Source organism: Candidatus Terasakiella magnetica (genome assembly GCF_900093605.1).
GTDB lineage: Bacteria > Pseudomonadota > Alphaproteobacteria > Rhodospirillales > Terasakiellaceae > Terasakiella > Terasakiella magnetica.
The window spans coordinates 1-115,343 of sequence record NZ_FLYE01000045.1 but is presented as its reverse complement, the minus strand read 5'-3'; the positions used below and the strand labels follow the sequence as shown (position 1 = coordinate 115,343).

At 46.3% G+C, this 115,343-nt stretch carries 110 protein-coding genes, 1 tRNA gene and 1 pseudogene; 55 read left to right on the top strand and 57 right to left on the bottom strand.

Annotation, left to right across the window (positions count from 1 at the left end):
* Window positions 1-109 precede the first annotated feature (109 nt).
* Window positions 110-901, bottom strand: coding sequence for a hypothetical protein (locus tag MTBPR1_RS13920; protein WP_126465248.1), 792 nt, complete (start codon window positions 899-901; stop codon window positions 110-112).
* A gap of 105 nt (window positions 902-1,006) precedes the next feature.
* Window positions 1,007-1,447 (bottom strand): GNAT family N-acetyltransferase, encoded by a 441-nt coding sequence (locus MTBPR1_RS13915; RefSeq protein ID WP_069189623.1) that lies wholly within the window; start codon window positions 1,445-1,447, stop codon window positions 1,007-1,009.
* Window positions 1,448-1,583: 136 nt separating this feature from the next.
* Between MTBPR1_RS13915 and ubiT the strand changes: the two genes are divergently transcribed.
* From ubiT to MTBPR1_RS13880, 7 genes are all read left to right on the top strand, one after another.
* Window positions 1,584-2,264, top strand: coding sequence for a ubiquinone anaerobic biosynthesis accessory factor UbiT (ubiT, locus tag MTBPR1_RS13910; RefSeq protein ID WP_069189622.1), 681 nt, complete (start codon window positions 1,584-1,586; stop codon window positions 2,262-2,264).
* The gene (gene ubiU / locus MTBPR1_RS13905) at window positions 2,261-3,253 is read left to right on the top strand and encodes a ubiquinone anaerobic biosynthesis protein UbiU (RefSeq protein ID WP_069189621.1); all 993 of its coding nucleotides are present in this window, start codon (window positions 2,261-2,263) and stop codon (window positions 3,251-3,253) included. The genes ubiT and ubiU overlap by 4 nt, the downstream gene beginning before the upstream one ends.
* Window positions 3,253-4,164 (top strand): ubiquinone anaerobic biosynthesis protein UbiV, encoded by a 912-nt coding sequence (gene ubiV / locus MTBPR1_RS13900; RefSeq protein WP_069189620.1) that lies wholly within the window; start codon window positions 3,253-3,255, stop codon window positions 4,162-4,164. Before ubiU ends, ubiV begins: the two co-directional genes overlap by 1 nt.
* Before the next feature lie 43 nt (window positions 4,165-4,207).
* Complete coding sequence (locus tag MTBPR1_RS13895) at window positions 4,208-5,164, top strand: L-threonylcarbamoyladenylate synthase (protein ID WP_069189619.1); 957 nt, start codon at window positions 4,208-4,210, stop codon at window positions 5,162-5,164.
* Window positions 5,165-5,198: 34 nt separating this feature from the next.
* Window positions 5,199-6,773 (top strand): gamma-glutamyltransferase, encoded by a 1,575-nt coding sequence (ggt, locus tag MTBPR1_RS13890; RefSeq protein WP_069189618.1) that lies wholly within the window; start codon window positions 5,199-5,201, stop codon window positions 6,771-6,773.
* Complete coding sequence (purU, locus tag MTBPR1_RS13885; RefSeq protein WP_069189617.1) at window positions 6,770-7,630, top strand: formyltetrahydrofolate deformylase; 861 nt, start codon at window positions 6,770-6,772, stop codon at window positions 7,628-7,630. Before ggt ends, purU begins: the two co-directional genes overlap by 4 nt.
* A 169-nt stretch (window positions 7,631-7,799) precedes the next feature.
* The gene (locus tag MTBPR1_RS13880; protein ID WP_069189616.1) at window positions 7,800-8,489 is read left to right on the top strand and encodes a Crp/Fnr family transcriptional regulator; all 690 of its coding nucleotides are present in this window, start codon (window positions 7,800-7,802) and stop codon (window positions 8,487-8,489) included.
* Window positions 8,490-8,913: 424 nt separating this feature from the next.
* Here the strand turns inward: MTBPR1_RS13880 and MTBPR1_RS13875 are convergent, their stop codons facing one another.
* The 5 genes from MTBPR1_RS13875 to MTBPR1_RS13855 form a co-directional block, all read right to left on the bottom strand.
* Window positions 8,914-9,354 (bottom strand): periplasmic heavy metal sensor, encoded by a 441-nt coding sequence (locus MTBPR1_RS13875; protein ID WP_069189615.1) that lies wholly within the window; start codon window positions 9,352-9,354, stop codon window positions 8,914-8,916.
* A gap of 3 nt (window positions 9,355-9,357) precedes the next feature.
* Window positions 9,358-9,633, bottom strand: coding sequence for a hypothetical protein (locus tag MTBPR1_RS13870; RefSeq protein ID WP_069189614.1), 276 nt, complete (start codon window positions 9,631-9,633; stop codon window positions 9,358-9,360).
* Window positions 9,614-10,204 (bottom strand): sigma-70 family RNA polymerase sigma factor, encoded by a 591-nt coding sequence (locus tag MTBPR1_RS13865; RefSeq protein ID WP_069189613.1) that lies wholly within the window; start codon window positions 10,202-10,204, stop codon window positions 9,614-9,616. Before MTBPR1_RS13865 ends, MTBPR1_RS13870 begins: the two co-directional genes overlap by 20 nt.
* A 45-nt stretch (window positions 10,205-10,249) precedes the next feature.
* Window positions 10,250-10,798, bottom strand: a complete 549-nt coding sequence (locus MTBPR1_RS13860) for an EF-hand domain-containing protein (protein WP_083223102.1) — start codon at window positions 10,796-10,798, stop codon at window positions 10,250-10,252.
* Window positions 10,799-10,937: 139 nt separating this feature from the next.
* Window positions 10,938-11,597, bottom strand: a complete 660-nt coding sequence (locus tag MTBPR1_RS13855; RefSeq protein ID WP_069189611.1) for a type 2 periplasmic-binding domain-containing protein — start codon at window positions 11,595-11,597, stop codon at window positions 10,938-10,940.
* Between the two features lie 184 nt (window positions 11,598-11,781).
* On the opposite strand from MTBPR1_RS13855, the gene MTBPR1_RS13850 reads away from it, so the two are divergent.
* The 5 genes from MTBPR1_RS13850 to MTBPR1_RS13830 are packed head-to-tail and all read left to right on the top strand — an operon-like array spanning window position 11,782 to window position 17,795.
* Window positions 11,782-13,062 (top strand): imelysin family protein, encoded by a 1,281-nt coding sequence (locus MTBPR1_RS13850; RefSeq protein WP_069189610.1) that lies wholly within the window; start codon window positions 11,782-11,784, stop codon window positions 13,060-13,062.
* A gap of 38 nt (window positions 13,063-13,100) precedes the next feature.
* The gene (locus MTBPR1_RS13845; protein ID WP_069189609.1) at window positions 13,101-14,561 is read left to right on the top strand and encodes a multicopper oxidase family protein; all 1,461 of its coding nucleotides are present in this window, start codon (window positions 13,101-13,103) and stop codon (window positions 14,559-14,561) included.
* Window positions 14,561-15,718, top strand: coding sequence for a di-heme oxidoredictase family protein (locus MTBPR1_RS13840; protein WP_069189608.1), 1,158 nt, complete (start codon window positions 14,561-14,563; stop codon window positions 15,716-15,718). The genes MTBPR1_RS13845 and MTBPR1_RS13840 overlap by 1 nt, the downstream gene beginning before the upstream one ends.
* A 9-nt stretch (window positions 15,719-15,727) precedes the next feature.
* On the top strand, window positions 15,728-16,738 hold the full coding sequence (locus tag MTBPR1_RS13835; RefSeq protein WP_069189607.1) for an imelysin family protein: 1,011 nt from the start codon (window positions 15,728-15,730) through the stop codon (window positions 16,736-16,738).
* A gap of 1 nt (window position 16,739) precedes the next feature.
* Entirely contained in the window at window positions 16,740-17,795 is a 1,056-nt protein-coding gene (locus MTBPR1_RS13830; protein ID WP_069189606.1) for a DUF1513 domain-containing protein, read from the top strand.
* A gap of 63 nt (window positions 17,796-17,858) precedes the next feature.
* Here MTBPR1_RS13830 and MTBPR1_RS13825 read toward each other — a convergent pair whose 3' ends face one another.
* Both MTBPR1_RS13825 and MTBPR1_RS13820 read right to left on the bottom strand, forming a co-directional pair.
* Entirely contained in the window at window positions 17,859-18,746 is an 888-nt protein-coding gene (locus MTBPR1_RS13825) for a CZB domain-containing protein (protein ID WP_069189605.1), read from the bottom strand.
* An 88-nt stretch (window positions 18,747-18,834) separates the two neighbouring features.
* Window positions 18,835-19,119 carry a hypothetical protein gene (locus MTBPR1_RS13820; protein ID WP_069189604.1) on the bottom strand — a complete coding sequence of 95 codons (285 nt, stop codon included), beginning with the start codon at window positions 19,117-19,119 and terminating at the stop codon, window positions 18,835-18,837.
* Between the two features lie 211 nt (window positions 19,120-19,330).
* Here MTBPR1_RS13820 and MTBPR1_RS13815 point away from each other — a divergent pair, with 211 nt between their 5' ends.
* Window positions 19,331-22,684: a response regulator gene (locus MTBPR1_RS13815; protein WP_069189603.1), complete on the top strand. Its 3,354-nt coding sequence runs from the start codon at window positions 19,331-19,333 to the stop codon at window positions 22,682-22,684.
* Between the two features lie 8 nt (window positions 22,685-22,692).
* Here MTBPR1_RS13815 and MTBPR1_RS13810 read toward each other — a convergent pair whose 3' ends face one another.
* A complete protein-coding gene (locus tag MTBPR1_RS13810; protein WP_069189602.1) occupies window positions 22,693-23,850 on the bottom strand; it encodes an EAL domain-containing response regulator in 1,158 nt (385 codons plus the stop codon).
* A gap of 231 nt (window positions 23,851-24,081) precedes the next feature.
* Here MTBPR1_RS13810 and MTBPR1_RS13805 point away from each other — a divergent pair, with 231 nt between their 5' ends.
* Entirely contained in the window at window positions 24,082-24,447 is a 366-nt protein-coding gene (locus MTBPR1_RS13805) for a response regulator (RefSeq protein ID WP_069189601.1), read from the top strand.
* 59 nt (window positions 24,448-24,506) lie between these two features.
* Window positions 24,507-25,244: a substrate-binding periplasmic protein gene (locus MTBPR1_RS13800; protein ID WP_069189600.1), complete on the top strand. Its 738-nt coding sequence runs from the start codon at window positions 24,507-24,509 to the stop codon at window positions 25,242-25,244.
* 48 nt (window positions 25,245-25,292) lie between these two features.
* Here MTBPR1_RS13800 and rpmG read toward each other — a convergent pair whose 3' ends face one another.
* The 11 genes from rpmG to ruvX form a co-directional block, all read right to left on the bottom strand.
* A complete protein-coding gene (gene rpmG, locus MTBPR1_RS13795) occupies window positions 25,293-25,460 on the bottom strand; it encodes a 50S ribosomal protein L33 (protein ID WP_028877909.1) in 168 nt (55 codons plus the stop codon).
* A 112-nt stretch (window positions 25,461-25,572) separates the two neighbouring features.
* Complete coding sequence (locus MTBPR1_RS13790; protein ID WP_069189599.1) at window positions 25,573-27,150, bottom strand: S41 family peptidase; 1,578 nt, start codon at window positions 27,148-27,150, stop codon at window positions 25,573-25,575.
* A gap of 57 nt (window positions 27,151-27,207) precedes the next feature.
* Entirely contained in the window at window positions 27,208-29,466 is a 2,259-nt protein-coding gene (gene rnr / locus MTBPR1_RS13785) for a ribonuclease R (RefSeq protein WP_069189739.1), read from the bottom strand.
* Window positions 29,467-29,616: 150 nt separating this feature from the next.
* Window positions 29,617-32,247, bottom strand: a complete 2,631-nt coding sequence (topA, locus tag MTBPR1_RS13780; protein WP_069189598.1) for a type I DNA topoisomerase — start codon at window positions 32,245-32,247, stop codon at window positions 29,617-29,619.
* Between the two features lie 55 nt (window positions 32,248-32,302).
* Entirely contained in the window at window positions 32,303-33,418 is a 1,116-nt protein-coding gene (gene dprA / locus MTBPR1_RS13775) for a DNA-processing protein DprA (RefSeq protein ID WP_069189597.1), read from the bottom strand.
* A gap of 127 nt (window positions 33,419-33,545) precedes the next feature.
* Window positions 33,546-34,121: a glycerol-3-phosphate 1-O-acyltransferase PlsY gene (plsY, locus tag MTBPR1_RS13770; protein WP_069189738.1), complete on the bottom strand. Its 576-nt coding sequence runs from the start codon at window positions 34,119-34,121 to the stop codon at window positions 33,546-33,548.
* Window positions 34,122-34,175: 54 nt separating this feature from the next.
* Complete coding sequence (locus MTBPR1_RS13765; protein ID WP_069189596.1) at window positions 34,176-35,489, bottom strand: dihydroorotase; 1,314 nt, start codon at window positions 35,487-35,489, stop codon at window positions 34,176-34,178.
* A complete protein-coding gene (locus MTBPR1_RS13760; RefSeq protein ID WP_069189595.1) occupies window positions 35,486-36,457 on the bottom strand; it encodes an aspartate carbamoyltransferase catalytic subunit in 972 nt (323 codons plus the stop codon). Before MTBPR1_RS13760 ends, MTBPR1_RS13765 begins: the two co-directional genes overlap by 4 nt.
* A 71-nt stretch (window positions 36,458-36,528) precedes the next feature.
* On the bottom strand, window positions 36,529-37,464 hold the full coding sequence (locus MTBPR1_RS13755) for an AEC family transporter (protein WP_069189594.1): 936 nt from the start codon (window positions 37,462-37,464) through the stop codon (window positions 36,529-36,531).
* A gap of 40 nt (window positions 37,465-37,504) precedes the next feature.
* Complete coding sequence (locus MTBPR1_RS13750) at window positions 37,505-38,170, bottom strand: class I SAM-dependent methyltransferase (RefSeq protein WP_069189737.1); 666 nt, start codon at window positions 38,168-38,170, stop codon at window positions 37,505-37,507.
* Window positions 38,163-38,636 carry a Holliday junction resolvase RuvX gene (ruvX, locus tag MTBPR1_RS13745; RefSeq protein WP_069189593.1) on the bottom strand — a complete coding sequence of 158 codons (474 nt, stop codon included), beginning with the start codon at window positions 38,634-38,636 and terminating at the stop codon, window positions 38,163-38,165. The genes MTBPR1_RS13750 and ruvX overlap by 8 nt, the downstream gene beginning before the upstream one ends.
* 133 nt (window positions 38,637-38,769) lie before the next feature.
* On the opposite strand from ruvX, the gene MTBPR1_RS13740 reads away from it, so the two are divergent.
* The 4 genes from MTBPR1_RS13740 (at window position 38,770) to MTBPR1_RS13725 (ending at window position 43,272) form a co-directional block, all read left to right on the top strand.
* Window positions 38,770-39,585 carry an SH3 domain-containing protein gene (locus MTBPR1_RS13740; protein ID WP_069189592.1) on the top strand — a complete coding sequence of 272 codons (816 nt, stop codon included), beginning with the start codon at window positions 38,770-38,772 and terminating at the stop codon, window positions 39,583-39,585.
* Between the two features lie 74 nt (window positions 39,586-39,659).
* The gene (locus MTBPR1_RS13735) at window positions 39,660-40,871 is read left to right on the top strand and encodes a ChaN family lipoprotein (RefSeq protein WP_165602677.1); all 1,212 of its coding nucleotides are present in this window, start codon (window positions 39,660-39,662) and stop codon (window positions 40,869-40,871) included.
* A gap of 2 nt (window positions 40,872-40,873) precedes the next feature.
* Window positions 40,874-42,709, top strand: coding sequence for a M1 family metallopeptidase (locus MTBPR1_RS13730; RefSeq protein ID WP_069189591.1), 1,836 nt, complete (start codon window positions 40,874-40,876; stop codon window positions 42,707-42,709).
* 68 nt (window positions 42,710-42,777) lie between these two features.
* Complete coding sequence (locus MTBPR1_RS13725; RefSeq protein ID WP_069189590.1) at window positions 42,778-43,272, top strand: copper chaperone PCu(A)C; 495 nt, start codon at window positions 42,778-42,780, stop codon at window positions 43,270-43,272.
* Window positions 43,273-43,325: 53 nt separating this feature from the next.
* On the opposite strand, the gene gmk is transcribed toward MTBPR1_RS13725, so the two are convergent.
* Both gmk and MTBPR1_RS13715 read right to left on the bottom strand, forming a co-directional pair.
* Complete coding sequence (gmk, locus tag MTBPR1_RS13720; protein WP_205631250.1) at window positions 43,326-43,961, bottom strand: guanylate kinase; 636 nt, start codon at window positions 43,959-43,961, stop codon at window positions 43,326-43,328.
* 52 nt (window positions 43,962-44,013) lie between these two features.
* A complete protein-coding gene (locus MTBPR1_RS13715; RefSeq protein WP_069189589.1) occupies window positions 44,014-44,904 on the bottom strand; it encodes a YicC/YloC family endoribonuclease in 891 nt (296 codons plus the stop codon).
* A 320-nt stretch (window positions 44,905-45,224) separates the two neighbouring features.
* Here MTBPR1_RS13715 and MTBPR1_RS13710 point away from each other — a divergent pair, with 320 nt between their 5' ends.
* The 3 genes from MTBPR1_RS13710 (at window position 45,225) to MTBPR1_RS13700 (ending at window position 46,623) form a co-directional block, all read left to right on the top strand.
* Window positions 45,225-45,983: an SDR family NAD(P)-dependent oxidoreductase gene (locus MTBPR1_RS13710; protein ID WP_069189588.1), complete on the top strand. Its 759-nt coding sequence runs from the start codon at window positions 45,225-45,227 to the stop codon at window positions 45,981-45,983.
* A gap of 3 nt (window positions 45,984-45,986) precedes the next feature.
* Entirely contained in the window at window positions 45,987-46,373 is a 387-nt protein-coding gene (locus MTBPR1_RS13705; protein WP_069189587.1) for a cereblon family protein, read from the top strand.
* Between the two features lie 61 nt (window positions 46,374-46,434).
* Window positions 46,435-46,623, top strand: coding sequence for a hypothetical protein (locus MTBPR1_RS13700; RefSeq protein ID WP_069189586.1), 189 nt, complete (start codon window positions 46,435-46,437; stop codon window positions 46,621-46,623).
* 6 nt (window positions 46,624-46,629) lie between these two features.
* Here MTBPR1_RS13700 and MTBPR1_RS13695 read toward each other — a convergent pair whose 3' ends face one another.
* The 9 genes from MTBPR1_RS13695 to MTBPR1_RS13655 all read right to left on the bottom strand — a co-directional run bounded on the left by MTBPR1_RS13695 (window position 46,630) and on the right by MTBPR1_RS13655 (window position 54,372).
* The gene (locus MTBPR1_RS13695) at window positions 46,630-47,838 is read right to left on the bottom strand and encodes an EAL domain-containing protein (RefSeq protein WP_069189585.1); all 1,209 of its coding nucleotides are present in this window, start codon (window positions 47,836-47,838) and stop codon (window positions 46,630-46,632) included.
* Complete coding sequence (locus tag MTBPR1_RS13690; protein WP_069189584.1) at window positions 47,839-48,270, bottom strand: bacteriohemerythrin; 432 nt, start codon at window positions 48,268-48,270, stop codon at window positions 47,839-47,841. It lies immediately after the preceding gene.
* Between the two features lie 174 nt (window positions 48,271-48,444).
* Complete coding sequence (gene mltG, locus MTBPR1_RS13685; protein WP_069189583.1) at window positions 48,445-49,482, bottom strand: endolytic transglycosylase MltG; 1,038 nt, start codon at window positions 49,480-49,482, stop codon at window positions 48,445-48,447.
* Between the two features lie 8 nt (window positions 49,483-49,490).
* Window positions 49,491-50,750 (bottom strand): beta-ketoacyl-ACP synthase II, encoded by a 1,260-nt coding sequence (gene fabF / locus MTBPR1_RS13680; protein ID WP_069189582.1) that lies wholly within the window; start codon window positions 50,748-50,750, stop codon window positions 49,491-49,493.
* 113 nt (window positions 50,751-50,863) lie between these two features.
* On the bottom strand, window positions 50,864-51,097 hold the full coding sequence (locus MTBPR1_RS13675) for an acyl carrier protein (protein ID WP_028880290.1): 234 nt from the start codon (window positions 51,095-51,097) through the stop codon (window positions 50,864-50,866).
* 153 nt (window positions 51,098-51,250) lie between these two features.
* A complete protein-coding gene (gene fabG, locus MTBPR1_RS13670; RefSeq protein ID WP_069189581.1) occupies window positions 51,251-51,991 on the bottom strand; it encodes a 3-oxoacyl-[acyl-carrier-protein] reductase in 741 nt (246 codons plus the stop codon).
* Between the two features lie 21 nt (window positions 51,992-52,012).
* A complete protein-coding gene (fabD, locus tag MTBPR1_RS13665; RefSeq protein ID WP_069189580.1) occupies window positions 52,013-52,957 on the bottom strand; it encodes an ACP S-malonyltransferase in 945 nt (314 codons plus the stop codon).
* Between the two features lie 66 nt (window positions 52,958-53,023).
* Window positions 53,024-53,818, bottom strand: coding sequence for an ABC transporter permease (locus tag MTBPR1_RS13660; RefSeq protein ID WP_069189579.1), 795 nt, complete (start codon window positions 53,816-53,818; stop codon window positions 53,024-53,026).
* A complete protein-coding gene (locus tag MTBPR1_RS13655; protein ID WP_276204550.1) occupies window positions 53,815-54,372 on the bottom strand; it encodes an ABC transporter ATP-binding protein in 558 nt (185 codons plus the stop codon). Before MTBPR1_RS13655 ends, MTBPR1_RS13660 begins: the two co-directional genes overlap by 4 nt.
* 319 nt (window positions 54,373-54,691) lie before the next feature.
* Here MTBPR1_RS13655 and rpsF point away from each other — a divergent pair, with 319 nt between their 5' ends.
* From rpsF to MTBPR1_RS13590, 13 genes are all read left to right on the top strand, one after another.
* Entirely contained in the window at window positions 54,692-55,096 is a 405-nt protein-coding gene (gene rpsF, locus MTBPR1_RS13650; RefSeq protein WP_069189577.1) for a 30S ribosomal protein S6, read from the top strand.
* The gene (gene rpsR, locus MTBPR1_RS13645) at window positions 55,096-55,329 is read left to right on the top strand and encodes a 30S ribosomal protein S18 (RefSeq protein ID WP_069189576.1); all 234 of its coding nucleotides are present in this window, start codon (window positions 55,096-55,098) and stop codon (window positions 55,327-55,329) included. The genes rpsF and rpsR overlap by 1 nt, the downstream gene beginning before the upstream one ends.
* 56 nt (window positions 55,330-55,385) lie before the next feature.
* Window positions 55,386-56,357 (top strand): DUF2232 domain-containing protein, encoded by a 972-nt coding sequence (locus tag MTBPR1_RS13640; protein WP_069189575.1) that lies wholly within the window; start codon window positions 55,386-55,388, stop codon window positions 56,355-56,357.
* Window positions 56,357-56,944: a 50S ribosomal protein L9 gene (rplI, locus tag MTBPR1_RS13635; RefSeq protein ID WP_069189574.1), complete on the top strand. Its 588-nt coding sequence runs from the start codon at window positions 56,357-56,359 to the stop codon at window positions 56,942-56,944. Before MTBPR1_RS13640 ends, rplI begins: the two co-directional genes overlap by 1 nt.
* 150 nt (window positions 56,945-57,094) lie before the next feature.
* Window positions 57,095-57,733, top strand: coding sequence for a hypothetical protein (locus MTBPR1_RS13630; RefSeq protein WP_069189573.1), 639 nt, complete (start codon window positions 57,095-57,097; stop codon window positions 57,731-57,733).
* A gap of 103 nt (window positions 57,734-57,836) precedes the next feature.
* Window positions 57,837-59,525 (top strand): replicative DNA helicase, encoded by a 1,689-nt coding sequence (locus tag MTBPR1_RS13625; protein ID WP_240492915.1) that lies wholly within the window; start codon window positions 57,837-57,839, stop codon window positions 59,523-59,525.
* Window positions 59,526-59,536: 11 nt separating this feature from the next.
* Complete coding sequence (alr, locus tag MTBPR1_RS13620; RefSeq protein WP_069189572.1) at window positions 59,537-60,580, top strand: alanine racemase; 1,044 nt, start codon at window positions 59,537-59,539, stop codon at window positions 60,578-60,580.
* 15 nt (window positions 60,581-60,595) lie between these two features.
* Window positions 60,596-61,369 carry an MlaE family ABC transporter permease gene (locus MTBPR1_RS13615; protein WP_069189571.1) on the top strand — a complete coding sequence of 258 codons (774 nt, stop codon included), beginning with the start codon at window positions 60,596-60,598 and terminating at the stop codon, window positions 61,367-61,369.
* Between the two features lie 5 nt (window positions 61,370-61,374).
* Window positions 61,375-62,148 (top strand): ABC transporter ATP-binding protein, encoded by a 774-nt coding sequence (locus MTBPR1_RS13610; protein ID WP_069189570.1) that lies wholly within the window; start codon window positions 61,375-61,377, stop codon window positions 62,146-62,148.
* A gap of 51 nt (window positions 62,149-62,199) precedes the next feature.
* Window positions 62,200-63,585, top strand: a complete 1,386-nt coding sequence (gene radA / locus MTBPR1_RS13605; protein ID WP_069189569.1) for a DNA repair protein RadA — start codon at window positions 62,200-62,202, stop codon at window positions 63,583-63,585.
* A 29-nt stretch (window positions 63,586-63,614) separates the two neighbouring features.
* Window positions 63,615-64,292, top strand: coding sequence for a CvpA family protein (locus MTBPR1_RS13600; RefSeq protein ID WP_069189568.1), 678 nt, complete (start codon window positions 63,615-63,617; stop codon window positions 64,290-64,292).
* A 27-nt stretch (window positions 64,293-64,319) separates the two neighbouring features.
* Window positions 64,320-65,801: an amidophosphoribosyltransferase gene (gene purF, locus MTBPR1_RS13595; protein ID WP_069189567.1), complete on the top strand. Its 1,482-nt coding sequence runs from the start codon at window positions 64,320-64,322 to the stop codon at window positions 65,799-65,801.
* A 2-nt stretch (window positions 65,802-65,803) separates the two neighbouring features.
* On the top strand, window positions 65,804-66,514 hold the full coding sequence (locus MTBPR1_RS13590; protein ID WP_069189566.1) for an SDR family NAD(P)-dependent oxidoreductase: 711 nt from the start codon (window positions 65,804-65,806) through the stop codon (window positions 66,512-66,514).
* Window positions 66,515-66,608: 94 nt separating this feature from the next.
* Here MTBPR1_RS13590 and MTBPR1_RS13585 read toward each other — a convergent pair whose 3' ends face one another.
* Both MTBPR1_RS13585 and MTBPR1_RS13580 read right to left on the bottom strand, forming a co-directional pair.
* Window positions 66,609-66,884, bottom strand: a complete 276-nt coding sequence (locus MTBPR1_RS13585) for a hypothetical protein (RefSeq protein ID WP_069189565.1) — start codon at window positions 66,882-66,884, stop codon at window positions 66,609-66,611.
* Window positions 66,885-67,066: 182 nt separating this feature from the next.
* Window positions 67,067-67,834 (bottom strand): FadR/GntR family transcriptional regulator, encoded by a 768-nt coding sequence (locus MTBPR1_RS13580; RefSeq protein WP_069189564.1) that lies wholly within the window; start codon window positions 67,832-67,834, stop codon window positions 67,067-67,069.
* Window positions 67,835-67,961: 127 nt separating this feature from the next.
* Here MTBPR1_RS13580 and MTBPR1_RS13575 point away from each other — a divergent pair, with 127 nt between their 5' ends.
* Both MTBPR1_RS13575 and MTBPR1_RS13570 read left to right on the top strand, forming a co-directional pair.
* Window positions 67,962-68,774: an N-formylglutamate amidohydrolase gene (locus tag MTBPR1_RS13575; RefSeq protein ID WP_069189563.1), complete on the top strand. Its 813-nt coding sequence runs from the start codon at window positions 67,962-67,964 to the stop codon at window positions 68,772-68,774.
* An 8-nt stretch (window positions 68,775-68,782) separates the two neighbouring features.
* Complete coding sequence (locus tag MTBPR1_RS13570) at window positions 68,783-69,919, top strand: carboxylate-amine ligase (RefSeq protein WP_069189562.1); 1,137 nt, start codon at window positions 68,783-68,785, stop codon at window positions 69,917-69,919.
* Window positions 69,920-69,974: 55 nt separating this feature from the next.
* Here the strand turns inward: MTBPR1_RS13570 and MTBPR1_RS13565 are convergent, their stop codons facing one another.
* On the bottom strand, window positions 69,975-71,060 hold the full coding sequence (locus MTBPR1_RS13565) for a response regulator (RefSeq protein WP_069189561.1): 1,086 nt from the start codon (window positions 71,058-71,060) through the stop codon (window positions 69,975-69,977).
* 207 nt (window positions 71,061-71,267) lie between these two features.
* Between MTBPR1_RS13565 and MTBPR1_RS13560 the strand changes: the two genes are divergently transcribed.
* Window positions 71,268-71,513 carry a DUF2312 domain-containing protein gene (locus MTBPR1_RS13560; RefSeq protein WP_069189560.1) on the top strand — a complete coding sequence of 82 codons (246 nt, stop codon included), beginning with the start codon at window positions 71,268-71,270 and terminating at the stop codon, window positions 71,511-71,513.
* A 76-nt stretch (window positions 71,514-71,589) separates the two neighbouring features.
* Here MTBPR1_RS13560 and MTBPR1_RS13555 read toward each other — a convergent pair whose 3' ends face one another.
* From MTBPR1_RS13555 to MTBPR1_RS13545, 3 genes are all read right to left on the bottom strand, one after another.
* Window positions 71,590-72,522 carry a proline dehydrogenase family protein gene (locus tag MTBPR1_RS13555; protein WP_069189559.1) on the bottom strand — a complete coding sequence of 311 codons (933 nt, stop codon included), beginning with the start codon at window positions 72,520-72,522 and terminating at the stop codon, window positions 71,590-71,592.
* A gap of 152 nt (window positions 72,523-72,674) precedes the next feature.
* A complete protein-coding gene (gene ykgO, locus MTBPR1_RS13550; protein WP_069189558.1) occupies window positions 72,675-72,800 on the bottom strand; it encodes a type B 50S ribosomal protein L36 in 126 nt (41 codons plus the stop codon).
* A 107-nt stretch (window positions 72,801-72,907) separates the two neighbouring features.
* Window positions 72,908-72,984 (bottom strand) — tRNA-Val (locus MTBPR1_RS13545).
* Window positions 72,985-73,254: 270 nt separating this feature from the next.
* Between MTBPR1_RS13545 and MTBPR1_RS13540 the strand changes: the two genes are divergently transcribed.
* From MTBPR1_RS13540 to MTBPR1_RS13525, 4 genes are all read left to right on the top strand, one after another.
* Complete coding sequence (locus MTBPR1_RS13540) at window positions 73,255-74,325, top strand: efflux RND transporter periplasmic adaptor subunit (protein ID WP_069189557.1); 1,071 nt, start codon at window positions 73,255-73,257, stop codon at window positions 74,323-74,325.
* Between the two features lie 18 nt (window positions 74,326-74,343).
* Complete coding sequence (locus MTBPR1_RS13535) at window positions 74,344-77,415, top strand: efflux RND transporter permease subunit (RefSeq protein WP_240492913.1); 3,072 nt, start codon at window positions 74,344-74,346, stop codon at window positions 77,413-77,415.
* Between the two features lie 143 nt (window positions 77,416-77,558).
* Window positions 77,559-78,461, top strand: coding sequence for an N-formylglutamate amidohydrolase (locus tag MTBPR1_RS13530; protein ID WP_240492912.1), 903 nt, complete (start codon window positions 77,559-77,561; stop codon window positions 78,459-78,461).
* A gap of 312 nt (window positions 78,462-78,773) precedes the next feature.
* On the top strand, window positions 78,774-79,733 hold the full coding sequence (locus MTBPR1_RS13525; protein WP_069189556.1) for a transglycosylase SLT domain-containing protein: 960 nt from the start codon (window positions 78,774-78,776) through the stop codon (window positions 79,731-79,733).
* 2 nt (window positions 79,734-79,735) lie between these two features.
* Here the strand turns inward: MTBPR1_RS13525 and MTBPR1_RS13520 are convergent, their stop codons facing one another.
* From MTBPR1_RS13520 to MTBPR1_RS13505, 4 genes are read right to left on the bottom strand one after another with little or no spacing between them, the layout of a single operon-like run.
* Window positions 79,736-80,431 (bottom strand): hypothetical protein, encoded by a 696-nt coding sequence (locus MTBPR1_RS13520; RefSeq protein WP_069189555.1) that lies wholly within the window; start codon window positions 80,429-80,431, stop codon window positions 79,736-79,738.
* An 8-nt stretch (window positions 80,432-80,439) separates the two neighbouring features.
* Complete coding sequence (locus MTBPR1_RS13515) at window positions 80,440-80,943, bottom strand: YdcF family protein (protein WP_069189554.1); 504 nt, start codon at window positions 80,941-80,943, stop codon at window positions 80,440-80,442.
* Window positions 80,936-82,066 carry a CaiB/BaiF CoA transferase family protein gene (locus MTBPR1_RS13510; protein WP_069189553.1) on the bottom strand — a complete coding sequence of 377 codons (1,131 nt, stop codon included), beginning with the start codon at window positions 82,064-82,066 and terminating at the stop codon, window positions 80,936-80,938. Before MTBPR1_RS13510 ends, MTBPR1_RS13515 begins: the two co-directional genes overlap by 8 nt.
* Window positions 82,067-82,068: 2 nt before the next feature.
* On the bottom strand, window positions 82,069-82,884 hold the full coding sequence (locus MTBPR1_RS13505) for a tetratricopeptide repeat protein (protein WP_069189552.1): 816 nt from the start codon (window positions 82,882-82,884) through the stop codon (window positions 82,069-82,071).
* Between the two features lie 143 nt (window positions 82,885-83,027).
* On the opposite strand from MTBPR1_RS13505, the gene MTBPR1_RS13500 reads away from it, so the two are divergent.
* A complete protein-coding gene (locus tag MTBPR1_RS13500; protein WP_069189551.1) occupies window positions 83,028-84,710 on the top strand; it encodes a hypothetical protein in 1,683 nt (560 codons plus the stop codon).
* Window positions 84,711-85,307: 597 nt separating this feature from the next.
* Here the strand turns inward: MTBPR1_RS13500 and MTBPR1_RS13495 are convergent.
* The 7 genes from MTBPR1_RS13495 to MTBPR1_RS13465 all read right to left on the bottom strand — a co-directional run bounded on the left by MTBPR1_RS13495 (window position 85,308) and on the right by MTBPR1_RS13465 (window position 92,777).
* Window positions 85,308-85,616 carry a DUF6626 family protein gene (locus tag MTBPR1_RS13495; protein WP_069189550.1) on the bottom strand — a complete coding sequence of 103 codons (309 nt, stop codon included), beginning with the start codon at window positions 85,614-85,616 and terminating at the stop codon, window positions 85,308-85,310.
* Window positions 85,617-85,761: 145 nt separating this feature from the next.
* Complete coding sequence (locus MTBPR1_RS13490; protein ID WP_069189549.1) at window positions 85,762-86,046, bottom strand: hypothetical protein; 285 nt, start codon at window positions 86,044-86,046, stop codon at window positions 85,762-85,764.
* Window positions 86,047-86,143: 97 nt separating this feature from the next.
* Window positions 86,144-88,849, bottom strand: coding sequence for a SpoIIE family protein phosphatase (locus MTBPR1_RS13485; RefSeq protein WP_069189548.1), 2,706 nt, complete (start codon window positions 88,847-88,849; stop codon window positions 86,144-86,146).
* Between the two features lie 546 nt (window positions 88,850-89,395).
* Complete coding sequence (locus MTBPR1_RS13480; protein ID WP_069189547.1) at window positions 89,396-90,208, bottom strand: substrate-binding periplasmic protein; 813 nt, start codon at window positions 90,206-90,208, stop codon at window positions 89,396-89,398.
* Between the two features lie 53 nt (window positions 90,209-90,261).
* Complete coding sequence (locus tag MTBPR1_RS13475; RefSeq protein ID WP_069189546.1) at window positions 90,262-90,810, bottom strand: SiaB family protein kinase; 549 nt, start codon at window positions 90,808-90,810, stop codon at window positions 90,262-90,264.
* A 23-nt stretch (window positions 90,811-90,833) separates the two neighbouring features.
* Window positions 90,834-91,220, bottom strand: a complete 387-nt coding sequence (locus MTBPR1_RS13470; RefSeq protein ID WP_069189545.1) for a DUF1987 domain-containing protein — start codon at window positions 91,218-91,220, stop codon at window positions 90,834-90,836.
* Window positions 91,221-91,247: 27 nt separating this feature from the next.
* A complete protein-coding gene (locus tag MTBPR1_RS13465) occupies window positions 91,248-92,777 on the bottom strand; it encodes a SpoIIE family protein phosphatase (protein ID WP_069189544.1) in 1,530 nt (509 codons plus the stop codon).
* A 71-nt stretch (window positions 92,778-92,848) separates the two neighbouring features.
* Here MTBPR1_RS13465 and MTBPR1_RS13460 point away from each other — a divergent pair, with 71 nt between their 5' ends.
* Both MTBPR1_RS13460 and MTBPR1_RS13455 read left to right on the top strand, forming a co-directional pair.
* Complete coding sequence (locus MTBPR1_RS13460; protein WP_069189543.1) at window positions 92,849-93,616, top strand: substrate-binding periplasmic protein; 768 nt, start codon at window positions 92,849-92,851, stop codon at window positions 93,614-93,616.
* A gap of 288 nt (window positions 93,617-93,904) precedes the next feature.
* Window positions 93,905-94,471, top strand: coding sequence for a tyrosine-type recombinase/integrase (locus tag MTBPR1_RS13455; protein ID WP_069189542.1), 567 nt, complete (start codon window positions 93,905-93,907; stop codon window positions 94,469-94,471).
* 870 nt (window positions 94,472-95,341) lie between these two features.
* On the opposite strand, the gene MTBPR1_RS13450 is transcribed toward MTBPR1_RS13455, so the two are convergent.
* From MTBPR1_RS13450 to MTBPR1_RS13440, 3 genes are all read right to left on the bottom strand, one after another.
* Window positions 95,342-95,758, bottom strand: a complete 417-nt coding sequence (locus MTBPR1_RS13450; protein WP_126465244.1) for a hypothetical protein — start codon at window positions 95,756-95,758, stop codon at window positions 95,342-95,344.
* A 129-nt stretch (window positions 95,759-95,887) separates the two neighbouring features.
* Window positions 95,888-97,174: a tyrosine-type recombinase/integrase gene (locus MTBPR1_RS13445; protein WP_069189540.1), complete on the bottom strand. Its 1,287-nt coding sequence runs from the start codon at window positions 97,172-97,174 to the stop codon at window positions 95,888-95,890.
* 692 nt (window positions 97,175-97,866) lie between these two features.
* Complete coding sequence (locus MTBPR1_RS13440) at window positions 97,867-98,601, bottom strand: substrate-binding periplasmic protein (protein WP_165602675.1); 735 nt, start codon at window positions 98,599-98,601, stop codon at window positions 97,867-97,869.
* Window positions 98,602-98,835: 234 nt separating this feature from the next.
* On the opposite strand from MTBPR1_RS13440, the gene fabI reads away from it, so the two are divergent.
* The 4 genes from fabI (at window position 98,836) to MTBPR1_RS18335 (ending at window position 102,911) form a co-directional block, all read left to right on the top strand.
* Entirely contained in the window at window positions 98,836-99,606 is a 771-nt protein-coding gene (fabI, locus tag MTBPR1_RS13435) for an enoyl-ACP reductase FabI (protein ID WP_069189538.1), read from the top strand.
* 120 nt (window positions 99,607-99,726) lie between these two features.
* Window positions 99,727-100,791, top strand: a complete 1,065-nt coding sequence (locus MTBPR1_RS13430; RefSeq protein WP_069189731.1) for a saccharopine dehydrogenase family protein — start codon at window positions 99,727-99,729, stop codon at window positions 100,789-100,791.
* A complete protein-coding gene (amaB, locus tag MTBPR1_RS13425; protein ID WP_069189537.1) occupies window positions 100,791-102,293 on the top strand; it encodes an L-piperidine-6-carboxylate dehydrogenase in 1,503 nt (500 codons plus the stop codon). The genes MTBPR1_RS13430 and amaB overlap by 1 nt, the downstream gene beginning before the upstream one ends.
* 78 nt (window positions 102,294-102,371) lie before the next feature.
* Window positions 102,372-102,911 (top strand): PhnA domain-containing protein, encoded by a 540-nt coding sequence (locus MTBPR1_RS18335; RefSeq protein ID WP_069189536.1) that lies wholly within the window; start codon window positions 102,372-102,374, stop codon window positions 102,909-102,911.
* 146 nt (window positions 102,912-103,057) lie between these two features.
* Here MTBPR1_RS18335 and MTBPR1_RS13415 read toward each other — a convergent pair whose 3' ends face one another.
* Together MTBPR1_RS13415 and MTBPR1_RS13410 are read right to left on the bottom strand one after the other, a co-directional pair.
* Window positions 103,058-103,612 carry an SLOG family protein gene (locus MTBPR1_RS13415; protein ID WP_069189535.1) on the bottom strand — a complete coding sequence of 185 codons (555 nt, stop codon included), beginning with the start codon at window positions 103,610-103,612 and terminating at the stop codon, window positions 103,058-103,060.
* Between the two features lie 91 nt (window positions 103,613-103,703).
* Window positions 103,704-105,275, bottom strand: a complete 1,572-nt coding sequence (locus MTBPR1_RS13410) for a helix-turn-helix domain-containing protein (protein ID WP_069189534.1) — start codon at window positions 105,273-105,275, stop codon at window positions 103,704-103,706.
* A gap of 266 nt (window positions 105,276-105,541) precedes the next feature.
* Between MTBPR1_RS13410 and MTBPR1_RS13405 the strand changes: the two genes are divergently transcribed.
* The 6 genes and pseudogenes from MTBPR1_RS13405 (at window position 105,542) to MTBPR1_RS13380 (ending at window position 111,363) form a co-directional block, all read left to right on the top strand.
* A complete protein-coding gene (locus MTBPR1_RS13405) occupies window positions 105,542-106,870 on the top strand; it encodes a substrate-binding protein (protein WP_083223092.1) in 1,329 nt (442 codons plus the stop codon).
* A 104-nt stretch (window positions 106,871-106,974) separates the two neighbouring features.
* Window positions 106,975-107,991 (top strand): annotated as a pseudogene (locus MTBPR1_RS13400) (branched-chain amino acid ABC transporter permease).
* 4 nt (window positions 107,992-107,995) lie between these two features.
* Window positions 107,996-109,105 carry a branched-chain amino acid ABC transporter permease gene (locus MTBPR1_RS13395; RefSeq protein ID WP_069189533.1) on the top strand — a complete coding sequence of 370 codons (1,110 nt, stop codon included), beginning with the start codon at window positions 107,996-107,998 and terminating at the stop codon, window positions 109,103-109,105.
* Window positions 109,105-109,878: an ABC transporter ATP-binding protein gene (locus tag MTBPR1_RS13390; RefSeq protein ID WP_069189532.1), complete on the top strand. Its 774-nt coding sequence runs from the start codon at window positions 109,105-109,107 to the stop codon at window positions 109,876-109,878. Before MTBPR1_RS13395 ends, MTBPR1_RS13390 begins: the two co-directional genes overlap by 1 nt.
* Window positions 109,875-110,636: an ABC transporter ATP-binding protein gene (locus MTBPR1_RS13385; RefSeq protein WP_069189531.1), complete on the top strand. Its 762-nt coding sequence runs from the start codon at window positions 109,875-109,877 to the stop codon at window positions 110,634-110,636. The genes MTBPR1_RS13390 and MTBPR1_RS13385 overlap by 4 nt, the downstream gene beginning before the upstream one ends.
* A gap of 115 nt (window positions 110,637-110,751) precedes the next feature.
* Window positions 110,752-111,363, top strand: a complete 612-nt coding sequence (locus tag MTBPR1_RS13380) for a c-type cytochrome (RefSeq protein WP_205631249.1) — start codon at window positions 110,752-110,754, stop codon at window positions 111,361-111,363.
* Window positions 111,364-111,421: 58 nt separating this feature from the next.
* Here the strand turns inward: MTBPR1_RS13380 and MTBPR1_RS13375 are convergent, their stop codons facing one another.
* The 3 genes from MTBPR1_RS13375 to MTBPR1_RS13365 form a co-directional block, all read right to left on the bottom strand.
* Window positions 111,422-112,075: a hypothetical protein gene (locus MTBPR1_RS13375; RefSeq protein ID WP_069189530.1), complete on the bottom strand. Its 654-nt coding sequence runs from the start codon at window positions 112,073-112,075 to the stop codon at window positions 111,422-111,424.
* Window positions 112,072-112,488 (bottom strand): N-acetylmuramoyl-L-alanine amidase, encoded by a 417-nt coding sequence (locus tag MTBPR1_RS13370; protein ID WP_069189529.1) that lies wholly within the window; start codon window positions 112,486-112,488, stop codon window positions 112,072-112,074. Before MTBPR1_RS13370 ends, MTBPR1_RS13375 begins: the two co-directional genes overlap by 4 nt.
* Before the next feature lie 146 nt (window positions 112,489-112,634).
* On the bottom strand, window positions 112,635-114,824 hold the full coding sequence (locus tag MTBPR1_RS13365) for an NADP-dependent isocitrate dehydrogenase (protein WP_069189528.1): 2,190 nt from the start codon (window positions 114,822-114,824) through the stop codon (window positions 112,635-112,637).
* Window positions 114,825-115,343: the final 519 nt, after the last annotated feature.

Here is a 115,343-nt window from a genome sequence, read left to right as displayed (position 1 = left end):
CAGCCCTTCTTCGTTCATATACAAGACCGTTTTGCTCTATACGAAAACACATACCAAATATAAAAAAAGTGCCTATCGTTATAATAGGCACTTTTAAGATTGCTATAAATTAGCTAGGTGCTGGAGTACTTGCAACTTGAGGCTTTTCAATCTTATTAATGATTTGATTGACAACTGCGCCACCGCCACTGGAGCCACTCGTGAAACCAGTTAGAATATTTGGCGGATCATATTCTCTGTGTTGCTTCTTCAGTGTAATATTGCCAGCACCAAAACTAAATCTTAAACCAATTGTAGCAAAGCCACCGTTTTGATTACCTGCACCAATATTACCAAATAAAGAAAGCGAACTATCTTTCATGGGGCGCCATTCAGAGCTGATATATACTGAACGATAGTTACTGTAACCAGCAACACCACCGCTGACTAATAAGTCATCATTTATATAAAAACCGGCATCTAAACCCGCATAACCCGTTGAGCGGCTATAGCCATTTTGCAACCCCAGTGAACCGGAGAATGTAAAATCATCAACATAGATTTCGGTTTCTAAGCCATTTCTCCATAAGTCACGACCATCAACACGAATCCACATGCTCGTCAAACCTGCTAAATAGGCATCAGGATCACGACGGAAAAAGTGTCCTGCCAAACCACCACTATGGCTAGATGGGCTGGTATTCAGCCCACCATCAAATTGAACACCATATGAATGACCAACTGGCGCACTTAAAGAACCACCAACAGCAGCAGAACCTTCACGCCCAACAGAACCACCTTGAATATCTACTTTACCATTCACGCCAGCAACCGCTGGCTTCATCGTATCAGCCATTGCTTGTGAGAAGCTAAGCCCCCCAACAGCTAAAACCGTTGTTAATATTAATGATTTCTTTAACAAAATATTCTCCGCCCATAACCCAAAATGTAATAATGGTAGGACAGATACCATTAATTGTTTATGCCATCAACTTTTTAAACTGCAATGCGGCGTTGTACCCTAGCTTTAGCAGGCCTGGCGCATCTTCAAAACTTTTGCAGAAGGGCGTGAACAAGATACGAGTTTACTTTGTGGTTTGATCCCGTTTTTCACAAAAAATTCTTCATTGTGAAGAAGTGATTCAAGATAAATGGAGGTATGACTAAAACGCCTTTTCACCGCATCCGTTAGGGCTGATCCCACACCTTTTTTCTGCCAAGACGGATGCACAATTACTTCAGCCACCCAGCTGGTCATCACATCGTCACTAAACACACGGGCCATGCCGATCAGTTTTTGTTCTTCAAAAACAAAAAAACCATAACAGCCTTGGGAGAACATTTTATCAAATGTCTCAAATGAAATATCGTATTCAAAGCCATCTGCCGACCAGACATTATTATACAACTCTGTGATATTTTTCGCCTTCAAGAAACGCGTATTGGTTTGAACGTTCCACTTTTTCATTTTTATATGCCATATGATACAATTTTTAATTGCTTTATATATATCGGTGAATTTGTCATAGGTCAATTTCTTTACCAGATATTTCAGCTAAAAATTTTGCCAATTGACAAAAATCATAAAAGAGGTCTCTTTCCTCATGGCTTCACTCTCTAAGGGCCCCATTGCCCCTTTATCACCTGTTTTATTGGCAGGCTTGGCTGCGCGCCCCATACCCGCAAAGCTCTTGCAACCTATTTTTAATGCGGCGATCAAACAGATGCATCAACAACACCCCGGTGTCTTTGATCGCATGACATCAGTAAACTCGCCACGTTTTCTCATTGATCCGGTTGATCTGCCCTTTTCCTTTGTGATGGATACCCATCAAACCGCGCCTTCACTTGAGATTGTCCAAGCTTTTAAAGACGAGCAGGAGCTTTACACCCAAGCAGCCATTCGCGGCCCCTTGGTTTTGTTAATCGAATTGTTAGAAGGGCGCATTGATGGCGATGCGCTCTTCTTCTCACGCGATCTTGTGGTGGAAGGCGACACCGAAGCCGTCCTTGCCTTGCGCAATGCAGTGGATGGCGCAGATATTGATGTGCATAACGACCTCTTGCGCCTGTTTGGCAATTTCGCCAAACCTGCCGATATGGCCGCCCAAGTTGCAGGCAAAATCTTCCAGCGCTTCACCAAAGACCTTAACGTCTTAAGCCAAGCCACACTGGCCCCCCTGCAACGCAAATGCGATGCCCAAGCCGCAAGCATTGAAGAGCTTGAAGAAACCGTTACGACCTTGAAAAAACAGGTCCGCCGCAGAGCAGGTAAAACAGCATGAAGACGCAAAAACTCGAACTCGTTTGCCCTGCTGGCACTCCCGCTGCCCTGCGCGCAGCAGTGGATGCAGGCGCAGATACGGTTTATTGCGGTTTTCGCGATGCCACAAATGCGCGAAACTTCCCCGGTCTGAATTTCTCCCGCGATGAATTGGGCGAAGGCGTTGACTATGCCAAATCTAAAGGTTCAAAAGTCCTTGTTGCGCTGAACACCTATCCAGAGGCAGGCAATCCTGAACCTTGGCATCAAGCCGTGTTGGATGCCTCAGACCTTGGGGCCCATGCTTTAATCATGGCGGATGTGGGCTTGCTGGCCTATGCAGCTGAAAACCGCCCTGAGACACGGCGTCATCTTTCCGTTCAAGCCTCAGCCTCCAACCCTGATGCCATTGCTTATTATAAAAATACATTTGATGTAAAACGCGTTGTGTTGCCGCGTGTTCTCACCGTGGCGGAAATTGCCAAGCTTAATAAAGAGATTGACGTGGAAACCGAAGTCTTCGTATTTGGCGGGCTTTGTGTCATGGCAGAAGGGCGCTGTTCGCTTTCTTCATATGCGACGGGACAATCGCCTAACATGAATGGGGTCTGCTCGCCTCCAAGTCATGTGCGCTATGAAGATAAAGGCAACAAGATGGTCTCAAAACTGGGTGATTTCACCATCAACCAGTTTGCCCAAAGTGAGGCGGCGGGCTATCCAACCTTATGTAAAGGCCGCTTTGTCACCCTAGATAAAGCCTCTTATCTGTTTGAAGACCCAACCAGCCTGAATGCGGCTGAGTTTTTACCAGAACTCATGGAAGCTGGCGTCACCGCCCTTAAAATTGAAGGGCGCCAACGCGGCAAAGCCTATATTGCCCAAGTGGTCGCCGCTTTTAGAAAAGCCGCTGATGCCGCCGCAAACGGCCTGCCCGTTCCACCACTAGGCCTAGAAAACATCACAGAAGGCCAGAAAGAAACCACTGGTGCCTATAACAAGAGGTGGCAATAATGAACACACATCTAAATCTCGGCCCTGTTTTATTTAACTGGCCCGTTGAAAAGCTGAAAGATTTCTATTTCGCCATTGCGGATGAAGCCCCTGTTGATACGGTCTTTTTAGGCGAAGTGGTCTGTTCAAAACGTCAGCCTTTTTTTGCCCCTGAAATTCCAGAAGTGGCAGAACGTTTAACCCAAGCTGGTAAACGCGTTATCTTCTCCACGCTTGCCCTTGTCATGACCAAGCGCGAGATGGAACTGGTGCGCGAGTTGTGCGACATGGACGGGGTGATGATTGAAGCTAATGATATTTCAGCCTGTTCTAAACTCATGGGTCGCCCCCATGCGGTTGGGCCTTTTGTAAATGTCTATAATGAAGGCGCCCTTGGTGTGATGGAACAACAAGGCGCAACCCATATTTCACTACCTTCAGAACTTTCAAGAAACTCCCTTCAGGCTATGGCGAAAGTAGCCAAGTCAGACCTTGAAGTTCAAATCTTTGGTCGCCTGCCCTTGGCGCTATCTGCACGGTGTTATCATGCGCGTTCTCACGGTCTGGCAAAAGACTCCTGCCAATATGTTTGTGATAAAGACCCAGACGGTATGGACCTTGATACCCTAGATGGCGATCCGTTCTTGGCGGTAAACGGTATTCAGACCATGTCTTATACTTGTGCCAATCTGGTCGGTGAACTGGATGATCTGCAATCCATGGGCATTCGCCATTTTCGCCTTTCTCCACATGATACCAACATGGCTGATGTGGCAAGCATCTATCGTGATGTTCTGGACGGCAAACTCGAAGCCCTTGAAGCCACAGAAAGACTTGATGACCTCATGGACGGGCTGCCTTTTGCCAATGGCTTTTACTATCAAAGCGAAGGCGTTAAAGCCAAGGGGACGCAAGAAGAGTTCGACCTATAGGTTTTTACTTCACTTTATCGTGCTTTCACGATATGAGAACCATATGAGTGATGCTGAAAACATATTCCCCCCCACAACAGATAACCTTGCGCGTGCGGGTGAGCATATTTGTGCGGGGCGGCTTGTAGCTTTTCCAACCGAAACGGTTTATGGGCTTGGCGCAGATGCCACAGATGAAGAGGCCGTGGCCTCTATCTTTGCCGCGAAAGAACGCCCCTCATTCAACCCGCTAATTGTCCATGTGCCGGATATGGAAACAGCGCGCAAGCTGGTGGAATTTACCCCGGCGGCTGAAAAGCTGGCGGATGCTTTTTGGCCCGGTGCCCTCACCCTTGTTTTACCACGAAAAAATGACAGCGGCCTTTCCTTGCTGGTTAGTGCGGGGCTTGATACGGTTGCCATTCGCCTGCCCAATCACCCCATTGCAACGGCCCTTTTAAAACAGTCTGGTCGCCCTATTGCCGCGCCCAGCGCTAATAAGTCCGGTCAAATATCACCAACACAGGCAAATCATGTGGCCCAATCCCTTGGGGCAAAAGTCGATATGATCCTTGATGGTGGTCCGTGTGAGGTGGGGCTTGAATCAACCGTTGTGGATGCTTGTGGTGCGCAAGTCGGTTTCTTGCGCCCCGGTGGTATTTCAATTGAAGAGCTTGAAGGGGTTGTGGGGAAATTGATCTTTCCTGATGATGCACCCGATGCACCCAAATCCCCCGGCATGCTGACGAGCCATTATGCACCAAACCTGGCCATGCGCTTAAATGCAAAAGACATCCGCCAAGGTGATATCCTGCTTGGTTTTGGCCCAGAGTGTACAAAGGCCACATTAAATTTAAGCCCTTCAGGTAATCTTAACGAAGCAGCCGCTAATCTCTTTGCCATGATGCGGGAGCTGGATGTGAAAGGCTATAAATGCATGGCTGTTTCACCCATTCCCAATAAAGGCCTTGGTCTTGCCATAAATGACCGTTTAATTAGGGCTGCGGCACCGCGCAGCTAAGACTAAAAGAGACAGAAAAGAAGACATTAGGGTTATGGGGAAAACATCGGGGGCTGTTTCAGCCGGTCATCCACACACAACACAAGCTGGCGCACGTATGCTGGAAGAAGGCGGCAATGCCTTTGATGCCATTTTGGCGGCCATGTGTGCGTCTTGCGTGGTGGAGCCTGTGCTCTCTTCACTGGGCGGCGGTGGTTTCTTACTCGCCCATGCACAAGATCAAGACCCGCTCCTTTATGATTTTTTCACCCAGACGCCAAAGGTGCGCCGTGAAGAAAGCGAGTTTTATCCCATTTTGGCCGATTTTGGCACAGTCACCCAAGAATTCCATATTGGGCGTGGCTCCATTGCCACACCGGGTTTAGTCAAAGGCCTGTTTGAAGCCCATAAAGACCTGGGCAGCCTGCCTATGGATGTAATTGTTGCCCCAGCTGTTGAGCTTGCCAAAGACGGCGTGCGGGTCAATCAAATGCAGGCAAAGATTTTTGATATTGTTGAGGCTATCTTTATGGCCTCACCTGATAGCAAAGCCCTTTATGGCAGCCACAAGGGTGATAAACATCTTTTGGGTGAAGGCGAGCTACAAACCAACCCGGATATGGGCAACCTCTTTGAAGCCTTGGCCCGCGATGGTGAAGACCTGTTTTATAAAGGCGATATCGCCAAGCTGATTGAAACAGACAGTTGGGACAATGGCGGTCATCTCAGCATGGCGGACCTGCATGAATACCGTGTTGAGCGAAGAAAACCTCTGCGCGTTGATTATGCCCGTTCGCATTTTTACACCAATCCAGCGCCTTCCACAGGTGGCTTGCTTATTGCTTTTGCTTTAGAGCTGATTAAAACTGCAGGCTTTCGCGATTTATCCTTTGGTTCAAAAGACCATGTTGAACGCCTAAGCCAGATTATGGCCCTTACCAACAAAGCGCGCATTGATGCCAAGCTTGCCCAAGGGGCTGAACAGGCCCAGCTTAAAATGCTGGATCAGGATTTCTTACAAACGTACCGCAAAGAAATCATGGGTCGCCCCACAGCCCTGCGCGGCACAACCCACATGAGCGCCATTGATAAGCACGGCAATGCAGCTTCGCTTACGGTTTCAAACGGAGAAGGCTGTGGTCATATCCTGCCCGGCACAGGTGTTATGCTCAATAACATGCTGGGGGAAGAAGATATCAACCCCCATGGCTTTAACCAATGGCCCACAGATACACGCATGTGCTCCATGATGTCACCCACCTTATTGTTGCGCGATGACGGGGTCAATGTGGCGTTGGGCTCTGGCGGGTCCAATCGCATTCGCACGGCAGTCTTGCAAGTCCTGGTCAACCTACTTGAATTTAATATGAATTTGGAACAAGCCGTTTCTGCCCCGCGCATGCATTTTGAGCGCGGCCTGTTAAACATGGAACCCGGCTTTCCCCTTGAAGCCACACAGGCTTTAAGCGAACATGTGCCCAATTATAAAATCTGGGACGCCCAAAACCTCTTTTTTGGCGGCGTACATTCCGTGCGCGCCAACCTCAACACAGGCCGCTTTGACGGCGTCGGCGATGCCCGACGCGGTGGCGCGGCTATTATTATCGATGAACATATGGATGCCTCATGAGCGCTGATAAAAAATATATCCTGACGATTTCTTGTCCTGACCACACGGGTATTGTGGCTCAGGTTTCCAGCTTTTTAGCAGACCAAGATGCTTTTATTACGGAATCTGCCCATTTTGGTGATCCGGTTTCTGATCGTTTCTTTATGCGCACGGTTTTTACACCCGGTCCCTATACACCTGATGCCTTTGAGCTCGCCAAGAAATTCTCCCGCGTGGCAGAACGTTTTCAAATGGTATGGGGCATTCATGATGCCAAGCGCAAACAGCGCCTGCTCATTATGGTGTCCAAGTTTGACCATTGCTTAAACGATTTGCTTTATCGCTATCGCACAGGTGAGTTAAACGCCGATATCCCCGCCATTGTTTCAAACCATCCTGATCTTGAGCGCTTGGCTGAATGGCATGATATTCCGTTTTATCATATGCCTGTCTCCAAAGAGAATAAGGACGAGCAGGAAGAACAGGTTTGGGACTTAATTGAAAATCTGGAAATCGATCTGGTGGTTCTCGCGCGCTACATGCAAATTCTCTCGCCGCGCATGTGTGAGAGATTGCGCGGGCGCTGCATCAACATCCATCATTCCTTCTTACCAAGCTTTAAAGGGGCTAACCCCTATCGCCAAGCCCATGAACGTGGTGTGAAGCTCATTGGGGCAACCGCGCATTATGTAACGGGTGATTTGGATGAAGGTCCGATCATTGAACAAGCCGTTGAGCGTGTGGACCATACCTACACACCAGACAAGCTCAAAGCCGTTGGACGTGATATTGAAAACGGTGTGCTTTCGCGTGCAGTACGTGCACATGTGGAGCACCGCGTTTTGATGAATGGCTTAAAAACTGTCGTTTTAAAATAAGTATTTTTTATAAGCGGCCTGTGCGATTCATATAGCTAATGAACTGCAATTGTAGTTTTATTGAATCGGTTTCGAATTGTTTTTGATTCGAAACCGATTCAATCTACATCTTGCGCAAATAAAATTTTGCGCGCACAATAAACTTAGTTCCCAGAATAGGACTATGAACATGACCCAACAAACCCTTGAAAACATCAATTTGTTGGACGGTCTACCAACGGATGTTATTGAAGAACTCAATAAACAATGCCGATGGAAATGGTACGACGCCCACGAACAGATTATTGACCGCCAAGCTGACAGCACGGATGTGTTCTTCATCGTGCAAGGCCGCGTGCGCATTGTCATCTACACAGTGGGTGGCAAAGAAATAACCTTGGATGATTTCACCGAAGGCAAACAGTTTGGCGAAATGGCTGCCATTGATGGCCTGCCGCGCTCTGCAAGCGTGATGGCCATTGATAGAGCCCTACTTGCCGCTATGCCCCAACCACGTTTTATGAGCCTGCTGACCGGTCACCCCATTGTGGCTGAGCGTGTTTTGAAAAACATGGCTCATATCATCCGCATTTCAAATGAGCGCATCATGGACCTTTCCACACTTGGTGCGGCTAACCGCGTCCATGCCGAAATTTTGCGCCAAGCCCGCGAGAATATGACCGATGAGGATGAGGCTTTTATCTCACCCATTCCCATTCATTCCGATATCGGTTCGCGCATCAGTTCCACACGCGAAACAGTTGCGCGTGTGATGAATGACCTTGCGCGCAAAGGCTTTGTTGAGCGCCAAAAAAATGGCCTTATTGTCAAAAACATTGAACTCCTCACCCAAATGGTTGAGGAAGTCCGCGGGGACTGATGATAATTTTTACTCATCTCATATTTAATTATATGAGTGTGACTGTAATCACAGACCTTTAAACTTTGTTAAGGCATTCTTATATTTATAGAAGAGACAAAGACATGACGGTCCTTCACCCAGAGGACAAATCGAGAGCAGTTGTAAGCTTTGTTTCTCAATAGAACTTTTTCATTCCCGAGACTTTTAAGCCACACCATCATGCGTGTGGCTTTTTTTACGTAAATATACGTATTTTTTCACCTAGGTGTGATGAGCGTCACAGTCACCGCTGATCAACTACGTCATTATACCTACATAGCCGGGACTGGTGCGTCACTTTGTGATGTTAACGCGGCTATTATCTACACCAGTCCATTCGTTATCCCTCAAGAGTATACTTAGCCCCTAAGTCATTAGATTTAGGGGCCTTTTTTTGCTCAAATCAATCCCGTTTTGGTGGGGCGAAGCGAAGCTTTTGGCGGCCTTCTGGTGAAAGAGAGACCAGCATTTCATAAACAAAATCTGTAATGGCTTTGTCCATCTCGCGATGCTGTGCATGCAGATGAGTATGGGCTGCTTTGACATTATCCAGATCAAAAGGTTCTTGATGGGCTGCTTGACCGATGAGCCCGAGGGCTTCATGGATATTGCGACCGCTTTTCTTCATATTATCCATATGCTTTTGCAAGACCGCCTCATAGATAATACGGTCCTGTCCCTCTAAATCCTCAGCCATTTTTGTAAAAACGTCTTGAGGTAAAGGCCGTCCAGTGGAAGGACCATGGGGGCCCAAAAGAATAAAGCCGATAAGAACCACGTTTAAAAGAAGAGAGCCCCAACATAAGGGATTTTTCCATCGCGGACTGACAAACCCTTTGCCCATAACTTAGAACCCTCCATAACTATAAAGAGTTGCCAAGACAACATCTTCAGATGAAGCTTGCAGCCATTGGCTTAGAACCAACACAAGAGAAGAAACCAGACCAACACCGCCCAGAGTATAAAGACTTTCACGCATCCCCATAGGGGCAAACATAGGGGCTTGAGCCATGTTTATTTTGGCAAAAATTTCCTCTTCAAGTCGGCTCATGCGATTATGAGACACATCGACTTTATAATGGTCTAACCAATTGTTCAGCTGTTTATCGTTTGTTTTTGTCATCTGCCCAGCCCTCTATTCCCAAATCAGTTAATTTTATTTTTAAAGCTCTGCGTGCACGATGGAGTAATCCGGTGACGGCGCCTGTCGTCAACTCCATGATCTCAGAAATCTCGGCTGAACTCAGCCCTTCATAATATGACAGAACAATAACAAGACGTTGTTGTGGCGTCAGTTCAAAAAATAGATTCCTGATAATCTCTTCCACTTGTTTTTCGTGCACATGTGAAAGAGCATCTTTTTCTAATGAGGGCAGAATTTCGATTTGCTCTATCCCCAAATGTTTAATTTGGCGATATTTATCAATACAGAGATTGACCGTTACACGATAAAGCCATGTTTTAAGCTTGGCTTGTCCATCGCAATCCCAATCGGCAGCTTTATTCCAAAGCTTGAGCATAACCTCTTGGGCGATATCTTCTGCATTGCTGGCATCACCCACCATACGTTCTGCTGTTTTTAAAACGTAGGGAAGATGTCTTTGTATTAAAGAATGGAATGCTTTTTGATCGCCTATGGCCAAACGATCCAAAAGCTCGGCATCTGTCTCTTGGTCACCAAAAGCTGCCCTCACTGCCTTACTTCCATTCTTTCAACAATAAAATATCTCAACAAACAATTATGTGGAGATAAAGGTTTGCTGTGCACTCAACATTGTACTCAGGCTTGAGGCATCTGCATAAGCATTATTAGCTTGTGCATGAGCGGAGTTGCGGAAATTTTGCAATTCCTGTTGAAGCAATTCCAGAATATTTTCTTCAGTTGAAGAACTATCCGTTTCCTCGCTTTCTTCACTAAAAGCTGTTGAGCTCTCACTGTCATCATCATCTTCACTAAGGTTTGAAGATGCGTCTTCCAACGCCTGAAGCAAAGAAGACAGCATGTCCCCGCCCATCATACCAGAACCACCAGAAGGCGGTGGCGGTGGGGGCGGTGGCATTTTGGAAAACTCTTCCTCGCTTACCGAGCCATCACCATCTGCATCCATTTGTGAAAAAATTTCACTGGCTGCAGGGGCATCAGCTGGCGCATCAGCGGGTTTGGCCGCTTCAAACTCTTCCAGAGAAAACTGTCCATCGCCATCAGTATCGATTTTGCTGAACATATCCTGACGTCGTTGAGCGTGATCTATCGACCCGCCCGAGCCATATGAACCTATCGCGTCCATAGTATTTCTCCTATGTAAAAAAACATGCTCACAAAAGCATGGAATGCCTCAAGAAAAAGACACTCATAAAGTTACACGGGTGAAGCTGGCAAAAACTTACGCAAGAAATGAAATTTATTTTAAGGGTGTTGTGAAAACCTTAATCCTGTTTAATCAGGTTATTGAGTTTGGGCAAGATATGGGCATTTTTACGGTGGACTAAATGATACAGTGGGAATTCCCACAAGGCTTTGTCACTTTTGTGGATATTGCTCGTCATATTTGAAGAGCCCACCACGCCTTCAAGACCCACAACCACATCGAGGCGCTTTCTTTCCAGCAGTCTGAAGAGCTCGTCATATGAATTTGCCAGAAAGAAGTTTTTCCCCTGCACTCTTTCTTCTGCGTAAAGCTCCCCACGGATAATCCCCACAGAGTAGTTGTTTAAGTCACCCCATGAGGAAACCTGCACCTCCTCATCCAGACTATAGGCATAAGCCCTGATCGTATGGATGGGATGAGCTGTTCTTAATAAGCTGGGGTAGCGCAAAGTGGCACTTTCAATACGGGCAACTTCACCAAAACAGACCCCTCTGGCGGCCTCTAATAACGATCTTCTATTGGGTAAATCTTTAAAGGCGACTTTATAGCCCAACTTCTTATAGAGTTTTTCCAACTCATCACTGGCCCCTAAATGAATAGAGGGAAATTCAGCCCGGCAAATCGTAACCTGCTGAAAGGCATTGGCTTGCCCAACAGACATCCCCTGATAAAAACATATCAGGCCAAGTAAGATAATAAGCGGTGCATTTCTTGGCATTATATCAATACCTAATAATCAATTCAGCTAAATTAGACTAACCGTAAATTAAAAATATTCAAAGAATATAACCTGAGAATTAGCATAATTTATTTGTGATAATGACTCGCATTGTCATTGACAGCGATTCTTAATTAGCCTATCAATTTCTCATTGATAATCATTCTCATTGATAGGGTTTGTAATGAAGGTTCTTCAACTTCTTAAAACGACTGCAGCGGGAGCAGTCATGATCGCAGCCGCTTCTACAGCACAAGCAGCTGCACCAACTACTGCGGAAATCGTGAAAAACTATTCCGACATTGCACATGCAATGTTTACGGATGCCTACACAACAGCACAAAAACTTAAAACGGCTGTTGATGCCCTTATCGCCAATCCAAGCGATGCAACACTAAAAGCTGCACGCGACGCATGGGTTGCTGCCCGTGTACCATATCAACAAACAGAAGGTTTCCGTTTTGGGAACACTGTTGTTGATGACTGGGAAGGTAAAGTCAACGCATGGCCATTAGATGAAGGTCTCATCGACTATGTTGATGCGTCTTACGGTAAGTCATCTGATGAAAACCCAGCCTACACGCTAAACATCATCGCCAATAAAAAAGTACGTATCGGCCCAGACGTCATTGATGCCACAAACATCACGCCTGAGCTTCTCGAAGGTTCAATCCACGAAGCACAAGAAGTTGAAGCAAACGTTGCCACTGGCTACCACGCTATCGAATTTTTGCTTTGGGGCCAAGATTTAAACGGCACAGAGGCAGGTGCAGGCAACCGTCCAGCAACTGACTTTGATACGAAAAACTGCACAAACGGCAACTGTGATCGTCGTGCACAATTCTTGTCTGCCGCAACGGACCTTTTGATCTCTGATCTGGAATATATCGTTGCTGCATGGGCTAAAGACGGCGAAGCACGCAAAGACATCTCTTCTAAAAATGAAAATGATGCGCTTTCTACAATCTTATCCGGTATCGGTTCACTATCTTATGGTGAATTGGGCGGTGAGCGTATGAAGCTTGGCGTTTTGCTGCATGATCCAGAAGAAGAGCATGACTGCTTTTCTGACAACACACATAACTCTCACTACTATAACCAAGTTGGCATGAACGCGATTTACAATGGTAAATACCAACGTGTTGATGGTTCTGTCATCTTTGGCGCAAGTGTTGCGGGTTTGGCCCAAGCCAAAGCACCAAAAGCACATACACGCCTGCAAGGCCTGCTTGATGCAACAAGTGCCAAAATGGAAGTTATGAAAGTCACTGCTGATAGCGGCAAAATGGCTTACGACCAAATGCTGGCTGAAAACAATGATGCAGGTAACAAAATCCTTCTGGATGTTGTTGACGGTCTTGTGAACCAGACACGCGGTATCGAACAGGTTGTTTCTGAACTCGGCCTGAAGATCGCGGTTGAAGGTTCTGACAGCTTGGATAATCCAACTGCTGTTGGTCACTAAACAGAACATCTCTTCGGGGTATATAGGGGGAAACTATCATGCCTATTTCCAGAAGAAGTGTTATTGGCGGGAGCGCGGCCTTGGTCGCGCTTTCGGCATTTCCACTTCTCGCTAAATCAAGTCTGAGCACTACCCGCCCGGGTGTGCCAAAAAGAAAAAAACCAGTCCTTAACGACACTGTTGTTGAGGCCAATCTGGTCGCTAAAATTCGCCCAACGAAATTGTTTGAAGGTGGGCCAGAACTGCCGCTTTGGACCTATGGCGATGATCTCCTTCCGGTGATCCGCGTTCCCAAAGGTGCCCGTCTTCGCACCACCCTAAAAAATGAATTACCTGAACATACCTCCATTCACTGGCATGGCATCCGCCTGCCCAACCATATGGACGGTGTGCCTTATGTCACCCAGCAACCTGTTGAGCCGGGTGAGAGCTTTACCTATGATTTCACCGTGCCTGATACGGGCATGTTCCCTATGCATTCACATTGCAACCTGTCCACCCAGTTGGGTAAAGGGCTCGCGGCAGCCTTGATTGTTACGGGTGATGAAACCAGACCTTATGATGATGACGTCTTATGCGTGATCAAAGACTGGCACCTTGATGAAAACGGTAACTTCACCGATTTCACCACACCAAAAGGCGCAAGCCGCAGCGGCACCTTTGCCACAGCGCGTAGCGTGAACCTGCAAAAACTTCCGGTCATGGAAGTGCCAGCGGGTGGTGACGTGCGTGTTCGCATGATGAGTGTCAATAACTCGCGCGTAAACCAAATCGGCATTGAAGGCGCAAATGGTGCAGCTATCATCGCAACCGATGGTCAGGCTGTTGCCCCCTTCCCGCTTAAAACATGGCGTTTGGGTTCAGCCATGCGCATCGACGTTGTGGTACGCACACCAGAGCCGGGCAAAGAAGTCATCATTTATGATTATTTCGCGCCACAGCCCGTGCCAATTGCCAAACTAAAATCCGTTGGCCCTATGTTAGATCGCGGGGAGTTTGACCCAGCGCCCCTTTATGCCCCTGACATTGCCGAGCCGGACCTTTCTAACGCGATACATGAGCGTGTGGAATTTACCGCAACCGCCACGGCCTCCCCACCGGACATTAATCTGCCCGATGGACAGGTCTTGAAAATGGCAGATGCGCTGTGTTTGTCTGATGAAACCTTCTGGGCGATCAATCAACGCACATGGCCCCAAGATGGGCATAAAACATTACCTGCCCCGTTGTTTAACCTCAAACGCGGGCGCACCTATGTTTTTGAATTGGTCAATGCCACACCGCATGTGCACCCTATTCACATTCATGGTCATACATTCCTCTATTTAAAATCAAACAAAAAATCTTTGCCGAAACACTTCACCGATACGGTTCTTATTCGTCCAAAAGAACGGGTACATGTGGCCTTTGTTGCCGATAACCCGGGTGATTGGATGTTCCATTGCCATATTGTTGAACATGAAGAAACAGGAATGATGGGCATCATCAACGTCACTTAATGAAAAAAACAACGTTCGTACTCTGTGGCTTGTTGCTGGGGACTTCCTCAGCACAAGCTGCTTCTTTAGATTTTGCAATGGGTAAAGCCTTGTTTGATCGCCCTTGGACCTCTGCACCGGCTTCAACACAGGCAACAGACGGTCTTGGCCCTTTGTTTAATGCCCGTTCCTGTGTGGCGTGCCACCCAAAAGGCGGGCGTGGCAAGATCACTGTGTCCAACGATGGTAAAATCGGCGGTCTGGGTTATGTGCTGCGCCTTGGCAATGAAAAAGGGGAAGCCGACCCGATCTATGGTCGCCAGCTTCAAACCAATGCCATTCATGGGCAAAAGGCCGAAGCCCGTGTCTATCTGGATGATAATTATTACCGTATTGAAGACTTAGCTTACGGGGAAATGTCACCAGAAACAAACTATGCGGGTCGTCTTTCCCAACCCCTTTTTGGCCTTGGTTTGCTTGAAGACGTGAGTGATGAGACCATTCTTGCACAGGCTGACCCCGAGGATAAAAATAACGATGGTATTTCCGGTCGCCCCAATATGATCAATGGTCAGCTTGGGCGTTTTGCGTGGAAAGCCACCGCCCCGACTTTGCGCATTCAAGCCGCTAACGCCTTTTCAAACGATATTGGCATGTCCACGCCAATTCATCGCCATCACTTTGGCGATTGCACCGCAAAACAGCCAGAGTGCCAAAAAGGCCCCCATGGCGACAGTGTGCAGTTTGAGAATTTAGAGATTGATAGCAAGATGCTTAATCTTGTTGCGCTTTACCTCAAAAGATTAAAAGCCCCAACCCCACAGGTTCAAGAAACCTTGCCTTTGTTTAAGGATGTGGGTTGTGCCTCTTGTCATACACCAGAGCTTACCACCAAATCAGGCAAAAAAGTCGCAGCCTATAGCGACCTTCTTTTGCATGATATGGGCGACGGGCTAGCTGATGGTATTGCAGAAGGTCAGGCCAGTGGGCGCGAATGGCGCACCCAGCCTTTATGGGGAACCTCAAATACAAAACGTTTCTTACATGACGGTCGTGCCACTTCCGTTGAAGAAGCCATTAACTGGCATGGTGGGGAAGCTCAAAGAGCAAAAGAAAACTTCCTCAAGCTTTCTGCCAGCGACAAACACCGTCTCATTTCTTTTTTAAACAGCCTTTAAGGATTTAAAATGAAGCGCCTCTTTCTTTTCTTCTTTTTTATCGCCCTTGTGCCACTTAACGCCCAGAGTGCCGATAAATTACAACATGACATTTCCAAAAAGGTAACGCATGATTTTATCGTTCCTGCCTATGGGGAATTTGCAAAACAGGCCACTAAACAAGCACAAGCTTGGGAGAAATCCTGTAAGGCTGATGATTTAAAAGCTGTTTATCATGACACAGCAGATGCGTGGTCTGCGGTTCAACATATTACCTTTGGTCCGGTTTCTTTCCTGCTTAGAAAAGATCGCCTCTATCACTGGCCAGAACGTCGCAATGCGGTTTCAAAAGGCATGAACAAGCTTTTGGCAAAAAATGACGAAGCTTTGCTTGACCCTAAAAAATTTACCCGCACAAGTGTGGCGGTACAAGGCTTGCCCGCGCTTGAGCGTCTTGTCTTTACAGATATGATGAGCGATGAGTGGTCTTGTAAGGTTGGTCAAGCCATTGCCAAGAACATTTCTGACATTGCCAATGACACGCTCAAAGACTGGACAGACCTTCAAGGTGTGATCATCAAAGGTGAAGGCCACCCGTTGTATTTTGAAACAATGAGTGAAGTGACCATCCGTCTCTTTACCGAGCTTTTGGCGGGTTTCCAGATGATTACAGATCAAAAGATTGCCTTGCCTATGGGAACTGGCATTAAAAAAGCCAACGGCCGTCGTGCTGAAGGCTGGCGCAGTAATCGTCCAAACGTCTTTGTGGTTAAAAATGCCAATGCGCTTTATGCCATGGCCCAGCCTTTCATGACCTTCCTGCCTAAAGCGGAGAAGGAAGAGCTCACGAAACAATATGCAACGTTCCTTACAGCAGCAGAAGCACTTCCTGCCATTCCAACTGCGGTTAAAGATGTTGCCATGCGAGAACAATTAAAAGATTTCCTCAAAATCAGTAAGGAAACACGGGCGCTGATCATCAAACAATTTACCCAACATCTCGGTATTCCGGTTGGGTTTAACAATCTAGATGGAGACTAATATGCATCGTCGTACATTTTTGAAAGCATCTCTTGGGGGGATGTCTGCTGTTGCTTTTTGCAAAAATGTAAACGCATCGACACTTAATCAGGGCTGGTTTAGCGGGATCAAAGATTCCGCTGATCGCTTTGGCGTGGTTCATATTGGTGCTGACTTTAACGTCACGCCTTTATTCCTCACCCAACAGCGCCTGCATGGGATTTCAAAACACCCGCTTAAGGCCGAAGTCGTCGCCCCTGCGCGTCGCCCCGGTATTGAGCTGTTTGTTTTTGATCTCAATTCTAAAAAACTCACAACCATCAAGGCTGCAAAAGGCCGTCACTTCTTTGGTCATGGGAACTACTCCAAAGATGGTGCGCGTTACTTCATTACTGAAAGCGCCATTGGTGAAGATAAAGGCGTTGTGGGTGTTTATGATGCGCTTAACGGCTATGAGCGCATCGGCGAGTTTGATAGTGGTGGCGTTGGCCCCCATGAAAGCCGCATCAGCCCGGATGGCAAAACCCTTATCGTTTCAAACGGTGGCATTTTGACCCATCCTGATACGGGGCGTGCCAAACTCAACCTTGATACCATGGCCCCGAACCTCAGCTTTATTGATGTTGCCAGTGGTAAAATAACCAAGCAGCTGTCATTGCCTGAAAGCCAGCATAAACTCTCCATGCGCCATATGGATGTGGACACAGATGGCACGATTTATATCGGTTTACAAGATCAGGAAAAAGGCCGTTTGGATCAGCCACTGGTATGGAAAACCCAAGGTGACAAACTGGTTGCCATGGCAGAACCTGCAAAAGGTTGGAAAATCTTTAACGGCTATATCGGCAGTGTCTGTGCCAACAACGGTGCGCTGAGTGTTTCTTCACCGCGTGGCAATGCGGTATACATGTGGTCAAAAGATGAAAACCGCGCTTATCTTTCCGAAGATATCTGCGCTGTTGCCAAACTTCCCGGCGATGGCTTCATGATGACCACGGGTAAAGGCAAAATCATGGATGTGAGGGGACGAGAAGCCACACATGGCTATCGTTTTGATAACCACTGCACCCCTGCTTAAATAGACTTTATCACCGATATGATACATTGAAGGGCCCCTTTTTTTTAGGGGCCTTTCTTGTTTTTAAAGCTTGATGGCGCGCATACGGATATTGGAGGTTTTATTATCCTGCATGCGATGTTCCAAATGGGTCAGGCGTGAAACGATATCGTGGCTCGCTTGAATGACTTTTTGATAAGAAATATCCGCGCCTTCATAATCATTGCGGTTAAGTTCTGACATGGTTTTGTGCGACAACTCATGAAAAGCATGGTGGGAGCTTTCTAGATGCTCAAACTCATCATCTTTTAAATAATTCTCCCGCCCGATGGTATTGATCCAAACACCAAGGCTGCATTCATCAGCATGTTGGATTTTCTTCAGTTTTATATTGCGCTGAAAGCCTTTACCCAAATTTTGCACCCAGATCACATGGTTTAGCCGGGCTGCATTAATATCAAAGACAGAGGCTAGTTTTGCCATTTTCTTTTTGCGAAAGGCATACCATGGCACTTTCGTGCGATCCAGATACATGGGGAAAGGTTCGTCTTCTTTTTCCGCGCCTAAAAACTTGTTAAAGGCCCCTTTTGCCTGATCAATCACCCCCTCATAATCGTTAGAAGCCACACTGAGCTCTAACGTGGTCAGCAGATAAACCACATCGCGGCTGCTGGCACGCAAGCGGTTGATCATCGCCAAGGCACGGTCTTTATCGCCATGGAGCTTAAGGTCAATGATCTCATCGGCAATGGTATGAAAGTTGTTATGCTCTTCTTTAAGTTTCCAAATCTCAGGAAACTGACCATATTTGCGCAAACCGCTGGAATAAATCCAATGGCCCAAATCACAATTGGCATGAATGCGTGAAGAAGAAGCAATACTGCCCCCAAGGGCGAGACGCTCCAGTTCCAACTCCCACCCCACATGAGCCAAGCGTGCAACATTTACATCCAGGGTGATATCTAAAGCCATTGTCTTTCCTTGCTTATTTTTAGTTTGCATACAATATTAAGCACAAACATATAAGCAGCTGCTAATAACTTAAATGATATCTATCAATTTACTTTTTTTTGAGCGTTTTAAATAAACCATAGCCTGCCAAGCCAGCAACCGCTGCCAAGACAATCGGCCCACCAAAGCCAGACAAGCCGAGCCCTAATTTTAGGCCACAGGCCTTACCTGTGAAAAAACCACCGCCTGCTGAAACCATACCCGCATGATGGGCTGCACCTAAACCGGCACCAGCGCCTGTTGTTTTAAGGCTTGTAACCTGTTGAACTACGCTCTGTACAGTAGATGCCTGATCCAAAATTTCAGCTGAACTGTTCCGATTTTCTTTTACCATAAGAGAGACTTTCGCAGGTATATTTAAAATGCTTAATATACATATCCCATTACACCAAAGAAAACTACTTTAAAACAATTCTCTATCAATCATATAAAAAGTGAAATTGGTTGTTCACAAGTGCCTTTCAGATAGTTAGCATGAACATGTAAATATGTATATTTTCTCTATTGTTAAAGAACATGTGAAAGCCCAATGGGAGCCCTGCTAAATGCTGAAAACTTTATGGCGTAGACTTGAAATCTATAAGTCTCCCCTTACCCGCAAGGTCACCATTGGCGTATTTCTTGGTATCATCCTCATTGAGATCATTATCCTTGTTCCTTCCTACAATAATAAAGAGAAGGAACTGCTTAATGGATTGACCTCAAAAATCGATTTGATTGCCACGTCGATTTTACCCATTAGTGAGCTCAGCCTTGAACATCGCTTGGGTCTGCTTCGTGAAGTCCCTGATATCATCCATCTTTATGATGCCGATGCGCTTGATGAAGAACAGATGGAGATTTATTCACGCTCTTCTCATACCCTCACCCTCTCTCATAACCTGCCTGATGATAAAGACAGACGGGTTGTGATTATTGCAGATGCTGCCTTTGTCCCCGTTGAAATGAATGCTTATGTGGGGCGCATCGTCGGGCTGATCCTGATTATTTCTGCCTTTGTGACGGTCGTGACCATGTTGGTGCTGGAACGCTTACTCATTAACCCATTGATGAAGCTCAACACCGCGCTTAATTCCAATAAGGATGATGTAAATATCGAAGCCCTTTCTGATGATATGCTCGATAGGCGCGATGAGTTGGGGGATTTGGCACGCTCTTATAAATCCCTTGGCGATAATATCTCGGCAGCTTTTTCAGAAATTGAGGTTTTAGCGCGTTTTCCTTATGAAAACCCAAACCCGATTTTGCGCTGTTCTTCTGATTTTAAAATCATGTATTCCAACACCATTGCATGGAATGAAACAGGATTTTTCAAAGATAGTGAAAAAAGCATCATTTGTGATGACCTAAAATACAGTGTCAAACATACCTTAGATGAGAACCAGAACGCCACCCAAACAATCAATTGTAATGGCACCATTTATTCCTGCACGCTGGTCCCCATCAAGGAATATGGCTATTGCAATCTTTATGCACGTGATATCACCTCGCAAATCCGTGCTGAAAAAGCCCTGCAAAGCCTAAACCTTCAGCTGGAAGATGTGGTGCGTGATCGCACAAGAGAGCTTGAAAAACAAAAAAGCCAGCTTAGTGCCACCATCAGCGCATCGCTTGATGCCATTATCATTATGTCACTTGATGGACGCATCGTTGAATTCAGTCAATCTGCAGAAAGTGTCTTTGGCTATAAAACCTCTGAGGTGATGGGTAAAATCCTGTCTGACTATCTTATTCCTGAACAATTTAAAGAATCTCATGACAAAGGGTTGCTGCATTTCATTGAAACAGGTGAAGGCAATGTCATTGGCAAACGTATTGAGATTGAGGCCCAACATAAAGACGGTCATGTCTTTCCAATTGAGCTCGCTATTCATGTTTCAGGTTCTGGTGAGGAACGTTTGTTCATTGCTTATTTGCGCGATATCAGCAGCCGAAAAGAACAAGAACAAGACCTGATCCTTGCCAAAGAACATGCTGAAAGCGCCAACACGGCCAAGTCTGAATTCTTGGCTACCATGAGCCATGAAATTCGCACCCCTATGAATGGCGTGATCGGCATGACCGGCCTGTTGATGGATACGGGCCTGAACGATGAGCAACATCATTATGCCGATACTATCCGCCATTCTGGTGAAGCACTCATGCGTATTATTAATGATATTCTGGATTATACAAAAATCGAGGTCGGTAAGCTTGAGCTGGAAGAATCCGATTTTGACATGGTTCAGCTCTGTGAGAGTGTGGTTGACCTGCTTGCCTCTAAAGCCATGGAAAAAGGCCTTCAGTTTGGCTCCCTTGTTTCACCCGAGATTAACGGAACCTATAAGTCTGATCCCGGTCGTATTCGCCAAATCTTGCTCAACTTCATCACCAACGCCATCAAATTCACCACCGAAGGCGCTGTGATTTTACGTGTGGAAGATACAGGCCAAGGTATCCGCTTTGAAGTTGAAGATAACGGCATTGGCATTAGTGAAGAAGATGCTGACAAACTCTTCCAAAAATTCACACAAGTTGATGCCTCAACAACGCGCAAATATGGCGGCACGGGACTTGGCCTTGCCATCTCAAAACTGATTGTTGAGGCCCTTGGCGGAGAGATCGGGCTCACCAGTGAACTAGGTAAGGGCAGCACCTTCTGGTTTACCCTTCCTTTGGAACGACTAGAAGCCAGCCCGTTACTGGCACAAGATGAAAAGAGCGTTCTGGAGAACAAACAAGCCCTGATCATTGATGATAATCAGGTCAACCGTGAGATTTTCGACATTAATATGTCCTCATGGGGGATGAAAACCACTTTATGCTCAAGCGTCAAAGAGGCCCTCAAACAAAGTGATGCCCATGACTTTGACATCATTATGCTTGATTTCAATATGCCCGATCAAAACGGGAGCGACTTCTTAAAAGAGTACCAGCAAAAGAATAAGGAAAAGACCGTTCCCGTGGTTCTGGCAACCTCCTCTAATGAAGTCAGCGAAGAAATCAAACCCCATATTGAACAATTCATCCTCAAGCCAATTCGTCAACAGGCCTTAAAGAATGTATTGCTCAGCTGTTTGTGTGAGAAAACAAAAGAGGCACTGCAAAGTCATTCGACCCCTGTTCAAGACAAGCCCCTTGTTCGCACACAAGAACAACTGCGTATTCTTGTGGCTGAAGACAATCAGGTTAACCAAATGGTTGCCCAAGGTATTTTAAAGAAACTCGGCCATTACGTGGATGTAGCCTCAAATGGCCTTGAAGCCATCAATGCGGTTGAGAACCTACCTTATGATATGGTCTTAATGGATATCCAGATGCCGGAATGTGATGGCTATCAAGCCACGCGTGAAATTCGCGCACGCTCCGCCAGCTATGCCAATATCCCCATTGTCGCCATGACAGCCAATGCCATGTCTGGGGACCGGGAAAAATGCCTCCTTGCGGGTATGAATGATTATCTCTCTAAACCCGTCACCGCCGATAAATTAAGCAGCTGTATTGAGCAATTGCTGGGACGTTTTAATGAAACAAGTGACATTCCAACTGAAGAGTCACACCATGAGCCTGAAATCCGTCATGGCAGTACCAAGTTATGGAATGAAGAAACAGTCGAGACTATGATTTCCGATCTGGATCTTGATGGTTATCAAATGTTGTTGCGCACGTACCTTAAAAACACGCTCACGCGACTTGAAAATATTTCAGCAGCCATGGATGATAACGACAATGCCCGCCTGAAAAAAGAAGCCCACAGCCTGAAAGGGGCCTCCAACTCCATTGGTGCAAAAGAGATTGCAGATATGGCTGTACGCCTTGAACAGCAAGTTGAAGACGACATTCCAAATGCAGAGCAACTCAATGCAGCCTTTGAGACTTTCAAAGCTGAAGCAACAAAACGTTTTTTATCTGAGGCTTGAGTAAAGCTTTAAAGCTTGGACTTCCAGTCTTGCACCCATGCGGTAAAGTCCGCAGAGACCATTGGTTTTCCCATCAAATAGCCTTGGGCAATATCACAACCGGCATCTTTGAGGAAATCCCAATGTTCTTGGGTTTCCACACCTTCAGCAACCACCTTAAGCCCCAAGGCCTTAGCAAGCCCAAGGATTGCATTAATGATGATGCGAGAGTCTTTATCCTTATGGGCATCCATCACGAAAGAGCGATCGATTTTCAGCTCGGAAAACGGCATGCGATGGAGCTCAACCAATGAAGAATAGCCTGTACCAAAATCATCAATGGAAACGCTAATACCCTTAATGCGCAGACGAGTTAAAATATCCAACGTCTTTTGCGCATCAATCATTGCACTGGTTTCTGTTACTTCCAAAATCAGCTGATTTGCAGGCAGTCCATATTTTTCAAGTGTTTGAGCAACCTTCATGGGGAAATCAAGATCAATGAGCGACGCCGCAGAAAGGTTGACTGCAACCGCAATATCAAAGCCTTTATCTTTCCAGCTCGCCGCCTCTTTCACAGCTAAATCAAGGACCTGATAGGTCATCGGTTCAATCAAGCCGGATTGTTCTGCCAGCGTGATAAATTCATCAGGAAAAATAAGGCCGCGATCAGGTTCTTGCCAACGCACCAAGGCTTCGGCAGAGGTCACGGCTTTCGTGTTCATATCCACTTTTGGTTGGAAAGTGAGAAACAGGCGGTCCGTATTGATCGCATTATTTAAATCAGATTCACGCACTGCTTTTGTTGTATGAGGTACATTTGCCAATACTTCACGCAAGCCAGCGCCCGTAATGGGTTTGCGAATATTGCCAATCACTTCAAGGCCAAAATCAGACCCTAAATTCATCGCGCTTTTTAACAGGCGTTCATCAAAGCTGCTGATCAGCGCAATGGCTGACTTACAACCAATGGACCCAAGATAGCGCAAAACTTCAATACCGTCACAATCACTCAAGGATAAATCCTGAATGATGACATCCGGTTTCATTTTATCTACTTTTTCTTTGAACTCTTTCAGCTCTGCCGCTGTCTCAACTTCAAACCCTTCTTTGGCAGCCAGTAGAGAAATCAACTGGCGAATTTCTTCGTCATCATCAAAGACAATCAAGGAACGGTTAGAAGACATACAAAAGACCTATTTTTTTTCAGCGCGTTATTTTTGCAAATTATATGCGAATTTATATACGTGTTCTATCATAGATGCACGATTGTTAAAAACATTTCAACAAATAAACGACAGTTTTCTTTGTTTAGCAATGAGGTAAAAGCCCTTTTATTTCACCTTCGTGATTTGACTTATAGCTGCGTATAAGCCATCCTGTAAAAAATAAAGAATTCCACATAGAGCCGAAAAAAAATGAGCAAGACAGTCCTGATTGTAGAAGACAATGAAATGAACATGAAACTGTTCAATGATTTGTTGCAGGCACATGATTATAACACTGTGCAAACAGACAACGGACACAACGTCAAAGAGCTGGCGCTTAAACATAAGCCAGACCTCATTATTCTTGATATTCAGCTCCCTGAGATTTCGGGGCTGGATGTGGCGCAGGTTCTAAAGTCTGATGAGAGCGTAAAGCATATCCCAATTATCGCCGTCACCGCCTTTGCCATGAAAGGTGATCAAGAGAAAATCTTGAAAGGCGGCTGTGATGGCTATATCTCCAAACCTATTTCTGTTCCCCTCTTTTTAGAAACAGTTTCAAAATTCCTTGAATAGGTTTGTGATATACCTATCTTTATGTATAGGTTTTCACCTCCTGTACAGGGAAAGGTAATATGCTTCTTAGGTCACTCTGCCTGATAATTTCTCTTTTATTCAGTAGCTTCAGTGTTTCTGCTGCTGATTTTTTAAATTTAAGCGCCATTCAACATTCTGATAATTCAAATATCAGCGAGCTTGTTTTACGCGAGGCTTATAAGAAAATCGGGATTGAGATTTTCATCACCCCTTTACCTGCCAAACGATCCCTACATCATTCCAATCAAGGACGAGCTGATGGTGAGCTCTTCCGTATTGCCGGGATGGAAAAAACCTATAAAAACTTGGTTCCGGTCCCCATTCCCATCAACTTTCTTGATGCTATGGTCATGAGCCATAAAACCACGTTTGATGTAAATGGGTGGGAAAGTCTCAAACCCTACATGCTTGCAATCAGACGTGGGGTCAAGTTCTCAGACACAGCCACCCAAGGAATGAAACGCACGTTTCTTAATTCCAATATCGGGCTGGGGAGAATCCTTTTAGAGGACAACCAAGTCGATCTCGCCATCATTGCACGGGTCAATGGCCTAAGCGTCATCCAGCAATTAAATGAAGTAAAAGCAACGACTGATCTCAAACTGCTTGAGCCGCCTTTACAATCCTACCCGCTTTATCATTACCTGCATAAACGCCATGCGCATCTAATTGATAGACTCACCCAAGCCTTAAAAGAAATGCAAAGCAAAGGCCGCATTCAAGAAATTCGTAACTACTATCTAGCGCTAAAATACAGCAATAAAAAAGAGCCCTGAAATCTCAAGGGCTCTTTTCTAATAAGGTATACTTTAAGAAAGTTAAGATTATTTAATCTTAGCTTCTTTAAAAAGCACGTGCTTGCGTACCACCGGGTCGTATTTGCGGAATTCCAGCTTCTCGGTGATGTTACGTGGGTTTTTCTTAGTTACGTAGAAATAACCTGTGTCAGCGGTGCTTACCAGTCTAACCTGAATGGTGGTCGGCTTAGCCATCTTACTTAATCCTGTAGCAAAAAATTGCGTCTGTGAGGGCCGGACAATACAGGCATTTTTGCCCATGTCAAGCACGTTTCTACGATTTTGTTACAATCTGTTCAAACTTCCCCTATTGCGCCACTGTTGCGATGGTCGTAAAGCCCATAAATCGTTGATACAGACCGGGATCAAGGATGATATTGCGGGCAATTTCACTATCGATTCTTTTCTTTCGACGATCAGGTGCACAAGATTGGCGCAAAATTTTACGCCCTTTGCGGTCTTCAATCCCAACGGTTTGCCAGTTCTTGCGCAAATCCTTGCCATCAACTTCCCATAAGGCCGGTCCACGCGCCTTATTTCCATCAATACCACTGGTGCAAACTGAGGGGCGCACGCCTAATCCATGAAAGGCATACCCGCTTGGGGCTATAAGGCGCGACCATGTCACGGTGATTTCCCCATCATTGGGCAGGCGCTGCACGGACTGCACTGTGCCTTTGCCATAAGACGAGCTCCCCACCACCACCGCACGGGCACGGTCTTGAAGGGCAGCAGCCACAATTTCAGAGGCTGAGGCACTTTTACCATTGAGCAACACCACAATGGGTCGCCCTTGGGACACATCAAGATTATCAGCCTCATAAGTCTCAAAACTATCAGGATGGCGTCCTTGGGTGGAAATTATACGACCACCTGCGACAAATAAATCAGCCACCTGTACGGCGCGTTTAAGCAACCCACCGGGGTTGTTGCGCAGATCAAGCACAATCCCTTTAAAGCGCTGCCCATGCATCAGGGCATAATCCTGAACATCTTGTGAAAGGTTGCCCAAGGTGCGTTCATTAAAACCGGACAGCCGGATATTCATAATCCCGTCTTCAAAGCTGCTCCACACCGTTTGTGGGATCACCAGTTCGCGCCAGACGAAAAGCTTTTGCACAACCCCTGTATCAGGGCGTTCAATCTGCAAAGTCACTTCGGTCTGGATTTTTCCCCGCAACAAGGCAGAAACCTCCAAATACCCCTTCGCGACCACAGGGATGTCATTCACACGGATGATGATATCGCCTTTTTTAACGCCCGCCTTAAACGCAGGACCGTCATGAGCAACGCGACTGACCATAAAACGCTCATCAATTTTCTTGATGGTCATACCCAAACCGCCAAATCCTTCACGGCGATCACGATGGCCTTCAGCCTCATTCTTTCCGGCATAGCGCGAGAAGATATCGAGGTTGGATAAAGACGCATCAAAAACCGCCTCATAGATGCGCTCGGCATTTGTTGCGGCTAAATCAGGGGAATGGACCCACAAGGCCTGCACCACCTCATAAACCGCATCAGACCAGCTTTCACTATCATGTGCCAAAGGTTCCACAACGGCTTTGACAAATTCATCGCCATAGCGCACCTCAATCACACCGTCTTTTTCTTCAATACCAATTTCAGGATCAATGGTAGCAAGGCCGCGCATACCTTCAAGACCAAGCGAGCGCACATCAACATCACTTAAGGCACGCTCAGAAATACTGTAAAAGCCCGATGCCAGAACACCAGATACTTCGTCTTGGGGTAAAGACAGGCGCATTTCATCGGCAGCCTTATCCAGCACAGCCTGCTTTAAAGGTGTTTGTGGTGTCACACATCCCCCCAGCGCCAAAAGCCCTGCAAAGAGGAATATGATGGATGTATGTGCGCGTTTCATCGCCATATCATGACAAATTATTAATAAAACTGCGAGTCAAAACAGCTCGCGCCTTATTCACCTACTACGACGCCTGCTGTTTGATGATTTTTTAAAGCCTTTGCGATGACCTTTCTTGGGACGTCGCCCGCCACCGCCCGCCTTGGCAGCCTTTGCCACATCTTCAGGGCTAAGAACGATGTTAAACACCATCCCGCCTGTGACCGTATCAGCTTCCATCAGTTTGACTTCAACGATCTGCCCAAGGCGGAAGGTAAAGCCACTGCGCTTGCCCACCAAGGTATGGAGCTGTTCATCATGATCATAATAATCTTGCGGTAAAGACCGGATGGGCACCAGACCGTCTGCACCTGTTTCATCCAGCGTGACGAACAGGCCAAAACGGGTCACCCCATTTACCCGTGCGCCAAAACTGGCCCCGACACGATCAGCTAAAAACAAGGTGGTATAGCGATCCATCGCATCGCGCTCTGCTCCGGCTGCGCGGCGCTCAGTCTTTGAAAGATGTTCACCCATATCGCTAAAGTCTTTAGCGTCTTCTGTGAGCCCGCCTTCACCAAGGCCATAGCCGCGAATAAGCGCGCGATGGACCAACAGGTCGGAATAACGTCTAATCGGTGATGTGAAATGAGCATAACGGTTTAGCGACAAGCCAAAGTGACCGATATTTTCAGGGTTATATTCCGCCTGAGACTGGGAGCGCAGCACGACCATATTGACCATATGGTTTTGGTCGGTTTCGCGCACCTGCCCTAAAATCCGGTTAAAGATTTTCGGGTTAGGCTGCTGCCCCTTTGCAATCTTGATATCCAATGAGCCCAAGAACTGGCGCAAGGCTTCCATCTTTTCAAGGCCCGGCGCATCATGCACGCGATACATACAAGGCTGGCGTTTATGCTCTAACGCTTCAGCCGCCGCCACATTAGCCGTGATCATAAACTCTTCGATCAGCTTGTGGCTATCCAGACGTTGGCGTTTATCGATTGAGGCAACCTTGCCTTCCTCGTTAAAGGCCATTTTGCGTTCCGGCACATCCAGCTCCAGCACATTGCGCTCTGCTCGATAGCGTTGAAAGCTTTCATAAGCCCCATAAAGCGGGTTAATGACAGTTTCCACGATATGTTCTGTCACATCATCTAACTGCCCGTCACGCGCTTCTTGAGCCTGCTCGTAAGTTAATCGCGCATGGGATCGCATGAGAGCGCGCACAAATTTATGGCGCAACAAATGCCCATCTGCATCAATCCACATATGAACCGCCACACAACCACGGTCTTCATGGGGCACAAGCGAGCACCAACCATTAGAAAGGGCTTCAGGCAACATGGGTACTACACGGTCTGGAAAATAGACCGAATTGCCCCGCTCATAAGCACAGCGATCCAGATCATCACCCGTGCGCACATAATGGGACACATCGGCAATGGCCACAATAATATGCCAGCCGCCTTCATTTTTCGGGTCTGTATCAGGTTCTGCAAAAACCGCATCGTCATAATCGCGCGCATCGGCCCCATCAATAGTCACCAAGGGAACATCGCGCAAATCCACACGTTTGCCCAAAGGTACAGCTTGGGCTGTTTCCGCCTGCTCAACCGCTTCTTTGGTAAATTCTGTCGGGATATCATGGGCGTGGATACAGACAAGGGAGACAGCCTTGGGCTGATCGGTATCGCCCAAACGTTCCACCACCTTGGCAGGTTTCAGGCCAAAGACCCGACCGGGCAAAGGCTCACATAAAACCAGCTCACCACTTTCAGCTTCCATTGCGTTTTCAGGCGCAATAATCATTTCAGATTTTGCCCGACGATCGGTTGGCACCAATCGCCCACCGCCATCACCACCCGCCTGATAAACCCCTAAAATACGCGAGGGCGCTTCTGAGATTTGGCGAATGACTTGGGCTTCATATTCTTTTGCAGACAGTTTATGCATGCGACAAAGCACACGATCGCGCAAACCATAGGCCGTGCGCCCGCCTGATTGGGAAACATAAACCTTGGGCGGCTTATCGTCTCCTTGCCAGCTCAGCGGCTTGGCTAAAAGCTCGCCATCTTCATCAATACCAATAATTTCCAGCACCGCCACATCCGGCATGGAGCCTGGTGTTGCAAAGCGTCGCTTGCCACCACGGCCCAACTTGCCATCGCGCTCCAGCTCTTTAAGCACTTTTTTGAGTTGGATTTTTGCAGGACCGCGCAAGGCAAAGGCACGGGCGATTTCTCGCTTGCCAACAGAACCGGGCGATTCATTGATAAACTCAAGAATCTGCGCCTTGGTCGGAAACGGAATGGGCTTGCGGGTTTGATCTGTCACAATTTTATCTTTGCTCTGTTTGCTAACTGTCACTCTGGCACAAGCCAAAGTCCATATTTTCGCGCAAACTGGATTCTGGCCTGCGCCAGAATGACGATAAGCTAAGTTTCCATCATCGCGCAATATAAGCACGATGATGGTTTTATTTACTTACTCGCTCGCAGCCTTTTTCTTGGCAGGAGCTTTCTTCTTTGCAGGCGCTTTTTTCTTAGCTGGGGCTTTTTTAGCCGTGGTTTTCTTCGCCGCAGCTTTCTTCTTTGGTGCTGCCTTTTTCTTTTTGCCAGCGCCCTTCTTGTTCAACATCTCAATGGCAATTTCCAAAGTCATGTCTTCGCGGTCCATGTCTTTTGGCAAACGCGCATTGATGCGGCCTACTTTTACAAATGGTCCCCAACGACCGTTTTGCAAGATAATGTCTTTTTTCTCATCAGGGTGTTTGCCCAAAACCACCATCTGGGTCTTTTCCATTTTCTCATGGATCAGAGCAATGGCGCGGTTTTCACCAATGGTGTAAGGACTGTCTTCCTTAATGGAAACAAAGGTTTTCCCCAAAGAAACATAAGGGCCAAAACGACCAATACCGGCTTTGATCATTTCCCCGGTATCCGGGAAGATGCCCACATTGCGCGGCAAAGATAAAAGCTTCAGTGCTTTTTCAAGGTCCATATCAGCAGGCTTCATATCACCTGTTAAAGAGGCACGCTTTGGCTTTTTCTTCTTATCTTCAGGATCGATATCACCGATCTGCACATAAACCCCATAAGGGCCACGGCGCATGGTGACCATTTCACCTGTTTCCGGATCTCTCCCAAGCTCTTTTGGTCCGCTTTCAAGGTCCGGCATGGATTCATCGCCATCCTCACCTTGGATTAACGGGCGGGTATAGCGACAATCAGGATAGTTAGAACAGCCAATAAAGGCACCAAACTTACCCAATTTCAGACTTAAGCGACCTTCCCCACAGGTAGGGCAGACGCGCGGGTCTTTGCCATCTTCACGCTCGGTAAAGAAATGTTCTGCCAAATCTTTATCCAGCGCATCCAAAACGTCGCGCACGCGCAGCTCTTTTGTGTCATCAATGGCGCCACTAAAGGCGGCCCAGAATTCACGCAAGACTTTCTGCCAATCCTGATCGCCATTGGAAATACCATCGAGCTGGTCTTCAAGGTTGGCGGTAAAGTCATACTGCACATAACGGTTAAAGAAGTTCGCCAAAAAGGCTGTCACCAAACGACCACGGTCTTCTGGGATAAAGCGTTTCTTGTCCAGACGCACATAATCACGATCTTGCAACACAGAAATGATACTGGCGTATGTGGATGGACGTCCAATGCCCAGCTCTTCCATGCTTTTCACAAGCGAGGCTTCTGAATAACGTGGTGGCGGTTGAGTAAAGTGCTGATCTGCTGTGACCGGACCAAGGTTTAACACATCGCCTGTTTGCACATCAGGCAACAGCTTATCGCCTTTATCGTCATCTTCCTTATCGTCTGTACCTTCTTGATAGAGCGTCAAGAAACCATCAAAGGTAATAACCGAGCCACTGGCACGCAGCCATGTGTTTTTATCCTGACTTTGGATGACCACACCAACTTGGTCGAGCTCTGCACTTGCCATTTGACAGGCAACGGTACGTTTCCAGATCAGGGTGTAAAGCTTAAGCTGATCTGCATCCAAATATTTTGCCATGGCTTCAGGGCGACGCGCCACGCCTGTTGGGCGGATGGCTTCGTGGGCCTCTTGGGCATTCTTGGCTTTGGTCTTATAGGTGCGCGGCGCTTCTGGAACGTATCGTTTACCATATTGCTCACCAATCAAATCACGCGCTGAAAAAATCGCCTCGTTTGACAGGGTCACCGCATCGGTACGCATATAGGTGATCAGACCGACGGTTTCCCCGCCAAGGTTGATCCCTTCATAAAGCTTTTGCGCGACCTGCATGGTGCGTTTTGCACCAAAGCCCAATTTACGTGAGGCTTCTTGTTGCAGGGTCGATGTTGTAAAGGGTGGGGCTGGGTTGCGACGCGTTTTTTTACGCTCAACATTACCAACCGTATAGTCACCAGCCTCAACCGTTGAAACTGCGCCAGTGGCTGCAGCTTCATTGCCAAGGGAGAATTTATTCAGCTTATCCCCATTAAGGTGCGTGAGGTTTGCTGCCAGTGCTTTTTTCTTTGGGGTGGTGAATTTCGCCGCCACACTCCAATATTCAACAGGGTTGAACGCTTCAATTTCAGCTTCGCGCTCACAGATCAGTCGCAGGGCCACCGATTGTACACGCCCGGCTGAGCGTGAACCGGGCAACTTGCGCCACAGTACAGGCGACAGGTTAAAGCCCACAAGATAATCCAGCGCACGGCGCGCAAGATAGGCTTCGACCAGTTCCTGATTAACTTCACGCGGTGCAGCCACCGCATCTAAAACAGCCTGTTTTGTAATTTCATGAAAAACGATGCGCTTAACATCAACACCTTTAAGCAGGCGCTTTTTCTCTAAAACTTCCTGAACGTGCCATGAGATGGCTTCACCTTCACGATCCGGGTCAGTCGCGAGAAACAGTTTATCAGCGCCCTTCATGGCGTCTGTAATTTCTTTGAACTGTTTCTTGGAACGCGCGTCCATCTCCCAATCCATGGAAAAATCGTCATCAGGGCGCACCGAACCGTCTTTAGCCGGTAAATCACGGATATGGCCATAAGAGGCAAGGACAATGTAGTCTTTACCTAAATATTTATTGATCGTTTTCGCCTTTGCTGGCGATTCGACGACAACAACGTTCATAAGCTTATATCTTCTAACAACTGTTTCACTATTCCAAACGCTGCACATAAGCCATTCAAATGATTAGAGAAACCTTATTTCCGGGATGACGTTCCAATTGCCCGGCAAGTTCCAATTCCAACAGAACGGTTTGCACAACAGAAGCAGAGATTTGGCATTGACGGATGATTTCGTCAACACAAACTGCGGTTACAGACAAACTTTTTGTAATTATTGTTCGTGCATCGACTAATTCATCCTCCCCGGGTGGTGATACCATACCTTCTTGATAATATTGAGTTTTCCTTTCCTGAAGAGGCAGGTTTTGCAGGGAATTTAGCACCTGAAAAATATTTTCCGCATTTTCCACCAAATGGGCCCCATCGCGAATCAACGCATTTGTGCCTTTTGATCTGGGGTCTAAAGGAGACCCCGGAACAGCAAAAACCTCCCTTCCCTGCTCAAGCGCCATGCGTGCAGAGATGAGCGAGCCTGATCTGGGGGACGCTTCCACAACGATGATCGCGCGACACATGCCCGAGATAATCCGGTTGCGCCTTGGGAAATGGCGCGCCTGTGGCTGGGTTGAGATTTTAGGCTCGGCGATTACACAACCACGCTGGATCATCTCCTTATATAAAGAGTGGTTCTCTTTGGGGTAAATCACATCAACCCCGCCACCTTGCACCCCCACCGTTCCGGTCTCAAGCGATGCTGCGTGCGCTGCCCCATCCACCCCGCGCGCCAAGCCTGAGACCACCAACAAGCCGCCTTGGCCTAACTCGCGTGCCAGTTGGGCGGCAAACTTGCAGCCGTTGATGGAAGCATTGCGCGCCCCCACAATGGCAATGGACTTTTTTGTCATTAAATGAGCATGCCCGCGCAGGCTTAGAACAGGGGGCGCATCTTCAACTTGGGCCAACAGGGGTGGATAAGCGGCTTCATCACGCACAATCAACTGGGCATCTATATCATCAAGTTCTTCAAGCTCTTTCACCGCTTCACTTTTAGAGCACACCTTGATCGCTTTTTTGCGCCCACCCCGACTTGCCATATCGGGGATGGCCTCCAAAGCTTTTTGGGCTGAGCCAAACTGCTCAAGCAAGCGGTAAAAGGTAATTGGCCCGACATTCTCGCTTCTGATTAATCGAAGCCAAGCAATGCGTTCTTCTTGTGAGATTGTGTGCGACATCCATCCATCCTTTCCTTAATAACAAAGAAAGCTATGAATGGCTGTGGGACTTTATTTATAAGCCCTCAAAAAAAATGCCCTGAGCGGTAAACACTCAGGGCATTTCTATAAATCAAAGAGGCAGAAACTATTCTTTTTTCTGACCGATCTTGGGCTCTTCACCGTTGCGCAGGCGTACAATATTTTCCTGATGGCGAATAAAGCCAAGCCCGCAAAGCAAGGCTGCAAGAACCGCACGATGCTCATCGCCAAGGAAATACATATAAAACGGTGATGCGGCAAAAGCGATCAAAGCTGCAAGGGAGGAATAACGCAGCGTAACAGCCACCAAAAGCCATGTTGCACATGTCACCAAACCCGCAGGCCATGACATGGCCAACAACACACCAAGGGTGGTTGCCACCCCTTTGCCACCTTGAAAACGCAGCCACATGGGGAAGTTATGCCCAATCACTGCCATCATGCCTGCAACAATGGCAGCATCAGATGCATACCAATAACCTGCCAGCAACACAGCAACCGCACCTTTACCACCATCAAGCAGTAAGGTTGCCGCAGCTAAGCCTTTGCGCCCCGTGCGCAACACATTCGTTGCCCCAATATTACCAGAGCCAATAGAGCGAAGATCACCCGCCTGAAAGAATTTGGTCAATAAGAGACCAAAGGGAATGGAGCCCAAGAGATAGCCAAACAGGGCAGCCATCTGCCATTCATGCGTCACAATGACGGGTAAAGTCCCCACGAAAGAGCTCCTTTATTAAAATTCAAAAACGGTGCGACCATCAATGACGGTGCGCAAGCATCGCCCTTGGGCCAAACGACCGTCAAACGGTGAGTTTTTAGATTTAGAGGCCAATTGGTCTGCATCAATCTTCCAACCACGATCCGGATCAAAAATACAAAAATCAGCCGCAGCACCTTTTTCAAGACGCCCCGCTGGCAAGCCAACAATCTTGGCTGGATTACAGGTTACAGTCTTTAAGCACTCAAGCAAACTCATATGTTTGTTGTGATAAAGCTCAAGCGTAATCGCAAGTAGAGTTTCAAGCCCCACACCACCAAAGGCCGCCTGTGCAAAAGGCAGACGTTTTGAATCTTCATCTTCAGGGGCATGGTCAGAGGCTATTACATCAATAGTGCCGTCCTTGATCCCTTCAATGATGGCTTGGCGGTCTTCTTCACCGCGCAGTGGCGGTGAAAGTTTTGCAAACGTTCGGTAATCCCCAACAGCCAGCTCATTAAGCGAGAAATAAGGCGGGGCGGTATCACAGGTTACGCGCACACCACGTTCTTTAGCACGGCGAATAATATCAATACTTTCCGCCGTTGAAATATGGGCAAAATGCAATCGCCCGCCCGTATCTTCAGCCAAACGTACATCGCGCGCCACCATAATGGTTTCTGCAACCGTTGGAATGCCCGGCAGGCCCATGCGAATGGCAAGGTCCCCTGCATTCATGCACCCGCCTTCAGCCAATGAGGGTTCTTCAGCATGTTGCACGAGCAAAAGGTCATAATTGCGCGCATAGGTCAGGGCCTTGCGCATAACTTTTGCAGACGCCACCGCATGAATACCATCGGTAAAAGCCACCGCACCAGACTCAGCGAGCATGCCCATTTCTGCCATGTCCGAACCCTTAAGCCCCTTGGTGATCGCCCCATAAGGATAGACTTTACTAAGCCCCAACAAACGCGCACGACGTGCGACAAACTCAACAACGCTCATATCATCGGTTACAGGCGTTGTATTAGGCAAGCTCACCAGTGAGGTCACGCCACCTTGGGCAGCGGCTTCACCAGCTGATTTCAAGGTGCCTTTATGTTCTTCACCGGGTTCGCGGATTTGCACACGCATATCCACAAGACCGGGGACCAGACAAGCCCCTTTACAATCCACAACCTCAGCCTCACCGTAGTGACCACCAGCTTTGGCATAACCAGGGCCAATATCAGTGATGGTTTCACCTTCACATAAAACACCGCCGTGGATATCCAGATTGCTTGCCGGATCAATCACACGCGCATTTACATAGGCCACACGGCCCAAAGGTTTATCATGTTTCATGCTCATTGCGCATTCTCCTTGCGCCAGCTATCCAGATTAGCGGTCACCACTTCAAGGCAGGCCATGCGTGCAGCCACACCCATTTCCACCTGTTCTTGAATGGCGGAGCGTTCAATATCATCAGCTACATCTGAATCAATCTCCACCCCACGGTTCATGGGACCGGGGTGCATGATCAGCGCATCATCTTTTGCAACGGACAGTTTTTCATAATCCAGCCCGTAGAAATGGAAGTATTCACGTTGAGATGGCAAGTAAGCGCCTTGCATACGTTCTTTTTGAAGACGCAGCATCATAACCACATCCACATCTTTAAGACCTTCGCGCATATCATGGAAAACTTCAGCACCTAAAACTTCCATAGATTTTGGCAAAAGCGTACTTGGGGCCACAAGGCGCACGCGCGCACCCATGGCACTAAGCAAATGCACGTTAGAGCGCGCCACGCGTGAATGTAGGATATCCCCACAAATCGCCACGCTCAAATTGGTGATATCACCTTTTCTGCGCCTAATCGTTAAGGCATCAAGCAAGGCTTGCGTGGGATGTTCATGCGTGCCATCGCCTGCGTTTAAGACCGCGCAATTCATTTTTTGGGAAAGAAGCTTTACCGCCCCAGAATCACCATGGCGCACCACCAACACATCAGGATGCATGGCATTCAGCGTCACCGCCGTATCAATCAGGGTTTCGCCCTTTTTAATCGAAGAAGTCGCCACAGACATATTAATCACATCCGCGCCAAGACGTTTGGCTGCGCGTTCAAAAGATGTTCTTGTACGTGTAGAATCTTCAAAAAAGAGATTGATGACGGTGCGACCTTCCAACTTCGGCTCAACTTTTTCCCGTTGTCGGTTGGCGGCGGCGTAATGCTCAGCCCGGTCCAAAATGTCGGTAATCTCGAAAGGATATAATCCCTCGATGCCGAGAAGGTGCCGGTGCGTGAAGCGTAATTCTCTGTCTCTGGTGCTCATGAGGGCGGACTATATGCACATGCGAATGGCCCTTGCAAGGCCCAGTTCAAACACCAGCATTTCTGCGCCTTTCAAAGCAGGTCAATTATCTGCAAAAGAAGGGGAAGGCTCACCATCGCGCCCAGAGTCGTTAAAGTGATAATGCCCGCCATGACAGGCGCGTTGCCCCCCATCTTGCGCGCAAGCACATAAGAAGAGGCTGAAACAGGCAATCCTGAATATAAAATACACAAGTCGCGCGTGATGCCTTCCACTCCTAAAGCCTGACAACAGAGCAAGCAAACAAGCGGTAAACACAACAGCTTAAGCAAGCTTGAAAGCACAACGGTTTTTCCCGTATCGCGCATGGCTTCAAAATCAAGCCCTGCACCAACACACAACAAGCCAATGGGCAATGCAGCGCGGCCCAATATCTGGATCAACGGTTCAAGCACAGGCGGCAAGCCTGCCCCGCTTGCATTGATCAACACGCCCAACACACAAGCCAAAATCAAAGGGTTAGACAGTATAGACTTTCCAAGTGAGACCAGACGCGGCCCACCAGAGCGGCGAAATTCTTTCGCCCCATAAGTCTCCATCACCACGACACTAAGGAAATTCACCAAGGGCACGATAAAGGCAATGGCAATGGCAACTAACGTTAGGCCCGGATCCCCCCATAAGGCAACGGCTGCGGCAATCCCCACATAGGAATTGGGCCGAATACCACCTTGAAAAAAGGAGGTGAAATCCGCCCCGTCAATTTTAAGCCAAGGCCTGACCTTCACCATAACTGCCGCAACCAAAATGGTGGCAGCCACCAGCGCATAAGCCATGGGCATGACCTGAAGGTCACCCATATCGGTGCGTGATGTGGTGTAAAGTAAAAGCGAGGGGAAAAAGACGTAATAGGTCATCAATTCCGCAGGCGACCAGAAATCGTCAGAAACCCATTGTTTCTTTTTGATCCCATAGCCGATGAGAATCAGCAAAAAGATCGGGCCGAGTGCGAAAAGAATATTAAGCATGATACGCCTGTGTTTTTCAGCAATCCCAAAGGAGAATTATCTAACGTTTGCGCACAACCGTCATGCCATCCCCAATTGCCAGCATAGACATATCCACACGATTGTCATTAACGATATGCTCGTTAATGGCGCGGATAGCCTCGGTCTGGTGCGTGGTATCAGCCTCATCAATCACGCGCCCGTACCAAAGCACATTATCAACCACAACAAGGCCACCTTTTTTCACCAGCTCAAGCGATTTTTCATAATAATTCATATAGCTGGCTTTATCGGCATCAATAAACGCCATATCGAAACTTTCCGGCCCATTTTCTTGCAAAACGGTTTCAATCTCTTCATTGGCATCACACAGGCGCAAATCAATTTTATGATCGACCCCGGCTTCTTCCCAAAAAGGGCGACCAACAGGGGGGAAGCGCTCATCGCGCTCAAGCGCAACAATATAGCCATCTTCAGGAATAGCTTGGGCCAAGGCCAGTGTGGAATAGCCTGCATAAACGCCAAATTCCACAATGCGCTTGGTGCCTGTTAGACGCACCAGCATATCCAGAAAACCGGCTTCTTCAGGGCGAATGGCAAGCTGGGCATTAACCAGTGTCTTTTTGGAATGTTCACGAAGTCTGCGCAAAGGCTCACTCTCGCGCATGCCTACAGCGCGGATATACTCATCAAGCCCATCGGTTAAACGCAAAGATTGATCAGCCATGTTGATGCTCCAACGCATCCAATGCGCCTTGTAAAATATAAGCAGCGGCTGCACGGTCCACCACTTCTGCACGGCGTTTGCGTGTCATGTCCGCCTCATTAATCAAAACGCGCTCCACCGCCACGGTTGAGAGCCTTTCATCCCATAATAAAATGGGGAGATCAATTTCGCGCGACAAGTTGGAAGCAAAGGCTTTTGTGGCTTGGCAGCGCTTGCCTTCTGTACCGTCCATTTCACGCGGTAGGCCTAAAACAATGGCGGAGACTTCTTCTTTTTCAATCAAGGCTTTTAGTTTTGCCACATCTTTAGAGAACTTTCCTTTAGCCAAGGTTTCAAGCGGGCTTGCTACCATGCGCATCACATCAGACAGCGCCAGACCAATGGTTTTGGTACCCAGATCAATGCCCATCAAACGATCATATTGCTTGAGGTTCTTTGCAAATTCTTCCAGTTCTCTAATGACCATTTACAGTCTCCATAATTTCATGCACAGCTTATGACGCAAAGCGAACAAAAAGTCGAGAACTGATCGCATTGAATAGAAGGTCACATTGCGCTATGATGCGCCTCAAACAACACCCGTATTTGGAGGTTAAGCGGTGAAAAAGACAGGGGTTATCATTGTTGCGCTCTCGCTTGTTTTTTCTTTCCTATCTTTAAGTCAAGGATGGGCGGCTTCCCTTTTTGACGGGATCAAGCTTGAAGGCCATACAGGCCCCTTTCTTGTGACCAAAAACAAAGTCAATGTGCGCGCAGCCCCCAGTAACAAGGGCAAAAAAATCACCAAGCTTAATAAGCGCGATATTGTCACTGTTTTAGGCCGCGCTAAAGGAACGCAATGGCTTGCCATCTCGCGCCAAGACGACGACCTTGGTTATGTCTATGCCCCGTCACTCACCCCCATGATTGATGCCTCCCTCTCAACCCCACTTGAAGGAAGTGTGGATTTAAGCGAGGTTGATAAGCCGATATGTGATTACCGCGTCACCCATGAGGGGCGCGCCATTGAAGAAGATATCATCTTTGTCTCGGCTGATTATCTCGCCACATTTAAATGCCGCCATAAAGAAGAGACATTTGATTTTGAGGCCATGATGTTCATGTCAGAAGTGCCCCATGATCTGGGGAATAAGCCGGTTTATCAAATCACGCTCAACCTGCCTGAAATTGCCACGGGCTATGAAGAATTCCTTTCTGCCACAGCCCTGTTTAACCTGACCAAAAAAGAAGTCATCATGGATGCGGTTTCCTTAAAAGAATTTAAGGAACAGGGTTTAAGAAAAACCAAAGACGCAATCAACCCCAAAGAGGCCCTTGATGCAGCACTTCGTTTACAGCTTTCTTCTTTTAATATGAGAGCATGGCAGACGATCTCCGGTAAACTGCCAAACCCCGGGGATAAAAAACCTCAATAAGCTTTTCGCCATATTTTGGGCACCGTTGTCCGATACATAAGATGACACATCATAAAAAAACAACGAGCATCACGATGTCCTTGAAAAAAAACTTTCTTCTTAACCTCGGTCTTTCCTTTCTTTTATCAAGCCAAGCCCTTGGCCTGCCTATTGAGCCTAAAGAACAAGAAGCCGATGTAAGCTGCATTCAACGCGCACAATGGATTTCACCCAAAACCCTAAAGCCGCTTGATAACCAAAGCCTGCTTAAAAAGGCCGCTAAGGAAAAAGTCGTTTTATTGGGGGAGCAGCACCCGGATGCGGTCCATCACCGTTGGCAGCTCCAGACCATCACCCAGCTTTATGCCCATAACCCCAATATCATCATTGGCTTTGAAATGTTTCCCCGTCGCATTCAACCTGTTTTGGATGCCTGGGTGCGTGGTGAGCTTAGCGAGCGGGAGTTTCTGGAAAAAAGCGATTGGAATGAGGTGTGGAAACATGATGCCGATATCTATATGCCGCTGTTTCGCTTTGCCCGCATGAACCGCCTGCCCATTGTAGCCCTAAATGTGGAAATGGGATTAATAGGCAAAATCTCGCAAAAAGGTTGGGACGGTATTGATGAAGAAATGCGCGAAGGTGTTAAAACGCCGCGTAGCGCCCATCCTGATTACATCAAATCCTTAAAAGAAATCTTTTCCCATCACAGCCATGTCCATGAAGATGAGAAAAAGGATGATGAAAAATCAAAAGCGCGTTTTAAACGTTTTGTGGACGCACAGCTAACGTGGGATGGCGCGATGGCCCAAGCCTTGGCCCATGTACAAAAACTTGGGGGTGACCCGCTGATGGTTGGCATTATGGGCAGTGGGCATCTGGCAAACCGTTATGGGGTGCCCCATCAGCTTGAAGGATTGGGATTAAGCTCCACCGTTTTGCTCCCTTGGACATTGAGCTGGGATTGTAAAGACCTCTCACCCACTTACGCAGATGCCATTTTCGGCCTTGAAGAGATGGAAGCCAAGCCCATGGGCCATAAACCTATGCTCGGCGTGCGCATAGATGAAAGCGAAGATGGCTCAGGTGTACGGGTTGATCAGGTAATCGAAGAATCGGTGGCTGAAGATGCAGGCCTTGAAGAGGGCGATATCATCACCATGGCCGCAGGCGTGAAAACCCTTGAGGTCAAAAGACTTATCAGTATCATTCAACGCCAAGCCCCCGGCACATGGTTGCCCCTATCAATTATGCGCGATGGTGATCTAATTGAGATCATTGCCAAATTCCCTAAATCACCGCATTGATCATGAAACAGCTTATCTTTCTTCTCGCCCTTTTGCTCATCAGTTTTGCTCCCTCAGCCCATGCTGTTGTCCATATGGATTTACAGGTCAAAATCAATATGGCAGAGCGCAAGCTTGAAATTAGTGGCACAGCCAGCAAGCCCGTCACCCTGCCTGTGATCAACAAGAAAGAAACTGAATTTTCTTATGTGTGGTTTTTGCCCGAAGCGCAAAATGTACAAGATTGGTCGCACGGGAATTTTGCTTCTAAAACAGACTTGTATCTACCCTCCGGCTGGCACCCTGAAACCGATGAGCTGGTAACTTTTAATGTACAGGTTTTAGCCCCCCTTGTTACCATATTACCCGGTGCAATTGAGCAAGAAAGCCAGACTGAGGATACCTATCAAGCACGTTTCATAATGGATCGCCCCACAGAGGGTATTCCACTTTTTGCCGGGCCGTATAAAATCTCTCAGCTGACATATAAAGAGACCCGCCTGCGTACCTATTTTTATGAGGGTATGGAAAAGCTTGCCCAAGGCTATCTGGAGCGCACAGCAAAATATCTCAATCGTTTTGAACAGCAAATCGGCCTCTATCCTTTTGCTGAATTCAATATTATCGCCGCGCCCATTCCCGCAGGTTACGGTTTCGCCGGGCTGACTTATATGGGTGCGCGGGTGTTACATCTGCCCTTTATTAAAGAGACCTCTTTAGGCCATGAAATCTTGCATAACTATTGGGGCAATGGCGTCTTTCCCGATTATGAAAAAGGCAATTGGGCCGAAGGGCTGACCACCTATATGGCGGATTATATGACAGCAGAAATGGTCTCTAAGGAAAAAGCCAAAGACATGCGCCTATCATGGCTGCGCGATTATAATGCCTTGCCTAGCGAACTTGATACGCCCGTCACTGATTTCGTTTCAAAACATAGTAAAGCCTCCCAAGTGATTGGCTATCATAAGGTGGCTTTTATCTTTCATATGTTGCGTAACATATTAGGAGATCAGACCTTCTTTGACGCGCTTCGCGCTTTGTGGAAAGATAAAGCTTTTCAAACAGCTTCTTGGCAGGATTTAGAAGACTATTTTAGCAAAGCAGCCAAGCGAGACCTGTCGTTTTATTTTAAACAATGGGTCTATCAGGCAGGCGCACCTGAGTTTAAAAATATCTCAGCGCGCGCCCAACGCCAAAAAGGCATGGGCTGGGATGTTACTGCGCGCGTGATGCAGGCCAAGCCGTTTTATGAAACCTACCTGCCTGTTGCTGTGGGTACAGGCGATGCGGTGCTGGATAAAATGCTCTATGTCAGGGGCCGCTTAACCCCAGCTAAACTGAATATGGAACAGCGCCCCTTTGCCATCAGCCTTGACCCTGATTTTGAGGTATTTAGAAAGCTTGGTGCCAACGAGGCCCCGCCAATTTTGCGCGATGTGATGCTGGCAAAAAATGTGCAGCTGATTGTTGCCAGTGATGATAAAAACCTAGACCCGATCGCCACACAATTGGCACGCCGCCTCAATGAGGGGCAAATCAAGGTTGCTTCAACGCCCAATCAGGACGCCTTTATCCTAATCGGCACCCATGAAGAGGTTGCGCACAAGCTTAGTGCCATGCGCCTCCCGCCTGCTCCCTTAAGCGTCAAAGAGGGGGTTACGGCACTGGTTTGGGCTGATAAAACAAACCCAACAACGCCCTATATGGTGGTCTCTGTTAAAGATACAGCAAGCTTACAAGCCCTGCTGCGTCCCCTGCCCCATTATGGCAAGCGCAGCCAGTTGATGCTTGACGGGCGCAAGGCCGTATTTAAATCAAATGGGCAAACCCGCCCCATCTCTGTACCGGTGCATTGACAAGGCGGAAATTTCCTGCGCTAATGCGGCTCATAAGAGGTGGCCTTCTTATATATTGGAGTTTTGATATGATGAAACATTTTGCTTTGGCTGGTGCCATTTTGATGGGTCTAAGCACACCGTCATTTGCCGCTGACATTTCTGTTGAAGGCGTGTGGGCACGTGCTTCTGCAGGTATGGCACGTGCAGGTGCGGCCTTTATGACCATCAAAAACACAGGTATGGCTGACAAGCTTGTTTCTGCAAAAGCAAACATTTCCAACACGACTGAATTACATACACATCTTCACGAAAACGGCGTTATGAAAATGCGTCAGGTCAAAAACATTGCGGTTGATAAAGGCATGACCATGCTGAAACCCGGTGGCGACCACGTGATGTTCATGGGATTGAACGAAGCCTTAAAAGAAGGTGAGACATTCCCGCTGACACTGGTTTTTGAAAAAGCTGGTGAAATGAACGTGACTGTGAATGTGAAAAAAGTCGGTGCCATGGGTATGTCCCACGGCAAAATGAAGCATGACATGGAAAAGAAAGCCCATGACATGATGAAAAAATATTAAAGACATCTGTGTTTTCCTGCGAAAGCAGGAAAACACGTCTTTCTTTCAAAAGCTCACATTGTTTTTACAAAATCAGCAAGCCCTGTGCGGCGCACGCGCTTAAGGCGCTCTGCCTGTAAAATAGCTTTGATCTGATTGGTGGCTTTTTCCAGATCATCATTGACCACCACATAATCGGCATCCACCCAATGGCTAGATTCACTTTGCGCTTCAAGCATACGCTTGGCAATTGTTTCTTCGCTGTCTTGCCCACGTGCGCGCAAACGGTCTTCTAAAGACTGCTTAGTCGGGGGTAAAATGCAAATCCACACAAGATCCTCAGCGGCATTATTTTGCAACTGTTCAGCACCCTGCCAATCAATATCAAAGAAAACATCCTTACCCGCACTTAAAGCCTGTTCCACAGGTTCTTTTGGTGTGCCGTAAAATTTGCCAAACACTTCGGCCCATTCAAGGAATTCTTTTTGGTCCACCTTGCCTTTAAAGTCTTCTGCACTCATGAAGTAATAATGCTCGCCTTCAACTTCACCCGGGCGTGGGCTGCGGGTGGTGGCAGAAACAGACACCATAATTGATGGGTCTTCTTCCATGATGGCACGGGTGATGGTGCTTTTGCCACAGCCACTGGGTGCAGTTAAAACCAAGAGGAGGCCACGGCGGGCAATATTACTATCTATGTTAGTCATCATATTTCAACTATGTTAATCATCATATTTAATTTATATTTGTAATAACAGTTACTTATTCAATATTTTGAACTTGCTCACGAAACTGTTCAATCACGGTTTTTAAATCCAGACCGATACGGGTCAGCTCCACATCCTGCGCTTTTGAACACAGCGTATTGGCTTCTCGGTTAAATTCCTGACAGAGGAAATCAAGCTTGCGCCCACACGGGCTGCCTGCCTCAAGCAGATCACGCGCGCCTTCAATATGGGCACGCAGGCGATCAAGTTCTTCACGCACATCGGCCTTCGTCATCAAAACGGCGGCTTCTTGTGAAATGCGTTCTTCATCCAGTTCAGGTAAATCTTCCATGACTGATTTTAACTGGCGCATCAACCTTGCGCGAATGGCTTCGGGTTGTGTCGCTGCACAGTCTGAAGCCTTAACACATAAATCTTCAATCACCTTGATATGCCCACTGAGCACCTCATCCATGCGCTTGCCTTCTGAAGCGCGATTGGCTGACATATCGGTAATGGCTTCATTCAGGTTGGCAAGAATTTCCTTATGGGCGGCTTCTTTTTCTTCTTCGCTTTCGCCTTCTTCCACAGGTTCAATCACGCCCCGCAGCCCCATTAAACCATCCACACTTGGCGCTGCCACGCCGGGCACATCGGCTTGGACAGTCTTCATCACGTCAACCAGTTGCTTAAGCAGTTCTTGATTAACCCGATAGCCCGACTGTTCTTGATTATGACTAACATTCAAGCTTAGGGAGATATTGCCGCGTTTAAAGTTTTTAGAAATCGCAGCGCGCGCGGGAACATCCAATGCATCATAGCCCGATGGAATACGCATGCGAATATCAAGGCCTTTGCCATTTACGCTTCGCACTTCCCAGGTCCAGCTATAATTGCCGCAATTGCCACTGGAACGGGCAAAGCCTGTCATTGACTTGATGCTCACCACATATCTCCTTTTGTTTTGTTTGACACATCTTATACCTTTCTTGGTATGTTAGGGTCAGGACCTATTCATTTAATGTGCTTGGTTTATTAAAAATACCACAAGGCAAGGAAATGGCTTGCAGGAAGTACTTGTATTTCAAAAGTCTTTGACGCTGCATTTGTGGCATTTTTAATAAATCCCGAAGGGACAGGATGAATTTGAAGAAGGCTGTCGTTATACTCCCCCTTAAAGTACACGTACTTCTGCAGGGGGATATGCCTAATCCTTCTTCAAATTCATCTCTGCCAAGCTCAATAAATTAATAGGTCCTGACCCTAATGTCCATGAAACATATATTGATCACAGGTGCCTCCAGCGGCATTGGGCAAGCCCTTGCACTGGAATATGCCGCCCCCGGCGTCTGCCTGTCCTTAAGCGCACGCAACAAAGCCCGCTTACATGAAGTTGCCCAGAAATGCCGCGATAAGGGCGCTGAAGTTGATGAGCAAATCATTGATGTGATGGATCGAGGTGCCATGACACAATGGTTGATCACACGCGATGAACATAGGGAAATTGACCTGATCATTGCCAATGCAGGTATTTCTGGTGGCTCCAGCGGTGTTGAAAACTGGGAAGAATCCACACGGGATATATTTGCGGTTAATTTGGCAGGCACGCTTAACACCATCTTACCTATTATCCCTTTGATGATTAATCGCGGGCGCGGTCAAGTCGCTTTAATGAGCTCACTCGCCGGGTTTCGCGGGCTTGCCAGCTCCCCTGCCTATAGTGCTTCAAAAGTGGCGGTTAAAGCTTATGGCGAGGCGTTGCGCATGCGCTATCAACATAACGGGCTGAAGGTCAATGTCATTTGCCCGGGTTTTGTAAAAAGCCGCATTACCGCACAAAATACTTTCAAGATGCCCCTTTTGATGGAAGGCCCAAAGGCCGCACGCATCATTAAAAACGGCCTTTTAAAAAATAAAGCGGTCATTGCTTTTCCGTGGCCCATGGCCTTGGCTGCACGGCTTTTTGCCCTCATGCCTTTAGCGATTGTGGAGCGGATCACCAAGATCATGCCCTCAAAGGAATAAGACATGCCTTTGGACGCTCAAAAAGACTTAAGCGATAAAGACGAGCTTCTACTTGGTAAAGAAAAGCTCTTTTGTGCATCTTGTGGTCATTGGGTTACGACAAACGAGCTTAAAGTCTCCATTAAAGAAGCCCACGATCACACTGTCTTTAACCCCGCTGGCATTGTTTTCAACATTGGGTGTTTCAGGGATGCCCCGGGATGTTGGGCCACGGGAACGCCCAGTTCTGACTTTTCATGGTTTTCAGGATATCACTGGCGCATGGCACTTTGTGAGGGGTGTGGCAAGCATATGGGCTGGCTATTTACAGGCGGTGAGCCGTTTCCGGCCTTTTACGGGTTAATACTTAAGTATCTGTCAGAAACATCCAATAACGATACCAAAAGCTAATATCTAAAGTAGAATTCTTCCTGTAGACTTTCCTACAAATCACCTGGGGAGGAGATGGGAAATGGATCATAACAATGATCTTGCCGATAAGCTAAAAAGCTTTATTCAAGATATTTATAATAGCTGTCCAAATCCTCATAAAAGTCAAAAATGCATTGAATATGATGATCCCAATGACATTCCATGTGACTGCAAGCGTATGCGCGCAGCACGCCAACATATCCAATTTATCGAAAATGAAAAAAAGTAATGCTGCTTAAAAAGACGTATCCATTAACACGTCTTTTTTCGTAAGAGCATAGGCTTTAAGCGGTGCATCTGTTTCCCACTTCACCGCGCGCCCGCTGATATATCGAAAGCCCGCTTGCAACGCCATATTAAGATCATCAATACGGTCTACTCCCCAAATGAAAGAACGTGTCTCCGCTTCATTACATTGACGGGCAAAAAGTGAACAAGTGCGGTAAGCATATTTACGCCCCAGCTGAGAATCCAGCAAACGATGTAAATGTAACCCATGATATTTTATTTTATGACGATCACAAATGGCGGAAAAATCATTATCCGGCCCGGCAATGACAGTCACATGGCTGCCGAGCTTGCTCAAAACCTCAATGGCATAATCAACCATCTTCGGGCTAAAATCCTGATCAAGGCCCTGTAGTTCAAAACCAATTGTGGTTTTTGATAAGGGTGATTGTTTTACAGATTGAACGAGAGCCGTCACAAAGTTTTTATTAAAGAAAGAAGCTACATTCAGCCCCACCATATAGGCAGTTTTAGGGCAAAAATTCTGCTGAATTTGCTCATAGGTTTTTTTAATAACTTTGGGCTTAAGATCAGACCATAAGGGGTCTTCACTCCCCCCCATCAAAACCTGATCCCCCCAAAGGGTATTTTTTAGATATACGCGCTTGGGCTTTACTCGATAGCCCACAACGATTTCATTTTTCGTATCCCAAATCGGGAAAAAAACGATATCAATCGTATCAAGGATTTTTTGCGTACTGTCCTTGGGCTTATCGGCATGAAGCCGCACCGTTGGTTTTGCCGCTTTCTTCTTGGCTGCCTCACTATAGCCAACTAGGTCTTCCATGTTAATGGCACCGGATTGGATACCACTTTTACCGTTAACCGTATAATCTTTACCCAGAATCTTTTTACCGATTTGCTCGGTAATCAGTTCCAGCTTAACTTCAGCCTGCTGTGCATTAAGTGTCGCAAAAAGAATAACAAAAGACATACCATCTTCATAACGCATGACCTGATCATCAAGAGATAAGTTACCCTTGATGATTGTCTCTGCAATAAACATGGCCTTTCTGTGTACTTTGGACCAGTCTTTGCCCATAAGTTTCACAGCATATTCCAAGTTAATGGCATACATCTGTGCAACAGCGTCTGAACCCTCACTTTGGGCTTTTTCTTTTACAAAACTGATAAAGTCATCCGGCTTCAAAGTCATTTAAATGCGATCCTTCACCATCTCAATCAGGTCACGGTTTGCAAGCAATGTATCTTTATACCCATGGTCTTCATTTAAAATATGGGTTGGTAACCAATCTGCTAAAAAAGTCTGAAATCCATCAATATTTACCAGTGCAGGATTGGTTTGATAGATTTTAAACAGCCCCTGAACCGTTTCTGTAATCTTGCGGTGTTTTTCTTTATGTTCTTCTAAATTTTTATAACCACAGATTTGCATCAAAATTTCTTCACGTTTGAAATGTTCATCCACATAATCCGCCAAACTTTCAAGAATAAGTGTCAGCTTGGCATCATCTTTTTCAACGCCAACATCAAACACCTGATTAATCAAGCCAAGCAAAATTTTGTGGTCCATATCAATGACATCAATGCCCGTTGCCAGATAGTCATCCCATTCGATTTTTATCATAACGTCCCCCAAAGAAAAACCGTGGGGAGTATGACATAAAATCTCATCCAATGCCTCATTTTCATTGTATTTATGTGTACAATAAATCAATCACACGTGAAATCACCTAAATTAGTGATAGAATGAACTTTTCTTCACCACCTTATATTTAATTAGGTTTTTCTACGTATATTTTTACTTGCGAGAACGCTCAATTTTACGCCAATGGCTGACATTGCGGTTATGCTCACGCAAGGTTTTGGCAAAGGCATGCCCACCTGACCCATCGGCAACAAAATACAAGGCATCTGTTTTAGACGGATTTAACACTGCTTCAATCGCCGCACGACCCGGGTTGGTAATGGGTGTGGGTGGCAAACCGTAGTTTGTATAAGTGTTATAAGGTGTTGGTGTTTTGAGGTCTTTTTTCGATAACGGGCGCCCCAATGGTTCTTGGCCCAATGTAATGCCATAGACCACGGTTGGGTCTGTTTGCAGGCGCATGCGTTTTTTCAAACGGTTAATAAAGACACCGGCAACTTTTCCACGCTCAGAACTGATACCTGTTTCTTTTTCAACAATAGAGGCAAGAACCAAGGCTTCCTGCTTGGATTTTAAAGGCAAACCGTCTTGCCTTTTCTGCCAAAGCTCAGACAGGGTTTTATCCATTGCGCCTTGCATTTGAGAAAGCATTTTCTCACGCTTTAGACCTTTGGAGAAACTATAGGTTTCCGGCAACAAACTACCCTCTGGCGGGGTCTGCATAACAATCCCCTCCATGCCCAGCTCCCCATTTAACAAGGCGACCATCTCAACGGAGGTTAGCCCTTCAGCAAAGGTCACACGATGGAGGATTGATTTACCATCTTGTAAAATTTGTGCGACTTTTTTGGGCGTCACACGCGCAGGAAACAGATATTCCCCTGCCTTAAGTCCCGTATCAATTTTATTAAACCGCAGCACGATACGAAACGCCAGCGGGTTGTTGATGATCCCTTCACGGGTCAGGATATCAGCAATTTTTGACACCCCGCTGCCCACGGGGATTTCAACAACCTTATCTTCTTCTAACACCCATGAACGGGTAAAACTCTTGGCAAGCCAGAATGAAAATGCACTTGCTGCAAAAACAACAATTACAACGAATGCCACAAGAAAAGCCGAAAGCTTCTTCACAGAAGATTTCGGCTTATTCTTTTTACCTTGTGGCTGAGGCTTTTCAGTCTCGCTCATCAAGCACCTTAGTCAACAGACTTGAAAACCAAAGAAGCGTTCGTACCGCCAAACCCAAACGAGTTGGACAAGGCAATATTCACTTCACGCTCTTTCGCCTGCAATGGCGCAAGGTCCATATCACAGCCGTCAGACGGGTTGTTCAAGTTCAAAGTTGGGGGAACAACATTGTTCTGGATGGAGAGAAGCGAGAAGATGGCTTCAACCGCACCAGCCGCACCCAACAGGTGACCAATGGCTGATTTTGTCGAAGACATGGTCGGCTTCTTATAATGTTCACCCAGCAGGCGTTTCACTGCACCATGTTCGATCTCATCACCAAGTGGTGTAGATGTACCATGGGCGTTGATGTAATCGATCTCATCAACATTGATGCCTGCGCGTTTAATGGAGGCCTGCATCGCGCGGAAACCACCGTTACCATCAGCAGCAGGTGCTGTAATGTGATAGGCATCACCGGACATGCCGTAACCAATCACTTCACCATAGATTTTTGCGCCACGTTTTTTGGCATGCTCATATTCTTCAAGAACAACCACACCAGCGCCTTCACCCATAACAAAACCATCACGACCTTCATCCCATGGGCGCGAACCCGCAGTTGGGTCATCGTTATAGGATGTGGACAAGGCTTTAGCTTGGGCAAAACCCGCCATGCCAAGGCGACAACATGCCGCTTCTGCACCACCAGCAACCATCACATCAGCATCATCAAGGGCGATGATACGTGCTGCATCACCAATGGCGTGCGCACCGGTTGCACAGGCTGTAACCACGGCGTGGTTCGGGCCTTTAAAACCGTATTTGATAGATACATGACCAGAAACCAAGTTGATCAAACTTGCCGGAATGAAGAAAGGAGAAAGGCGACGAACTGAATTGGTTTCAACTGTCACAGCCCCTCTGGAAATCTCAGGAAGACCACCAATACCGGAACCGATCATGACACCAGTGCGAAATTGCTCTTCTTCATCATCGCTTTGACAACCAGAATCTTCAACCGCTTCAATGGCAGCTGCCAAACCGTAAACGATAAAATCGTCCATACGGCGGCGCTCTTTTTTAGATACATAATCCTCGGAATTAAACAATCCCTCGCCTTCGCCAAGCGGCACCTGACCAGCGATTTTTGCAGGAATATCTTCAACATTGAAAGATTCGATTTTATTGATGCCGGATTCGGCGTTCAAAAGTTTTTCCCAAGTTGGTTTAACACCGTTTGCTAACGGGGAAACCATACCAAGGCCAGTAACGACTACACGTCTCATGTCTGATCAAAATCCTTTGAGCTCGTCTCAAATAATACAGGTCTATAAACAAGAATGAGCGCAGACCGCTGTTTCGGGCCGACGCTCACATCTCGTAATAACTCACTAAGGAATTAGCCGTTTGCTTCGATGAAGTCGATGGCATCCTTAACAGTCAAGATTTTTTCAGCAGCATCGTCTGGAATTTCACAGCCGAACTCTTCTTCAAAAGCCATAACCAGCTCAACTGTATCCAAGCTGTCTGCGCCCAGATCGTCGATGAAAGAAGCATTTTCAGTAACTTTAGCTTCTTCTACGCCGAGGTGTTCAACTACGATTTTCTTTACGCGCTCTGCGACATCGCTCATCTTAATAATTCCCTTAACGGTTTTGAACTTAGGTTAAACACGCCGTTGCGCGCTTTCCCCACTCTTTAAAATTCTCTTACAAACTTCATCTGAAGTTCGAATTGAGGTTTGGTAGCACAATTTTTCACAAGGTGAAAGCCTTTAATTGAAGGCTTAGATCATTGCCATGCCACCATTGATGTGCAGGGTCTGACCTGTCACATATTGCGCTTCATCAGATGCCAAATAAACAACACCCGCTGCAATCTCAGCTGGGTCGCCCATACGGCCTGCCGGAATTTTGGTCAACATACCATCTTTCACATCATCAGACAGCTCTTCTGTCATGGCTGTGGCAATATAGCCCGGTGCCAGACAGTTTACTGTAATTCCGCGCGAGCCCACTTCATAAGCCAATGATTTGGAATAGCCAATCATACCTGCTTTTGAGGCTGCATAGTTGGTTTGACCGGGGTTACCTGTCACACCCACAATAGAGGTGATGCCGATAATACGGCCCCAACGTTTTTTCATCATGCCGCGCAAAACCGCTTTAGACAGTTTAAAAGCTGCTGTCAGATTGACATTTAAAACCGCATCCCAATCGTCTTCTTTAAGACGCATGGCAAGGTTATCACGGGTAAGACCTGCATTATTCACCAAAATATCAAGGGAGCCCATGGCATCGCTTGCTTGTTTGGGTAGCGCTGCCAAAGCTTCATCATCAGAAAGGTTACAAGGCAGGATATGCACACGCTCTTCACCAATTTCTGCGGCAACTTTTTCAAGTGCTTCAACACGTGTACCTGTTAGGCCCACAGTTGCGCCTTGGGCGTGAAGGGCCTTGGCAATCTCAGCACCAATACCACCAGAAGCACCGGTTACCAGCGCACATTTACCTGTTAAATCAAACATATTAAATTCCCTACCCTTTACTTAGAGTGAGCCCAAGAAGCTCTCAATATCAGCCGGACCATTCACAGCCACACCTGTGAGTGAACGATCAATGCGACGCGCCAGACCAGAAAGTACTTTACCCGTACCGACTTCAACCAACTGCTCAACGCCTTGCTCTTTCATATAGAGCACACCTTCGCGCCAACGAACAGAACCACAGACTTGTTCCACCAACAATTTGCGGATTTCTTCAGGGTCTGTAATTTTTTCAGCAGCCACATTTGCAACAACAGGCACAGCCGGGGCGTTAATGCTTACACCTGCAAGGGCTTCAGCCATAGCATCGGCTGCAGGCTGCATCAAAGCACAATGGAATGGGGCAGAGACAGGCAGTAAAACAGAACGTTTTGCGCCTTTTTCTTTTGCCAAGCCAATGGCGCGTTCAATCGCTGCTTTTGAACCAGACAGAACCACTTGGCCCGGTGCATTATCATTTGCAGCCGTACAAACTTCATCACCTTGGGCTGCTTCAGCCGCAACAGCTTGGGCATCTTCTAGGGAAAGACCAAGGCAAGCCGCCATGGCACCTTCACCAACAGGCACAGCTGCTTGCATGGCTTTACCACGTATCTTTAAAAGACGCGCTGTATCTGCAACAGAAAAAGCACCCATAGCTGCGAGAGCGGAATATTCACCCAAAGAGTGACCCGCCACCATATCGCAATGGTCTGCCAGCTTGATGTTGCCTTCTGTTTCTAAAACACGTGCAACCGCGATGGAGACAGCCATCAAGGCAGGCTGTGCATTTTCAGTGAGAACCAGTTGATCATCTGGCCCTTCAAACATGATTGTGGAGAGCTTTTGAGACAGGGCCTCATCAACTTCTTCAAATACTTCGCGCGCAACAGTAAAAGCGTCTGCGAGGTCTTTTCCCATACCAACGGCTTGAGAACCCTGACCGGGGAATACAAATGCACGAGACATCTTGGCATCATCCTTACAATTAAATATCTGAGCAAAAGGAATAAAGACTTGCTGGCAGATGATCAATCACATTTTCACGTAAAGCCGATCAAGTCTGAGGCGATGGCGCTCATCTGTTAGGCGATAGACCCCTAAAAAAATCGCCATTGTGGTGCCAATTGCAGTGCCGCCCGCAATTAAAAACATCACCAAGGCCTGATATTTTGCCGCCTCAATCGGGTCCGCACCTGCCATCAACTGGCCTGTCATCATCCCCGGTATAAACACAAGCCCTGCTGCTGACATGGAATTAACAATGCCGATCATGCCCGTGTGAAGGGATTGGCGCACCACCGTTTCACAGGCCTGCCACTTGGTATGGCCCAAGGCCAAGCGTGCTTCAATGGCATCACTTTCCTGTTTTAGGTTTGAAGTCAGGGTCGCAAGACCAATGCTGATCCCGGTCATGGTATTGCCCAAAACCATCCCAAGTAAGGGCACTGCGTAGCGCGCCTCATACCAAGGATCGGGCTTAATTTGCACAAACAAGGCAAAGACTGTCACAAGAGTCGCTGACATAAAGACACTGCTTATGCCAATGCCATAGCCCCAGCCACCCCCAATAGGACGTTTTTGGCGGGCCATAATCTCATAACCTGCAAAGCCAATCATCACAATCACCGCCAGCATTGTCCATAACGGCATCTCACTGGCAAAGAGAAAGCCAAGCACATAGGCCATCAAGCCCAACTGCACGACCATTCGCACGGAAGCAATAAGGAGTGAGACTGCAACGCCTGTGCGATACACCAGCGAGATTGCCCCATGCATTAAAAGGAGCACACTGCCCAAAGCCAGTTCTTCATAGCCAATTGAGATCATGCGGGCACCTCGCGCACCTGACGGTTAAAAATCTCCCAGCGTTTTTGCGCAAAACGATCCACTTGGCGATCATCATGGCTAACAAACAAGATGGCGATATGTTCTGCTTTTAAATAACGCATCAACAAATCCTCAACCATGGCTTGACGCCCACCATCAAGGGCAGAGGTTGGTTCATCTAACAGGAAATAGCGTTGTTCTTGCCCATCAGTGCCTTCAAGGGCGCGCAATAAGGCAAGACGTTGGGATTCGCCACTGGACAGGCGCGAGACATTCCAGCCCATGACTTTTAAAGGAAGATCAACAAGGGGCAAAACTTCTGCCAACCAGTCTTTATCTTCAAAATGCTCGACTACTTTATCATACCACCATGTGGGTTTTGCCCCCACGTAAGTGACCCGCCTTCGCCAATCAGGCGCGCTATAATCAATACGTGCCTCCCCATCTAAAGACATGTCAGCGCGATTAATCACAAGATCGGCAATGCCTTTTAAGAAAAGGGATTTCCCCATACCGGAGGCGCCACTCACAGAAATACACTGCCCCGGCGACACAGAGAGATTCTGTGCTGATATTCCTTTGATATCGAGTTTCGTGATATGAAGCACTTTAAACCTTGCCACTTATAAAGCCGTCATGCGCATGCAAGACCAGCATCAAATAATAAGGTCACTATACATGATGAGTAGATTCTGGCCTATGCCAGAATGACAGGGTAAAGAGCTAAAACCCCTTGCATTGAGTCGTTTTTTCTGTATATTCCCGCCTTTCAAACTGCCTCCTTGCTAGGGCCGTCGGGCTCTGGCTATGTCTGCAAGGCAACGTCATTCCGGCGTTTCCACAGACTGAGACAATCCATAGGGAGTTATATCTATGGCGTTTTACGAAGGCGTATTTATTGCGCGTCAAGACGCTTCAGCTGCCCAAGTTGAGGGTTTGCAAGACACTTTCGCCGCTCTTATTGAAGAGAACGGTGGTAAGGTCACGAAGCGAGAATATTGGGGTCTGCGTAACATTGCTTACCGCATGAAGAAAAACCGCAAAGGCCACTATGTACTTTTCAACATCGATGCTCCAAGTCCTGCGATTGACGAGCTCAGCCGTCAGCTGCGTCTGAACGAAGACGTACTGCGTCACCTCGTTGTTCGTGTTGATGAACTCGATGAAGAACAATCTATCATGATGCAAAAAGGTCGCGATCGTGATGATCGTCCTCGTCGTGGTGGTGATCGTGGTGATCGTCCACAACGTGACAACAAAAAAGGGGGAGATTCCTAATGGCTGGTCGTCGTCCTTTCTTTCGTCGTCGCAAATCTTGCCCATTCACAGGCGAGAATGCACCGAAAATCGACTATAAAGATGTAAAGCTGCTTTCACGCTACACATCTGAACGCGGGAAAATCGTCCCGAGCCGTATCACGGCCGTTTCTGCAAAGAAACAACGTGAGCTGTCTCGTGCCATCAAACGTGCCCGTTTCTTGGGTCTGATGCCGTACGTCAGCAGCAACTAAGTTTAACGACTTGGTTTTGTGGGGCTTAGCCTCACGATAAAAGGAGCGCATTGGACATGCAATTAGGTGAAGATGAAAAATTACCTTTAAATATGAAGGTCGTCCTCTTTGCCATAGGTGCCGGAGCTTTAAGTTCCATACTGGCTTTATCGCTGGTGACTGGATCTGGACTGGCCCTTATTCTTGCATATCTCGCGCCTTTCCCACTTTTGTTAGTGGGATTGGGAAACGGAGCTAAACCAGCTGCCATTGCCGCCCTTTCAGGCATCGTATTTGCCATTTTGCTTGGCGGACCTTTATCAGGTTCGATCTTTGCAGTGATGAATACTTTTCCCTGTTGGTTGGCAATCAGGTTGGCACTCACGTCCCGCACCATCGATGGTCGCGAAGAATGGTTTCCAATTGGAAATATTTTAGTGACTTTCGCAGGTTACGGTAGCGCGCTGTTTGTTCTGGCATTGGCCTTTTTGGTTACGCCTTCAGACAGTCTCGTACAGATGGTCAGAGACTTTTTGTCTGCGGTCATGGATACGGTTGCCGCTTCACTTCCGGTGAAGCAGAAAGAAGGGTTCGTCGATCAAATGGCGCATTTCTTCCCGGCGATGGTTCTTGTTTCGTGGATGTTGATGACCTGCATAAATGCCATTTTGGCACAGGGTGTTTTAACCAAATCGGGAAAAGCACTTCGCCCCAAGCCTACCTATGGGGACCTGAGCCTGCCAGACTTTGCGTCTTGGGCATTTATTATTTGTGCGGCCCTCACTGTGTTGTCAGACGGCGATTTTGAATATGTCGCCAGAAACCTCACCGTTGTGATGGCTTTACCGTTTCTCGCTTTGGGCCTGACTGTGGTTCATAAGCTGGTGCGATTGACACGTTTTGCCGGGGCCTTATTGGCTGCCTTTTATTTGCTGTTGCTCTTGTCCATATGGGTGGCCCTGCCAGTCATTGGATTGGGATTGATTGAACAATGGATCGGTTTGCGAAATAGAATTCCCTCGCATGCCGCAATTCAGGAGAACGACTAATGCAAGTTATCCTGCTTGAACGCGTAGAACGATTAGGCCAAATGGGTGACCTCGTCACTGTTAAGCCTGGTTATGCTCGTAACTTCCTGCTCCCGCAGAAAAAAGCGATGCGTGCCTCTGAAGAGAACGTGAAGTTCTTTGATGCGCAAAAAGCACAATTGGAAGCCGCTAACTTAAAAGCCAAAGACGAAGCAGAAGCAGTTTCTGCTAAAATCGACGGTCTTAAAGTTGCTGTTATCCGCCAAGCCGGCGACATGGGTCAGCTTTACGGTTCTGTATCTACTCGCGATATCGCGACTGCAGTTACTGAAGCTGGTTTCACTGTGTCTCGTCAACAAATCATTCTCGATCGCGCCTTGAAGAACATTGGTCTTCACGACGTGACCGTTAAGCTTCACCCGGAAGTGTCTGTAACAATTGTTGCAAACATTGCCCGTACTGATGAAGAAGCACAAATTCAGGCCGAAACCGGTTCTGCGATGGTTGCTTCTGAAGAAGAAGAAGCTGAAGAAGAAGTTGTTGAAGAAGTAGCGACTGAAGAAGAAGCTGCTGAAGAAACACCGGCTGAAGAAGAAGCGTCTGAATAAGACTGCTGCTTTTTCAAAAGCTTTAAAAAAGGCGTATCCCCGATTTTACGGGATACGCCTTTTTTGTGTTTTAAACTAAATGGCAAGAAAAACTCTCTCACCTTTTCATAGCCTCCTATAATAAGCTGAGTTTAAATAAGGAAATATCTGATGAGTAAAAAATCAATCCAAATGAAAGGCTATAAAGTCCTATATACCCTTATTTTACTAGCTTCTTTAACCTTGGGCCAATCCCAAGCAACAGCAAATGAATGCCCTCCTCCTGCTATTTCAGATCAAAACACTCTGTACTATTCAACTTGGGCCCATAATTGTTTTGAGTCTCTTAAAGACAATTCAGACACAAAAAAAATCACTCAACTTCGTGACTTATCCTATAGTCTTCATATGCATATGAAAAAACATGACAATCGTGATGTCTTAATAAACGGGGCAGCTGCTTTATCATGGGTCCTCAACAAACAAGGCCACTTGGGCGATGATGATGGTATGGAACTCAACAACATGCGCATTTATCAAACTTTAAAACAAGCCGATGCAAATGCTTATGAAAGAGCTAAGGTTTTGATCTTACTTGCCCATTATTGGCGCAAATTAGACAAAGATGAATATCTTACCCCATTGCTAAAAGAGCTTTTAGCCTCCATTCCAAAGATACCGCTTGTTGCACCCGACCATGATCACCCGCAAAGATACGTTCTTAATGCAATACTCAGCATACAGAAATCAGCCAAAATGCACGATTGGCACAACCAAACACAGGATAAATTCAAAAGCTTGCTGAATTAGATGATAAATCGGCCCATTACGACCTTCATGCAAAAGCAGCTTTTTATGAAAACTTCTGAGACAAAAATATTCCTTCCCCAATCAATCATGCTATAACACCTTCATGGTAACTTCTGATGACGATATCCCTTTTGGTGGCGATGATGAGCCGCCGCTTGCCAACCCTGATGATTACGGTTCTGGACCGGATGATATGGGGATGGAGGCGGCCCCTGTGGCTGAAAGCATGCCTGAGCCTGCAGGTGAGCCCGTTGTGGATCAAGACATTCAAATTGCCGAGGCCGAAGCCTTACCGCCTGTTTCTCAAACAGAATGGTTGCCCAAGAAATCCTCAAGCGCGTTAGAGATTGAAGGTTTTCGCACGCCGCCTTGTAACTTTGAGGCGGAAAAAGCCCTGCTTGGCGCGCTTATGGCGAACAACAAGGCTTACGATAAAATCTCAGAATTCCTGCGCGCTGAACATTTTGCAGACCCCATCCATACCAAAGTTTTTGGGGCTTGCATTGCCTTGATGGAACGTGGGCAAATTGCCGATCCTATCACCCTGTCCAATTTCTTTGAGCGCGACCAGCAGCTTTCTGAAATTGGCGGCAATGAATATCTGGTGGAACTGGCCGCTTCTGCGGTGACCATCATTAACGCTGCTGAATATGGACGCATTGTTTATGATCTCTATATTAAGCGCGAACTGATCCATCTGGGTACGGAAATGGTCAATAAGGCCCATAGTGGTGAAATTGATGCCACCGCCCTTGATCAAATCCAGTCTGCAGAACAATCGCTCTTTAACCTTGCCTCCATGGGGGAGGTTGAAGGCGGGTTTAAAACGTTCCACGAATCGCTTTATGAAGCCATCCAGCAAGCCCAGCTCGCCCACCAGCGCGGCGGCGGTTTAGCGGGTGTCACCTCGGGCCTGCGTGATCTTGATAAAGCCTTGGGTGGTTTGCACCGTTCTGACCTTCTCATCTTGGCAGGTCGTCCCTCCATGGGGAAAACCGCGCTTGTCACCTGTATTGCCTATAATGCGGCCTATGCCCATAAGATCAGTGGCGGCAAAGAAGGCGGCGTTGTTGGTTTCTTCTCCCTTGAGATGTCAGCAGAACAGCTTGCGGGGCGTATTCTTTCACAGGCTTGCGCGGTGAATTCCAGCGCCATGCGTAAAGGTGAAATGTCTAATGAAGAGTTTGAACGCACGGTCGCAGGTGCCCAAACCTTAATGGACACCCCGCTTCATATTGATGATACACCGGGCTTAACGGTGAGCTCCCTTCGCACGCGCGCGCGGCGCTTAAAACGCCAATATGGCTTGGACCTCATCATCGTTGATTATCTCCAGCTTGTTTCAGGGAGTCCTGAGACTAAAAACAACCGTGTGAACGAGATTTCAGAGATCACCCGTGGCCTTAAAATGCTGGCAAAAGAACTGGAAGTGCCTGTTATTGCGCTATCCCAGCTTTCCCGTGCGGTAGAGCAACGTGAAGATAAACGCCCGCAACTGTCTGATCTTCGTGAATCAGGATCGATTGAGCAAGATGCCGACGTGGTGATGTTTATCTATCGTGAATTTTATTACCTTGATCGTGATGAGCCCCATCAACGCGACAATGAAGGCCCCGATAAATATGCCGAGCGTCACCAGCATTGGGAACAACGCCACAGCGAGATGGAAAACCGCTCAGAAGTGATCATTGCCAAGCAACGTCACGGCCCACTTGCCAATATCCCGCTCTTCTTTAAAGGGGAATTCACGCAATTTGGTGATCTGGATGAGGAACATGTACCGGATTATTAAGGGACGCCGTCATGTTTGAAACGTCCGGTGGTCTTCTCACCATTGATCTCAACATCATAAAATCCAACTACGCCCGCTTGCGCCATGAGCTTGGCGGCAAAGATTGCGCCGCAGTCGTTAAGGCCGATGCCTATGGCCTTGGGCTGGAACCTGTTTCAAAAGCCTTATGGCAAGCAGGTGCGCGCAGTTTTTTTGTTGCCCTGCCTAATGAGGGTATTGAACTTCGCAACTATTTGCCTGAGGCTGATATCCATATCCTCGTGGGTGCCTTGCCGGGGACTGAGGAAGTCTTGCAAGACCACAACCTCATCCCTGTTCTTAATAGCTTAGAGCAGATTAAAAGATGGGATAGCCGTGGTCGTTTTGATATTCAAATCGATACGGGCATGACCCGCCTTGGGCTGCCCCCACGTGATCTTCAACATCTGCCCCAAGGCCTCAAGGCCGATATCCTCATGTCGCATTTTGCCTGTGCTGATGATAAAGACCATGCCTTAAACCAACATCAAATTGAGGCTTTTAACCACGCTACACAGCACATTGCCCATAAGCGCGCCAGCCTTGCCAATTCCTCGGGTATTTTCTTAAGCGAGCATGCCCAGTTTGATCTGGGGCGACCGGGATGTGCGCTTTATGGCATCAACCCGACACCGCATAAAACAAACCCCATGGGCAACCCGGTGCGCCTGCAAGGTAAAATCGCACAGGTTCATGACATTGACACCCAACAAAGCGTTGGATATGGTGCGACACAGAAATTACAAGCAGGACAAAAACTTGCAACGATTGCTTTAGGTTATGCAGATGGTTATCTGCGCAGCCTCAGCTCACAAGGGGAGCTCTACATCAATGATGTTAAAGTCCCTGTTGTCGGGCGTGTCTCCATGGATGTAATCTCCATTGATGTGAGCGGGCTTGATGTGGCTGAAGGCCAATGGGTAGACGTGATCGGGCCTCATAACCCGCCGGACCTGTTGGCTGAAAAAGCAGGCACGATCGGTTATGAGATTTTAACCAGCTTGGGCGGACGCTATCAGCGTGTGTATAAGGGATAGAGGCGACAAAAAAGAATGAACATACTTCAACCCATCGGGCATTATGTCCTGAAGTTTTTTAAATCGGTCGGGCGTTTGGTGCTTTTCACCTTTACCGCCCTGTCTCATTGTGTGCGCCCACCTTTTTATCCCCGCGCAATTTTGCGCCAGATGATTGAAATCGGCTATTTCTCCCTGCCTGTTGTGGGCTTGACCACAATCTTTGCCGGGATGGTCTTAGCCTTGCAAAGTTACACGGGCTTTTCACGCTTTTCTGCAGAAGGTGCCATTGCCAATGTGGTGGTGCTTTCCATCACGCGTGAGCTTGGGCCTGTGCTTGCAGGGCTCATGGTCACCGGACGGATCGGTGCCTCCATGGCGGCAGAGCTTGGCACCATGCGCGTAACCGAACAGGTCGATGCCTTAACCACCCTTTCGACCAACCCGTTTAAATACCTTATTGCCCCGCGCATTATTGCTGGGGTCTTGATGTTGCCCATACTGGTTTTGGTTGGCGATATCATCGGGGTCTTGGGCGGCTATCTGGTTGCGGTTTACCAGCTTGGTTTTAATGCCTCAAACTACATCCAAAGCACATGGGAATTCATGGAAAATATGGATGTGATCTCCGGCCTTGTCAAAGCTGCTATGTTTGGTTTCATCATCACGCTGATGGGCTGTTACCATGGCTATTCCTCCAAGGGTGGCGCACAGGGTGTGGGTAAAGCCACGACAGATGCGGTGGTTTCTGCCTCCATCTTGATCCTGTGTTTCAACTATCTCCTCACCATGATGTTTTTTGATAAGTAAGCCCCATGACAACAGTTCCGAAAATTCGACTAAGAAATGTCCATAAAGCCTTCGGTCCCAAAGTGGTGCTCGATGGTATCGATCTTGATGTCATGCCCGGTGAGTCCGTTGTGATCATTGGTGGCTCTGGCACAGGTAAATCCGTAACGCTTAAATGTACCCTTGGCCTGATGGAACCCGACAGCGGGGAAATTGAGGTGGATGGTGAAAGCGTGGTCGGCCTTGGTGCGCGTGATCGCGAACGCGTAAACCATAAATTCTCCATGCTGTTTCAGGGTGCGGCCCTGTTTGATAGCTTGCCTGTGTGGGAAAATGTCGCCTTTGGCCCCATTGCCGATAAGACAATTTCGCGCAATCAAGGCAAAGAACTCGCCATTGAAAAACTCGCCCAAGTGGGCATGCCTGCCGAAGTGGCTGACCTGTTCCCAAGTGAGCTTTCAGGGGGCATGCAAAAACGTGTCGGTTTGGCCCGCGCCATTGCAGGTGATCCCGAGATTATCTTTTTTGATGAGCCCACCACCGGGCTTGACCCGATCATGGCAGACGTGATTAACGACCTGATCGTAAAAGTAACCAAAGAGATCGGCTCAACTGGCCTTTCCATCACCCACGACATGGCAAGCGCGCGCAAAATCGCAGATCGCATCGCCATGCTCTATCAAGGTAAAATCATCTGGCAGGGCCCCGCTGACACCATTGATGAATGCGACAACGAATATGTCCAACAATTCATCAACGGTCGCGCCGAAGGCCCTATTGAGATGGCTGTACGCAAGTAAGTTCCCTTCTGGGTCGTCCTTGCAGAAGCTGAGACGATATTTAAAGAGCAAATGGCAAAAACAAAAACCACATTCGTCTGTCAGTCCTGCGGTGCTTCTTATAATAAGTGGCAGGGGCAATGTACCTCTTGTAATGAGTGGAATACCCTTTCTGAAGAAGCCGCCCCCGAAGCTATCCCCAAAGGCATGGGTGTTGCCAAGGGGCGCAAGATTGAGTTTGTGGCCTTAGAAGGCGAAGAAAAAACGCCACCGCGCAAAGTCACAGGTATTGGTGAGTTTGACCGTGTGTGTGGCGGCGGGTTGGTGCCGGGCTCTGTCATTTTGGTCGGGGGTGATCCGGGCATTGGGAAATCGACCATTTTATTACAAGTCATGGCGACTTTATCTGCCAAACATGACTGCGCTTATATCTCGGGTGAGGAAGCCATTGATCAGGTGCGCCTGCGTGCGCGCCGTTTAGGCCATGAAAAGGCCAAGGTTAAGCTCGCTTCAGCCACTAATGTGCGCAATATCCTCACCACATTGGAAGATGAAAAGCCCGACGTGGTGGTGATCGATTCCATTCAGACCCTTTATATTGATACGATCGATAGCGCACCGGGGACGGTTTCCCAAGTGCGCTCCAGCGCAAACGAGCTTATCCGGGATGCCAAGCGCAATGGCTATGTGCTGTTTATTGTGGGCCATGTGACCAAAGAAGGCACCATTGCCGGACCGCGTGTGCTTGAACATATGGTCGATACAGTGCTTTATTTTGAAGGTGATCGCGGTCATCAGTTTCGCATCTTGCGCGGGGTGAAAAACCGCTTTGGCGCGACAGACGAAATTGGTGTCTTTGAAATGACCGAAGGCGGTTTGCAAGAAGTACCAAACCCCTCAGCGCTCTTTCTTTCTGATCGCAAAGGCGATGTGACGGGGTCTTGCGTTTTTGCAGGTATTGAAGGCTCGCGCCCCATGTTGGTGGAAGTTCAGGCTTTACTATCACCTTCTGCCCTTGCCACTCCAAGGCGGGCGATTGTCGGTTGGGACAGTTCACGCCTTGCCATGATTATGGCGGTGTTTGATACCCGCTGCGGCCTTGGTATGGGCGGTAATGATGTGCATCTTAATATCGCAGGTGGCCTAAAGGTCAATGAACCTGCGGCTGATTTGGCTGTGGCTGCTGCCCTTGCTTCCTCATTAAGTGGGGTGGCTGTTCCCCAAGAAACCGTGATTTTTGGCGAGATCGGTCTTTCAGGTGAAGTGCGTGCTGTGGGCCAGACAGAATCGAGGCTGAAAGAAGCCGCAAAACTCGGATTTACCCGCGCGATTATCCCAGAGCGGCAAAAACGCGGTAAAAAAGACAAAGAGAAAGGGCTGAAAGACAGCGGCCTTGAAATTTGGGAAATCGGACATGTGCAAGAACTGTTGTCTTTCTTCCCAATGAAGGATAAATAAAGCTATACCTTTATAAAACGAGTGCACCTATGGAAAACCTGCCTATCAGTATCACCGACATTGCTGTTTTTGTGATTCTGCTTCTTTCCGGTCTGTTGGCCCTATCTCGCGGGTTTGTCCATGAGGTCCTGTCTATTGGCTCATGGGTGGGGGCTGCTTTTGCCGCCCTTTATGGCTTTCCCCATGTGCGCCCTTATGCGCGCGATATTATTGGCACAGAATTTATTGCCGATATCGTTGCCGGTGCAGGTAGCTTTATCGTCGCTTTGATTGTGCTGACCATTATCACAAAAATGATAGCAGAACAGGTGCAAGGCAGCGCGCTTAACCCGCTTGATCGCAGCCTTGGCTTTGTGTTTGGCCTACTGCGCGGGGTCGTGATTGTTTGCTTGCTCTATACCGCCATTGAATGGATGTTGCCTGCCTCTAAGCAGCCTGTCTGGATGCGTGATGCCAAAACAATGCCGTTGATTGAACAGGGAACCGCCTTCTTAAAAGGCTTGGTACCCAGTGATGCGGTTGATGAGGTCACAAAAACAGCCGATGATGCGCGTACAAAAACCAATAATGCCATTGAACTGCAAAAAACATTCGAAAAAATCCTGACTCCGGAAGCGAAATCGGATACAACACCGCCCAAAGACCCACAAGGATATGACCGACAGGAACGAAACCAACTGGACCGTCTTATTCGCAACGCCCAATAGCGGGCTCATCAATGAGTTTTGAGAAAAATGACCGAAATTAATCAGATGACCACCAACCCCTTTGATGACGACAAACTTCACGAGGAGTGTGGCGTCTTTGGTATTTTTGGACATAAAGAAGCTGCTGCACACGCCGCCCTTGGCCTGCATGCGCTACAACACCGCGGGCAGGAAGCTTGCGGTATTTTCTCTTATGATGGGCAGCAGTTCCATTCCCATAAAGGCATGGGGCTTGTGGGGGATAACTTTTCTTCCACTGATGTAATCGGTCAGCTCAAAGGCAACTCTGCCATCGGTCATGTGCGCTATGCCACAACTGGCGGCACGGTCCTTCGCAATGTGCAGCCACTCTTTGCAGAATTTGAATTTGGTGGTCTGGCTATTGCTCATAACGGCAATCTGACCAACACCCAAGCCGTGCGCCGCACCCTCGTGCGCCGTGGTTGTATCTTCCAATCCGATATGGATACGGAAGTCATCGTTCATCTGGTGGCTGTCAGCCTTTATGCCACGGTTGAAGACCGCATCATTGATGCGCTTCGCCAGATCGAAGGGGCCTATTCACTGGTTGCCATGACCAAAGACAGCCTCATTGGTGTGCGCGATCCAAACGGTGTGCGCCCGCTTTGTTTGGGTAGACTGGATGACACCTACATTCTAGCTTCCGAATCTTGCGCCTTTGATATTATCGGTGCAGATTTTGTGCGCGATGTTGAACCCGGTGAGGTCGTCATTATTGATAGTAACGGTGTGCGTTCCATCAAGCCATTTGGCGAACAAAAAGGTCGCTTCTGCGTCTTTGAATATATCTATTTTGCCCGTCCAGACTCCATCATTGAAAACCGCAGTGTTTATGAAGTGCGCAAAGCCATTGGGGCAGAGCTTGCGCGTGAAAATGGGGTTGAGGCTGATATGGTCGTGCCAGTGCCCGATTCTGGTGTGCCGTCTTCCATCGGTTATGCCGCAGAAGCCAATATCGCCTTTGAGCTCGGCATTATTCGTAACCACTATGTGGGTCGTACCTTTATTGAGCCCACACAAGAAATTCGCCACCTTGGTGTGCGTATGAAGCACAATGCCAATATCTCAAGTGTAAAAGGCAAGCGCATCATCTTGGTTGATGATTCCATCGTGCGCGGCACCACATCGAAAAAGATCGTTGATATGATGCGCCAAGCAGGTGCGGCGGAAGTCCATATGCGTATTTCCAGCCCGCCAACAGCCTGGCCTTGTTTCTACGGTATTGATACGCCAAAACGTGAAAAACTGCTGGCGGGTCAATATAATATTGAAGAAATGGCTGAACATATTGGCGCAGACAGTCTTGCCTTTATCTCCATTGACGGTATGTATCGCGCCGTTGGCGAAGCCAAGCGCAACAACGATGACCCACAATTCTGTGATGCCTGCTTTACAGGTGAATATCCAACGCGCCTGCAGGATGAAGAAGACCTTGCTTCTGATGAGATGCAACCTTCCCTGCCGCTTCTGGCTGAAAAAGGTAAATAATCATGGCTAAAGCACTGGACGGTAAAATCGCCCTGATCACGGGCGCATCACGCGGTATTGGTCGCGCAGTTGCCCTGCGTTATGCCCAAGAAGGCGCGCATGTTATTTTGGTCGCCAAGACCGTTGCCAGCCTTGAAGAAGTCGATGATGAAATTCAGGCCCTTGGTGGTTCTGCCACATTGGTCCCTATGGATTTGCGCGACTTTGACAAGATCGATCAAATGGGCCAAGCCCTCTATGACCGTTTTGGCAAGCTTGACATTCTGGTTGGAAACGCGGGTTTCCTTGGTGATATTACCCCCATGGCCCATTTAAAGGTCAAAATGTGGAACCAGGTAATGGACATCAACGTGACTGCAAACTGGCGTTTGATCCGTTCTATGGAACCGCTTTTAAAGCTGTCTGATGCAGGCCGTGCTATTTTCCTTTCCAGTGGCACCACAAAGGGTCCACGCGCTTTTTGGGCAGCTTATGCGGTTTCTAAAGCTGCATTGGAAAATATGGTTCAGACTTGGGCGATGGAACTGGGTAAAACCAAGATCAAAGCCAACTTGATTGACCCGGGTGCCACACGCACACGCATGCGCTCTCAAGCCTATCCCGGTGAAGACCCACAGACATTGAAAGAGCCTGAAGTTCTGACAGACATGTTTGTTGAGCTCGCCTCACCTGAGTGTGAAAAGCAAGGCGAAGTGGTTCGCTATAGCGAGTAGCTGCATTTAAAAAAAACACAGTCATGCTGGAGCTGATCCAGCATCCATCTTGGATTCTGCCTTTGGATTTGGGCCTGCGCCAAAATGACGCGGATTAATGAGTGTCTGTGCCTTCATCAACCGTATTGAGCAGGCTTTCAAAATCATGAGCAACAGCTAAGCCCCACTCGTCCACACATTTGGCGAGATAGCCCTGACCTTCTTTTTTGGTCATACGCACGGTTTTCTTGTCTCTGCCTTCAATATCAAGGCTGAGAATATCCAGTCCGTCGCAATTTGTTACGCGGACCCACTGTTTCCAGTTTTTATTTTCTTCAAACCGTGCCTGAAACAGGGACAGCTCGTCTTCAGTAAACATAAGTTTCGTCATGTTTTCCTCCTGTGGTGACAGTCAGATTTTCGAAACTCCCATCTCGTCTCTTTCGCAGTTATTTTAAGCTGACTCTACGGTCAATACTGCATATGCGAAATATATGCTGCATTGCAACAATTTACAAGTATAAAAAAAGAGAGGCCTCTCAACCTCTCCTTTTCATCAAACTTTAGAAGGCCTTATTCGCCGGGCAATCCTTCAGATTTGGTCTCTGAATTTAAACGTTCGCGCTCATTCTCATAAGAATCAAGCACCCAGCTTAGGTGGGAACGCATGGCAACTTTGGCAGCCAAACCGTCGCGCGATTTAATAGCTTCAAGAACATCCTTATGCTGGGCCAAGGCCAAGCCGTCTTCAGCGGGCTCTTGAAACAGGTCATATTGGTGGAACTCGATACTCTCATCAATAATATCGCGGATCACATCCATAATATGCATATAAACCGCACTGCCAGAGGCTTTACCCACCATATAATGGAAGTTAAACTCTTGTGAGGCTTTGGCTTTTGCCGCTGCACTGCCTTTTTGTTGTTCTTGTTTTTCCAGCGCGTTTGTCAGCTCTGAAATTTGCTCATCACTGGCACGCTCAGCGGCGCGACGTGCCGCCCATACTTCTAAAAGCGCACGGATTTCAGCCAAGTCATGCAGGTTTTGTTCTTTCACTTTAGCCAGCTCGCCCAAAGGTGAGGTCATATCACCCGCTGCAGCCAAAATACGCGTTCCACCACCTTGAACGGCTTCAAGGAAGCCTTGAGCTTTTAAGCTTTGTAATGCAGCACGCACAGAAACACGGCTCACGCCCATTTTTTCTGCTAACTGACGCTCACCCGGTAAACGTTCCCCCGGGGATAGATTGCCATCAGCAATCATCGTCATAATGCGTGCAGCCACACGATCAGAAAGTAGTCCGGCCTTCGCTTTCGTGCCGGAGCCTGTCTTTTCGTCCATGCTTAATCCCTCTAATTTAGTGGTACCCATGTGTATATATACCCACTTTAGTACGTAATACACAACAGCTGAGCTAGTTTTTACAATATTTCTGTCATAAACAGTTGATTGTTGTATAGTCCGTAGAATGAAAAATGAAAATGAAATCACATTTGAGCCCCTTCTCGGCCCTGATGATCCGCTACCTTACGAAATTTTAAACCGTGAGGGAGAGACCCCATTACTTTTAATTTGCGATCATGCATCAAACCGCATTCCAAAAAGCTTAAAGAAGATGGGCCTTTCACAAGATGAGCTCAACAAACATATCGGTTGGGATATAGGCGCGGCTGGTGTGGCGCGTTATATTTCTAATGAACTTAATGCACCTGCTGTATTATGTAACTATTCCCGCCTGATTGTGGATTGTAACCGTCAACCCGGTGACCCCACCTCCATTCCCAAAATCAGTGATGGCATTGAGATTTCACCAAACCATGATTTAACGGAAAGTAATCAGGTCCAACGCAGTGAAGCTGTTTTTTGGCCCTATCACCATGCGGTCACTGAAGTGGGTGCCCACCTGTGGCGCAAAGGCCCACCGCCTGCCCTGTTTTCTATTCACAGCTTTACACCAGAGCTCATGTCGCGCCATGAAGAGCGCCCGTGGCATATCTCTATTTTATGGAAACGCGACCCGCGCCTTGCTGCCCCTCTCATTGAAATTCTTAGTCGGGAGAGCGGACTGGTCATCGGCGATAATGTGCCTTATTCTGGTTGGGAAGATGCCTATTCCATTGATCTCCATGGCGCGGCCCCGGGCTTGCCTTATTGCGCCATTGAAATTCGCCAGGACCTGATTGCCAATAAAGCTGGTGAGAAAAAATGGGGTAAAATCATCAGTGATGCCCTTCGTGAGATTATGAGTGACCCTAGCATCTTTAAAGTAAAACATTATTGAGGCTTGCCATGTCGGTAAAAGAACCAAGCTGGACCATCGGGATTGAAGAAGAATATCTGATGGTCGATTGCGACACGGGAGAATTAGCCACTCAGCCCATGGATGAGCTCATGAAAGCCTGTCAGGCCGAGCTTAAAGACTTGGTACGCCCAGAATTCCTACAGTCTCAAGTCGAGGTTGGCACCAAGGTCTGCAAAGATGTGAAAGAGGCGCGCGCGCAGTTAGCTTGGCTGCGTTCCTCTGTTGCAGAGGTTGGCAAACAGTTCAACCTTGCCCCCATTGCGGCCTCAACCCACCCCATTGCAGAATGGGATGAACAAGACCATACCGATGCAGAGCGTTATCATAACTTTGCCCAAGACATGCAAGGCGTTGTGCGCAGGCTCATCATATCAGGCATGCATGTTCACGTGGGTATTGATGATGATGACTTGCGCATTGATTTAATGAATCAGGTGTCTTATTTCCTGCCCCATCTTTTGGCATTAAGCACCTCTTCGCCTTTATGGCGCGGGCGCGATACCGGGCTTAAATGTTATCGCCTGAGTGTGTTTGATGAGCTGCCGCGCACGGGCTTGCCGGAATTTTTTGACAGCTATAGCGAATATCAAAAACATGTGGATGCGCTGATCAATGTGGGGCTGATCAAGGATGCGACCATGCTGTGGTGGGATGTACGCCCGGCATTAAAATTCCCCACCCTTGAAATGCGCATTACCGACATTTGCACCACATTGGATGATGCCATTGCCATTGCCGCCCTGTTTCAATGTATCTTGCGCATGCTCTATCGTCTGCGTCGCTCAAACCAACGCTGGCGCACCTATCGCACCATGTTGATCAATGAAAACCGCTGGCGCGCCCAACGTTATGGCACCGATGAAGGGCTTGCCGATTTTGGTAAAGGTGAAGTCATTGCCTTTGACAGCCTGCTTGATGAACTGCAAGACATGCTCAAAGAAGATGCTGAAGCGCTCAATTGTCGTGAAGAGATCGCCAGCCTGAACAACATCTTAAAGCGCGGCACAAGTGCGCATCGCCAAATCGAGGTCTTTAATCAAGCCCGTGCAAATGGTGCCAATGAGTTAGAAGCCAGCAGGGCCGTTGCCCATTGGTTAAAGGACGAAACCTTGCGCGGTTTATAAAAAAAGCCCCCTGCATTTATATACAGAGGGCTTTTTCTTAAAAACATAAGGCCATTTACCAGCCTTGGTCTTCTTCCTCAATCTTGAGGACCTGACCGGTTTTTTCTTTAACAGCTGCCTGTAGCCCTTGTAGTAATTCACGCCCCAAAGTGCCACCATCGCCCATAATCTTTTCACGCAAGACTGCGCGCATGGCATCCACGTGGGCTTTCACCACTTCAACAGAAGCGTCTGTTTCTTTACAGCCTTCCATGGTGCATTCATAAAGCATCTTACCAAAGATGGAGATCAACGGATAACCAAACGTCCCGCCCTGACCACGCAATTCGTGGGCCAGCAGGTTGATTTGATGGAAATGGTCACTACGTGCACCCGGAGCCAACAAAGCCTCTGTACAAAGGTTTGACAGCTGGGAGAGATATTCCAGCGCCCAATCCCCAAAGCTCGCAGATGAACGTTCTAGCTCGGCCTCGGCCTGATCAAGAAGGTCTTGAGGCAAAGCACCACCGCTTTTCATGCCCATGCCACCGACTTTTTCTTTTAAACGGTTAGGCAGACGGAAATACCACACACCAGAATCGTTTTTGGCTTTTTTCTTCTCACCAGAATAAACGATCGTAATATCTTCTTCGGTGGCTTCGCGACGTTCCACATTATTGGGTGGCGGTTCGCGACGGCGGCGGCGGTCCGGGCCATGATAGTTATGTGTGGTGACATATTGGCGCGGGTAATCAATCAATTCCATCAAGCGTTTATAAACACTATCTACCGAGAACGGCTTGGAGAGAAACTCTGTCACCCCCATGTCGCGCGCAGCATTGACATAATCATTATCAGCCGCACCACTCATCATCATGAACGGCATAAAACGATTTGGCGATTCTTTGGCTGCACGCACCCAGCGCAACAACAAAAGACCATTGGCAGGCGACATGACCAGATCAGAAATGATCAAATCCACACCGCCGGGGTTATTGGGCCCGCCAGCTGTCTTTAAAAACTCAATCGCCTGTACCCCGTTTTCACAAGTTACAAGCTTACGCACTTCAAACGATCGCAAAAGGTTCGCCATCGTGTCGCGCACGAAAGCGTTATCTTCAACCAACATTACAGACAAGCGATCTAAATGATAACGAGCCACAGTTATAAAACCCCAGAATATTATTACTTTTATCTTGTATTTTTTGCACAGAAACAGAAGGTTGCGCAAGAAAAACAGCTCTTTTTCAGCTCATATTGAGCATTTTTTTATCTATTGCGATAGAAGGTTCAAACTTGCATGTCAGACAAGAGCTAGGTATCTTCCATCCAAATTTTGATAAGCACTTCATTGGTAAAGGATTAAATTATGGCTGAAGTCGGCGGAATTGCAGGCGATCACCTGCGCTCTTTCATTGAACGTATCGAGCGTCTAGAAGAAGAAAAAGCAGCTCTCGCGGCTGATATTAAAGACGTATACGCCGAAGCAAAAGGCACAGGCTTTGATATTAAGATCATGCGCCAGCTGGTGCGTTTGCGCAAAATGGAAGACCATGACCGCTCAGAACAGGAAGAGATTCTCGACCTTTACAAACGTGCTTTGGGCATGGATTAAAAAAAACGTCCTCAATCGTAGGACTATTTTTATGGCGTCATCATGATCATGGTGACGCCTTTTTTAATGAGTGCTTCTATTCGCTACGCTTTTGAAAATAGGGCCACCATTCTTTCCCAAACGGGATGAGAACGCGCACGTTATACCCTTCTTCAAGCAATTTTCGCTTCAAGGCGTTATTCACCCCATAGGGAATTTCAAATTCAAAGGCGTTAAAAGGCCAGCCTTCCATATTCGCCATCATGATGATTTGTTCTGCCATATCGTTATCTTCAAGGGCAAAGACAGGTTTAACCTGCTGGATCATGGCATCTTCAGATAATAACAGTCGCGCCAGCTTCATATAGTTATCGGCGATCAAATCTTCATATTCATAAGAACTTGCATCACTCACCAAAAATGGTGTCATGGACAAGCGCACGTTACCGCCTTGTGAAATAATGGTTTTCACATCATCAATACTGCGCGTTAGCCCGGCTGGAATTGTCACACATGCCGGTACGTCTGAGCGAAAGAGCGAGCCATAAAGCGCTAAAACCCTTTGCATGGCAACGCGCTCACTGGCATGGATCATCAAGAGGTTGCGCTCGCCTTCATCCTTGCCATCACCGTAGCCTTGGCGATCTTCTACATCACGAACAGAGATTCGGTTACCAAAAATCTGACCGATTTGACGACAATGGCCTTCCCCGCCACGGGTCGATTTTAGATAGCCCATTTCAGAAGGGGTTAGAGTTACACAGACTTCCAGACGTTCTTCGTCCAGAATTTCCATGGTTTCCATGACTGTGCTGACATTTTCCTGGATGGTTTCTATGTCTTTAGAGGCTTTACCCAAATGGTGCAGACACACGTGATAGCCCATATCAAGCAGCTTGCGCGCCACATCAACGGCTTCATCCATTTCGGTTGCGGGAACAAGCTTTTTCGCCATTCCATGCATCAGTGGTGTATTTTGCGCCAAATAGCGCACCATTGAGCTACCCGCTAATTTTTTCTTAAAGCCCATAGACTTAATAGATCCCTGCATTCTTTTTTATAGGGTACGTCCCTCATTTAAAATGTGCAAGTCTCCTTTGCATTTTGAGACGACAAAAAGCCGCATCCCCGTTAAGGGAAGCGGCTTTTTTGTCAAACGTCTTCAAAAGAAACGTTGTTTAATCAGCCCTGACGAGCCTTAAAACGTGGGTTCTTTTTATTGATGACGTAAACGCGGCCACGGCGGCGCACAACACGGCAGCCTTTTTCACGCAGCTTTGCTGACTTCAAAGAATTGCGAACTTTCATAATCTCGTATCCTCAAACACTTTTGCCCATCTCCTTCGATGAGCGGAGCCGGGAACATACGGAGATCACCCCATTGAGTCAACAACGTAATCCCCAATTACAAAAAATGGTGGGTCGTACAAGATTTGAACTTGTGACCTCTGCCATGTCAAGGCAACACTCTAACCAACTGAGCTAACGACCCATCTTTTGATCTCAACCAAAAAACGCACAAAACTGCGCCTTTGACCTTGGTGGAGCGCTTTATAACCATGACTCTTTCTACGCGCAAGGAAAAAGTACAAAAAAATAGCCTCCCGCCTGTTTTATTAGGCTTCTCGGTGCCCTCATTCTGACAAAAACCAACGTAAGCTCTTTTAAAAAGAAGAATCGCCCCTGCTTTGTGAGTTACTTAACAGAAGAAAACGGTATTATTTCTCTATGGTAGGGTCACATTTGGCATGGAGAAAATAGAATGAAGACATTTATGATGCTGGCGGCAACCGCTTTTTTGCTCAGCGCCTGTGGGGATGATGAAGCGGTCCAAGATAAAAAAGCCGATATTGTACGCCCGGCAAAAATCGCCCTTGTGATTGATCGCACCGCCCAACATGAAAAAGTCTTTCCCGGCGTAACCGAGGCCACGCGACGCTCCACCCTTGCCTTTCGCGTTAATGGGCAGATCATTGACCTCCCCGTTCGCGCAGGCCAGCTGATTAAACAAGGTGAGACCATTGCACGCCTTGATGATGCGTCTTATCAAAACACCTTAACGGACCGCCATGCCAAATATCAACTGGCTAAAACCGAGTTTGACCGCCAAAAAGTCCTCTTTAAACAAAAGCACGTTGCCAAATCGCGCCTTGATGAAGCCCGTTCCACCTTTGAAGCCGCCCAAGCCTCTTATAAGCTGGCTAAAGATGATTTGAGCTACACAAAGCTAGTTGCGCCCTATGATGGCATGATCAGCCGCATCGATATTGATAATTTCCAGAATATCCAAGCCAAAGAACCCATTGTCGAATTCCAAGGAGCCAAGGAAATTGATGTTGTCTTTAACGTGCCGGAAAGTCTGTTTTTAAAACTGAATAAAAACAATACAAACGGCGGTCATGTTCTGGTTAAATTTGACTCCATGCCTGAGAAAACCTTTGATGCGTGGTATCGTGAGCATGAAACCGTTCCTGATGCCACGACTCGTTCGTTTAAAGTCACCGTCTCTATGCCGCGCCCTAAAGGGCTCACGGTCTTGCCGGGTATGAGTGTGACGGTCAGCGTGAACCTCTCTAAAGTATTTAGCTCTGATACCCCCGGTGTTCTCATTCCCCTAGAGGCTGTTTTTGAAGCCGATTCTAAAACATGGGTATGGAAGCTGGATGAAAATAACACCGCCCATAAAACTGCCGTTAAAACCACAGGCATTGAAAAAGAAAACATCCGCGTTATTGAAGGCTTAAAAGCCAATGATCGCGTGATCGCCGTAGGTGTCACCTATGTGCGCGAAGGCCAAAAAGTCCGCCCCATCGTTAAAGAACGTGGCCTCTAGGAAAAGGATTAAGCGATCATGATGAATTTGACGCAATTCGCCATTAGCCGCAACGTGGTAAGCTGGATGGTTACCCTCTTGCTTCTTGGCGGGGGGATCCTGTCCTTTATGGGATTAGGCCGCTTGGAAGACCCTGAATTCACCATCAAAGAAGCTGTGGTGATGACTGCTTATCCCGGTGCTTCTGCCCAAGAGGTGGAAGAAGAAATCACCCTGCCCATTGAAAATGTGATCCAGCAGCTGCCCTATGTAGAAAATATTCGCTCCATTTCCTCAGCCGGCCTATCACAGGTCACGGTTGAGATGAAAAGCACCTATCGCAAGGACGATCTCGCCCAAATCTGGGATGAAATGCGCCGCAAAATTCGCGATATGGAAAGCAGCCTGCCAAGCAGCGCACGCGCGCCCATCATTAATGATGATTTTGGCGATGTCTATGGCGTGTTTATGGCTGTCACGGGTGATGGCTATTCCTATGAAGAACTGGCTGATTATGTTGATTACCTACGCCGTGAACTCATCCTTGTGGATGGTGTGGGCAAGGTTGCAGTTGGTGGGCGACGCACAGAACAAATCGTTTTAGAAGTGAACCGTGCAAAGCTCACCTCACTCAACATGTCGCTAACCAACCTACAATCTGTTTTACAAAACCAGAATATGGTCAGTAACGCCGGGCGCATTCGCGCAGGCAGTGAATATATCCGCATCAGCTCCACAGGCACCTATGATCAGGTGGAAGAGTTGAAAAACCTGATGCTTGGTCAGGCCAATGGGCAGATTATTTATCTAAGCGACGTTGCCAATATTTCGCGCACCTACGCCGACCCACCTTCGCAAGTCTATCGCTTTAATGGTGAGCGTGCGCTTACCCTTGGCATTTCCTTTGCCAGTGGCGTTAATGTGGTGGAAATCGGCAAAGCGGTTGAAGACCGCCTTGATGAGCTGGAATTTGCCCGCCCCTTGGGCATGGAAGCCAGCGTGATTTATGATCAACCGGGTCAGGTTGAAAAATCCGTTAGTGATTTTGTTGTCAGTCTTGGCCAAGCCATCGCCATTGTGGTGGTTGTGCTCTTGCTCACCATGGGTATGCGCTCAGGTATTTTGATGAGCTTGATCCTGTCACTGACCATTCTAGCCACCTTCATCGGTATGAAAATCTTTGGTATTGATCTCCATCGTATTTCCCTTGGGGCCTTGGTCATTGCCCTTGGTATGCTGGTTGATAATGCCATTGTCATTACGGAAGGGATTCTCATTGGGATAAAGCGCGGCTTAAGCAAGCTTGAAGCCGCCCAACAGATTATCTCCCAAACCGTTTGGCCTTTGCTGGGGGCAACCGTCATTGCCATTACCGCCTTTGCCCCCATTGGCCTCTCGCCTGATGCCTCTGGTGAATTTACCGGTGCGTTGTTCTGGGTGCTTTTAATCTCCCTTTTCATCAGCTGGATTATGGCGATTACGCTCACACCATTTTTCGCCAATTTGATGTTTAAGGAAAACAGCGAAGTTATTAGCCAAGAAGAAGAAAACGATCCTTATAAAGGTGCGCTTTATCAGGTCTATAAGGGCGTACTTCTTTTATGTTTGCGTTTTCGTTTTGTCACAGCCGGGGCTATGCTGGGCCTGCTTGGGCTTGCCATTGTCGGCTTTGGCTTTGTCAGTCAAGCCTTCTTCCCACCTTCAAACCTGCCTGTCATCACGGTGGATTACTGGTTGCCGGAAGGTTCTGACATTCGGGCCACCAGCCAGAATATGGCTGAGCTTGAAAAAACCTTCCTTGAGCGCGAAGAGATCAAGAATGTCACCACAACGGTTGGTCAAGGTGCCATGCGCTTTATGCTGACCTATAATGGGGAACGTAGCTACGCCAGCTTTGGGCAATTTATCATTGAAGTAAAAAGCGGTGACAAAGTTGCCGAGGTTCGAAAATGGGTGGATGAAACCATTGCTGAAAAAGCCCCACAGGCCTTTTCTAAATCTAACCGCATTTTCATTGGCCCTGCCAGTAAAGCAAAAATCGAGGCCCGCCTCACAGGCCCTGACCCTGCTGTCTTGCGCCAAATATCTGCCCAAGTCATCGGTCTCTTTATGGATGATCCCGATGCGATTAATGTGCGCCATGACTGGCGTGAACGCACCAAGGTCTTGCGCCCCCAATTTGCCGAGGCTGAAGCCCGCCGTTTAGGGATTTCAAAAACCGATCTGGATAATGCGCTCTCCATGAACGTCAATGGCGTTCAAGTTGGCCTGTTGCGCGATGGTTCCACCATGTTGCCCATCTTGCTGCAACCCCCCGCTTCTGAGCGCCGGGAAGTCAGCCAGCTTGGCAATGTACAGGTCTATAGTCCCGCGCTGAACCAATATGTCAATATTGATCAGGTGGTGCATAATATCGACCTACACTGGGAAGACCCGTTGATTATGCGCCGGGATCGTAAACGCACGGTGCAAGTCTGGGCTGATCCAAACCCTTATGGCGATACAAACTCCTTTGCCCTGTTTGAGCGCCTGCGCCCTCAAGTCGAGGCCATTGAGTTACCTGAAGGCTATGCCCTGAGCTGGGGCGGTGAATTTGAATCTCAGCAAAAAGCCAATAAGGCTGTGTTTGAATTTGTTCCCCTTGGTGTTCTGGTGATGATTGCTATTACAGTCTTGCTGTTTAATTCAGTAAAACAGACCCTTGTGGTCTGGTTGACCGTACCGCTTTCCATCATTGGGGTGACGTGTGGGCTCTTGCTGTTTAATCAGCCTTTCAGCTTTACCGCTATGCTTGGTTTCTTAAGCCTATCGGGCATGTTGTTGAAAAACAGTATCGTGCTGGTGGAAGAGATCAAGCGCCTGTTTGAAGAAGAAAACACCGGCTGGCATGATGCCATTACCCAAGCAGCTGTAAGCCGCCTGCGCCCTGTTGTGATGGCGGCGGTGACCACCGTGCTTGGCTTGATCCCGCTGCTGAGTGATGTGTTTTTTGCGCCACTGGCTGTGACCATCATGTTCGGGCTGGGCTTTGCCACGGTCCTCACCCTCATCATGGTGCCTGTCTTCTTTGCGCTGTTTTATGGTGTAAAATATCACCGTGGGGAGCTTTAAGAACACAATCACGAAATCAAAAGGGGCAGTCCTCATTTAACGAGACTGCCCCTTTTTTTTCTAAAAAAAGCCCTCCCCCTCTTGCGCCGCCATGACGGACAGGCTACCAACATATTCAAACTAAAGGGGATGGTAACAGGGTAATGGTCGCTTCAAACAACGAAGCCCAAAATCAAGATATGCATGAAGCATCACAAGTAGATGCTTCATATACTCTTTTGCGCCCTAAAAAACAGACCTCCCCCGTGGTCTATGCCTCACCCCACAGCGGGCGTTGCTACCCAAAAGATTTTGTAGAAAACTCACCACTAGACCCGATTGCGCTTCGCCGCTCTGAAGATGCTTTTGTGGATGAGCTTTATGAGGCTTGCGTTAAACAGGGCAGTCCCCTTTTAAAAGCGAACTACCCGCGGGCCTATCTAGATGTTAATCGCGAGCCTTACGAGCTTGACCCCGCCATGTTTGAGGACCCGCTGCCCTCTTATGTCAATATCGACTCGCCGCGCGCCCAAGCAGGCCTTGGCACCATTGCAAAAATGGTGACAAATGGGAATAACATTTATGCCCATAAGCTGAAGTTTGAAGAAGCTGATCAGCGCATCAAGAAAATCTATCATCCCTATCACAGTGCCTTGCGCCAGATGATTGAGCAAACCCATAAAGCCTATGGGGCCTGCCTGCTGATTGATTGTCACTCCATGCCCTCTGGCATCTCAAAGAGCGGATCACCCCCTCATGATTACGCCGATATCATCCTTGGGGATCGCTTTGGTTCATCTTGTGCATCTTGGATCACAGATCACTTACAAAACCTGTTAGAGGATGAAGGCTTTATCGTTAAGCGCAACCGCCCTTATGCTGGTGGCTTTACAACACAACATTATGGTCGCCCCGATCAACATATTCATACAGTGCAGATCGAGCTTAACCGTGCACTTTATATGGATGAAGCGACGATTTCTCCCAACGAGGGTTTTGAAAAAATCAAAAAACATTTAAATAATATCATCGCACAGCTGAGCATCATTGATGATGCTCTCTTATAATTAACTGAATTAAAGTTAATTAACGCTTACCCCTTATTTTCTGCTGAAAAAAAGAAAGGCCCAGCAAAAGCTGAGCCCGAAAAAGTTTGGGAGGAAACGTCCAAGAAAGGAAATAAACCTTCATATGGTTAAGAAGATTAATTCCTGAAACAGTATTAACCACAGTCAGTTTTACAAATCAACCATATTTTGATTATTTTTATATTTTCACTAAAATGTCACATTCTTTAAAACATAAGAGAGATCTGGCATACCGCTTGCTTATTAAGAGTTTGTAGTTTCAAACCTCTTTTGTTGATTGAAGACATAGCAATGCGTTTTATTTTATATGCCCTGATCGGTTTAACCTTAAGTGCCCCGGCATTTTCATATGTAAAACCCAACAAAAACATGGACTTGTGCAAAGGTGCAACCCATGCAGCAGAGCAACAGTTCAATATTCCGCAAAACCTGTTGCGTGCGATTTCTTTAACGGAGTCGGGGCGTTGGGTTGAGTCTGAGAAGGCAAATATTGCCTGGCCTTGGACGGTTGCGTCTGGTCGAGCAGGTGAATTTTTCCCTACCAAAGAACAAGCGATCCGTCATGTACGCGCCCTTCAGGCCAAAGGGATAAAAAACATTGATGTGGGGTGCATGCAAATTAACCTGCGCTATCACCCAGATGCGTTTGAAAATCTCAATGAAGCGTTTGACCCGCGCAGCAATGCACGCTACAGCGCCAAGTTCCTCTCAAAACTGTTTAAAAACACCAAATCTTGGACAAAAGCCGCCGGACATTACCATTCAACCGAGCCTACCAAGAATATGTATTATCGCGAAAAGGTGCTGTCTTATTGGAATTACGCCAATAAAGAGGCCCATGAAAGTCAGCAGGTGGCTCTACAAACACGCAAACCCAAGCGCCATGTGGAGAAATATGACCGCAACCGTATGGCTATGTTGAATAACAATTTCCAAAGCCGCCTTTCTAACCAAAGAAAAGCCATGACGCGCGCTGAGGAAATGTCCAACAAGATTTCTCAATATAGAAATTCGCGCCGTCTTTCAAATTTTGGCAAAGTCAATGTGGCGCGCCAGCAAGCTCTCTTGCGTCAAAAACAGAAAAAATCCTTAACCCTGCCCCCTGTCCAGCGCCGTGGTTTAAAGAAGTATGATTTCTCTCAACGACGTTCTGCACAGATGGAGAAATGGCGCAAAACCATTGCCAAGCCAGACCTGCTTTCAGCGCAAAAAAGCGGCATGACAACACCTAATAGTCTGTTATCTCAATAGGGTTAAGGCGCGTTAACCGCAACGTTATAAAGCTCTTCCCCATTGCGAAACATCAGCGCATCGGCTTGATCTTCAGGAAGATAACTTGCAAGTTTGCGCAAAGACTTGATGGTCCATTTATAATATTTCCACACCTTTTCCTCCCCAAAGGAAGAAAAGACAAGACGCCCGGGTGCAACTTCAAAAAGCTGACTTAAAAGCCCTGCCCCGCATTGCTTATTCGCCGCTTCAATATCCTGTTTGTTTAAACCAACCCATAGGTTTGGGTGATTTTTCACTAAACGCAGAATTGTTTTTTCATCAAAGCGCGTAATGCCTGAAAGCAAATAATTACGCTTGCGGTTTTCATCGAGCTCATCCCCAAAAAAGGCAAGATACTCAGCATTCATAGGTTCAGGCCAAATCACCGCCGCTGCATTGCTCCACGGCTGATCACCTTGTAAAACCAGATCGGGAAAGACCTGTTCCAAACTTGCAGGCTCATTGCCCTTTGTCATGTTTGGGTGGGGAAAGAGAACGGCCTTTTCAACGCCGCTTAACAAAGCATTATCCAGATAGGTTTCCATCTGATTTTCGCCAACAAATGCACCCGCATCAAAAATGAGCCCCTCAAATTCATGAATGGGGTCACAGGCCTGTGCTTTAGACAGGATGGAAACAGACAAAAGCGCCACGCTTGCCAGTTTAAGAAAAGACATATCACCGATTACTTATTTTTTTTATGATGCCCTCTTAATATCCTAAGCCCATTGTAAAGCAAAGCAGGAACCTCATAAATCAGTGAAAAAATGATGCTTGCTTTTGCTTTAGGCTCTTTATGGGCCTTTAAATAACGTGCCTTTAAACCAAGGGCTAAAAAAATCATCCGGGCGCGCAACAAATGGGTCGCATCACTCACCACCAAGACCTCATCCCAGCCCTGCTGCATGATAATTTCTTTGGCAAAGATGGCATTTTCCAAGGTGCTGCGTGATTGACCTTCTTGAAAAACAAGGGATTTTTCCATCCCTGCCCCATAGGCAATCTGCGCCATAATCACAGCTTCAGCCGTATCATGTTCAGCATGTGTCGCCCCACCACAACATAACAGGGCCGCTTGATATGTGCGGGCATAATCACAGCCGCTTAAGGTGCGTCGTATCATGGCAGGCGTTGGCTTTGCCTCTTTTGTCGAGGTGGCTCCAAGAACCACAACAACACAATTAACCATTTTCTGCAAACTCTTTACGAATTGCCTCACAATGGCTGCCAATCGCTGGGATTGCGCCATATGTATGATCGCGCCCTGTCATTTTTGCCGGTGGTGCGGGCAGCTCAATGGGGCCACTGGGGCTATCGACGGTAATTTTGCGCAAAGCCGGGTGTTTTGATAAACCCTCAACCCCATTGACCCGACCAAAAGCGATTTTGTTTTTAAGCAGCTTCTCACAAATCTCATCTGCTATATAACAGGCAAACACATCCTGCACGGCCTGATCCAGTGCTGCGCGATTGGCAACGCGAGAAACCCCGTCTTTAAACGGCCCTTCATTTGCCCAACTTTCTTGGTCCAAAATATCCTTGGCAAAACGCGCCCATTCACGCTCATTTTGAATGGAGATCACAACTTGCATGTCATCTTTCGTGCAAAAAGCACCATATGGCGCGATAGAAGGATGGCGAAGCCCCAAGCGCTCTGGCGCTTTACCTGCATACTCCTGATAAAGCAGCGGCACGGTCATCCAATCAGCCATTCCATCAAAGAGCGAGACACTCAGCCCACAGCCCTTACCCGTTACACCGCGCTGAATAATGGCTTCTAAAACAGACTGATAGGCATTCATCCCTGCTGCGATATCGCAAACTGATACCCCCACGCGCCCCGGTGCTTCTGGTACACCTGTTAGGGAACAAAGCCCCGTTTCAGCCTGTACCAAAAGGTCATAGGCTTTCATTTGTGAAGCAGGCCCCTCTTCACCATATCCGCTGATATCACAGGTGATTAAACGTGGGTATCGCGCACGTAAATCTTCTGAGCCAAAGCCTGCCCGTTTTGTCGCACCTGGGGCAAGGTTTTGGATAAACACATCGGCCTTGGCAAGAAGCCGCTCTAATAAAGCGCTGTCTTCTTTATCTTTAATATTCAGAACAAGGGACTCTTTCCCCTTGTTAAGCCAGACGAAATTGGCACTTTCGCCATGGACCACATAATCATAATGGCGCGCAAAATCCCCTTCTGCGCGCTCAATCTTAATCACGCGTGCGCCTGCATCACATAAGCGACCAGAACAATATGGCGCAGCAACAGCTTGTTCTAGGGCAACAACTAAAAGCCCGTCTAAAGGTTTGCTCAACGTTATTTCGTCCTATAATCAATCGGCCCGCTTATGTGGGTTCCGCCCATGGCATGGCACGCGCGCATGCGGGTGATAAAGGGTTTGCGATTGCGCGGGGTAACACATTCCACCAAGGTTTTGCTTTGTGCACCACGATTAAATAATTCTAATTGCTGGCGAAGTTCTTCTGCGCGTTGTTGTGCCAAGGCCACCTGTGATGGCCCCATAAAAGGGGCAATACGCTTTAACAGTTTTGCACTATCAGGATAGCCCTGTTTTTGTGCCAATGATACCCAAGCCCATGCCTGTACCAAGTCTGTGCGCGTACCAATACCACGGGTTAAAAGGTCACCATAACGGTGTTGGGCAGATGCGCATTCAAGGCGGGCAGCTTGTAAGATCAATTTAGCCCCGCCTGCTGGATTAGGTTTTGCGCCTTTGCCTTCAATCAACAGATTACCAAGTTTCACATATGCCAGTGCAATGCCTTGATCTGCGGCTTGACGATAGAGATGCCCGGCTGAGCGATAGGCCATGCGTTTTTCTTCAAAATGGGCACGAAACAGCAAATCTGCACTGGGAAGGGCCAATTTCTGTTCATCATAATCAAGCGAGGCTAATGGCTTCATGAATAAACAGTTATAATGCCACGGCATTTCCGGGGCCAACCACAACAAGCGATGGGAAATCCGTTCGCGATGATCCGGCCTGATTTCTTTTTCAGATACAATCTCGGGCAGGTTTGCAGGGGACGGTATGGCACATGCCCCCAAAATCATCATCGCTCCCAAAACAAACACCGTGCGCAACATGTCATGGCCTCTCAAAAATGACATTCAAATTCTTAAGCCTCTCATTTTATGGGTAATTTATAAAAGAACCCCTAACAAAAAGGTAAAAAACATAGCCCCCATTGGGTGACAGGTTGTAATGCGCCTGATATGGTAACCACAGAATAATAACAAAACAGGTAAATCAAGTGGCAGCTCAATTCATCATCCAGGTCAAAAATGGCAATCGCTGGAGCATGTACGCCAATAAAGACAATGAAAGTCAGGCGGTCAAACAGGCCCGCCAGCTTCTTAAGCAACAACAGGCTGATGAAGCTCAAGTCATCAAAAAAGGCGATGGCCCTGATGTCATTATCTTTGATGAAAACCAAAATTCTGTGCGTAAAAAAGCAGGATTAGGCCATATCAAGAGCTCCCCTGTCTTTAAAACCACAGATGACTTGTTTACACCTGCCAATGTTGAAATGCTCAACAAGATGCTGCGTGATTATTGTGAACAGATGGTCGTGAGCATGACAGAATTGCTCCATACCCAGCGTGCACTAGAAAAATTTCAAGATGACCCACTGGCTTCTTCTGCCTTTCACCACCTTGCAGAACTTCAGGCTGCTGCTGGAAAATTAAACGAGACTGAGCAACAAGGGCTTATCTTTGATTTCTTTTCTCAAGCTCAAGACAAAGCACGCAGAGCTGGCTTTGATGAAATCCCTGAAAAAGGCTTAAATGACTATCTTGCCCAAGCAGGCGACCTGAGCGACCCTGAGGTGCGCTACCGCGTCAATCTCTCCCTTGCACGAATTCTGACACGCGCGCCCTCATGGGAAAGCAAGATGACAGAGCTGTTTGCCTTGCTTGATGATGAAGTTCCGGTTGAAGAACTCCACGACAATACAAAGACCTTCTTAGATGGGCTTTTGTCAGAATGGTTCATGTATCAATTGGTCATTCAGGACATGTTAGGCACGCAGCCCGACCGCTATAACGCCATTGATGTGCTGACCAAACTCTGCATTGCAAAATATGAAGCGCGCAAATGGGATACGCCGGGTTTAAAAGGTGTTTCAGCCTTAATGTTGAAATTACCCATGGCAAAAACCCGTAGCAGACTTGCTAATCGCATTGAACAGATGTTGCGCGCCAGAACTGCGCTCACAAAAGGTGATGTTTTTGAAGAAAAACATGCCTTTAAACAGCTTTTGCCCTTATTCATTTCTAAAAGCGGAACTATTTTGGGCGGAGAAGGCATGGCAGAAGCCCTGACCATGTGCGGTACACGCAGTTTCAGCCGGGATAAAAACTTAGATAAACCCGGCGAGGCCATTGATTACATCATGGAAAACCTTGATGCACCGATCCTGCAACTGCGTTTTTTGATGACCCTGTCCAAATCACAATTTGGTAAGGACTGCTCACACATTGTCTGTGATTTCTTGCCGAAATTTATGGATGGGCCAGAACATGTCCATGACATCGTGCATTATAAATTGCCTTTAAAGCGCAAACTCAAAACCATCACGGATTTACAGAAATCCGCCATGAAGATCGAACTTCCGCAAAACACCCATGTCACCTTTGTGGAATGGCTTGATAACCTTCTTTATAACTACCTTGATGAAGAACGCATCATCGATAAAATGGATAGTCCGGAAGAAACTTTGTTTAACCGGGCAACTGCCCTGCTACAATTTTGCGCCTCAGGGATTCTCATTGAAGGTAAGACGTTAAATTGGGTGAGAGCGCGCGTACAGGAACATTTGCGCCAACCAAACTTCGTTGAAAAATTCACCGAAGAGGTGGAAACACCGAAAAAGAAAGAGCTGGTAATCACCCAACTACACGCCATGTTGAAAAAAGCGGGCTTACAGCAATAATCCCTCTTGCATTCAAAACAACTCAGCGATAATGTGTGCCCGCTTCATCAGTGAAGCACATAACTTTGTGCGGGCGTGGTGAAATCGGTAAACACAGCAGACTTAAAATTAATAAAATTAAACTAAGTCATTGAAAATAAATAATTATATATTTACGCACTGTTTACACATTCTAACATTCTAAGAAAATTTTTTACACACGGCGTCAAACTCGCAGAAAACCGCTATTTACCTGTGTAACATTTAGTCTGTGTGCTTCTCCTGAAAAACTTACTCTATTTCAGCTTATAAAGCTCCCCTGCATCCCCAAAATACATTTCACACACATTAGTGTATGAAAAAAATAACGCTTACTAGTGGGGCTCAAAGGCTTGCAGACAGTAAATCCATATAGATGCGACTAGATATAAAACATTGTGTCAGACACTCTGATAGTCACAATTGAAATTTCTAATTTCAACATCTTGATATTTATTTATCTGGAGGCAGGGAAAATCAGTCACTATTCGTATTATATTATAACTCCGCATCTATTCAAGGATAAGGAAAATACGACCGTAAATTCAATGAAATTCCAGAAAATGAAAAGTTGAAATTTCAACTAAACGAAATTGCTTCTGCAATCGTTCGTGCTTTGATGACGTTGTGGAGTTTTTGATCAAATGCTTCGATACTGTTTCCAATATCCTGCATTTCTTTAATTTGGCTTTGTTTATAAGCTGTTTGACGAAGTTGTAGGTTAGTTGATAGACGAATTAATGCATCAAAACTCGCATCGCGCCCCGTTAATTTTATCATATTGTAATAGCGTGCTGACTTATTCAGCCACTTAAGCGAAAAATCGCATTCGTTGTCTGCTAAATTGTTTGCGCGGGTAAATTCATAAATTTCTTTGACGATTTGCATCAATATTTCTCCTGTTCAGTTGCTAAATATATTTAGTGCTAAACTATTGTAAGGAGATCGATATGAAGATTTATGAATTGAATAAAATGTCTAAGGGTGAGTGGAAAACGTTAATTCGTTCTATGGTTCGCAAAAGCTGCCGAAATTAATTCCGCATTATTTTCTTAATGCGTTTCTGTGCCATATCTTTGATATGTTGCTTTGTTTCAAAGTCCAATTCTGCTTTTTCAATCTCAAGCATGAATTCATCTTTCAAGCGCTCAAGCTCTTCTGTTTTTGCTTCTATTTCAGCGAGCAGGTGAGATTGATTGCGGTTGATATATTCAAAATCCCCATACATCAAACGCCATAGGGCTGCATTTTGATCAGCTTCTTGGCGGAGATGTTTTTTTCTTTTTTGTCTATTTTTCGTAAGTTCATATGCACGCATTGCTAAATCCTCCTATAAGTATTTAGCAATTCCGTTTCTGCTTCCCAAATAGAAGCGGACTAAAATTATCTTGCTATAAGAAGACGGGTTTTGACCCTTATCGGACTTTAAAACCTAAAACAGATATGTCATCACGTCTAACTTCCTGACCTTGGTACTCACTTAGTGTTTTAAGGATGTTTGCTTTTTGCTCTGGCATTGATAAATGAGCTAATTCCAGCAAGATACTTCTAAACCGCTTCTTACTAAATCCGCGCCTTCGTTCTCCACCTACTTGGTCAATTAAACCATCAGAGGTCATGTAATATGCGTGTCCAGAAATCTTATTTACAATATGCTCTTTAAAACCCTGATCCTCAGAAATTTCAGCATACCCTAGTCCTTTTTTATCACCTTTGATTTCTTCAATAGATTTCCCATTGGATACAAATAAGGAAAAACGAGCACCAACAAATATCATTGGATTAGCATTATCGTTCGGTATGTAGCATGCACCAAGTTCCAATCCATCATCAGATTTAGCGTAATCGGTATGCTGATTTAAAGTCCGTTTAACAATCTGGTGCATACGTGTCACCAATGCTCCTAGCTTTCCAGCCTCGACTTCGTGACGTGCACGGTCCAAAGCACCAGTTGCAATTAAGGTTAAAAAGGCGCCAGGCACCCCATGGCCAGTACAATCTGCGTTTATAAATACATAACCATCCCCCCAACGACGGCACCAGTAAATATCACCACCAACAACATCTCGGGGCTCCCAGATAACAAAATAATCAGCGAAGACTTCTTCCAAACGGCTTACATCGGGCAAAATGGTTTGTTGAATATTGCTTGCATAGTGGACTGAGCTTGAAATAACAGAATAAGCATCATTAAGCTGTAGTTCTGCCTCACGTCGTTTAACTTCGACATATTCTTTACTTTGCTGCATTAAAACCAAGAGCCATGCAGCTACGAATAAAAGAAGAGCAAAGAGGTAAAAGATATTGAAATATGTATTCTTTACACTGATTAAATTAGACTTATCTAGCCCTTCAATTTGAACAATATAACTTGTCCATAAGAGAAAACTAGCGGTAAGCAGTAGACCTAAATAACTCGATAAAAAGTTAATGGCGATTGGTATTTTTGTTGACCCTTCCCATTCTTTCGATATGCCTTGGAGCCACCTTATAAGCCGTTCTTTTAGATCAAATTCTTTTTCAGTTTTGCAGACATCGTTGCATCGTCCCTCAACAGAGCAACAGACCGAGCAAATTGAGCCTGAAAGCCATGGGCATGTGGCCATATCGGCTGCATCAAAGTCATCATGGCATGATTTACAGGTGTGATGCCCTTCTTCAAGCACTTCCGCAGGGCGTGCGATATAGTATTTCCCCTTTGTTAGGATACATATCAACGGGGAAAGAGCTAAGGCGCTAAAAAGAGCAATGAGAGAAGAGAACGCCTGAAGCTCGGCACCAAATGTGCCAGAAAAAGCAACGATAGAAAGAATAGAGGCAATAAGGGTGCTGAGGCTACCCACTGGATTTATGTTAAAGAGATGGGCCCTTTTAAATTCAATAACAGGTGGGCTTAATTTGAGGGGTTTGTTGATAACAAGGTCTGCGAAAATTGAGGCGACCCAAGCAATGGCAACGTTTGAGTAAAGACCGAGTATTTTTTCTAATACCTCGAATACGCCCATCAGCATGAGCATCAAGGCAATTGCTATATTAAAGAGGACCCAAACAGCACGTCCTAAATGAGTATGCGTCGTCCTTGAGAAAAAATTAGACCATGCTAGCGAGCCTGCATATGCATTGGTCACATTGATTTTTATTTGAGAAATAATAACAAAAACAAAGCTAATAAGAAGTGCCATGTTAGGGTTATCCACGACATAGCTGAAAGCAGCAGTGTACATATGGATGGGTTCTTTAGCTTCGACGATTGATGCACCACCAATCAATACAATCGCAGCCAACAAGATACCGCCAATTTGTTTTAGAAACCCAAGGATTGCCCATCCAGGGCCAGCGAGAATGACCGCACTCCACCATTTTATACGATTTTCTTTAGTTTTATTGGGCATAAAACGCAGATAATCCGCTTGTTCTCCAATTTGTGCAATCAATGATAGCGATATGCCTAGAGCCGTACCGAAAGCATACCAAGAGAAGGCATTATCATTGCCTCCATCACCTGATATGTGAAGAAATACACTTAATACATCGGGTTCTTTATGAAAGATCGCGATGAAAGGAATAATCATCAATATCAACCATATAGGTTGAGTAAACATTTGAAGACGACTGATTGCTGTCATACCCAGAAACACAACTGGAACAATGATCAAAGAACAAAAGATATAACCAAGAGAGAGTGGCAACCCTGTATATAAATATATGGCTTGTGCCATAATTGCAGCTTCTAATGCGAAGAATATAAAACAGAAAGAAGCATATATCAGGGAGGTAACGGTTGAACCTAAATATCCAAACCCAGCGGCACGTGTGAGTAGATCAATATCAATATTGTGTCTTGCGACACGATAGCAAATTGGTGCTCCCATGATAAAAATAATGAGTGAAGCAACCAAAATGCCATAAAAGGCATTATAAAAGCCGTAACTTAAGGCAATACTGGCGCCAATAGCTTCTAATGCCAAAAAAGAAATACTGCCAATCGCGGTATTGGAAACGACAAATTCAGACCAAGTGCGAAACTTTGATGGGGAATAACGAAGTGAATAATCCTCAATAATTTCGTTATTCACGAAGTCATTGTATTCACGATTTTCCGGTTGATTTAACTCGCCCATAAATGACTATCAGCCCCTAAAATTTCCTCATAAGGTATATCGTATACTATTTTCGACCTTATCATAAAATTTAATTAGATAGTTCTATATTGTTGTCTGTTTATGGCTGAGGCTGTTGAAAAACTCGTCCAGTGAATAGCGTGAAATTTTCGCTATTTTAATTTTGCAACGGGCCTAATGTTTTATTTGGTGCATATGCCGCTATTTGCGGCTCCTGGACGATGTTTCGTCAGTTTTGATTAGCCCCTTCGTATCTAGAATGCATTACATGGCTCAGTGGGCAAGTGTTTTTGGTTAATTAACGTGTTTCAGAGTTTTTCAACAGCCTCGGCTATGAACGGTAGTTTGAAATTGATTTGGAGATGTCCGCTTTTCAATTCTATACGCAAACATCACATGAGATTGCGAGTCCACCCCACCCGGCAGCCTATGATTTCTCCTTAGCCTGAAAGATCTTTTCTTGATAACAAATGGCGGTGTTCTTCACGTATTCCCTTTCAGAGATATTTAACAAGATAGATCGAAGAAAAGAATAAATATTTGAGTTTAATTATTTTTTTGTGCAGCGTCAAAAACAGCTCGCTCATTTGACGTCATTTCATAGTCGACTCTGATATCGTGTTTTTTCATCAAACGATCATAAATTCCAGCTTTTTTAAGCTTTAGATATGCCGCGTTGTAACGTTCCTTAATCTCACGTCTTCGAGGATTATCGATGGCGATCGCTGGGGATGCGATATTGATTTGTAAGGCAGGCTGTAGCGTTACAAGCTCTTTCACAACTTCTGGAAAACTTGTCTCTGCTAATCCAATAATATGCGGGCTATTACTAACAATCCCGTCTAGGCGACCATGTTTCAGCATCGTTAGGAGTTTAAGGTCTGTTGTAGCTTCATAAAGATTGATTCTGTCACTGTGTGCACGAATACGCTCCAAGCCTCCTGCACCTTTTAAAAAGCCAACTCGTTTGCCCAAAAAAGCTTCTGGTTGGCCTGATGAAATTGCCTTGTTCTTAAGGGTGACAAAATTAATCCTATCAACTGTTGTTGGTAAAAAGTAATCGAACCAGCCATCACCTTCGCCACCTATCCAATAGCTACCTACAAAATCATATTTATGATTTTTCACACCGTCGAGACAACGCAGCCACGGGATGATATCAACCTTTGGCGTATAACCAGCCTCTGTAAGTATTTCAGAGAGAAGATCTGGTATAAAACCCTGGTTAGGTAGGTTTTTCCCACCTTGTTTACCCCAATTCAAATAGCATACAGAAATGGCTTCTTGCTCTTTAGCATGACTGCTTTTTGTGAATGAAACAAATAGTAGTAAAGTACATACAATAATTAAAAATCTCATTTTCACTGCTCTTTTAAGTCGAGAAATACGTATTGTTAAGCCAAAGCGGATGTTTATATGTAAGCTGTCAGTGTGAAGAAATGATTGTCATTTGTGGCTTCTTCAAAATGGAATTCAAAGCCATGCTTTGCACGACGCGCAATTTCAATAAAGCCTACGCCAGCCCCCTTACTTGTTTCGGGAACGTCCTTTTTTAAACATTCTTTAAAATGTTGCTTTAGTTCTTGTTGAGAAAGAGACTGAATATAACTTAAGCTATTACGTAATCTTTCTACATGTTCATCATGGACAAGGTTGCCACAAGCGACAAATTTGCGATTATCTTTCTCACCAATAGATAACGCCCCATACCTAAGGTCGATCTCTACAGGGTCTTTGTTATCAATTTGGTTTTTAGCAGAATAACGGATAACATTTTGGGTCATTTCAATAAAAATAGAAAAAAGGTCTCTTGAAGCTCTTTTATCTAATTCTTCCAACTCAATTTTATGACGAAGTGTCTTGCCAACACCCAATATCATTTCTTCTGACATGAAGCCTGTAAAACAAAATGTAATATCATTTTGCAACATATCGTCATGTAATCCTTTTAAGCTGAGCATTAAAATTACCTTTTCGTTACAGACTATGAACTGCCTAAATGTTTAATTTCAAAGTTTGCATTATCTACTTCTTCTCCAAACTCTTCGCCCATTTCTTCCATGCTTTCATCGTCTTCACGAACGCCCCAAAAGATGTTTACTGTTTTATTTTCAGCAATCTCATCCAGTTTAAACAGCATGTGCATGATACGTCGGGCAGATGAAGAATTAAAGTACATGAAATTAAGTTCAACTGTAATCATTGAACATTGGTCGTTGGATACTAAGGTATCAATCTTATCTTCTATTTGACTAAATAACTCAGCAGCTTCTTCTGAATATGCTTCACCTTCAATTGTGACTTTACCTGTTGAAAAATCAATATCAACCGAGGGGATATTGTCCGTGGCTTCTATTACAAAGTTTTCCATAACATACTCTTCTTATTAATTAATAAGTTAGTTTACCTTAAAACCGACTAAAGAGATATCATCTCTTCTCAATTCTGTGCCTTGATGATTTTTCAGTTCGGCACATAAAGATTGGGATTGCATGGATAAGGAGTTCGTTGAAATCCGGTTTAGAAAATCTTTAAAACGACGCTTCCCATACATTGTTCTTTTCGGTCCACCGATTTGATCCACAAAACCATCAGATGTCATATAGAAAATTTCATTACCTTCAATCGGTATTATATGTTTCTCATATAACTGGTCTTCTGAAATTTCAGGATAACCAATTCCCACTCTGGTGCCTTTAATTGTTGAGATTTCACCATTTTCTGATTTGTATAAATCTATTCGAGCACCAACAAAATGAAGATGTTTGCGATCATCCGGAATGAAGCATAAACCGAGTTCAACGCCATCATCTGTTTCTGCATTTTGACCGTCTTGAGACAGGGCGCGTCGCATTAAAATATGAATGCGTTGCATCAGGGCTGAATAATCACCAAGTTCTGTTTCGCTTTCAGCCCTATCCATTACACCTGCGCAGACAAGTGTCATGAGTGCTCCTGGCACTCCGTGACCGGTACAGTCTCCCAATATAATTAAATATCCCTTGCCCCAACGTCGGCACCAGTAGAAGTCTCCTCCGACTAAATCGCGAGGTTCCCAAATAATAAAGTGATCTTGGGTAGCCGAATTTAACATTTCTTTTGAAGGTAAAATGGATCGTTGGATGCGACTGGCGTATTTTATCCCTGCATGAACCTCAGCTGTTCGCTGATTAACAAGGTCTTCCAGGTGGTCTTGATATTGTTCAATTTGGTTACGATCATTGGTTTGGCGGTCTTGCATTTGATTAAAAGCAGAAACGACATCACCAATTTCATCATTACTATGCCAATCAACATTTGACTGTTTCGTTAAATCATCTTTTTGAGTATCGATTGCTTTTTTTAATAATCCCAATGGGCGACCAATAAAAAGCCGGTTAGATAGTAAGGTTGCACCAATCAAAGCGAAGAGAAGAACAGCTGAAACAATAAGAGTAATTTTAAGTTTATTATAAAGTTCTTTAACAATATTTTGACCTGTAACAGTGACAACTAATTCACCAATTTTTCTATTATCTGCTTGTTCAACATAGACAATATCTTTTCTGATACGGTAACTTGGTTTTTCGGGCGCGTTTTCATATTGACCATTCGCTATAACGATTTCACCAGTGTCATTATAGATAACAGCATCCTTGATAATCGGCAATTTTGTCATTTGCTGTATTGCAGCAGCAACGCTTTCATCATCATATTCCCAGAGAAACTGTGCCAAGCTTGAACTTTGCACCGTTGCTAGGTTTTCTAATCGATTTAGAAGTTCACGTTCTTGTTCTTTATAATGATACCATGACTGTACGCTGAACACACAAATTTCAGCGATTAAAACTAAGGGGATAAAGATTGATAAGGTTTTTACGGTCAGGGAACGAAACATAATATAAAAATAGTTTTCCTGCTTAATCTCATTGATGCATACTATATTCATAGCTACGATTTATTGGCAATTAGTCTTTTAAGTTAAAAGACTTTTTGGCCGTGTCATTTGGGAGATATTCTATGAAGCTGAGATATTTAATTGCTGTTGCATCAGCATTTTTATGGAATAGCGCATCCAGCGTTCCAGTGAATGCCGAAGATGTTGTAACTGTTGGCTTTAAAGGAGCAAAACCGCCCTATATTCTTGCGGTTAAGCCATATAGTGAAAAAGACTTCGATTTATCAAGACAACTTGGCATTGAAGTGGATCTTTTTCGAGAGGCTTTTGCCACAGTCGGTAAAAAAATCAAACCTGTTTATATGAACTTTAAACGGATGCCTGCTGAAATTACCGCAGGCAATATCGATGCGGCATCAATTTTACCAAATGATGTGGATGGGGCTTTTTATGTATCTGAATACCTTAGTTTAACAGATTCATATATTTCTCTTGATAACGGAAATGACAAAATTGAGACATTCAATGATTTAAAAGGGAAACGTGTCCTTGCATTTCAAAATGCACAAAAATTCCTCCCGGAAGAATACCAGACAGCTATTAAAGGTGCCAAATCTTACAGAGAGATTGCGGATCAAGAAAAACAGGTAAAAAGTCTTGTGTCCGATAGAGCAGATGTCTTGATAATGGACGTTTCAATTTTTAAATATTTAGTCAAAAAACACGCTAAAGAAGGGCAGGCATTTAGATATTCCCCTTTGTTTGAGAAACCAATGCATTTCCCAGCAGGCTTTGCAACAAGCGAGCTTATGAAAGAGTTCGAAATGGGCTTAAATCAATTGAAAAAAACTGGACGATATGAAGAGATATATCAGGCGTATACAGAATGATTGAAACTAAATAGTTTCCCGTACGGATAGCTATGTACTCTGTATTTTTCAGCTTATGTCGCAGGGATATAAACGCTTCCCCTTTTGGCTAATAAGCGAAGAATGAAGATTATAAAAGTATGTCTGCTTTGTTCATTTAAGCAGAAACTCAGAATGTCATATTCCAACTGATCTATTACATTCTGGCTACAACCCGCAGAAACGCTGACACTCAATGAAGCCTTGTGGTCTGGGCTCAACGGAAACATAATAAATTGTTAGATAAAACAATGATTTATGAGGTTTGTGATGAAACAGGCAAAAGTTATTTCCCCAACAGAGATGAAACGTTTGTTAGCTGTTGTGGACGCAGGGAAACATGCAGCACGTAATCGCATCGCAATCATGCTGTCATATTATGCTGGTTTGCGTGTAGGTGAGATTGCAGCGTTGAAAGTTTCCGATGTATTTGATGCTGATCTAAACCCAAAAGATCAAATCCAGCTTAAAGCTGCTTATACGAAGGGGAATAAAGCCCGTGTTGTATTTGTAAGCGATAAGCTCAAACGTGAGATTAAAAACTATTTGAAAACGCTGTCAGCAATCAAAGCAGATAAACCATTCCTTCTCACACAAAAGAACACAGCTTTTTCCCCAAACACGCTGTGTCAGCTATTTGGTCGTCTTTATCAAGAGGCAGGCATTGATGGTGCCACGAGCCACAGCGGTAGACGTTCATTTATCACCAAGCTTGCGCATAGTGGCATTAGCCCGAAAGTGATCATGACTCTTGCTGGTCATCAACACTTAACGACGACACAACGCTATATCGACGTAAACGACGATATGATGCGCGAAGCTGTCGAGGTGGTTTAATTTTGTTAATCGATTAAAAAACCGAAATGTATAGTTTTTTCATTATTGCAATTGCAACAATGAAAAACAGTCATTTTCGAAAAGTTGAAATTTCAACTAAAGAAAAATAAGTTGCTTAAGCAACGCTATTTTCTGAAATGCTCTATTTGAATTTTGTAATCAAGTCCTTGGATTTGTTATAATAATGATAGTTAAATTATGCCACATGACGAAGCTGCAAAGCAGTTAGCATAAATAAAATTATAGCGTTCTCACTCACACTGTCCCCGGGACTTAGACCGGAGAGGGTATATAAAATATCTGGATATAAGCTTAACGCAAGCGCCTTGGAAGGGACCGATTGTTTACCCGCAATTGCACGAAGCCAAGTAAAATAAAAATGCCCGCAAGCTTTGGAAGATGACAGCATCTTCGCTAACATGGTTTGTTTGAAAAGAAGAACTGGTGGTTGATTACTGCTGTAGCTCAGTATCTTTGTGTAATTCGATCTGCACATTGATGACACCGTCCGAAAGCGTAAGCTTGGGGATTAGGGGATGGCAAGAAACACACGGACTGCTTGCTGTTAATTACCCCTGTTTCGAAAACACTCAACACTCAGATAATGTGTTTATTCCTCCTCTGTAATTGTATTTTAGCTGTTACAGGGGGGGTAATAAAATCTAACATCTTGATAATATTAATTCATATAAATGAGATGTTTTCTTCTCACTTAATCTTTTCAAATAATTTGCGTTTTGAAATTACAAACGGAATGAAATGGAGTTTGTTTTTCAAAAGCGCATTGTTGCGCTGTAGGCGGAACAACTAAAATTCCTGTTACTCATAGAAACAGCTCAGTTAATACCAAGCTGTAAATTATATATGTGGTTAATTGGAAATATGCTTTTTGATCTGTTGGTCTAGTTCACCAGCGCTAACTGCTTCTATGAGCAATTTGATGGCATTGGGAAGTTGTTTGTCTTCACCAATGAGTATGTCTGTTTTTCCTTTTTCGATCTCAACAGCTTTATTGCGAACACGTAAGCTAAAACGCACCTTGTCATCGTAATCACGCCAATACCATTTGCGGATGGGTTTCTGTATTTCTTGTTTTGTGCGTTGTCCATCGGAACCTTCGACATATTCGCTTCTTGTTTCTGTATATGTCTCACCTTTGACCATCGCATTGGCTGCTGCAAGCTGACGATTTAAGTTCGTGATTAAATTCCGTTTCGCGTTATCAAACGGGTTTGATTTAGCTGGTGCTTGTGGTTCTACAAAATTAAGTGATTTAAGTTTTGTCATATCTAACTCCATTTCAATTCCTACCGTTAGTGTAGCTTCAACGGCTCAAAGGAAAAGGAATGAAAGGAGTATCATTTGCTGGAATGTAAGCGGATTATGGCTATCGTACAAACGCCGATGAGATACATGTTATTTGGCAAGACCTTGACTATACAAGCGTGCAACATCAAATCCTGCGTTATCTGTTTTACCGTCCTTGTAGAACTCAACAACGCCATCTACAAATGAGCCAACTACATGATCACGTGCAAATTTGTTTGAGTTACTTTCAACATAGAAACGTACGATCATTTCGGCACTTGTTCCCATGTATTCTGCCATATCGGTAATTTCACCAATAGTAAGCTCTCTCACTTGCTGTGTTGCAAACGTATGCCGAAAGCTATATAGCGCACGATTTTCGCCTTTATACTTTCCTGTTTTAGCCTGTCTTAATTTAGCCCATACAAGAAAATCCTTAAATGTCACGCTCATTTCCACAAGCTTTTTACCTGCAGGTGAACAAAAAATATAATCATCCGGCTTGGTTTTACCTGTTAGCTGTCCAACTTCGTCTAATGTCTTAAGAAGCTTATATGGCATTATGATTGTGCGTTCTTTTTCTTCATACTTACTTTTGTGGATATGCAAAGTAATTTCGCCATTTTCCTCAGTTTGCAAACACGACCATTTTAGCTCTTCAATTTCATTGCCAGGCCTACACCCAATTTTATACATAAAGAAACACATTAGCTTTAATAACTTGCGACGATATTGAACATCACTACGTGTTGTTAATGCTATCCACTCATCGAACTTATCCCAGATTTTTTTTATCTCATCATCGGTAAACGCTGGTCGTGGGACAGATTTTTGACCGACCCCTTTAACAGTAAGAAACGGCATATCATTTCTAGCGCAATATTTCTTATCCACACCAAATTCAAATATACGTCGAATTGCTGTGTTGTGTTTTGCAACAGTCCCCTTCTTTGGGATTTTTCCCATTTTTTCATCACGCTTTTGATTAAACAATTCTAGCTGTGCTTTGTTTACTCCCGTTATCTTCACGCTTCCAAGTAACGGTATGATGTAATTTTCGATAGCTGAAATGTATTGCCTTTGCTGCTTAGGTAGATCAGCTTTTTTTCCAAGAGAAGCTATGTATTGTTCAGCTACAAACTTCACAGTCCGTTCAGACTCAAGTGGCATTCCTGTTATTACGTGAGCTATATATACTTTATAAGCTTCTTTAGCTTTCTCTTTTGCCTTATCAATATCTGATGTTTCAGTTGATACACGCTCATATCTTCTGCCTTCAAGTTCGCTTTTCCAGCGCGCTTGAATAATTGAAGAACCACCCCTTAGTTCAAGGGTAATTTCACCGTCCAGAATTTTCATTGGAAGAGCATCGTTGTGATGCAAAATCTTTGTCATGGCGTACCTTTTTGTACGCTAATAGAAGTGGTGCGGGCGGGCGGACTTGAACCGCCAAGACCAAAAGGTCGGCAGATTTTCTTACCCTCTATGGCTTTCGCCACCGCCTCAAATAGACGTTTGTGGTCTGGACTATCCCTTCAACATATCAATCAAACCTGATTGACTTAGTTGCTGCCCGTCTAGTCTCTACACCTTCGACCGATTTCTCGGAAGCTTGGCTCGGGATTGCCATCAGCCGTACTGTTAAGGTTTCCCCGAATTTGAGCAGTTCTACTCCCGTCATTTCCAACGAGGCACTCAATTCTCGCTTGTAGCGTAGCTAAAGTCTGCTGTGTTTACCGATTTCACCACGCCCGCAACGAACTCCTTTTAGCACCAGCATTTCATTAATGCAATAACTGTGTTAAAATTCTTATGAAAGTTTACACATTTTTTTACACATAAACAATAAATTATTGCAAGTCATTGTTTTTTATATAGAAAATTAAACTTCATATTTAACTTAAAATCTGCCGACCTTTTGGTCTTGGCGGTTCAAGTCCGCCCGCCCGCACCAAGTAATTTCAAAGGCTTAGCCCCAAAAGGGCTGAGCCTTTTGCTTTTTTTAGATAATACCGGGCTAGAATGTAAACTCATAAAATAAATATGCTTTGGTTTATCTGTGAGTTCCAAGTTGCGCGCATGACGGCTCAATCAACGTCGTTTGAACCTAGGTATTTTTTCAAAATTTGCTGGTATTCATTTGTTTTCTTAAATGCAATCAATGCTCTGGAAAACTTATCCACAAACTCTTTTTTTACCGTTTTCTTAGAGAAGATAAGATAGAAATCTGTCGTGGCTAAAGGTTTCTCGAAATAATGCAGCTTATTCACAGCATTTATTTTCTGAAACTCCGGTCTGTTTTTTGCGAGATGTAAAGTTGTCTCCAAGACCGCTGGCATATAATCGTAACGTTTAAAAAGCAGTTTTGATATGTTCACAGTTTCAAGAGAGACCTCATCAATGACTGAATTTTTTGTCACATGGTCTTTAAACTGTGCAGGGTAATTATATCCTTTAATTAAACCTATTCTCTTTCCATTAAGATCGCTTAATTTATCGAATTTCAATGTCCCTTTATTGGATTTATGAATAAACAAAACCCATTTGCTTGTAATGATTGGCTCAGATGGAAAGAACGTATGTTTTAGCCTTTCATCATTTACGGATGCTGTATAAACGCCATCCACTTTTCCTGCATATACGGCTTTTTGTGCCCTAATCCATGGATAGACTTTATTTTCTTTAATAGAAACACCCATCCGACTAAACGTCGCATTAATAATTTCAGTGCTTAAGCCTGTAACCTGAGCAGTTGCCCCCTCTTCGTAACTAAAAGGTGGCCAATCCTCCGTCCCAAGGACAATTGATGTACGTTCAGCCACAGCAGTATTACATATTAAAAGACAGAATAGAGTTACTAAGCAAAAACGGTGCATTTAGCTTCCTTTATGCAACAAAGAATTGTTAAACATACGCAATCAATACATCTCACAAAGTCTATCTTGAAAAACTTAGGGCGTAAACTCATAAAGACTACACATTTATTTTGCACCGCAGCATTTTTCGTATTAAACTTATAGGTGATAGATAACAAATAGAAATAAAGGCTCTCTCATATGTTTTCACTTGAAGGCAAAAAAGGTCTCGTAATCGGGATCGCAAACGAAGATTCAATCGCTTATGGTGCGGCGAAAGCCCTGCGCGAAATGGGCGCTGATGTTGCTGTGACTTACGTTAACGAAAAAGGTCGTCGTTTTGTTGAGCCTTTGGCTGAAAAACTGCACGCCCCATTGTTCATGCCCTGCGATGTACGCGAAGAAGGCGAGCTTAAGGCTGTCTTTGATAGTATCGAAGAAAAATGGGGTCGCCTTGACTTTGTCATTCACTCCATCGCTTTTGCCCCACGTGATGATCTGCACGGTCGCGTGGTTGACTCATCGCGTGAAGGCTTCTCCCAAGCCATGGATATTTCCTGTCACTCCTTCATCCGTGTGGCAAAATATGCAGAACCTTTAATGGAAAAAGCAGGCAATGGCACGTTGATCACCATCAGCTTCTATGGTTCTGAAAAAGTTGTTGATCGCTACAACCTTATGGGTCCGGTTAAAGCAGCCCTTGAATCCTCTGCACGCTACCTTGCAGCAGAGCTTGGCCCCAAAGGCATTAGTGTTCATAGCGTATCACCAGGTCCGCTCCTTACACGTGCGGCAAGCGGGATTGACCGTTTTGACGAATTGATGGAAGAAGCGCGTGAGAAATCACCTGAAAAACGCCTTGTGACCATTGATGAAATTGGTGCGTTGTGTGGATACCTCTGCACAAATGAAGCCCGTTCCATCACTGGCAACACAACTTATATTGACGCTGGTTACCACGTCATGGGGTAAAATAGATGATGTCGCCTTTGCCCCAATGGTGAAGGCGACATTTTCTTCATTTTCCCTTTAAAGCCCCCTGCCCGCTTCCCATATATCCATAAAGAAATGAACGGCTTATGGGGGGTGTTTATGGAAAAGATTGCCCTATTGGGGCTTGGCAATGTCGGGGCTTTGGCAGGCGTACTGCTTAAAGAAGCGGGCTTTAGTCCTGTTGGGTTTGATAAAACCCTACCTGTCGCCAAACAGCCTTATGAAACCATTGAGCTTGACCTTAGCGATAAGGCTCAAGTCAAAACAGCGCTTCGCCGTTTTGATGCGGTACTCTCTGCCCTGCCTTACGCACTTAATCCTTTAATTGCTGAAGTCGCCCATGAAGATGGCTTGCATTATTTTGACCTGACCGAAGATGTCAGCGTCACCGCCAAGGTAAAAGAGCTTAGCAAAACCTCAAAAACCCTCATGGCCCCGCAATGTGGACTTGCCCCCGGTTTTATCGCCATTGCCGCCTCCCACCTTGCGCGTAAATTTGAAACAATCCGCGCCATTCGCATGCGGGTGGGCGCATTGCCGCAACATCCCACGGGCTTATTGGGCTATGCTTTTAACTGGTCACCTGAAGGGGTGGTCAATGAATATCTTAATGACTGTGAAGTCATTGAAGAAGGCCAACATAAATGGGTCTCGCCCATGGAATGGCTGGAAACCCTTTACGTAAATGGCCAAAAATATGAGGCTTTCACCACGTCAGGCGGGCTTGGCACCATGTGCGAGACCTACCTTAACCATGTGGAAAACCTTGATTATAAAAGCATCCGCTATCCCGGTCATGCCCAACAGATGAACTTCTTTTTCCATGAACTTTTAATGCGCGAACATCGCGAGCAGGCCGGTGCTATTTTAACCAAGGCCAAACCCAAGGTCGATGATGATGTGGTGATCATTCACACTTCTGTTGAAGGCCAAATGGAAGGCAGACTTCATCGCCAAGAATATGTCAGGTCCTACTACCCCAAACTCCTTGCAGGCAAGTCAAGGCGCGCCATCGCTTGGACGACAGCAGCCTCGGTCTGTGGCGTCATTGAAATGGTGGCAAAAGGACAACTGCCAAGCCACGGTTTCATCAAGCAAGAAGAAATATCACTAGATAAGTTTTTAGCCACCAACTCAGGTGCACTTTATCGGGAGGAAAGATAATGGATAAGCCCTTAGACCTTCTTAAAAGATTAGGGGTAGAAACCCAGCCCAATGGGGACCTGAGTGTCTATTCCCCCATTGATGGCGCCCCCATTGCCACCTTGCAAAATGCCAGTAATGGCGAGATTGAAGACACAATCGCACGCGCAAAAGCTGCCTTTATAAAATGGCGGGACGTTCCTGCACCACGGCGGGGGGAACTTGTGCGCCTGTGGGGGGAAGAGTTGAGAAAATCTAAAGAGGATATCGCACAGCTTATCAGCCTTGAAGTGGGCAAAATCCTTCAAGAAGGCTTAGGCGAAGTCCAAGAAGCCATTGATATGTGCGACCTCTGTGTTGGGCAATCGCGCCAACTCTTTGGACGAACGATCACTTCTGAACGTGCAAGCCATCGCATTATGGAACAATGGCATCCCCTTGGCCCGGTTGCCATCATCACCGCCTTTAATTTTCCTTGCGCTGTTTTTGCGTGGAACGCAGCCAACGCCTTGATATGTGGGGATTCTATTATTCTAAAACCCTCTGAAAAATCCCCTTTATCCGGCATGGCAACCCTACAGGCCCTGCTGCGCGCCATTGATAAGTTTGGATCAGACGCCCCAGGTGGCCTCGCTCAAGGGATCATTGGCGGGGTGGAACAAAGTAAAGAGCTGGTCTATAGCCGCGACATTGCCTTGGTCAGTGCCACAGGCTCAACCGAAATGGGGCGCAGTGTCGCTGTGGCTGTGGCAGAGCGGTTTGGCAAACGCATTCTTGAGCTTGGTGGTAATAACGCCATGATCGTGACAGAACATGCCAATCTTGAACTTGCCCTGCGCGCCATTGTTTTTGGGGCGGTCGGCACAGCAGGCCAGCGCTGCACCAGTTTGCGCCGCTTGTTTATCCATCACACACAAAAAGATGCTTTGATTAAAAAAATAAAAACCGCTTATGCCTCGCTTAATATCGGCAATCCCCTTGAAGACCAATCCCTTGTCGGCCCGCTTATTGATGCGCCAGCCTATATGATGTTTAAAAATGGCATTCAAGATGCGCTTGATGAAGGCGGCACCTTATTGATTGGGGGAGAGCGCGTTTTAGAAGAGCAATATCCCGATGGGTATTACGTCAGCCCAGCAGTATTTGAAATGCCTTCACAGACCCAAGCCATGAAAGCTGAATGTTTTACCCCCATCCTTTATATCGTACCCTATGAGGATTTTGATCAAGCCCTTGAAATGCATAATGATGTGCCTCAAGGCCTGTCTTCCTGCATCATTTCTGACAATATGCGCGAGGTGGAACGGTTTATTTCTGCCAGCGGGTCAGATTGCGGCATGGCAAATGTCAATATTGGTCCAAGCGGGGCAGAAATTGGCGGGGCCTTTGGTGGGGAAAAAGAAACCGGTGGTGACCGCGAAACCGGATCAGATGCGTGGAAAAATTACATGCGCCGCACGACCAATTCGATTAATTATTCCACCGACATGCCCCTTGCCCAAGGGATCAGCTTTGGGGATTAACTTGATTGGCTATCGCTCATGTTCTAAAACACCTGTGACTTTTGAATAGATATTATTTCACACTTAGGAATTGATGACATGAGCCTTGAGCAATGTAGCCTGTGCACAAACACACAAGCCCTTTCAACTTATGACATTAATGAAGATGACAGCCTTGTTGTTTGTGCCACGTGCAAAAGCCAGATTGAAGCACCAGACACAATGGATGTGCATCACTGGCGCTGCTTAAATGATAGTATGTGGTCCCAAGAAGCCCCTGTTCAAATCATGGCATGGCGCTTGTTAAGCCAGCTTTCTGCCAAAGGTGAAGCTTGGGCACAAGATGCCTTGGATATGCTCTATCTAGAAGATGATATTCTCACAAAAGCCAAAGCAGGCCTTGCAAGTGAAGATGATGAAGACACCGTCAAGCATCTTGATAGCAATGGGGCGCAACTTGATGCAGGCGATACGGTCACCTTAATCAAGGACCTTAATGTAAAAGGTGGGGGCTTTACCGCAAAACGCGGCACGGCTGTGCGCAATATCTCGCTCGTAGCTGATAATGCGGAGCATATTGAAGGCCGCATTAATGGTCAGCAGATTGTTATCCTGACCAAATTTGTTAAAAAGAGCTAAGGCCCTTTTTTGCAATGAGCCACACAAAAACCCCACCCTGTAAAGAGCAAACACGGCTAAAGTGCAAACGCTTTAAGGTGGGGCAATGTATTGAATGTGGGGTAAAAAAGGCCACAAAAAAGCAGCCTTCCCCAACAGACCGATAATTATTCAGCGCAGAATTTCAAAACAGTCAGCTGCTGTTCTTCCATCACGCCTTCACGGATGAGCTCTGAAATGGCTTCATCACACAGGTTTGGGGCATCCTCATCGGCTTCTTCCCAGCTCCAGTGACCGTGCTCATACACGATGCGGCCTTTGCCAGCATTCATATAATCAACGATGCTGCGCTCAAGCTCCTGCAAATCACCCATGTCCACACCATAAATCTGGGTATGAACTTTGATGCCTGCCTTATTGGCTTCACGTAACATGCAGCTTGCGCCGGGGCTTTTACCATCCCAGAGCAAAATCAACTGGTCTGCATAATTGGCCATATTGCGGTTGCGCAACTCACCAGCCAAACGCCCATGTGTGAGCCAATCAGCCGGAAAAGGCTTAACAGGAACGTCATGGTCGCGCCCCCAGTCTTCACCCATCACATCCACACCGCGGCATGTACCGGAAACAACTTCCGAAATTTCAAAACCGGAGTCAGCGATGGTTTGCGCCAATGCATCTTTATCTTCAATCTGACGGGAACCGGCAATAATCGTTTTCATTTTATCCTCTTAAATAAACCGAAAGGGTCATGGCCCTTCTATAACATACTCTGAAACATTTTTCACGTGAGGTAAGTCAAATCATACATATCTATTGTGACAAAATTGGGTCTTCTTCACGGTGTGCGCAATCTCCCCAGCTACACAGGCGACAATTTAGCCCCACCTTCGTAATAAGATTGTCTGCATTCATATCCAGCCCCTCCGCATAAACCGTCTGTTCTGCATGGCTGGCATCGCACGCCAGCATGGTCGCCTTTAAAACGCGCGGCTGTGAAAAACCAGTATGATCAATGGTCTCAGCCTTGGCAAAAAACAAGAAACGCTCCTTATTTGGGAAAACAGCCAACTGGCGCACAATACGCCCGGGCGTTTGAAATGAGCTATAAATATCCCAAATGGGGCACGCACTGCCATGGCGCGGAATGGGCAGGCGCGGTAAGGTTAAGCGTTTTAAAATATGACCTGCCGGATTGGTATGCATCAAGGCAAAGGGAATGCCTTGAGAGCCATTTTTGCGCAAACTCGCCAAACGGCTGGCGGCTTGTTGGAAGCTCACCGTATATTTGCGCGATAGCACATCCACATCATAACGTTGGCGCACCGCATCTTCAAAAAATTCGTCATAAGGCATCAAAAGCGCGCGTGCCATATAAGCAATGAGCTCACTTGCGGCCCATTCCTGTGCCACGGGTGAAATCAACATATTAGACTTTTTAATCTCATCTGAGATCACACTGGAAAAAGAGAGCTCCACAAGCAGGCAGGCCATTTCATAACGCCGTGTCTGGGAAGAAGCATAGTTGGGCACCTCAAGGGTCCGTGTAATCTGATTATAACTACATTGATGAAACTTTCCGGTTTGGCCCAAGCGCCCTTCTTGGGCAAACTGAACATGGACATCAAATTTCTTGGCAAGGAAATCCTGCAAGCGGCTTTCCGTATCACCTGCATGAATATCGGCCTCTTTCACCAAATCATGGGCGGCATTTTCCAACTCATCAAAATACCCACCATGCTCCATAATGAAATCATCAACTTCTTCAGCAGGTGTGAGCGAGCGGGTCTGAACCTTGGCATTATCCATAAAGCCACTTAAGCCTTCTGCCACACTGGATAGTTTCTGGCTTTCTTCTGATAAAATAGAAAGAAAACGCTCTTTATCCGTATCGCTCATGCCAGAGGAACTCCCCAGAATCTCAGACGAAGACTGAATTGCCGTGGCATTGGTCAACATACGAAAAACCGCTTCATCAATATAAGGCGCATAATTAAGACGGTCAGATAAAGCATTAATGGTCTGAGCCTGATCCAGATAAGTACGATAGAGCGTTTTTAGCGCACGCGCCCATCTGGGATGCTGCCCAACCAGATTCGGGGCCGTTTCATGGGTCAAATCCATATTTTGGAACAAAGGGTCAGTTGTCAGCTCATGAAGTTCCATGATCAAGCGACGATCACTTTCCCCATCAAGCGCACCGATCTCCATACCGAGCTCACTTGAGATGCGCTGCAACAACTTGCCGCCAATGGCCCTTTTATTATTTTCAATTAGATTTAAGTAGGAGGGCGAAATCCCCAACCGTTCTGCTAACTGCGCTTGGGTTACACCAATAGACTTTCGTTGCTTTTTGATCTTCAAACCAATGGGCGCACGGGGCATTTTCTGTCTCCATAGTCAGCTTTTGTTTTCGCAGTGCAATGTCAATAATTTACAACTTAACAAGTAACATTCCAAGAAAATTGACAAAAAAATAACATTACGTCAAAGGCTTATTGAGCTTTGCGAAAATTACAGGTAACACTTGATGACAACAATAAATATGCCGTAAGGTCATTTTGTTCTGGGATTAACGACTAAAATTAAAACAAGCTCGAAAATCTCATTTTTTAAATGTCAACCAAACAGGGAGTAAGACTTTGGTAGATATGAAAGTAAATCGTCGTTCGTTTATGAAGGGTACAGCCGTTGCAGCAGCAGGTGTAGCCGCTCCTTCTTTCTTCACTCGTAATGCTTGGGGTGCTGACTTCGTAAACAACCCTGGCTCAAACAAATCAGTGAAGTTGGGCTTTAACGTTCCACAAACTGGTGCCTATGCCGATGAGGGTGCTGACGAACTTCGCGCTTACAAACTTGCCGTTAAACACCTTAATGGTGAAGGCGACGGCGGTATGCTCAACACAATGAAGCCACTTTCTTTGAAAGGTAATGGCGTTCTTGGTAAAAAAGTTGAGTACACTACAGGTGATACACAAACTAAATCAGATGCGGCGCGTTCTTCTGCGAAGCGTATGATCGAAAAAGACGGCGCATTGATGATCACTGGTGGTTCATCTTCTGGTGTAGCAATCGCTGTACAAAACTTGTGTCAAGAAGCTGGCGTGATCTTCATGGCTGGTCTGACACACTCTAACGATACAACTGGTAAAGATAAGAAGCGTTACGGTTTCCGTCACTTCTTCAATGCTTACATGTCTGGTGTTGCACTAGGCCCAGTACTTAAAGAAAAAATGGGTACTGAGCGTCGCGCTTATCACCTGACTGCAGATTACACTTGGGGCTGGACTCAAGAGGAATCTATCAAAAACACAACTGAAGGTCTTGGCTGGACAACAGTAAACACTGTTAAAACACCTGTAGGTGCCGGTGACTTCTCTCAGTACATCACTCCAGTTCTGAACTCTGGCGCTGACGTGTTGATCCTGAACCACTATGGTAAAGATATGATCAACTCTTTGACACAGGCCATCCAGTTCGGTCTTCGTGACAAGCAAGTGAACGGCAAACAGTTCGAAATCATCGTTCCGTTGTTCTCTCGTTTGATGGCACAAGGTGCTGGCGACAACATTAAAGGCATCATCGGTTCTACGGGTTGGAACTGGTCTTTGCAGGATGCTGGTTCGCAAGCATTCGTTAAGTCCTTCGGTCAAGAGTACGGCTTCCCACCATCACAGGCGGCTCACACTTGTTACTGTCAGACTTTGCTTTATGCTAACGCTTGTGAAATGGCTGGCACATTCTACCCACCAGAAGTTATCAAATCTCTTGAAGACTTTGAGTTTGATGGCATGGGTAACGGCCCAACACTTTATCGTGGCGAAGATCACCAGTGCTTCAAGAGCGCGCTGGTTGTACAGGGTAACCAAAACCCATCTTCTCAGTTTGACCTTCTTGAAATTGTTAAAGAAGTTCCAAGAGAAGTACTTACTTACGATGCAAAAATCTTTGGCGGCGAACTCGGCCCATACAAAGTATAAGCACGCGTAATTAAGCGACTGCCTATCAATGGTCGCTCTCTTTCTACAGAGAGCGACCATTTTTTAACTCATTTTTTGTCCCAATTTTTTTGGAATTGAGAGCTATGGAAGCTGTTTTCTTACAACTTCTCAACGGTCTGGATAAAGGTGGTGCCTATGCGTTGATCGCACTTGGCCTGACCCTGATCTTCGGTACGCTCGGCGTTGTTAACTTCGCCCACGGCGCGACCTTCATGATCGGTTCTTTCTGCGCGGTTTCCCTGCAGAAACTACTGACCATATAACAGAAAGTCCGCGACGAAAGCGTCACCTTCTTTGAGGCCTATAAAGAAGTCCCTTATTTGGAAGTTTGGTTCGGTGATACAGGTAGAGCCCTGATCGATTATACCGTTCCCCTTGCCATTATCATGGCCATCCCGATCATGCTTTTATTTGGCTATGTGATGGAACGTGGCCTTATTCAACGTTTCTATAAGCGTACTCACGCCGAACAGATTCTTGTGACATTTGGTCTCGCGATCGTTTTACAAGAATTGGTAAAAGCTTACTTTGGTGCAAACCCAATCCCAACACCGGCCCCTGATATCGTTTCAGGTTCTGCCCATATTGGTTCTTGGTTTGGCATGTCTGATGCAATTGTGTATCCATGGTGGCGTCTGATTTACTTCATGTTCGCCTTTGCTGTCATTGGCGCGGTGTTTGCCTTCTTGCAGCTGACCACCTTTGGTATGGTCGTTCGTGCAGGTATGGCAGATCGCGAAACGGTTGGTCTGATCGGTATTGATATCGATAAGAAGTTTACCACCGTCTTTGGTTTGGCTGCCGTTGTAACCGGTCTTGCTGGTGTGATGTACACACCTGTCTTGCCTCCGGATTATCACATTGGTATGGAATTCCTTGTTCTTTCCTTCGTTGTGGTTGTAGTTGGCGGCATGGGCTCTTTGCCGGGTGCTGTTGCGGCTGGTTTCCTCCTCGGTATTTTGCAGTCTTTTGCATCCATGACCGAAGTAAAAGCCATCCTGCCAGGTATTGACCAAATTATTATTTACCTTGTTGCCGTGGTCATCCTTTTGGTGCGTCCACGTGGTCTCATGGGCCGCGAAGGTGTGATGGAGGACTAATGACATGACAATGAAAGATAATATTCTCATCATCATTTTTGCGCTTGTTATTTTAACAATGCCACTTTGGGGCGGTCTCATTGGTGCAGGTTATCCTGACTTGCTGCAAAAATTCGCAATCTTTGGCCTGTTTGCCATTGGTTTTAACATCCTATTCGGCTTTACCGGCTATCTGTCGTTTGGTCACGCTGCCTTCTTGGGTATCGGGTCTTACACAGCCATGTGGTCTTTCAAGCTGCTGTCTATGAACGCTATTCCAGCGATCATTTTCTCAACTTTAACTGCAGGTCTGTTTGCCGCGGCAATTGGCTTTGTTGCCCTTCGTCGCTCAGGGATTTACTTCTCCATTCTGACACTTGCGTTCGCGCAAATGTGTTACAATCTGGCTTATTCCGTTTTGACACCTGTCACAATGGGTGAGACTGGTTTGACACTGGCTGCTGATGATCCACGTATCTTTGGTAGTGCATCAGAAGCAGGCGGGGCGTTGCCACTTCCTGATCTGTTTGGTATGGGTCTTGGCGGTTATAATGGCTTCTACTTCTGTGCTATTATTCTGATCGTTGGTTTCTATATCTCTGTACGTTTGTACCGTTCAAGCTTCGGCTTGATGCTTCTGGCGGTTAAGTCCAACCAGAACCGTATGAAATACACAGGCTTGAATACTAAGCCTTACCTTCTTTCTGCCTTTGTTATCTCTGGTATGTATGCAGGTCTTGCTGGTGCTTTGATGGTCATCATCGATCCATTAGCCGGTGCTGAGCGTATGCAATGGACGGCCTCTGGTGAGGTTGTACTGATGACTATTCTTGGTGGTGTTGGTACGCTACTTGGTCCATTCATCGGTGCTGTAACCATTAAATACTTCGAGAACATCTTCTCTGCCTTTAACGATGCCGTCTTGAACCAAGTCTTTGGCTTCTTGCCAGACTTTATCCAAGGCATCTGGGTTCCGTTTGCGGGTCTCTTCGTTGGTAAAGGTTGGCACTTAACGCTTGGCGCATTGTTCATGCTTGTCGTGATCTTCTTGCCAGGTGGTGCAATGGAAGGCTTCCGTCTTCTTAAAGAGAAATTCTCTAAGAAAGAAGAAACCGCTACGGGAGGAGCTAAATAATGTCATCAATTCTTACAGTTGAAGGCGTCAACAAAAACTTCTCCGGCCTGAAGGCCTTGGATGATGTCAACATCTCCATTGAAGAAGGTTCCGTTCACGCGATTATCGGTCCAAACGGTGCAGGTAAATCAACATTCCTGAACTGCCTTGTCGGTCGCTTGATCCCGGATACGGGAACGGTAACCTACTTTGGTCAGGGCAAGCCTGAAAACCTGTCTGGTGTTGCACCTCATGAAATTAACCAAAAAGGTATTTCACGTGTATTCCAGACACCGGAAGTTTTTGAAGAACTAACGATCTTTGAAAACGCCATGATCCCGGTAATGGCGCACCTTGATGGGTCTTACAAGCTCAACTCATGGGGCGGCGTGCTGTCTCGTGGTGAAGTTATCGACCATGCAGAAGAAATTCTGACGGACATGGGGCTTATTGATAAGCGCGATGTCCATTCAGGTTCCCTGTCTCGTGGTGATAAGCGTCGTCTTGAGCTGGCTATGTGTTTGGCACAGGAACCAAAGCTTCTGCTTTTGGATGAGCCAACAGCCGGTATGGCACGTGCCGATACCAACAATACAATTGATCTTCTCAAGAAGATTGGCGAAACACGTAACATCACCAAAGTCATCATTGAGCACGACATGCATGTTGTATTCTCATTGGCGACACGTGTGAGTGTACTGGCACGCGGTCATATTATCGCTGAAGGTACACCTAACGAAATGAAGGGTGATGCCCGCGTACAAGAAGCTTACCTAGGGGGCGCACATCTATGAGTGATCCTAAGTTCCAAAAAACACTTAAGCCTGTTAAGTCGCAAGGTTCAGACCCTGCTTTCTTCTCGGTTTGGGATATTCACGCATACTATGGCGAGAGCTATATCGTGCAAGGGGTTAGCTTCGATATTCACGAAGGTGAAATCGTAGCTCTCTTGGGACGTAACGGTGCGGGTAAAACATCTACCTTGCGTGCCATTGCACGTACAGATGACCCACAAATTCACAAAGGTGAGATTTGGCTCGACCATGAACCTTTGCATGACATGAAGTCTTTTGAGGCTTCACGTCTGGGTCTTGCACTTGTCCCTGAAGATCGTCGCATCATCCCGGGTCTGACAGTTCAGGAAAACCTTGAGCTGGCACAGATCGAAGGTAAAAAAGGCTGGTCTATCGAGCGTTTATACGAACTCTTCCCACGTTTGGGTGAGCGTAAAAACCAGATCGGTGTGACCATGTCTGGTGGTGAGCAACAAATGTTGGCTGTGGCACGCGCCTTGGCTAAAGACATCAAACTGCTTCTACTTGATGAGCCTTATGAAGGTTTGGCACCGGTTATCGTACATGAAATCGAGAAAACTCTTGAGGATATCAAGAAGCTCGGTATCACAACGATCATCGTGGAACAAAATGCGATTGCCGCACTCCACCTTGCTGACCGTGCTATTATCATGGATTCCGGCCAGATCGTCTTTGACGGCACGGCACAGGAAGTACTTGATAATGATGAACTTCGCCAAGAATATCTGGCGATCTGATCATCTGATCAATCCAAAAAAGCCTGCATCCCTCCCGATGCAGGCTTTTTTATTGCCTAATCAAACCGATAGCCTCATGATTGAACAATTCTAATATTAATAAAAAGGACAATTCATGCGGCGCTCTTTCCTCAGCCTTACTCTAATCAGCTCTCTCGCTCTAACTTTGGGCGCCTGTAATGATGATGAGCCTCAACCCGAAAAACCCCAGCCTCAAACACAGGTGGAAAAACCTGCTACCCAAGCAAGCCCTTCTCAAGACATGACACCAAAGGAAGCCCTCGCAAATATGAAGCGCGATGCCCTAAGTGTTGTTGATAAGGCAGGGGAACTTGCCAAAACCGCCCAAAAAGAAACACAAGAGGCCCTGACTAATCTGGCTTCAACCCTTTCAATTGGTGATGCTAAGCGCGGGGCAAAAGTCTTCAAAAAATGTAAAAGCTGTCACAATGTTACAGCCGGGGCAAAAAATAAGGTCGGGCCGAACCTGTTTGGCATCATCGGGCGTGTACCGGGTACCTATGATGGATTTAAATATTCAAAATCCATGCAGAGCTATGGCGCACCTTGGACGGCCGACTCCATTTCTGCTTATATCGCTAACCCAACCGCTTTTCTTAAAAAAGAAACAGATAGCCCATCGGCTAAAAGCAAGATGACCTTCAAGTTAAAAGATGAGCAATCGCGCTTGGATGTTGCGGCCTATCTGGCGCAAATTGGTGGATAACAACTCATAAAGAAATCAGGGCATGGCTCACCAGATCGTGGCATGCCCTTTTTTCTCATTATTTAAACAAGCCTCTCAGCCCACCCCAAAAGCTGGTCACGGAACCTGCCACATCAGAGACACTGACGCCATCTTTGACCCCGCGTGCCTTGCCAATTTCACGCACGCCCATATAGGCCATAATGACCAAAGCGGCCCATTGCACCATTTCCATATAAAGCGCGTTAATAATATCACCCATCTTAATCAGCTCAATGGCATTCGGCGTTTGTGCCCATGCCGCATTCAACACGTTATAAACCGAAATACCTGAGTTTATACAGACAATGGCAAGCGGGGGAAACACAACCGCAATCACCATCCAACGCACCGCCCAAGGCCGTGTCGTCATACGCATAACCGCAATGCGCCCGCGTTCTTCAACCGGGATCGCATTAAGGGTTTCTGCATCCATCTTACCGCCTTGAACTGTGAGGCGAGTGGTGATGGCTTCATAGGCCTCAATCTCCGTTTTCATGCGCTCAATGAACTTTTCTGACTGCTCGGGGCTCATTTGGTCCACTTCTTCAGCCAGCTCTTGTGGGGTGGTTGCGCTTGAAGGTTCCCCCTTCACTTCTTCCACCACTTTTTTGCCAATATTAAACAGTTCAGCACCGCTTTTAAGGACACTGAAGATTGCAGGTATTGCTGCGAAAATTGGGGCTACCATCATGCACCTACCAATGCTTTAACGTCAAACGAAGGACAAGCCTTATTGGCCACATCACAATGACCAATGATTTTTGCTTGCGGATAGGCTTGTTTCATTTCCGCTAAAAGAGCGGATAAAGCCTCATACTGGGCAAAGGTGAAATTACTCTCTGCCTTGCCATTGGCCCCTATCCCACCCACAAGGCAAATGCCGATGGACTTATCGTTATAGCCCCGGGCATGGGCGCCGATCATATTATCACCGCGCCCCTGCTCTATCGTGCCATCGCGTTTGATAACCCAGTTATAGCCAATATCAGCCCAGCCGTTTTCATTCACATGCCAGTTGCGAATGGTTTGTGCATCAATATCCATATCCGCCTTGGTCGCGCTACAATGGATGATGATGTAATCCGTGCGATCTCTCACTTTCACGCTATATCTCCTTTAATTGTATATTCTACACTTATACAACATAGGAGGATGACACAGCCATACAACCCTTAAAAGAAAAAAAAGGCCCTGAACAACTTCAGAGCCTTTTTCCACATCCCTTATAAAAGGGCTATGTAACTAATTGCTTAGCCGATGATTGCGTTCAATGTCGCTGATGGGCGCATTGCAGCAATACGTTTGTCTTGGTCTTGGTGGTAGTAACCACCCAGATCAACCGCATCACCTTGACATTCGATCAGCTCAGCGCGGATCTTGTCTTCGTTGTCAGCCAATGCTTTAGCGATCGGTGCGAAGAATTCTTTCAGTTTCGCATCTTCGTCCTGTGCAGCCAAAGCTTCCGCCCAGTAAAGAGCGATACAGAAGTGAGAACCACGGTTGTCGTGCTCATTTACCTTACGGCTTGGTGATTCATTCTTATCAAGCAACTTAGCTGTTGCTTCATCCAATGTTTTACCAAGAAGAGACGCTGATGGGTTGTTCTTCACATTTGCCAGGTGCTCAAAAGAAGCGCCCAATGCACAGAACTCACCAAGGCTATCCCAACGCAAGTGACCTTCAGCAACCATCTGTTGAACGTGCTTAGGTGCAGAACCACCCGCGCCTGTTTCAAACAAGCCGCCACCGTTCATCAATGGAACAACAGACAACATTTTTGCAGATGTACCTACTTCAAGGATTGGGAAGAGGTCAGTGTTATAGTCACGCAGAACGTTACCTGTAACAGAAATTGCATCTTCGCCTTTGTGGATCATCTCACAAGAAAGCTTACACGCATCAGCTGGTGCCATGATCTTGATATCCAGACCAGATGTATCGTGGTTTGGCAGGTAAGCATTTACTTTCTTGATCAACTGCGCATCATGTGCGCGGTTTTCGTCAAGCCAGAAGATTGCAGTAGAACCTGTTGCACGTGCACGTGATACAGCCAATTTCACCCAGTCTTGGATTGGGGCGTCTTTAGCCATACATGCACGCCAGATGTCACCTTCTTCAACGTTATGCTCAATAAGAACACTACCGTCAGCCGCAACGATACGGATTGTACCTTCAGCAGGTGCCATGAATGTTTGTGGGTGTGAGCCGTATTCTTCAGCTTTTTGCGCCATCAAACCAACGTTTGGAACAGAACCCATTGTTGCTGGGTTAAATTCGCCGTTTTCTTTACAGAATTCGATAACCGCATCGTAAACACCAGCGTAAGAACTATCTGGGATCACACATTTTGTGTCAGCAGAGTTGCCATCAGGACCCCAACCGATACCACCAGCTTTAATAACAGCAGGCATAGAAGCATCGATGATCACGTCAGATGGTACGTGCAGGTTAGTGATGCCTTTATCAGAATCAACCATGTACATGTCAGGTTGGTCCGCAAGACACGCTTTAATGTCAGCTTCGATCTCAGCTTTTTTCGCTGCATCAAGGCTTTCGATTTTAGAGATCACATCACCAAAACCGTTGTTTACATCAACATTTAGCTCAGCAAATGTGGCGGCGTGCTTTTCAAAAACAGGGGCGAAGAAAACTTCTACACAGTGACCGAAGATCACCGGATCAGAAACTTTCATCATTGTCGCTTTCATATGAAGCGAGAATAGAATGCCTTGCTCTTTTGTCTCAGCGATTTGCTCAGCCAAGAATGTGCGCAATGCTTTAACGGACATGAATGTCGCATCAAGAACTTCACCAGCTTGCAATGGCAGGCTTGCTTTCAATGTAGAAGCAGAACCGTCTTTACCAACAAATTCGATTTTCGCTTCAGTTGCAGCATCAAGTGTTACAGACTTTTCGTTAGAGGCAAAATCATCGTGGCCCATAGTGGCAACGTGTGTCTTGCTGTCTTTTGTCCATTTACCCATACGGTGTGGGTTGTTTTTCGCAAACTGCTTCACTGCAAATGGCGCACGACGATCAGAGTTACCTTCACGCAGAACTGGGTTTACCGCAGAACCTTTAACCGTGTCGTATTTTGCACGTGCTTCTTTTTCAGCATCAGTCTGTGGGTTTTCAACATAATCAGGAATGTCAAAACCGTGGTCTTGCAATTCTTTGATCGCAGCAACCAACTGAGGAACAGAGGCAGAAACGTTAGGAAGCTTAATTACGTTTGCTTCCGGTGTTTTCACCAGGTCGCCCAATTCAGCCAAATCGTCGGAATGCAGATCGAACAGAGCAAGGATACGTGCAGCAACTGAAATGTCTTTCGTGCCAACTTCAATACCAGCAGCGCCAGCAAATTTCTGAATGATCGGCAGGAAGGAACCGCTTGCTAGTTCCGGTGCTTCATCAACGATTGTATAGATAATGTCAGTCATTTTGTTTCAAAACTCCCAAATGGCGACTATTTAAATTTCTGGCGTAATTTGTAGTCATTGCCTCTCAGCACTGCAACAAATTTGCGATTTTTTTCGGTATTACCAAAGGGATAGCTCGTTTAAGTGAGGAAAAACAGCGCTATAGGCGATCACGCTGCTGATAGCGCACAAGCATATTTTGCCTGCAAAATCACAAATTGCCATTTCGCGCCTTCAAACTTGCCCCGATTCTCTATTTTGACAGGCTCTTTTCATGCCATCTCTGGTGCTGATTTGTAATACCAATTGGCATCAACTTAAGGGGCAACCCTTTGGAAAATAGACAAAAATCACACCTCTGGTCCTACCAGTATGCCATGTAAAAAAGATCAATCTCTAATGAAGATATTTCGCCCCTGTTGGATTTAGAAAAGCCAAAATCCCGTGCAAAATTCGTTTCAGCAGGTTCTCTTTATGAGCTGTTGTCATTTTCATTATCCAATGTTGTTCGTCTAAGTCTGATCTGACCATACAAAGCTA

What these genes read in the sequence shown, in the direction of transcription:
- MTBPR1_RS13725 (WP_069189590.1), top strand. Translation starts at nt 42,778, where the DNA reads ATGATGAAACATTTTGCTTTGGCTGGTGCCATTTTGATGGGTCTAAGC.
- MTBPR1_RS13880 (WP_069189616.1), top strand. Translation starts at nt 7,800, where the DNA reads ATGACCCAACAAACCCTTGAAAACATCAATTTGTTGGACGGTCTACCA.
- MTBPR1_RS13625 (WP_240492915.1), top strand. Translation starts at nt 57,837, where the DNA reads ATGGTAACTTCTGATGACGATATCCCTTTTGGTGGCGATGATGAGCCG.
- dprA (WP_069189597.1), bottom strand. Translation starts at nt 33,418, where the DNA reads ATGTCGCACACAATCTCACAAGAAGAACGCATTGCTTGGCTTCGATTA.
- plsY (WP_069189738.1), bottom strand. Translation starts at nt 34,121, where the DNA reads ATGGCTGCCCTGTTTGGCTATCTCTTGGGCTCCATTCCCTTTGGTCTC.
- MTBPR1_RS13855 (WP_069189611.1), bottom strand. Translation starts at nt 11,597, where the DNA reads ATGCCAAGAAATGCACCGCTTATTATCTTACTTGGCCTGATATGTTTT.
- MTBPR1_RS13445 (WP_069189540.1), bottom strand. Translation starts at nt 97,174, where the DNA reads ATGACAAAGATTTTGCATCACAACGATGCTCTTCCAATGAAAATTCTG.
- MTBPR1_RS13515 (WP_069189554.1), bottom strand. Translation starts at nt 80,943, where the DNA reads ATGGTTAATTGTGTTGTTGTGGTTCTTGGAGCCACCTCGACAAAAGAG.
- MTBPR1_RS13560 (WP_069189560.1), top strand. Translation starts at nt 71,268, where the DNA reads ATGGCTGAAGTCGGCGGAATTGCAGGCGATCACCTGCGCTCTTTCATT.
- MTBPR1_RS13755 (WP_069189594.1), bottom strand. Translation starts at nt 37,464, where the DNA reads ATGCTTAATATTCTTTTCGCACTCGGCCCGATCTTTTTGCTGATTCTC.
- MTBPR1_RS13705 (WP_069189587.1), top strand. Translation starts at nt 45,987, where the DNA reads ATGCCTTTGGACGCTCAAAAAGACTTAAGCGATAAAGACGAGCTTCTA.
- ubiU (WP_069189621.1), top strand. Translation starts at nt 2,261, where the DNA reads ATGAAGACGCAAAAACTCGAACTCGTTTGCCCTGCTGGCACTCCCGCT.
- MTBPR1_RS13585 (WP_069189565.1), bottom strand. Translation starts at nt 66,884, where the DNA reads ATGACGAAACTTATGTTTACTGAAGACGAGCTGTCCCTGTTTCAGGCA.
- MTBPR1_RS13615 (WP_069189571.1), top strand. Translation starts at nt 60,596, where the DNA reads ATGAACATACTTCAACCCATCGGGCATTATGTCCTGAAGTTTTTTAAA.
- purU (WP_069189617.1), top strand. Translation starts at nt 6,770, where the DNA reads ATGAGCGCTGATAAAAAATATATCCTGACGATTTCTTGTCCTGACCAC.
- MTBPR1_RS13845 (WP_069189609.1), top strand. Translation starts at nt 13,101, where the DNA reads ATGCCTATTTCCAGAAGAAGTGTTATTGGCGGGAGCGCGGCCTTGGTC.
- MTBPR1_RS13375 (WP_069189530.1), bottom strand. Translation starts at nt 112,075, where the DNA reads ATGATGGTAGCCCCAATTTTCGCAGCAATACCTGCAATCTTCAGTGTC.
- MTBPR1_RS13765 (WP_069189596.1), bottom strand. Translation starts at nt 35,489, where the DNA reads ATGAGCATGAAACATGATAAACCTTTGGGCCGTGTGGCCTATGTAAAT.
- MTBPR1_RS13840 (WP_069189608.1), top strand. Translation starts at nt 14,561, where the DNA reads ATGAAAAAAACAACGTTCGTACTCTGTGGCTTGTTGCTGGGGACTTCC.
- MTBPR1_RS13555 (WP_069189559.1), bottom strand. Translation starts at nt 72,522, where the DNA reads ATGGGCTTTAAGAAAAAATTAGCGGGTAGCTCAATGGTGCGCTATTTG.
- MTBPR1_RS13760 (WP_069189595.1), bottom strand. Translation starts at nt 36,457, where the DNA reads ATGAGCACCAGAGACAGAGAATTACGCTTCACGCACCGGCACCTTCTC.
- ykgO (WP_069189558.1), bottom strand. Translation starts at nt 72,800, where the DNA reads ATGAAAGTTCGCAATTCTTTGAAGTCAGCAAAGCTGCGTGAAAAAGGC.
- radA (WP_069189569.1), top strand. Translation starts at nt 62,200, where the DNA reads ATGGCAAAAACAAAAACCACATTCGTCTGTCAGTCCTGCGGTGCTTCT.
- MTBPR1_RS13640 (WP_069189575.1), top strand. Translation starts at nt 55,386, where the DNA reads ATGCAATTAGGTGAAGATGAAAAATTACCTTTAAATATGAAGGTCGTC.
- MTBPR1_RS13540 (WP_069189557.1), top strand. Translation starts at nt 73,255, where the DNA reads ATGAAGACATTTATGATGCTGGCGGCAACCGCTTTTTTGCTCAGCGCC.
- MTBPR1_RS13825 (WP_069189605.1), bottom strand. Translation starts at nt 18,746, where the DNA reads ATGGCTTTAGATATCACCCTGGATGTAAATGTTGCACGCTTGGCTCAT.
- fabD (WP_069189580.1), bottom strand. Translation starts at nt 52,957, where the DNA reads ATGTCTCGTGCATTTGTATTCCCCGGTCAGGGTTCTCAAGCCGTTGGT.
- MTBPR1_RS13870 (WP_069189614.1), bottom strand. Translation starts at nt 9,633, where the DNA reads ATGACAAAAACAAACGATAAACAGCTGAACAATTGGTTAGACCATTAT.
- topA (WP_069189598.1), bottom strand. Translation starts at nt 32,247, where the DNA reads ATGAACGTTGTTGTCGTCGAATCGCCAGCAAAGGCGAAAACGATCAAT.
- MTBPR1_RS13530 (WP_240492912.1), top strand. Translation starts at nt 77,559, where the DNA reads ATGGTCGCTTCAAACAACGAAGCCCAAAATCAAGATATGCATGAAGCA.
- fabF (WP_069189582.1), bottom strand. Translation starts at nt 50,750, where the DNA reads ATGAGACGTGTAGTCGTTACTGGCCTTGGTATGGTTTCCCCGTTAGCA.
- MTBPR1_RS18335 (WP_069189536.1), top strand. Translation starts at nt 102,372, where the DNA reads ATGAGCCTTGAGCAATGTAGCCTGTGCACAAACACACAAGCCCTTTCA.
- MTBPR1_RS13850 (WP_069189610.1), top strand. Translation starts at nt 11,782, where the DNA reads ATGAAGGTTCTTCAACTTCTTAAAACGACTGCAGCGGGAGCAGTCATG.
- amaB (WP_069189537.1), top strand. Translation starts at nt 100,791, where the DNA reads ATGGATAAGCCCTTAGACCTTCTTAAAAGATTAGGGGTAGAAACCCAG.
- MTBPR1_RS13450 (WP_126465244.1), bottom strand. Translation starts at nt 95,758, where the DNA reads ATGACAAAACTTAAATCACTTAATTTTGTAGAACCACAAGCACCAGCT.
- ubiT (WP_069189622.1), top strand. Translation starts at nt 1,584, where the DNA reads ATGGCTTCACTCTCTAAGGGCCCCATTGCCCCTTTATCACCTGTTTTA.
- purF (WP_069189567.1), top strand. Translation starts at nt 64,320, where the DNA reads ATGACCGAAATTAATCAGATGACCACCAACCCCTTTGATGACGACAAA.
- MTBPR1_RS13405 (WP_083223092.1), top strand. Translation starts at nt 105,542, where the DNA reads ATGAAAGTAAATCGTCGTTCGTTTATGAAGGGTACAGCCGTTGCAGCA.
- MTBPR1_RS13525 (WP_069189556.1), top strand. Translation starts at nt 78,774, where the DNA reads ATGCGTTTTATTTTATATGCCCTGATCGGTTTAACCTTAAGTGCCCCG.
- rpmG (WP_028877909.1), bottom strand. Translation starts at nt 25,460, where the DNA reads ATGGCTAAGCCGACCACCATTCAGGTTAGACTGGTAAGCACCGCTGAC.
- MTBPR1_RS13735 (WP_165602677.1), top strand. Translation starts at nt 39,660, where the DNA reads ATGTCCTTGAAAAAAAACTTTCTTCTTAACCTCGGTCTTTCCTTTCTT.
- MTBPR1_RS13750 (WP_069189737.1), bottom strand. Translation starts at nt 38,170, where the DNA reads ATGGCTGATCAATCTTTGCGTTTAACCGATGGGCTTGATGAGTATATC.
- MTBPR1_RS13915 (WP_069189623.1), bottom strand. Translation starts at nt 1,447, where the DNA reads ATGAAAAAGTGGAACGTTCAAACCAATACGCGTTTCTTGAAGGCGAAA.
- MTBPR1_RS13580 (WP_069189564.1), bottom strand. Translation starts at nt 67,834, where the DNA reads ATGGACGAAAAGACAGGCTCCGGCACGAAAGCGAAGGCCGGACTACTT.
- alr (WP_069189572.1), top strand. Translation starts at nt 59,537, where the DNA reads ATGTTTGAAACGTCCGGTGGTCTTCTCACCATTGATCTCAACATCATA.
- MTBPR1_RS13700 (WP_069189586.1), top strand. Translation starts at nt 46,435, where the DNA reads ATGGATCATAACAATGATCTTGCCGATAAGCTAAAAAGCTTTATTCAA.
- rplI (WP_069189574.1), top strand. Translation starts at nt 56,357, where the DNA reads ATGCAAGTTATCCTGCTTGAACGCGTAGAACGATTAGGCCAAATGGGT.
- MTBPR1_RS13610 (WP_069189570.1), top strand. Translation starts at nt 61,375, where the DNA reads ATGACAACAGTTCCGAAAATTCGACTAAGAAATGTCCATAAAGCCTTC.
- ggt (WP_069189618.1), top strand. Translation starts at nt 5,199, where the DNA reads ATGGGGAAAACATCGGGGGCTGTTTCAGCCGGTCATCCACACACAACA.
- MTBPR1_RS13430 (WP_069189731.1), top strand. Translation starts at nt 99,727, where the DNA reads ATGGAAAAGATTGCCCTATTGGGGCTTGGCAATGTCGGGGCTTTGGCA.
- MTBPR1_RS13710 (WP_069189588.1), top strand. Translation starts at nt 45,225, where the DNA reads ATGTCCATGAAACATATATTGATCACAGGTGCCTCCAGCGGCATTGGG.
- MTBPR1_RS13365 (WP_069189528.1), bottom strand. Translation starts at nt 114,824, where the DNA reads ATGACTGACATTATCTATACAATCGTTGATGAAGCACCGGAACTAGCA.
- fabI (WP_069189538.1), top strand. Translation starts at nt 98,836, where the DNA reads ATGTTTTCACTTGAAGGCAAAAAAGGTCTCGTAATCGGGATCGCAAAC.
- gmk (WP_205631250.1), bottom strand. Translation starts at nt 43,961, where the DNA reads ATGATGACTAACATAGATAGTAATATTGCCCGCCGTGGCCTCCTCTTG.
- MTBPR1_RS13810 (WP_069189602.1), bottom strand. Translation starts at nt 23,850, where the DNA reads ATGTCTTCTAACCGTTCCTTGATTGTCTTTGATGATGACGAAGAAATT.
- MTBPR1_RS13395 (WP_069189533.1), top strand. Translation starts at nt 107,996, where the DNA reads ATGACAATGAAAGATAATATTCTCATCATCATTTTTGCGCTTGTTATT.
- MTBPR1_RS13475 (WP_069189546.1), bottom strand. Translation starts at nt 90,810, where the DNA reads ATGCTCAGCTTAAAAGGATTACATGACGATATGTTGCAAAATGATATT.
- MTBPR1_RS13380 (WP_205631249.1), top strand. Translation starts at nt 110,752, where the DNA reads ATGCGGCGCTCTTTCCTCAGCCTTACTCTAATCAGCTCTCTCGCTCTA.
- MTBPR1_RS13570 (WP_069189562.1), top strand. Translation starts at nt 68,783, where the DNA reads ATGTCGGTAAAAGAACCAAGCTGGACCATCGGGATTGAAGAAGAATAT.
- MTBPR1_RS13860 (WP_083223102.1), bottom strand. Translation starts at nt 10,798, where the DNA reads ATGGACGCGATAGGTTCATATGGCTCGGGCGGGTCGATAGATCACGCT.
- MTBPR1_RS13895 (WP_069189619.1), top strand. Translation starts at nt 4,208, where the DNA reads ATGAGTGATGCTGAAAACATATTCCCCCCCACAACAGATAACCTTGCG.
- MTBPR1_RS13730 (WP_069189591.1), top strand. Translation starts at nt 40,874, where the DNA reads ATGAAACAGCTTATCTTTCTTCTCGCCCTTTTGCTCATCAGTTTTGCT.
- rpsR (WP_069189576.1), top strand. Translation starts at nt 55,096, where the DNA reads ATGGCTGGTCGTCGTCCTTTCTTTCGTCGTCGCAAATCTTGCCCATTC.
- MTBPR1_RS13600 (WP_069189568.1), top strand. Translation starts at nt 63,615, where the DNA reads ATGGAAAACCTGCCTATCAGTATCACCGACATTGCTGTTTTTGTGATT.
- MTBPR1_RS13695 (WP_069189585.1), bottom strand. Translation starts at nt 47,838, where the DNA reads ATGACTTTGAAGCCGGATGACTTTATCAGTTTTGTAAAAGAAAAAGCC.
- MTBPR1_RS13470 (WP_069189545.1), bottom strand. Translation starts at nt 91,220, where the DNA reads ATGGAAAACTTTGTAATAGAAGCCACGGACAATATCCCCTCGGTTGAT.
- MTBPR1_RS13790 (WP_069189599.1), bottom strand. Translation starts at nt 27,150, where the DNA reads ATGAAACGCGCACATACATCCATCATATTCCTCTTTGCAGGGCTTTTG.
- MTBPR1_RS13835 (WP_069189607.1), top strand. Translation starts at nt 15,728, where the DNA reads ATGAAGCGCCTCTTTCTTTTCTTCTTTTTTATCGCCCTTGTGCCACTT.
- MTBPR1_RS13630 (WP_069189573.1), top strand. Translation starts at nt 57,095, where the DNA reads ATGAGTAAAAAATCAATCCAAATGAAAGGCTATAAAGTCCTATATACC.
- MTBPR1_RS13590 (WP_069189566.1), top strand. Translation starts at nt 65,804, where the DNA reads ATGGCTAAAGCACTGGACGGTAAAATCGCCCTGATCACGGGCGCATCA.
- MTBPR1_RS13390 (WP_069189532.1), top strand. Translation starts at nt 109,105, where the DNA reads ATGTCATCAATTCTTACAGTTGAAGGCGTCAACAAAAACTTCTCCGGC.
- MTBPR1_RS13535 (WP_240492913.1), top strand. Translation starts at nt 74,344, where the DNA reads ATGATGAATTTGACGCAATTCGCCATTAGCCGCAACGTGGTAAGCTGG.
- MTBPR1_RS13505 (WP_069189552.1), bottom strand. Translation starts at nt 82,884, where the DNA reads ATGTCATTTTTGAGAGGCCATGACATGTTGCGCACGGTGTTTGTTTTG.
- MTBPR1_RS13815 (WP_069189603.1), top strand. Translation starts at nt 19,331, where the DNA reads ATGCTGAAAACTTTATGGCGTAGACTTGAAATCTATAAGTCTCCCCTT.
- MTBPR1_RS13485 (WP_069189548.1), bottom strand. Translation starts at nt 88,849, where the DNA reads ATGGGCGAGTTAAATCAACCGGAAAATCGTGAATACAATGACTTCGTG.
- MTBPR1_RS13820 (WP_069189604.1), bottom strand. Translation starts at nt 19,119, where the DNA reads ATGGTAAAAGAAAATCGGAACAGTTCAGCTGAAATTTTGGATCAGGCA.
- MTBPR1_RS13830 (WP_069189606.1), top strand. Translation starts at nt 16,740, where the DNA reads ATGCATCGTCGTACATTTTTGAAAGCATCTCTTGGGGGGATGTCTGCT.
- MTBPR1_RS13455 (WP_069189542.1), top strand. Translation starts at nt 93,905, where the DNA reads ATGAAACAGGCAAAAGTTATTTCCCCAACAGAGATGAAACGTTTGTTA.
- MTBPR1_RS13675 (WP_028880290.1), bottom strand. Translation starts at nt 51,097, where the DNA reads ATGAGCGATGTCGCAGAGCGCGTAAAGAAAATCGTAGTTGAACACCTC.
- mltG (WP_069189583.1), bottom strand. Translation starts at nt 49,482, where the DNA reads ATGAGCGAGACTGAAAAGCCTCAGCCACAAGGTAAAAAGAATAAGCCG.
- ubiV (WP_069189620.1), top strand. Translation starts at nt 3,253, where the DNA reads ATGAACACACATCTAAATCTCGGCCCTGTTTTATTTAACTGGCCCGTT.
- rpsF (WP_069189577.1), top strand. Translation starts at nt 54,692, where the DNA reads ATGGCGTTTTACGAAGGCGTATTTATTGCGCGTCAAGACGCTTCAGCT.
- MTBPR1_RS13480 (WP_069189547.1), bottom strand. Translation starts at nt 90,208, where the DNA reads ATGAGATTTTTAATTATTGTATGTACTTTACTACTATTTGTTTCATTC.
- MTBPR1_RS13800 (WP_069189600.1), top strand. Translation starts at nt 24,507, where the DNA reads ATGCTTCTTAGGTCACTCTGCCTGATAATTTCTCTTTTATTCAGTAGC.
- MTBPR1_RS13465 (WP_069189544.1), bottom strand. Translation starts at nt 92,777, where the DNA reads ATGAATATAGTATGCATCAATGAGATTAAGCAGGAAAACTATTTTTAT.
- MTBPR1_RS13690 (WP_069189584.1), bottom strand. Translation starts at nt 48,270, where the DNA reads ATGATAAAAATCGAATGGGATGACTATCTGGCAACGGGCATTGATGTC.
- MTBPR1_RS13660 (WP_069189579.1), bottom strand. Translation starts at nt 53,818, where the DNA reads ATGATCTCAATTGGCTATGAAGAACTGGCTTTGGGCAGTGTGCTCCTT.
- MTBPR1_RS13805 (WP_069189601.1), top strand. Translation starts at nt 24,082, where the DNA reads ATGAGCAAGACAGTCCTGATTGTAGAAGACAATGAAATGAACATGAAA.
- MTBPR1_RS13385 (WP_069189531.1), top strand. Translation starts at nt 109,875, where the DNA reads ATGAGTGATCCTAAGTTCCAAAAAACACTTAAGCCTGTTAAGTCGCAA.
- ruvX (WP_069189593.1), bottom strand. Translation starts at nt 38,636, where the DNA reads ATGGTCATTAGAGAACTGGAAGAATTTGCAAAGAACCTCAAGCAATAT.
- MTBPR1_RS13415 (WP_069189535.1), bottom strand. Translation starts at nt 103,612, where the DNA reads ATGAAAACGATTATTGCCGGTTCCCGTCAGATTGAAGATAAAGATGCA.
- MTBPR1_RS13495 (WP_069189550.1), bottom strand. Translation starts at nt 85,616, where the DNA reads ATGCAAATCGTCAAAGAAATTTATGAATTTACCCGCGCAAACAATTTA.
- fabG (WP_069189581.1), bottom strand. Translation starts at nt 51,991, where the DNA reads ATGTTTGATTTAACAGGTAAATGTGCGCTGGTAACCGGTGCTTCTGGT.
- MTBPR1_RS13875 (WP_069189615.1), bottom strand. Translation starts at nt 9,354, where the DNA reads ATGGGCAAAGGGTTTGTCAGTCCGCGATGGAAAAATCCCTTATGTTGG.
- MTBPR1_RS13410 (WP_069189534.1), bottom strand. Translation starts at nt 105,275, where the DNA reads ATGCCCCGTGCGCCCATTGGTTTGAAGATCAAAAAGCAACGAAAGTCT.
- MTBPR1_RS13575 (WP_069189563.1), top strand. Translation starts at nt 67,962, where the DNA reads ATGAAAAATGAAAATGAAATCACATTTGAGCCCCTTCTCGGCCCTGAT.
- MTBPR1_RS13460 (WP_069189543.1), top strand. Translation starts at nt 92,849, where the DNA reads ATGAAGCTGAGATATTTAATTGCTGTTGCATCAGCATTTTTATGGAAT.
- MTBPR1_RS13490 (WP_069189549.1), bottom strand. Translation starts at nt 86,046, where the DNA reads ATGCGTGCATATGAACTTACGAAAAATAGACAAAAAAGAAAAAAACAT.
- MTBPR1_RS13520 (WP_069189555.1), bottom strand. Translation starts at nt 80,431, where the DNA reads ATGTCTTTTCTTAAACTGGCAAGCGTGGCGCTTTTGTCTGTTTCCATC.